Consider the following 115,343-nt stretch of genomic DNA (forward strand, 5'->3'; position numbering starts at 1 on the left):
CGACGGCAAGAAGTACACGCCGCAGGAGATCTCGGCCCGCATCCTCGCGAAGCTCAAGCGCGACGCGGAGCAGTACCTCGGCGAGCCCGTCACCGACGCGGTCGTCACCGTCCCCGCGTACTTCAACGATGCCGAGCGCCAGGCCACGAAGGACGCCGGCGAGATCGCCGGCCTCAACGTCCTCCGCATCATCAACGAGCCGACCGCCGCGGCACTCGCCTACGGCCTCGACAAGGGCAAGGAAGACGAGCTCATCCTGGTCTTCGACCTCGGTGGCGGAACCTTCGACGTCTCGCTGCTCGAAGTGGGCAAGGACGACGACTTCTCCACCATCCAGGTTCGCTCGACCGCCGGTGACAACCGCCTCGGTGGAGACGACTGGGACCAGCGCGTCGTCGACTACCTGATCACCAAGTTCAAGGAGACCACCGGCGTCGACGTCTCCAACGACAAGATCGCCAAGCAGCGCCTCAAGGAAGCCGCCGAGCAGGCCAAGAAGGAACTCTCCTCCTCGACCTCCACCTCGATCCAGCTCCCCTACCTCTCGCTCACCGAGAACGGCCCGGCCAACCTCGACGAGACCCTGACCCGCGCCAAGTTCGAAGAGCTCACCAAGGACCTCCTCGAGCGCACCCGCAAGCCCTTCACCGACGTCATCAAGGAGGCCGGTGTCTCGGTCGCCGATGTCTCGCACGTCGTCCTCGTGGGTGGTTCCACCCGCATGCCCGCCGTTGTCGAGCTCGTCAAGTCGCTGACCGGCGGCAAGGAGCCGAACAAGGGCGTCAACCCTGACGAGGTCGTCGCCGTCGGCGCCGCACTCCAGGCCGGTGTGCTGAAGGGCGAGCGCAAGGACGTCCTGCTCATCGACGTCACCCCCCTGAGCCTCGGTATCGAGACCAAGGGCGGCATCATGACCAAGCTCATCGAGCGCAACACGGCCATCCCGACCAAGCGCAGCGAGACCTTCACCACGGCCGACGACAACCAGCCCTCCGTGGCGATCCAGGTCTTCCAGGGCGAGCGCGACTTCACCCGCGACAACAAGAACCTCGGAACGTTCGAGCTTCAGGGCATCGCACCTGCTCCCCGCGGCATCCCGCAGGTCGAGGTGACCTTCGACATCGACGCCAACGGCATCGTGCAGGTCCACGCGAAGGACAAGGGAACCGGCAAGGAGCAGTCGATCACCATCACCGGTGGCTCGTCGCTCTCGAAGGACGACATCGAGCGCATGGTTCGCGAGGGTGAAGAGCACGCCGCAGAGGACAAGGCCCGCCGCGAGGCAGCCGAGATCCGCAACACTGCCGAGCAGCTCGCCTACTCGACCGACAAGCTGCTCGTCGACAACGCCGACAAGCTGCCCGACGACGTGAAGACCTCGGTCCAGGCCGACGTCGACGCGCTCAAGACGGCGCTCGCCGGAGACGACGAGGCAGCGGTCAAGACCGCCTTCGACACTCTCGCCGAGAGCCAGACGAAGATCGGCGAGGCCCTCTACGCGCAGAGCGAGACCGCGAACGCGGCTCCCGGTGCGGCAGACGACGCTCAGGACGAGCCGACGTCGACCACCAACAACGACGAGGACATCGTCGATGCTGAGGTCGTCGAAGACGAGCCCGAGACCAAGAAGTAGTAGCGAATGTCTCCCGACAAAAAGAACCCTTCGACAGGCTCAGGGCGAGATCGGGACGACAACCAGGAGCCGGAGGCCACCACGGCCTCCGGCACCCCGGAGTCGTCCGAAGAGACCACGACCGACGCGCCGGCTGAAGAAGTCGTCGTCGAGGCGGACGAGGTCGTCGACGTCCCCGTCGAGACCGAGTCGCTGAGCGAAGAAGACGCCGCTCTGCTCGACCTCGCGGCCGTCGACCTCGTCTCCGAGATGCGCAGCGACATGCTGCGCGCCCAGGCCGAGCTCGTCAACTTCCGCACCCGCGTGGAGCGCGACCGCGTCGCCAACCGCGAATCGGTCATCGCCGAGGTCATCCGATCGCTGCTCCCGGCGATCGACGACCTCACGCGTGCCGAGAAGCACGGCGACCTCGAGGGCAGCCCCCTCGAGCTGGTCGCGGCGAAGATCCGTTCCGCTTTCGAGCGCTACGGTCTGCGTTCGGTCGGCGAGAAGGGCGAGGTCTTCGACCCGCACTTCCACGAGGCCGTCGTCCAGCTGCCGACGCCCGGTGCCACCGAGCAGACCGTCGCCGACGTCATCGACCCCGGTTATGCCCTGGGCGAGCGCCTCATCCGCGCCGCCAAGGTCGCGGTCTCCGTTCCCGAGTAGGCAGACCACGTGGCAAGCCAGGACTGGTTCGATAAGGACTTCTACAAGATCTTGGGAGTGTCGAAAGACATCTCCCAGGCCGATCTGAAGAAGACCTATCGCAAATTGGCCCGCCAGTATCACCCGGACTCCAACCCGGGCGATGCCAAGGCGGAGGCGAAGTTCAAGGAGATCAGCGAAGCGAACTCCGTGCTCTCCGACCCGGAGACACGCAAGGAGTACGACCAGATCCGCGCCATGGGTTCCGGAGCACGCTTCACCGCGCCCGGCCGCCCCGGGCAGCAGGGCGGCGGCTTCGAGGACGTCTTCGGCGGGATGTTCGGCCAGTCCAACGCCCGGCGCGGAAGCGCGCAGGGCGGTGCCAGCTTCGAGGATCTGCTCGGCGGGATGTTCGGCGGCGGCGACACCGGTTTCGGTTCGTCCACCGGCGGCTTCCGCGGGGCGGGCGGTCCGACGCGGGGTCGCGACTTCAGCGCGACCACCACGCTCGACTTCCTCACGGCTATCCGTGGCGAGACGATCAAGCTGCAGCCGGCGGGCGGTGCCTCGATCAACGTCAAGGTGCCGGCCGGCGTCAGCGACGGCCAGAAGATCCGTCTCAAGGGCAAGGGCGAACCGAGTCCGGATGGCGGTGCCCCCGGCGACCTCGTCCTGACGGTCACCGTGCGCACCCACCCGGTGTTCGAACGCGACGGCCTCAACCTCCGGGTCGAGGTCCCGATCACGTTCGTCGAGGCGACCCTCGGCGCCACGATCGAGGTCCCCACGCTCGGCGGAGAGCCCGTGCGGCTCAAAGTCGCACCGGGTACCCCGAGCGGACGCGCCCTGCGCGTGAAGGGCCGTGGCGTGACGACGGCCAAGGGCGTGGGCGACCTGCTCGCGACCGTCCAGGTCGCCGTGCCGAGCCATCTCAGCGGGGAAGCGCGCGACCGCCTCGAGGCGTTCGCCGCCGCGATGCCCGACGAGAACCCCCGCGCCGAACTGCTCGCGAAGGCACGCGGCTGATGGTCGACGAGAACTCCCCGGTCTTCGCGATCGCCGTCGCGGCGGAACTCGCCGCGATGCATCCCCAGACCCTGCGCCAGTACGACCGTCTCGGGCTCGTCAGCCCGAGACGGACGGCCGGCAAGTCGCGGCGCTATTCCATGCGCGACGTGGTGCAGTTACGGGAGATCGCCGCACTCTCGGCGGAAGGCCTCAACCTCGAAGGCATCCGCCGCATCCTCGAGCTAGAAAACCAGGTGGTTGCCCTGTCCAGTCGTGTGCACGAACTCGAGCACGCGCTCGCCGAAGAGCTGCTGAACCGCTCCGGGCGACGCGTCTTCGCGGCGGGAGCCGCCGGCGACGTCGTGTCGCTGCGCCCCGGCACTCGCGCGCACCGCGCCAACGAACTGGTGGTGTGGCGCCCGTGAGCGACTTCGATTTCGAGGTCCTCCGTCGCTACCCCGACGTCGAGGCGCCCAACCTCTTCGCGTACGACCCGAGCGACCGGCTGATTCTCGCCGAAGCCGCGGAGGCGCTGGCCGCCGCAGCTCCCGGCCAGGTCACGGTGATCGGCGACTCCTACGGAGCGCTCACGATCGGCGCCGCCCACGCCCACGGGCTGACCGGCATCCGGGTGCACCAGGACGCGCTCTCCGGCGAACTCGCGCTCGGCTTCAACGCCCGCGAGGAGAACCTCGGCGACGCCTACGAGAACCACGCGCTCGACGAGTCGCTGCTGAGCGGTGCCACCGTCGTGCTGCTCCAGCTCCCCCGCTCGCTCGAAGAGCTCGACGACATCGCGAACGCGATCGCGCGCTTCGCCGACCCGTCGGTCGTCGTCTACTCGGCCGGCCGCATCAAGCACATGACCCTCGGCATGAACGAGGTGCTCGCCCGCTACTTCGGCCGGGTCGACGTGACCCGCGCGCAGCAGAAGTCGCGCGGCCTGATCGCTCGCGAGCCCCGCGAGACGGAGGCCCCCGCGCGCCGCAAGCAGTTCCACTCGGACCTCGGACTCTGGGTCGTCGCCACCGGGTCGGTCTTCGCCGGCACCAAGGTCGACATCGGCACGCGGGCACTGCTCGCCGTGCTCGACCAGGTCGACCCGAACGCCACGACCGCGATCGACCTGGGCGCGGGTACCGGCATCCTCGCGGCGACGCTCGCGAAGACCCGGCCCGGGCTGCGCGTCATCGCCACCGACCAGTCGGCGTCTGCCGTGGCATCCGCCACTGCAACGATGGAAGCCAACGACCTGCAGTCGCAGGTGACCGTCGTCCGAGACGACGGGCTGTCCAGCCAGCCCGACGAGAGCGCCGACGTGATCGTGGTCAACCCGCCGTTCCACATCGGCGGCGCGGTGCACGCGGGCGCGGCGATCAACCTGCTGTCCGACGTCTACCGCGTACTCAAGCCCGGCGGCCAACTCTGGGCCGTCTACAACACCCACCTTGCCTACCGCGCGGAGATGGGCCGCATGGTCGGGCCGACGACACCCATTAGCCGTAACGACAAATTCACGGTCACCCTAGCCGAGAAACCCCTCACCGAGACCTGATTGAAAGCGCAGGAATCATGGCCAACCTCCAAGGTGCACCCGGCACCGACGACGATCAGAAGACGGCGCTCGAACGATACGGCGTCGACCTCACGGCGATCGCCCGCAGTGGAAAGCTCGACCCCGTAATCGGGCGTGACGCGGAGATCCGCCGCGTCAGCCAGGTGCTCACCCGTCGCACCAAGAACAACCCCGTGCTCATCGGCGAGCCCGGCGTCGGCAAGACCGCCGTCGTCGAGGGTCTCGCGCAGCGCATCGTCGCCGGCGACGTCGCCGACTCGCTCAAGGGCAAGCGGCTGGTGTCGCTCGACCTCGCCGCCCTCGTGGCCGGCGCCAAGTACCGCGGCGAGTTCGAGGAGCGCCTCAAGGCGGTGCTCACCGAGATCAACCAGGCCGACGGCGAGATCATCACCTTCATCGACGAACTGCACACGCTCATGGGTGCGGGCGGCGGCGAAGGCTCCGTAGCCGCGTCGAACATGCTCAAGCCCATGCTGGCGCGCGGCGAGCTGCGCCTCATCGGCGCCACGACGCTCGACGAGTACCGCCAGTACATCGAGAAGGACGCCGCTCTCGAGCGACGCTTCCAGCAGGTGTTCGTCGGCGAGCCGAGCGTGGAAGACACCATCGCGATCCTCCGCGGACTGCGCGGCCGGTACGAGGCACACCACCAGATCACGATCGAAGACGGTGCGCTCGTCGCCGCGGCCGCCCTGTCGAACCGCTACATCTCGGGCCGCAAGCTGCCCGACAAGGCGATCGACCTGATCGACGAGGCCGCGTCGCGTCTGCGCATGGAGATCGACTCCTCCCCCGTCGAGATCGACGAGCTGCGTCGCAGCGTCGACCGGCTCAAGCTCGAAGAACTCGCGCTCAAGCGTGAGAAGGATGACGCGTCCAAGGCCCGTCTTGAAAAGCTGCGAGCCGATCTCCGCGACCGGGAGGGCACCCTCAAGGGGCTCCAGGCCCGCTGGGAGAAGGAGCGCGCCTCGATCAACCGCGTCGGCGAGCTGAAGAAGCGCCTCGACAACCTCGAGACCGAGTCGGAACGCGCCCAGCGCGAGGGCAACCTCGAGCGCGCGTCCCGGCTGCTCTACGGCGAGATCCCCGAGGTGAAGCGCGCGCTCGACGAGGCCGAGAAGGCCGAAGCCGGCGGACCCCGCATGGTGAGCGAGCAGGTCACCGCGGAGGACATCGCCGAGGTCATCGCCGCGTGGACCGGTGTTCCCGTCGGCAAGCTGCTGCAGGGCGAGACCGAGCGGCTGCTGAGCCTCGAGGGTGAGCTGGGCAAGCGCCTGATCGGCCAGAAGGACGCCGTGCGCGCGGTCAGCGAGGCCGTGCGGCGCACCCGTGCCGGCGTCTCCGACCCCGACCGTCCGACCGGCACGTTTATGTTCCTCGGCCCCACGGGCGTCGGCAAGACCGAACTCGCGAAGGCCCTCGCCGAGTACCTGTTCGACGACGAGAAGGCCCTCGTGCGCATCGACATGAGCGAGTACGGCGAGAAGTTCTCGGTCTCGCGGCTGGTCGGTGCCCCTCCCGGGTACATCGGCTACGAACAGGGCGGACAGCTGACCGAGGCCGTGCGCCGCCGCCCGTACTCGGTGATCCTGCTCGACGAGGTCGAGAAAGCGCACCCCGAGGTCTTCGACCTGCTGCTGCAGGTGCTCGACGACGGACGGCTGACCGACGGCCAGGGCCGCACGGTCGACTTCCGCAACGTGATCCTCATTCTCACCAGCAACCTGGGCAGCCAGTACCTCGTCGACCAGACGCTCGACTGGGACACCAAGTACCAGGCCGTGCAGGAACTGGTGCGCAAGTCGTTCAAGCCGGAGTTCCTCAACCGGCTCGACGACATCGTGGTGTTCTCGCCGCTGTCGGAGAACGAGCTGGCGCAGATCGTCGAGCTGTACGTCGACCGGCTGAGCCGCCGCCTCGGCGACCGCCGCCTCGAGCTCGCGGTCACGCCGAACGCGCGGCTCTGGCTCGCCGAGCGCGGGTACGACCCGATCTACGGCGCGCGGCCGCTGCGTCGCCTCATGCAGCACGAGATCGACGACAAGCTCGCGCGGTCGCTGCTGTCGGGCGACATCCGCGACGGCGACACGGTACTGGTCGACCTCGCCTCCGACGACGACGGCCTCAGCGTCACCAAGGTGCAGGTCTAACTGTCGCGCGGCGGCGGTCCGGCCCCGTCTACACGACGGACTAGGTCGGGTCGTCGCCGAACGTGCGCCGGACGAGCACCTGCACGTCGCGGTCGAGACCGTCGATCTGCTGCTTGACCGCGTCGAACCGGACGTCGACCGCGTCGAACCGCGCATCGACGGCGGTGAATCGCACGTCGGTCGAATCTGGCCCCGAATTGCGTCTGCATCGAGTCCTCGAGCTTGCTGCCGACCGACCCCGCTGTGGGGCGGAGTGGAGAAGAAAAGCGGCATCCGGCCCTGTGGTGGACAGGACCGTGGATAAGTCAGCGGTTAGACGGCGAGCTCGCGAGTGATCGCGGCGACGAAGGCGTCGATGTCGGCCTCGGTGGTGTCGAACGACGCCATCCAGCGCACCTCGTTCGCCGCGGCATCCCAATCGTAGAAACGGAAGGACTCGCGCAGGCGGTCGGCGACTCCCGCGGGCAGCTTCGCGAAGACCGCGTTGGCCTCGGTCGGCTGGCTGAACGAGAGTCCGCTGATGGCGCCGCTCGCGATGGCCGCCTCGAGCGAAGAACGCAGCCGCGCGGCCATGGCATTGGCGTGGCCGGCCGTGCGCAAGTAGAGGTCGTCGTCGAGCAGCGCGATGAGCTGCGCCGAGACGAAGCGCATCTTCGACGCGAGCTGCATCGAGAGCTTGCGCAGGTAGACGATCCCGTCGGACACCTCGGGGTTCAGCACCACGACGGCCTCGCCGTAGAGCAGTCCGTTCTTGGTACCGCCGAAGCTCAGGATGTCGATGCCGGCGTCGGTGGTGAAATCGCGCAACGGAACCCCGAGGGCGGCCGCGGCGTTGGAGATGCGCGCACCGTCGAGGTGCACGCTCATGCCGAGCGAGTGCGCGTGGTCGGTGATGGCACGGATCTCGTCGACCGTGTACAGGGTGCCGAGCTCAGTGGTGTTGGTGATGCTCACGGCGAGCGGCTGGGCGCGGTGTTCGTCGCCCCATCCCCAGGCCTCGAGGTCGATGAGCTCAGGGGTGAGCTTGCCGTCGGGCGCCTCGACCGTGAGTAGCTTGAGGCCGCTGACCCGCTCGGGCGCTCCGCCCTCGTCCGTGTTGATGTGCGCGGTCTTCGCCGAGACGACGGCGCCCCAGCGCGGCAGCAGCGAGGTGAGCGCGGTGACGTTGGCGCCGGTGCCGTTGAACACCGGGAACGCCTCGGCCTGGTCGCCGAAGTGCGACTTCATGACCTCCTGGAGGCGGGCGGTATAGACGTCGCCGCCGTACGCGACCTGGTGTCCGCCGTTGGCGTCGGCGATCGCGGCCAGCACCTCGGGGAGGACCCCCGCGTAGTTGTCGGAAGCGAAGCCGCGGGAATCGAGATCGTGGAGTTGGGTCACGTGTCTATTGTCTCAGGACGAAACCGGTGGTCGAGTAGCGGCGGGCGGCCCACTCAACCACCGGTGAGAGCCTTACGCCGCCGACTTCAGCGCGTCCTTGAGCTTGACCGGCGCGCCCATGCGCAGCAGCCCGTTCTCGTAGATGCGTGATCCGATCGCGATGATCGCCAGCGTCGACACGACGAGGATGACGAGGGACACCAGCGGCTCCCACCACTCGGCAAGTCCGAGGAAGACCCGCAGCGGCATCCCGATCGGCGCCGAGAACGGCACGTACGACATGATGCCGAGCACGAGCGGGTTGTCGTAGAAGAAGATGACGAGGAAGTACGGCACCATGATCAGCATCGTGATGGGCGTGATCGCGCCGCCCATGTCCTCCTGACGCGAGACGAGCGCGCCGGCGGCCGCGAACATGGCGGCGAGCATCACGAAGCCGATGACGAAGAAGACCAGGAACCAGACGATCGAGGGTCCGACCTCGGCGAGCAGGATGTCCTGTCCCGTCGCCAACAGCCCGACGCCGGCGAACAGCGCGATCAACACGATCTGGCCGAAGGCGAGCAGGCTGTTGCCGACGACCTTGCCGGCGAGCAGCACCCGTACCGGCACCGTCGCCATCAGGATCTCGACGATGCGGGTCTGCTTCTCCTCCACCACGCTCTGCGCGATCAGCTGTCCGAAGGTCAGCGCCGACGAGAAGAAGATGATGCCGAACGCGAGGGCGACGAGGTAGACGATGCCGGGGTTCTGGTCGCTCGGGTCGAGCAGCAGCACCTGCGGGGCCTCGCTGAGAGCCGCGACGACGCCCGAGGGCGCCTCGTCGAGACCGATCACGGTGAGCCCCAGCTGTCCCTCCGAAGGCACGACCGCGGCGTCGACCGAACCGTCGCGCACCAGCGCCTCGGCCTCGTCGACCGAATCGGCCTCGGTGACCTCGAACGCGTCGGTCGCCTCGACCGTCGTGACCGCGGAGCCGACGGCCGCCACGGACGGCAGCGACTGGTTCGCGCCGAGGATTCCCCCGGCGACGATCGAGCCGAGAACGAGGAGCAGCAGGATGCCGGTGGAGATCAGGAACGCCTTGCTGCGAAGGCGCATGCGGATCTCGCGCTCGGCGACGAGCCAGATGGCGGGCAGTGTGGCGGGCCTGGAGTAGTGCGTGCCGGTGGTGCTCACTGGATGACCTCCTTGAAGATCTGGGAAAGCGAGGGGAGTTGCGGCGCGAACCGCTCGACGGTGCTGGTGGCGATGGCGCGCTGCAGCACCCGCTGCGCGGTCTCGTCGGTGTCGACGTCGAACAGCGAGTAGCCGCCGTCGAAGTCGAGAACGGTGACGCCCGCTTCGTCCCGGAGCCAGCCGGCGTCGCCGCCGAGCTGGATCTCGTAGCGCGGCAGCGTGTGCGCGGCACGGATGCCCTCGCGGGAACCGCTCGCCCGGATCTCGCCGTCGGCGATGACGACGAGGTCGTCGCAGAGGCGTTCGACGATGTCGAGCTGGTGCGAGGAGAAGATGACCGGGGCGCCGGTGGCGGCGAAGTCCTTGAGCACGTTGAGCACGACCTCGACCGCGATCGGGTCGAGGCCCGAGAACGGTTCGTCGAGCACGAGAACCTCGGGGTCGTGCACGAGTGCCGCGGCGATCTGCGCGCGCTGCTGGTTGCCGAGCGAGAGGCTCTCGACGGTGTCGTCGACGCGCTCGCCGAGGCCGAGGCGCTCGAGCAGGCTCTCCGTGTTCTGCTTCGCCTGCGTCTGGCTCATGCCGTGCAGGCGGCCGAGGTACACGATCTGCTCGGCGATCTTCATCTTGGGGTACAGGCCACGCTCCTCCGGCATGTAGCCGAAGCGGGTGCGCTGCTCGGCGGTGAGCGGCGCACCGTCGAGGGTGACCGTGCCGGAGTCCGCGGCGAGGACGCCGAGGATGACGCGCATCGTCGTGGTCTTTCCGGCGCCGTTGCCGCCGACGAAGCCGGTCATGCGGCCTCCGGCGACCGTGAACGACACGTCGCGCAGAACGCGCCGGTCGCCGAACGACCGATTGATCGAGTGGAGCTCGAGCATCTAAAACCTCCCATGTTCGGTGACCACGCTACGGAGGAGCGGTGCGCCGCGGCATCCGTCGGGTGACGGGTTTAATTCCTCAGCCGCTGGGGGGAGTCGTGCCGCCGCGCACCGCGAAGCCGTGCTCGTAGGCGTAGACGACCGCCTGGATGCGGTCGCGCACTCCTAGCTTGGTCAGTACGTTCGAGACGTGGGTCTTGACCGTCGCCTCGCCCACGTAGAGGGCGATCGCGATCTCGGCGTTCGACTTGCCCTGGGCGATGAGGGCGAGGACCTCGGTCTCGCGGTCGGTCAGGTCGGGCAGCACCGCGCGGTCGGGGAGCGTCGCGACCGGCGAGGTCGTGGCGCCGAACCGCTCGATCACACGCCGGGTGACGCTCGGCGAGAGCAGTGCGTCGCCCCGGGCGAGCACCTGCACTGCCTCGACCAGGTTCTCGGGACTCGCGGTCTTGAGCAGGAACCCGCTCGCACCCGCGCTCAGCGCCTCGAACAGGTAGTCGTCGCGGTCGAACGTGGTGAGGATCAGCACGCGGCTGGTGTTCGCGGGGTCGGCGACGATCGCACGGGTGGCGGCGAGGCCGTCCGTGCCGGGCATCTGCACGTCCATGCAGATCACGTCGGGTTCGAGTTCGAGGGCGAGCCGGATGCCGTCGGTGCCGTTGGACGCTTCGCCGACGACCTCGATTCCCGGCTCGCTGTTCAGGATGATGCGGAAGCCGGCGCGCACCAGCTCCTGGTCGTCGACGAGCAGGACGGTGGTCATGAGGCTGCCTCGGTGGACTCGGTGATTCGGGGGGCGATGCGGGCGCGCACGAGATAGCCGCCGCGGGCACGCGGACCGACCTCGAGCTCGCCGCCGACCGCGGCGAGACGCTCGCGCATGCCGACGTGGCCGAGTCCGGTGCCGCTCGAGGTCAGTCCGCGGCCCACGCCGGTGTCGGCGACCTCGAGCTCGACGCCGTCGGCGAGGTAGCGCAGGCGCACGTCGACGGTCGCCCGTCCTCCCCCGTGCTTGCGCACGTTGGTGAGTGCTTCCTGCGCCACCCGGTAGACGGTGAACCCGACGAGGGTCGGCACGGGGCGGGCGTCGCCGACCACGTGCAGGGTGGCGGGGATGCCGGCGGCGCTGGTCTCCTCGACGAGGTCGGGCAGCTGGTCGACCCCCCGTGTCGAGGAACTGCTGCTCGCGGCATCCGTGTCGTTGTCTCTCAGGGTGGTGAGCAGGCGGTGCAGTTCGTCGACGGCCTGCCGCGCGCTCGCCTCGATCGTCGAGAGCGACTCGGACGCCTGCGCGGGGTCGGTCGCGAGCACACGACGGGCCGCCCCGGCCTGCACGCCCATGACCGACACGTGGTGGGCCACGACGTCGTGCAGCTCGCGGGCGATGCGCACCCGGTCGAGGGCGACGGCCTGGTGCGCGCTGATCTCGCGCTCCTGGGCGAGCTCCTCCGTGCGGTCTTCGAGCTCGGCACGGGAGCGGGCGCCGCGGTAGGCGGAGTCGCCGAAGTAGTAGGCGCCGCCGAAGTAGAGCAGGTTGGTGAGCACGTTGATGACCGCGTAGGAGGCGAACGCGCTGAAGACGCCGGAGCGGGAGAAGCCGGGCAGGGTGTCGGGGTCGTTCACGGTGAGCAGCAGCTGCACGCCGATCCAGACGAACATGCCGACGATGATCAGCACCCGGGTGATCGTCGCGGCGCGGCGGTGCCGGCTCCACGCGCCGACGGAATAGATCGCGATGAAGAGCGTGATGCTGCCGAACAGCGCCTCGGGCACCCGGAAAGTGGGGGCGAGGAAGAAGGCGACGGAGACGACGACCGCCACGATCTCGGGGTAACGGCGGCGCCAGGCCAGCGGGACGGTGAGCGCGAGGATCATGAGCGCGCTGAGCCAGATCGGCGCGGGGTGCAGCTGCGGGTCGACGTCGAGGTCGGTGAAGTAGCCCGAACGCGCGTGCAGCAGCGCGCTCACGATGGTGCCGACCGCGAGTGCCGCGACGCCGATGGCGTCACGACGGTACCCCTCGCGGCCCGGTCGGGGGCGCAGCCAGTCGTCAGTCACGGGTCAACGCTACCGAGGCGGGTGGGGCGGGGCATCCGTCTCGCGGGGGAACGGCGAACCGCCAGCGGATTGAGCCCGTCGAAACCCGGGGTTTCGACAGGCTCAACCCGCCTGAGCCCTAAGCCGTGATCCCCGCCGTCGACTCGATCACGGCGGTCATCTTCTTGGAGAGCGCCTCGTAGAACATCGAGAGCGGGAACTCGTCGTCCATCACCGCGTCGGTGTACCCGCGGGGCGGGCCGTCGAGCGGCAGGTCGCGCACCGCCCAGCGCGAGGCCGGGTGCGGGGTCAGCGTCGACGCGACGAGATCGTACGCGGCGAGCCAGTGAGCCACCTTCGGACGGTCGATCGACTTCCAGTACAGGTCGTTGATCGCGTCGGAGAGTGCGATGACGACCTCGGGGACCTCGTCCCAGTCGATCGTGAGCGCGGTGTCGGTCCAGTGCAGCACGTGGTGCTGGTGCATCCACGCGAACAGCAGCTGGCCGCCGAGTCCGTCGTAGTTGCGCACCCGGCTGCCGGTGATCGCGAACCGGAAGATGCGGTCGAAGATCACCGCGTACTGCACGAGCTTCGCGCGGTCGCGGGCCACCGGGTCGGCGTCGTCGTCGCGCGACACCGTGACGGCCTCGCGGAACGCCGTCAGATCGCAGCGCAGCTCCTCGAGCGAGTACAGGAAGTACGGCATGCGCTGTTTGATCATGAACGGGTCGAAGGGCAGGTCGCCGCGCATGTGCGTGCGGTCGTGGATCAGATCCCACATCACGAACGTCTGCTCGGTGAGTTGCTGGTCGTCGAGCAGTCTCGCCGCGTCATCCGGCAGCTCGAGCTTGGTGATCTCGGATGCTGCCCGCACGACCCGGCGGAATCGGGCCGCCTCGCGGTCGGCGAAGATCGCACCCCAGGTGAAGGTGGGCACCTCGCGCATCGCGACGCTCTCGGGGAACAGCACGGCCGAGTTGGTGTCGTAGCCCGGCGTGAAGTCGACGAAGCGTACGGGCACGAACAGCTTGTTCGAGTACTCCCCCGCCTCGAGCTCGCCGACGAACTCCGGCCAGATGACCTCGATGAGCACGGCCTCGACGAGGCGGCTGGTCGAGCCGTTCTGCGTGTACATCGGGAACACGACGAGGTGGCGTAGGCCGTCGACGCGGTCGAGCTGCGGCTGGAACGCCTGCAGCGAGTCGAGGAAGTCGGGCACGCCGAATCCCTCGGACGCCCACCGCTCGAAGTCGACCGAGGCCGCGCCGAGGTAGGCCGCGTCGTGCGGCAGTTCGGTGCGGAAACTCAGGATCTCGCGCACGATCGTCGCGACGTACCCGCGTGCCGCGTCGTGGTCGCCCGCGTCTGGCACGCTGCCGTCCTGAATCTGGAGAAGTTGAAGAGCGGATGCCGCGTGCTTGAGGTTCAGCCAGGAGGCGTCCTCCACAACCTCGGGTTCTCCGACGATGGCGGTGCTGGACATCGTGGTGTTGGACATGGGTGAACCTCCGATCCGCGTGAGCGTGTGACGAGCGGCGCACGGATAGAGCGCCTGATTCGAGCCTAACGACGGAGCATTCGCGGTTGATTGTGTCTCACGCGGGAAAATTGCACCAGCGACCCCAATATCCGCACGAAACCGTCATCCCGCGTGTGTCGCGCACGCCGCCTACACTTCACACATGTCTACGGCGCGCGAACTCGAGGCGGCGCTCGCCGCGGTGGCCAGCCGCGACGAGGCCCAGAAACTGCAGAGGTTCTTCAAGACCGGCAAAGGGCAGTACGGCGCGGGCGACCGCTTCATCGGGGTCCGGGTGCCGACGATCCGGCTCGTGGCGAAGGACTTCGCCGACCTCTCGCCGGCCGACCTCAACGACCTGCTCGACAGCGCGATCCACGAGCACCGGTTTGCCGCTCTCGTCGTGATGGTCGGGCAGTTCCAACGGGCGAGCAAGGCGGGCGACGAGCCCGAGCGCGAACGTCTCGTCGAGTTCTACCTCTCGGCCATGCGGCGCGGCCGCATCAACAACTGGGACCTGGTCGACACCTCGGCCGAGTTCATCCTCGGCGAGTACCTCTACGACAGGCCGCGCGACCAGTTGGCGCGTCTCGCGAAGAGCGGCGTGGTCTGGCAGCGGCGCATCGCGATGATCTCGACCTTCGCCTTCATCAAGCACGGCGACGCGTCGACGACGCTCGAAGTGGCCGAGGTGCTGCTCGATGACCAGCACGATCTGATTCAGAAGGCCGTCGGCTGGATGCTGCGCGAGGTCGGCAAGCGGGTCGACAGAGACCTGCTGACCGGCTTTTTAACCGCGAATGCGAAGCGGATGTCGCGGGTGAGCCTGAGTTACGCGACGGAGCACTTCGAGCTGGCGGATCGCGTGTACTACCGGTCGCTGAACTAGGGCGGAGTGAGCCTGTCGAAATCCCATGGTGCGGACGGGGTTTCGACGAGGTCAACCCGCTCAGAGGTGGTGCCGCGCCAGCCAGTCGAGCACCAGCGCCGTGAACTCGGCGGGCTTCTCCACGCTGGGCAGGTGCGCGGTGTCCGCGATCACCACGCCCTCCGCGCCGACGATGGCCGACGCCAGATACTCCTGCTGCTGCAGCGCTACCGAGATGTCCTTGTCGCCGACGATCACGAGCGCGGGAACGGCGATCTCGCCGAGCCGTCCGTACGCGGGCGGTTCGAGCCCGACCGGGATCGGCGCCTCGAGCACGTGCCCGGTGTTGGCCAGGTTGAGGTCGTAGGCGGTCTGCAGGAACTCCGGGTCGACGTCGGTCAGCTCGCGGGTCGGTCCGACGCCCCACAGCTCGGCCTCGAGCCGGAAGGCGCCGTCGAGGTCGCCCTCCTCGTACGCGTCGTCGACGGCGGTGAACAGCTGCTCTTCGCGGTCGGTGAGCGCGGTGCCCGGATAGCCGCTCGGGCCCGAACCGATCGTGACCAGCCCGCTGACGCGCTCCGGTGCGTCGAGGGCGAAATCGATCGCGATGCCCCCGCCCCGCGAACAACCGATCAGAGTGGCCGACTCGACACCGAGGTGGTCCAGTAGGGACGCGGCATCCGACCGGTTCGAATATTCGACGTTCTGGGTCGTCGTCTCGCCGAAACCGCGGGTGTCGAACCGGATGACGAAGTGGTCGGCGGCGAGGGCCTCGACCTGCGGGTCCCACATGCGCAGGGTGGCGATTCCCGCGTGGATGAGCAGCACTGCCGGCTTGCCGATGTGGCCGTCGGTCTCGTAGTAGAGGGTCGCGCCCGCGACGTCGAGGTGGGTCATGCCCCAACGCTAGGCGATACTGGACAGGTGTCGGGGGTCTTGATCGGTTTTGCCATCATCGGCGTGATAATCCTCATCGGGTTCATCGTCGGTCGCATCGGCATCCTCGGCGAGCACGCTCCGCAGGTGCTCAGCCGCATCGTCTTCTTCGTGCTCTCCCCCGCGCTGCTCTTCACGGTGCTCGCCGACGCCGACGTGCACTCGCTCTTCTCGTCGATGTTCCTCATCTCGGCGATCACCGCGCTCATCGCCTGCCTGCTGTTCGCCGGAATCGCGCTGCTGATCTTCCGCCGCAAGGCGCCGGAGGCCGTGATCGGCTCGATGGCGGCCGGCTACGTCAACGCCAACAACATCGGAATCCCCGTCGCTGTCTACGTGCTCGGCGACACCGCGTACTCGGCGCCGGTGCTGCTCTTCCAGCTGCTCGTGCTCGCGCCGATCTCGCTCGGCATTCTCGACGTGACCACCAGCGGCAAGGTGTCGGTGAAGCGCATCCTGCTGCAGCCGGTGCGCAATCCGATCATCATCGCGTCGGTGCTCGGCGTGATCGTCTCCATCACGGGACTCGAACTGCCGGCCGCGGTCATGGAGCCCTTCCGCATCGTCGGTGCCGCGGCCGTGCCGCTCGTGCTCATCGCCTTCGGCATGTCCCTGGTCGGGCGGCGCCTGCTCGAGCCCGGATCCGGCCGCCGCGACATCCTGCTTGCCAGCTTCGTCAAGCTCGCGGTGATGCCGGTCGTGGCCTGGCTGTTCGGACGTTTCGTCTTCGGCCTCGGCCAGGAGCAGCTGTTCGCCGTCGTCGTTCTCGCCGGGCTGCCCACCGCGCAGAACGTTTTCGTCTACGCCCAGCGCTACAACCGCGGCGTCGCCGTCGCCCGCGACACCGTGCTGATCACGACGATCGGTTCGGTGCCGATCCTCGTGATCGTGGCCGCGCTGCTCGCTTAGGCGGATCGTAGTCAGCCGACCGTGTCCGGATCCGATCCGGTACGCTCGCCCGTCTCCAACGCGGCGATGGCGGCGAGGTCCGCGGCATCCAACTCGAAATCGAAGATCAGCGAGTTCTCGCGGATGCGGTCGAGCGAGTTCGACTTGGGAATCACCGCGACGCCCGACTGGACGTGCCAGCGCAGCACGACCTGGGCGGGGGTCTTGCCGTGCTTTTCGCCGATGGCCGCGAGCGTGGGGTCGTCGAGCACCCGGCCGCGGGCGAGCGGGGACCAGGCCTCGGTGAGGATGCCGTGGGCCGCGTTGTACGCGCGCAGCTCGTGCTGCTGCAGCCACGGCTGCAACTCGATCTGGTTGATCACCGGAGTCTCGGTCGCGTTCGCAAGGAGTTTGTCGAGGTGTGGCGCGTTGAAGTTGCTGACGCCGATCGAGCGCGCCCGACCCTCGCCCTTCAGCGTCTCGAGGGCGCGCCAGGTCTCGACGTAGCGGTCTTGGGCGGGTGCCGGCCAGTGGATCAGGTAGAGGTCGACATAGTCGAGCCCGAGGAGCTCGAGGCTGGTGTCGAACGCCCGGAGGGTCTCGTCGTATCCCTGGTCGTCGTTCCAGACCTTCGTTGTGACAAATATCTCCTCGCGTTGTACCCCGGATGCCCGGATGCCGGCACCGACGCCGGCCTCGTTGAAGTAGAGCTTGGCGGTGTCGACGTGCCGGTATCCGGCCTCGATCGCGCCCTCGACCAGGTGGGCGGCAAGCGAATCGTCCACCTTGTAGACGCCGAGTCCGAACTGCGGGATGGCGCGGCCGTCGGCGAGTTGCAGGCTGGGGGAGAACGGAGAAGTCGTCATGTGACAAGTATTTCGCGCATCGCCCAGAGGTGTCGCTTTTCCTCCGGCTGGGGGACAATCCCCGGCGCTTTGGGGGCCATAGTCGCCACTTGTGGCGTAAATAGGCGGTAAATGATTTTGGCTGTACCCCTAATCTTGCCATTATGAGCCGTTTTCTTAGCTAGTCTGAACCCGTGACTCCGAATGGCCGTACCCCGAGTGTGCAGGTGATGTGTGGAAATTAGCGCGCCCGAAGAGCTGGCCGTCTGGAAGGCAGCTGCTGCCGCCCGCCACTACTCGTACCAGTCCCACATCCTCGGCCCGGGATTGTCCGGCCAGATGTTCAAGACCGGCGAGCGCGTAGTCGCCACGTCTCTCGTCAACGCCCTGCAGGCTCCGTCGCCGTTCCTCGCGGGCAGCGTCAACGGCCGCTACCTCGACAGTGACTTCTCCCCGCACACGATCTCCGCGTCGTTCGTGGCCATCCCGCTCGCGCGTCCCGTGCCGAACGTGGTGTTGCTGACCAGCGGGCTGGACGTGCTGCGCCACACCGGCATCGAGACCGAGGGCCACGTGCCGCTCGCCGTCGACGGCGACTTCTCCCAGCCGTTCGAGATCCTCTCCGCTCCCGGCTTCGAGCTCGACGCCCGCCAGATCCTCACCCCCGAACTCATCGCCCTCGCCCTCGACGTCACCGGCGGATGCGACATCGAACTCGTCGACGAGTGGATGTTCGTCTACAGCGCCGCCGGAAAGAACAGCACCGAAGAGGCTCTCGAAGGCATCGAGAAGATCACCCGCCACGTGCAGGCGCGCGTCGCGGGTCAGAGCGAATTCGTCCAGACCGACTCGAACGATGTCGTCGTCGCCGAGCCCGCCGCCCCCACGGTCCCCCGCGTCACCGAGCGTGAAGAGCGCGAGGCCCGCGCCGGCGCCGTGGCCACCGGCCGCCGCGCCCTCGACAGCCAGATGCACTACACGCAGCGCCTCGTGCTGTTCTCGCTCGGATCGTTCATCACCGGCGGTCTCGCCTGGTGGTTCGTGAGCGACCTGCTGCCGAGCCTGTAGGGCTTAACCGAAACTCAGTCGCAGGCTCCTTCGGCGCTGGGGTCGCGCACACGCTGGCGCGTTTGCCATAGCTCCACCGCGCATGCTCAACCCTCTTAGAAGATCATCGGCCGATCGTCGTCGTCCTCGTCGAGCTGCACGTCGACATCGACGACCACCGGCACGTGGTCGCTCGGCGCCTCGCCCTTGCGCTCGTTGCGGTGGATCGACGCCCCGGTGACCAGGTCGGAGAACGGCTGGTTGCCGAGCACGAAGTCGATGCGGATTCCCTCGTTGCGTGGGAACCGCAGCTGCTTGTAGTCCCAGTAGGTGTAGCCCTCCGGCACGAACGGCCGCACGGTGTCGATCAGCCCGATGTCGGCGAAGGCCGCGAACGACGCGCGTTCCTCGGGCGAGACGTGGGTGGACTGCCCGACGACGATGCTCGGGTCGCCGTTGTCCTCGTCGGTCGGGATGATGTTGAAGTCGCCCATCAGCGCGATCGGCGAACCGGGGTTCGCGGCGATCCACTCCTGGGTGGCGCCGCGCAGCTTCTCCAGCCAGTCGAGCTTGTAGACGAGGTGCGGGTCCTCGAGCGAGCGTCCGTTGGGCACGTACAGGCTCCAGAGCCGCACGCCGTCGACCGTGACGCCGATCGCGCGGGCCTCGAGCGGCTGGTCGGGGCCCTCGGCGCCCTTGAGGAAGCCGGGCTGCCCCGCGAAACCGATCTCGACCTCGGTCATCGGCAGGCGCGACGCGAAGGCCACGCCGTTCCACTGGTTCAGGCCGGTGAGCTGCACGTCGTACCCGGCCGCGGTGAACGCCTCGTAGGGGAACTGCTCGGGCTTGCACTTGATTTCCTGCATGCCGAGCACGTCGATGTCTTCCCGCACCAACCAGTCGACGACTCGGTCGACACGGGCTCTGATCGAGTTCACATTCCAGGTGGCTACGCGCATACTCCCACGCTACCGTTCGCCCAGCCCCGGCAGCCTCGTTAGTCTTGACCCTGTGACTGACGCGCGTACCCAACTGATCGAGTTCATCAAGGCCGATGCCGTATTCCACGGAGACTTCACCCTCACCAGCGGCAAAAAGGCGACGTACTACGTCGACATGCGCCGAGTGAGCCTCGACCACCGCGTCGCTCCGCTTATCGGCCAGGTCATGGTCGACCTGATTTCCGAGATTCCGGATGTCGCAGCCGTGGGCGGTCTCACCATGGGTGCTGACCCCATCGCCTCCGCCGTGATGCACCAGGGCGTCGCGCTCGGAAAGACCTACGACTCCTTCGTCGTGCGCAAGGAGCCGAAGGACCACGGCCGTGGCCGCCAGGTCGAGGGACCCGACCTCGAGGGCAAGCGCGTCATCGTGCTCGAAGACACCTCCACCACCGGCGGTTCGCCGCTCAAGGCCATCGAGGCGCTGCTCAAGGTCGGCGCGATCATCGCCGGCGTCGCCGTCGTGGTCGACCGCAACACCGGCGCCAAAGAGATCATCGAAGCCGCCGGCTACCCCTACTACTCCGCCATCGGTCTGAGCGACCTCGGGCTCGAATGAGCGACGAGAAGCCGCCGTCGGGCTTCAACTGGGGACTGACTCCCGGAGGGGGCGAGCCGGAGAAGCCGGCCGAACCGACGACGGCTCCCGAGCCGACAGAGTCGACCGACCCGGTCGACATCGGCTTTATGTCGGCCGTGCCGCAGAACCAGCTCGGCGCCGAGCCGCCCGCGGGCGAGCCGGAGAAAGCTCCCGAGAAGCCCGCTGACGCGCCCGCCGAGCAGCCGGGCGAGGCACCCGCTGCGCCGCCCACCGAGAAGCCCGACCCCTCGCAGTCCTGGTCGATCGACGACGACGGCGAAGCGACGGCCGCGTTCGACTTCCGTGCGCCGGCTCCGCCGCCCATCGACCCCATCCAGCCGCCGGTCTGGCACGAGGGCCGCAAGCTCGCGTGGGAGACTCCGACCCCGCCCGCGTTCGACCTCTCGCTCGAGGGCGCGACCGGGCCGCTGAGCACGGGCGAGGTGGGCCTCGGAGCACCCGTCGGCGAGTCGCCCACGACGAACCCGATCGACGCACTCTTCGGCGAAGAGAAGTTCCATGAGTACGTGGACGCCCCGGCCCAGGCCCTCGTCCCGTTCGTCGCGCGCGACGTCGTACCGGTCGCGCCGCCCAAGCGTTCCACGCCCAAGCCGCCGAAGCCGCCGCGTGGCCCGATGCCTCCCGGCCAGCGCGCGCTGGTGTGGATCGCCGGTTCGCTCGTCGCCGCGCTCGCCCTCGCCGGGCTGTTCTTCGTCGGCACGCGCCTCGGCGACGCGGAGCCGACCGCCGTCGCCACCCCCGCCGCGACACCGACCCCCACGCCGACCCCCGAGGAGACCGTCGCCCCGGTCGCGGTCATCGGGCCGGTGGCGCCCGGCGTCGTCGAGTGGGACGCACTGCTCGGCACCGAGTGCCTCGACCCCTTCGTATCCGCGTGGGAAGACGAGTTCACCGTCGTGGACTGCGCTGCCCCCCACGCGGCGCAGATGGTCTACCGCGGCCGCTTCGACGACTCCGCCACCGACCCGTTCCCCGGCCTCGACGTGCTCCAGGCCCGCATGAACCTGCTCTGCGCCAGCCCGGACAACATCGACTACGCCGCGGCCAGCCAGTTCTCCGACATCCAGATCGCCGCCAGCTACGCCGGCACCGACGAGGAGTGGGCGACGGGCGACCGCGCCTACTACTGCTTCGTCAGCCGGTCGTCGGGGGAGCCGCTCACGGCGAGCGTGGCGATGCCGCCGCGTGCGCCCGCGGTGATCCCCGTCGTCGCGTCGCCCGAGCCGTAGCAGTCAGCGGCCCCCGCACCGGTACGCTGGGCCCGTGTTCTCCATCCTGACCCAGACGCTGCGGCTCGTCGCCGCGCGCTGGCCGGTTCTGCTCGCCTGGTACCTCGCGGGATGGTTGGTCCGTTACCTCGTGATCGAGGTGGCGTCGACCGCGGGTGCGTACAGCGCCCTCGCCGGGCTCATGATCCTGCCGCTCGCGACCCTCGCCCGGTTGGCGAGCTTCATCGGCATGTTCCTCGCCCTGCGCGACGTGATGCCGTCGTTCGCCGACATGAAGCGGCGCGGGGTGGACGACATCGACCGCACGACGGAGGGGCGCACGGGGCCCGGCCGGGTCTACGACATCTTCCTGGTCAGCATCCTGCCGTTCTTCGCCTTCTACGCCGCGTGGAAGTTCCTCGGCGACGACCTCGGCGAGTACGCGCAGAAGGCGCTCCCGAAGATCGACTACTTCACGCGGGACGACACCACCGGCGCCATCCTCGACCTGCGGCTCGAGCCGCTGACCATCGCGGTGATCGTGCTCGCCTTCGCCGGCCGCTACCTGATCAAGCGCAATCAGGAGAAATTGCCGAAATGGACCGCCATCCTCGCCGTCTATTTCGAAGCCGTCTGGGTCTATCTGACGTTCTTCTTCATCTCGAACTACTCCAACGACTTCAACGACTGGCTGTCGAACCGCGCCGTGATGCACTGGCTGGCCGACTTCCGCGGCTGGATCTCGTCGCTGTTCGCACCCGTCGGCTGGGTGTGGGATGGCGTGGAATGGGCGATCGGCGAGGCCGGCGGACTTCTGCTGCTGCCCGTCGCCTGGCTGGCGATCGCCGGTGTGGTCTACGGCAGGGCACTCGCCGCGCAGAAGATCGCGTACCGCCCGCGCAACCGCTACTACGAGAGCGCCCGCTCGCGAGTGTCGGCTCTGCCGAAGGGCGTCGTTCGCCGCGCGGCCGACGTGGGCAACGACTTTCTCGAGCGCTGGCGGCCACTCGCCAACGCGTTCGTGCTGATGTGGCGCGCGGGGGTCGTGCCGCTCGGCCTCTACGTGCTGGCCTACACCGTGCTCGAGGCGGGTACGACGTGGGCGTTTATGGGCGTGATTCAGGTGGTCGGCCCGCACAACCTGGATACCTGGTGGATGAACCTCGACAGCATCTACTCGTTCGGTATCGACGCGATCATCGAGCCGCTGCGCATCTGCCTGATCGCCGCCGGGTACGACTACTGCCTTCGCAAGCTCGAGGAACGTCGCGAGGTCGCGGCCGCGACCGGCACAGAGCCGGAACCGTCGCCCGCCGCTACAGCGTGAAGCGCAGGTAGTCGGGCAGCTCGTCCACGACGCTGACCGACATGCCGAGACGCGTGCCGTCGGTGCCGGCGCCGGACGGGACGATGAAGATCGTCTGCGCGAGATACGGCTCGGTGACCTCGCTGTTGCAGCCCCACTCGACGTCGTCGGGGAACGAGTAGTCGATCGGGTCGAGCAGCGCGTCGCCGATCGAGAGCAGCTCGGTGTCACCGTCGAGCTCCTGCAGGTGCACCGTGCACCCGAAGGACTTGCCGTCGTTGTCGAACTCTTCTGGCTCCACGTTCAGCGTCGCGACGACCAGATCGGTGTCGGCGGGGAGGCCGATCTCCTTGCCCTCCGCCGACGAGAAGGAGATGCGCTCGACGCTTTCGAGCGACCAGGCGGTTCCGCCGTAGTGGGCCGTGTCGGCGCCGACGACCTCGATGGGGGCGCTGGGGCGCGAGTCGAAGAAGCCCACCCACTGCTGCCAGAAGGTGATGCCCAGCGTGGCGGGCAGGAGCACGGCGACGGCGACGAGCCCGATCCAGTTCTTACGCAGCCACGGTGTCACCGTCCACCCCATGTCTGTGCGTCGGTCTCGATGGACTCGTCGATCGGTATGGCGGTGAGGTCGACCGGCACCACGAGCATCGAGTCGGCGCGCGGGTCGTCGTTGAGTGCGAGGTGTATCTCGGCCGCGCCGGCCTCTGCCGATTCGACGAGGTCGGCCGGCAGCTCGAACATCAGAGGCCCGGTGGTGGCAATCCCGATGTCGAGAACCGCTTCGGCGATCGAGCCGCGGGCAGGTCGGACAGACGCGCTGTAGGTCGTGTCGCCGACTTGGATGACGGCGGTGCCGAGCGAGGCACCGGTGTCGTCGACCACGGCCTCCACGCTCGCGTCGACCACGACCCAGACGCCGGGAGTCGTGCCCGCCCAGCCATTGCTCGCGGTCACCGACTCGGCGATGCGCACGTCGGTGACGGTGGCCCGGATGTTGCGTCCGGTCAGCTCGTCGCCGATCTCGCCGCGGACGACGATCGGGCCCTGCTGCTGTTCTTCGTCGGGGGTCGTGTGCGTGACGATGCCCGCGACGACGAGGATGCCGACGAGGGCGACCCCGTTCACGACGTGGCGCCAGTTGAGTGTCGTCATCCCTCGTCACCGTCCTCGGTCTCGGCGCCCGCGCCCACATCCTCGATCACGAGGTCGACGTGGGCGGCGACGAAGGGATCGTCGAAGACGTCGCCGTAGACGATGAAGCCCTTGCGCTGCAGCCGGTCGAGGATGTCGACGGTGATGTCGTCGCCCGCGGCCAGGGCGTCGGGGGCGACTTCCCAGACGTAGGCGAGCTCCACGGGCACGCCGGGCTGCACGGCCCGGAAGGTCGTGCCGTCGTCGATCACGAGAAGGTCGGAGGGGGCCGCCGACGCATCGATGCCGTCCACTCCCACGGGCACCACGCTGTCGGCGTCGTTCGGTTGCCCGGCGATACGCACGGGGCTGTCCCAGACGTTGTCGACGGTGGCCGAGATCACCAGCAGACGGTTGCCCTCGATCTCGGGCGTGACTCCCTGCTCGGGGAAGGCGTCGATGAGGATGGCGCGGTCAATGCTGATCTTCAGCTGCGTGCCGGTGTACGCGTCGCCGGGGTCGAGCTCTGGCACGGGTGTGGCGGGGGCGTCATCCAGACCGCCCAACAGGGCCGACAGGGCCAACAGCACGCCCAGTACCGACGTGACCAGCCAGCGCGTCGGCAGCTTGTCGAACGCCGCCCGGGCACGCTGCTGCCAGGTGAGCGTTTCGGCGGGCGGGGTGGGTGTCACTCGGGGCGACTAGATTTCGTCCGACTCGACGGGCTCGGGATTGATCAGGTCGGCGACGCTGTTGAGGATCTCGTCGGGCCGGAACGGGTAGCGGTCGATCTCCGCCTGGTCGCTAATGCCGGTGAGCACGAGGATCGTGTGCAGGCCCGCCTCGATGCCGGCGACGATGTCGGTGTCCATGCGGTCGCCGATCATGCCGGTGTTCTCCGAGTGCGCGCCGATCTTGTTCATCGCCGAGCGGAACATCATGGGGTTGGGCTTGCCGACGACGTACGGCTCCTTGCCGGTCGCCTTCGAGATGAGCGCTGCGACGGCGCCCGTGGCCGGGAGCGGGCCGTCGGCACTCGGCCCCGTGGCGTCGGGGTTGGTGACGATGAACTTGGAACCGGCCCCGATGAGGCGGATCGCTTTAGTGATCGCCTCGAACGAGTAGTTGCGCGTCTCTCCGATGACGACGTAGTCGGGGGCGGACTCGGTCATGATGAAGCCCGCCTCGTGGAGCGCGGTGGTGAGGCCGGCCTCGCCGATCACGAAGGCGCTGCCGCCGGGCAGCTGCGAGGCGAGGAAGTCGGCGGTCGCGAGCGCTGAGGTCCAGATGCGGTCCTCGGGCACGTCGAGCCCCGACGCTTTGAGCCGGGCGCTGAGGTCGCGCGGCGTGAAGATCGAGTTGTTGGTAAGCACGAGGTAGGGCTTGCCCTCGTCGCGCCACTGCTGCAGCAGCTCGGCTGCCCCGGGAACCGGATGGTTCTCGTGGACCAGCACCCCGTCCATGTCGGTGAGCCAGCACTCGATTTCGCCGCGGTTATTCATGCGGCAATAGTACCGAGGTGGCGGCCGTGCCCAGCCTCTTCTCGATGATTGCCAGTGCATCGGGATTCTGCTCCATCAGCACGAACCGTCGGCCGAGCTTGTGGGCGACGGCCCCCGTGGTGCCGCTGCCGGCGAAGAAGTCGAGTACCCAGTCGCCGGGGGCGCTCGACGCGTGGATGACGCGGCGCAGGATGCCCTCGGGCTTCTGGGTCGCGTAGCCGGTCTTTTCCTTGCCGGTCGGCGACACGATCGTGTGCCACCAGACATCGGTGGGCAGTTTGCCGAGGGCCACCTTCTCGGGCGTGACCAGCCCGGGCGCCATGTACGGCTCGCGGTCGACCTCCGCGTTATCGAAGAAGTAGTTCTTCGGGTTCTTCACGTAGACGAGGATCGTGTCGTGCTTGGCCGGCCACTTGTTCTTGGCGCGGGCGCCGTAGTCGTAGGCCCAGATGATCTCGTTGAGGAAGCTCTCGCGGCCGAACAACGCGTCGAGAACGACCTTCGCGTAGTGCACCTCGCGCCAGTCGAGGTGCAGGTAGAGCGTGCCGCGGTCGTCGAGCAGACGCCACGCCTCCTCGAGACGGGGTTCGAGGAACTCCCAGTAGTCGGCGAACGCGTCGTCGTAGCTGTAGAGCAGACCCTTGATCGTCTCGTAACTGCGGCCTTGGAAACCCTTGCGCGCGCCGCCCTCGGCCCGCATCGTGCTCATCGTCTGCCGCGCCTGCACCCGGCCGGTGTTGAACGGCGGGTCGATGTAGATCAGGCGGAACGCGCCATCCGGCAGCTGGGCGAGAGCGGGGAGGTTGTCGCCGTGCACCAGGAGGTTGGGACCGTCGGGGCTCCACGCGGTCTCGGTCATCCTCGAAGATTAACAGGTTGGCGAGCGGCTAGCCTCGTGAGGTGACTGACGAGACCCCCAACCCCTCCGTCGAGCTGACCACCAACGGTGTCGGCCCGTGGCGGGGCGAGCTGCCCGAGGGCGACCACTGGGACCCGGAGCTGCTGGCCCGCGGCGACTCGCGCAACGTCATCGACCGCTACCGCTACTGGAGCATGGCCGCGATCGTGGCCGACCTCGACGAGCACCGCCACGGCTTCCACGTCGCGATCGAGAACTGGCAGCACGACATGAACATCGGGTCGATCGTGCGCAGCGCCAACGCGTTCGCCGCCGACACCGTGCACATCATCGGGCGACGCCGCTGGAACAAGCGCGGCGCCATGGTCACCGACCGCTATCAGCACGTGATGAACCATCCGGATGTCGCGTCCTTCGTCACCTGGGCCCGCTCCGTCGAGCTGCCCATAGTCGCGATCGACAACATGGAGGGCGCCGTGCTGATCGAGACGTTCGACTTTCCGGAGAAGTGCGTGCTGCTGTTCGGGCAAGAAGGACCGGGGCTGACCGCGGAGGCTCTCGCCGCGTCCGACGTGCAGGTCGAGATCAGCCAGTTCGGCTCCACCCGCAGCCTCAACGCGTCGGCGGCCGCGGCGGTCGCGATGCACGCGTGGGTGCGGCAGCACGTCAGCTTCTGACCCGGGCCCTTCGACAGGCTCAGGGACCGGTCACTGAGCCTGTCGAAGGGAGAGCCGCTACGCCCCGATCGGCGACGGCCGCAGGTCGCGCAGCACGCGGAAGCGACCCTGCTTGAGCGCGCCGAGAACCGAGACGAGCAGCGACACGACCAGCCAGGCGAGCAGCGGCCAGATCGTCGCGAGCGTCGCGTCGAGCGAGCCGCCGTACATCAATTGGCGGATGCCGTCGACGGCGTGGCTCATCGGCAGGGCCTGGTGGATGAACGCGAGCGGCGCGGGCAGGGTCTGCCACGGGAACGTGCCGCCCGCCGTCACGAGTTGCACGACCATCAGGATCAGGCCGATGAACTGGCCGACGCTGCCGAGCCAGACGTTGAGCGCGAGCACGATCGCCGCGAACGTGATCGAGACGAACACCATGAACCCGACCATGGCTACCGGGTTCGCGACCTCGAGGCCGAGTCCGTAGCGGACGAGCGCGAACAGTCCGACCATCTGCAGGGCGCCCAGCAGCGCGGGGGTCAGCCAGCCGGCGAGCGTCGTGCGGATCGGGCGTCGCACCGCGGTGAGCGCGCGCTTCGACAGCGGACGCACGAGCAGGAAGAGCGCGTAGATGCCGATCCAGGCCGCGAGGCTGATGAAGAACGGTGCGAGCCCGCCGCCGTAGTTCTGGGCCGCGGTGAGAGCGTCCTTCTCCACGGTGACCGGGCTGGCGATCGCGGCGGCCGCCTTCGCACGCTCGGCCGCGGTCGAGCCGGGGATCTGGTCGACGGCGTCGCCGAGCGAGGTGCTCAGTTCGCTCGACCCGGAGGCGAGGGTGGCGATGCCGGTCGACAGGTCGGTGGCGCCGGTGGAGAGCGTGGCCGTGCCGGCAGCGAGGTCGGATGCGCCCGAGGCCGCGCTCGAGGCGCCGCTGGCGAGAGTGCCGGCGCCCGTTGCCGCGGAGTGCACCGCGGCGGCGAGGGTCGGCGCCTGCGAGTTCAGCGTCGCGGCTCCCGCGGCGACCTGGCCGGCGCCGGCCGAGAGCTGCGCGAGCCCCGGCGCGAGGTCGGAGACGCCGCCGCTGACCCCGGCGGTCAGCTGCGCGAGCTGGCCGAGCTTGGTCTGGATGCTCTGGCTCTCCTCGGGTGTCACGAGGCCGTCGGCGAACGCGGCGGCGGATTCGGCGGCGACCGCCGCGGAAAGCTGGGCGGCCTGCGTCGACGGGGTGACGAGTGCTGCACCGCCCGCCGAGGCGGAGGTCAGGCCGTCGGCGACGGAGGTCGCGCCGGTACTGAGGGACGCGGTGCCGGTCGGCAGGGCCGTGGCCTGCGCGTCGAGCTGCCCGAGTCCCGAGCTGAGGCGCGCCGCTCCGGTGGACAGGCTGTCGATGCCCGTGCTCAGGCTCGCGGCGCCGGTCGCGGCACTCGCGGCTCCGCTCGCGAGCTCGGTGGCACCGGCCGAGGCGCTGGCCGCGCCATCCGCCAGCTGCACTGCACCGTCGTCGGCTTTCACCAGACCGGTGCGCACCTCGTCGAGGGCGCCGAGCAGGGTGCCGGCGGCCTCTTCGCCCAGCTGGGCGGCGATGTTCACGCGAACCGCCTCCGCGGCCCGCTCGGCGAGCGTGGTGGAGAGGTAGCTGTTCGTGTCGCTGGTGGTGAGGTCGAGCGTCGCCTTCGTCGCGTTGTCGCCGCTCGCCGAGACGAGGTCCGTGGAGAAGTCGGCGGGGAAGGTGAGGCCGAAGTCGTAGGTTCCGTCGGTGATGCCGGCCTTCGCCTCGGCGGCGCTGACCTCGACCCAGCCGAAGTCGCCGCCGTCGAGCAGGGTCTCGGCGGCGTCCTGGCCGTAGTTGACCGCGTTGCCGTCGGTGTCGGTCGCGCCGGTGTCGGCGACGACGAGCGCGGCGGGCACCTCGTCGAGACGGTTGTACGGGTCCTGGTTGCCCCAGAGGTAGAGGCCGCCGTAGACGAGGGGGACCGTCATCAGGGCGACGAGTGCGGCGATGCCGATCCGGCTCGAGGTGAGCCGGGCGAACTCGGTGCGGATGAGGGTGATGATCATGCGTTGTCCTCGGTCACTGAGTTCGTCGAACGTGTCGAAATAGCGTGTGTGGGTACGGCCGGTGCCGCCGTGTCGATCGACAGCAGTTCCGGCACCGGTACGCCGTCCTTGGCCCCCAAGCCGAGCAGGATGCCGCGGGTGGCAGCATCCGTCACGATGGCGATGGTGGTGCCGCGCTCCGCGACCTGTAGCAGACTCTCGTACCAGCCGGCCGGATCGCCGCCGTGTCTCTCGGGCGAGGTGATGACGAGCGCGTCGACGCCGGGGCGCAGCAGGGCGAGCTCGCTGAACATGCGCACGCGGCGGATCGGCGGCAGGGCGCGCATCGGCACGGTGGCGTAGTCGGCGAGGTCGTGCTCGGCGAGGAACTCGCGCACGGCCCGGCGCGACGAGGGCAGGCCGGCGAAGGAGAACTCCTCGGCGACGACGCCCGCGAGGCCCAGGCCCGCGGTGGGTTCGGCGACGACGGGGGTGTCGACGAGGGCGGTGCGTTTGCGCAGTTCGTCGAGGTCGTCGCGACCGTCGACGGTGACCCGGCCGCTGTCGGGCCGCAGTCGCCCGCCCAGGAGCAGTGACACGAGCATGGGTCGCTCGGCCGTTTCGACGGCGATGACGGTGGGCGCGCCATCCGTCACTTCGAAGCTCGTCTCGGGCACAGAGGCGCCCACGCCCTGGCCGATGGCGGCCGATTCGAGTGCGATGCGCATTAGTGCGCCGCCTTCCGGTGTTCTGAGTGGTGCAGTTCGGGGTGGGAGTCGATGAAGTCGCCGGCCTCGCGCCAGCCGAAGCCGATCGTGCCGAGGGTCATCGACATCACGAGGCGGTGGCCTTCGTGATCGGGGAGGGGGTGCGTCGTCGACTCCTCGAGGACCGAGAACATCGCCTCCTCCATCAGACGGGCGAGGCGGTCGGCGGCGATGTCGACGCGGATGCTGCCGGCGTCGCGGCCCGTGTTGATCGCCTCGAGCACGCCGTGGCGCAGCGGGCGCAGCGCCTCGTCGGTGTGCTGCTTGAGCGAGCCGCGCACCGTGAACACGGCCATCACGCGGATGTTCTCGACCTCGCGCCAGAGCCGCGCGGCGATGAGCGCGAGCCGCACCACCGGGTCGTCGTGGATGACCGACTCCAGGGCGTGCGCCACGCGGGCGGCGCCGAGCGACACGAGTTCGCGCAGCAGGTCGTCGCGGCTGGCGAAGTGGCCGTAGACGGAGCGACGGCTGAGCCCGGCCTCGGCCGCGATGGCCTCGAGCGAGGCGTCGGGGTCGCGGTTGAGCACGACCCGCGCGGCGTCGACGAGCGCGGCGCGGTTCTGGGTCGCGTCGCGGCGGGGCGAGCGCACGGGGGGAATGGTCACGAGGGACAACAATACTATCTTGCACACACCTGTGCAAGATCGCGCGCTGACTATGCTCGCACCATGAGTCAGCCGTTGTCGAGCAGCCCGCGCGGGCCGGTCGTCGAACCGTTCACCGGGCGGGTGCAGACGCTGCCGGTCGTGCCGGGGCGGCCGCACGACGGGCCCGTGGTCGCGGGTACCGGGCGGCGCGCGGCCGCCTTCTTCGTCGACGCGGTGCTCGGCTACCTCGTGCTGCTCGGCGGCATGTTCCTCGGCTCGGCGATCCAGGGCGGCCCGGCGACCGGCAACGTCATCCCCGGCATCGGCTTCGGCGTGTTCGCCGTGTACCTGCTCGTGGTTCTCGTCTGCGTCGCCTACTGGGGCACCTCGCTCGGCAACTCCCTGCTCGGGCTGCGGGTGCTGCGCGTCGATTCGCTCGACCCCGCGGGGTTCTACAGCTCGTTCGCGCGCGGACTCGTGCTTCTGCCGTTCGTCTTCTGGCCGTGGGGGCTGGCGCTGCTCTTCTCTGTACGCAGCGACCCGACCGGCCGGGGGAGGGGGTGGCACGACCGCGTGGGGAACACCGCGGTGCTCGACATCAGGGCGGGGATCGATCCACTTCACGAGGCCGGGCCGTTCGCGGCATCCGTTCGTCTCTCTGCCACTCTGCGGCTCCCGGCGTACGCCGATCCCTCCGCCCGCTAGAATTGGGTGTAATCCCGTTCAAACGAGAGGGCTAACCATGCCAGCGATCGTCATCATCGGTGCCCAGTGGGGCGACGAGGGTAAAGGCAAAGCCACCGACCTCCTCGGCAGTCGTATCGACTACGTCGTGAAGTTCAACGGCGGAAACAACGCCGGGCACACCGTCGTCATCGACGGCGAGAAGTACGCGCTGCACCTTCTCCCCTCCGGAATCCTGAGCCCCGGCGTCATCCCGGTCATCGCCAACGGCGTCGTCATCGACATCGAGGTGCTGTTCGAGGAGCTCGACGCCCTCATCGCCCGCGGTGTCGACGTGTCGAAGCTGCGCGTCAGCTCGAACGCCCACGTCATCACCCAGTACCACCGCACGCTCGACAAGGTCACCGAGCGGTTCCTGGGCAAGCGGCAGATCGGCACCACCGGCCGCGGCATCGGCCCGGCCTACGCCGACAAGATCAACCGCGTCGGAATCCGCATCCAGGACCTCTTCGACGAGAACATCCTGCGCCAGAAGGTGGAGGGTGCGCTGCACCAGAAGAACCACCTGCTGGTGAAGATCTACAACCGCCGCGCCATCGAGGTGGAGGAGATCGTCAGCAACCTGCTCTCCTACGCCGAGCGCCTGCGCCCCATGGTCACCGACACCGCGCTCGAGCTGCACCAGGCACTCGACGCCGAGAAGATCGTGCTGTTCGAGGGCGGCCAGGCCACGATGCTGGATGTCGACCATGGCACCTACCCGTTCGTGACCTCCTCGAGCTCGACCTCCGGCGGAGCGTCGACCGGTTCCGGCATCGGCCCGAACCGCATCGACCGCGTGATCGGCATCGTCAAGGCATACACGACCCGCGTCGGCGCCGGACCGTTCCCGACCGAGCTGCACGACGAGTCGGGCGAATGGCTGCGCCAGAAGGGCTTCGAGTTCGGCACCACAACGGGCCGCCCGCGCCGTACCGGTTGGTACGACGCCCCGATCGCGCGCTACTCGGCGCGCATCAACGGCGTCACCGACTTCGTGATGACCAAGCTCGACGTGCTCACCGGCCTCGAGAAGATCCCGGTCTGCGTCGCGTACGACGTCGACGGAGTTCGCGTCGAAGAGGTTCCCGCCTCGCAGAGCGACTTCCACCACGCGGTGCCGATCTACGAGGAGTTCGACGGCTGGACCGAAGACATCACCGGCGTGCGCAACTTCGAGGACCTGCCGCAGAAGGCGCAGGACTACGTGCTCGCCATCGAGGCGATCAGCGGCTCGCGCATCTCGGCGATCGGCGTCGGCCCCGGCCGCGAGGCCATCGTCGTGCGGCACGACCTGATCAACTAGGTCGTCCGGTCCCGGTCGCTGAGCTGGCCGACGGGCCTTCTTCTATCACGCCGACCTGAGCGCCGCTTGGTTCGAACACACAGCTACGAGGAGTCGACTGCAGTAATGGAAATCGCATACACCGCCATCGCCCACGCAACCGGAGGCGGCCGCGACGGCCACGTCCGTTCGGAAGACGACCTGCTCGACCTCGACACTCGTCCCCCCAAGGAAATGGGCGGCAACGGCGAGGGAACCAACCCCGAGCAGCTGTTCGCAGCCGGCTACGCCGCGTGCTTCCTCAGCGCGATCCACGCTGTCGGCCGCAAGCTCGGCATCGACACGAAAGAGGCCGGCGTCTCGGCGAGCGTCGGCATCGGCCCGAACGGCGAGGGCGGATTCGGCCTCGAGGTCGAACTGCACATCTACACCCCGTCGGTCGAGGGCGAGCGTCGTCAAGAGCTCGTGGATGCCGCACACCAGGTCTGCCCGTACTCGAACGCGACGCGCGGCAACATCGAAGTGACGCTCACGCTCGTCGACTAGCGCTCCCGGTCGCTGAGCCTGTCGAAGCGTCCCTTCGACAGGCTCAGGGACCGTATGGTGATGTCATGACCGCGTCACGCCCCGCCTTCGCGCCGCTCGTCGGCACCTTCATCCGGCTCGATCCGATGCTGAAGTCCGACATCCCGGCCCTCTTCTCGGCCATCGGCCACCCCGAGATCTTCGCGGGCGGCTACGGCGGCGGCCCGGCGGGGTACCGCGACACCCTCGACGGTTTCACCGAGTTCGCCGAGTCGTACTACTCGTGGGATTCCGGCAACGTGTACGCCGTGCGCCTGATCGGCGGCGAGCACGACGGCCTGCTCGTCGGTACGACCACGCTGGGCGACATCGACGTGCCGAACGAGGCCGGCCACATCGGCTGGACCGCCTACGACCCGCGGGTCTGGGGTACCGCTGTGAACCCCGAGGCGAAGCTGCTGCTGCTCGGCTCCGCCTTCGACGCGGGACTCGGCCGCGTGAAGATCCAGGCCGACGCGCTCAACGAGCGGTCGCGCGCCGCGATCCTCAAGCTGGGCGCCCAGTTCGAGGGGATCTTCCGCCGGGACCGCCCCCGCGCGGACGGCACCTGGCGCGATTCCGCCGTGTTCTCGATCATCGTCGACGAGTGGCCGATCGTCCGGAACGGTCTCGAATCGAGATTGGCAGCTTTCGGTGCAGAGCCGGTCGCTTTGCGTACGCGGCAGGCCGACGGGACACGCTAACGTCCTAGGGTGCCATCGCCGACCGCCCCGCCCCGCAACCTGTCCATCGTCCTCCAGTTCACGGCGATGGGGCTCGTCTGGGGCGCCAGCTTCCTGTTCATGAAGCTCGCCCTCGACGGGGTGTCTTTCACCCAGGTGGCGTGGGCACGTCTCGTGCTCGGCGGTCTGTCCCTCGGCATCATCGTGCTCGTGACGCGCAGCGCCATGCCGCGCGACAGGGTCGTCTACGCGCACTTCCTCGTTGTGGCACTGACCAATTGCGTCATCCCGCACCTCGCCTTCGCCTGGGCGGAACAGTACGTGTCGTCGGGCCTCGCCAGCATCTACAACGCCGTCACGCCCATCACCACCGCGATCATGGTGACGCTCGCCTTCCACGTCGAGAAGCTCAACCGCGGGCAGGTGCTCGGCATCGGCATCGGTATCGCCGGCGTGATCGTCATCATCGCCCCGTGGCAGCACGCGGCGTTCACCGGGGATCTCGCCGGCCAGCTCGCCTGCCTCCTCGCCGCCACCTGCTACGGATTCAGCTTCGGGTACGTGCGCAAGTTCCTCAGCCACCGGCCGATCCCGGGAGCGAGTTTCGCGTTCCTGAACATCGGTGTCGCGGGCGCCCTGATGCTGGTGCTCACCCCGGTCATCGCCTGGCAGCCGGTCGACCTCACGCCGGCCGTCGTGAGCAGCCTGCTCGCGCTCGGCATCGTCGGTACAGGAATCGCCTACATCTGGAACATCAACGTGCTGCGGGCGTGGGGACCGACCAACGCGTCGACCGTCACGTACATCACCCCGGTGGTCGGTGTCGTGCTCGGCGTCGTCGTGCTCGGCGAGACGTTCTCGGTCAACCAACCGATCGGGGCCGCGTTGGTCTTGCTCGGAATCCTCTTCACGCAGCAGCGGATCCGTCTCGCCCGGAGGCCGCTGGTGACGCAGTAGTCGCCCTCCCAGTAGTCTCGAAGGATGGCACACGACGACACCGGTATCGCAGAACTGACGGCGCTTCGGCAGAGCATCGACAACATCGACGCGGCGCTCGTGCACCTGCTTGCCGAGCGCTTCAAGTTCACCCAGCAGGTGGGCGAACTGAAGGCGCGCACCGGTCTCGCCGCCTCCGACCCCGCCCGCGAGAAGGTGCAGATCGCCCGACTCCGCGCCCTCGCCGAGGAGTCGCACCTCGACCCCGACCTGGCCGAGAAGTTCCTCAACTTCATCGTCGCCGAGGTGATCCACCACCACATCGCGATCGCGTCGACCGGCTCGGTCGACGCGGCGAACTAGCGCGCCGCTCGCGCGCCGCGCCCTCGCGCCTCCGCGCTGACGTTTGTCGCGCACGCGCCCGTTCGTGCCCGAACGTGCGGCACAAACCTCAGCGCGCCCGCCACAAACCTCCGCGCGCTCGACGACGCTGAGCGCCGCACAACACCACCACGCGGCCGCCGCAACGGCAATGGCCCCGCCCGAGAGACGGGCGGGGCCATTGTCTGGCGGGGACGCGGCTAGTGGCCGAGCACCGGGCCGAACGCGTCGGCCATCGTGCCGCGGTGGGCGGCGGCCAGTTCGTCGATCGAGGCGGTGAACTCGCCCTGCACCTCGAGCTCGCCCGAGTTGTCGGTGACGCCGATGCGCAGCACGGGGTAGCCGCGACCCTCGCAGAGACCCTGGAAGCGCACGTCGTCCTCGCGGGGCACCGAGACGATGACACGGCCGGTGGACTCGCTGAACAGCGCCGTAGCGGCATCCACACCGTCTCGCTGCATGATCTCGGTGAGCCAGACGCGGGCGCCGACGCCGAAGCGCAGCACCGCCTCGGCGAGGGCCTGCGCCAGGCCGCCGTCGGCGAGGTCGTGGGCCGACGCGATGAGGCTCTGCTCGCCGCCCGCCGCGATCAGGGCGGCGAGGGCCATCTCGGCCGCGAGGTCGACGGCGGGCGGGCGTCCGCCGAGGTGATTGTGGACGGTGCCGGCCCACGCCGAGCCGTCGAGCTCGAGCGCCGTGGTGCCGAGCAGGTAGATGTTGTTGCCCTCGTCCTGCCAACCGCTCGGGATGCGCTTGGCGACGTCGTCCATCACGCCGAGCACGGCGATGACGGGGGTCGGGTGGATCGGCACGTCGCCGGTCTGGTTGTAGAACGAGACATTGCCGCCGGTGACGGGGATCTCCATCTCGAGGCAGGCGTCGCTGAGCGCCTCGACGGTCTGGCTGAACTGCCACATGACTTCGGGGTTCTCGGGGCTGCCGAAGTTGAGGCAGTCGGAGACGGCGACCGGAGTGGCGCCGGTGACGGCGACGTTGCGGAACGCCTCGGCGAGGGCCAGGCGCGCACCCTGCGCGGGGTCGAGCTGGCAGTAGCGGCCGTTGGCGTCGGTGGCCACGGCGAAGCCGAGTCCGCTCTCCTCGTCGATGCGCACCATGCCGCCGTCGTCCGGGAAGCTCAGGGCGGTGTTGCCCATCACGTAGCGGTCGTACTGGTTGGTGATCCAGCTCTTGTCGCTGAGGTTCGGCGAGGCGAGCAGAGCGAGCGTCTGCTCCTTGAGTTCGGCGCCATCAGTGGGGCGGGCCAACGTCGCGGCGGTGTCGGCCTGCAGTGCGTCGATCCACGTCGGGTACGCGACCGGACGGTCGTACACGGGGCCGTCGACGGCCACGGTGCGGGGGAGGACGTTGACGATCTCCTCGCCGTTCCAGTTGATGATCAGGCGGCCGGTGTCGGTGACCTCGCCGAGCACGGAAGTCTCGACGTCCCACTTGGCGACGACCGCGAGGAAGCCCTCGAGCTTCTCCGGCGTGACGATCGCCATCATGCGCTCCTGGCTCTCCGACATGAGGATCTCCTCGGCCGTCATCGTCGGGTCGCGCAGCAGCACCTTCTCGAGTTCGATGAACATGCCGCCGTCGCCGTTGGACGCGAGCTCGGACGTGGCGCAGCTGATGCCCGCGGCACCGAGATCCTGAATGCCCTCGACCAGCTTCTGCTGGAACAGCTCGAGGCAGCACTCGATGAGCACCTTCTCGGCGAACGGGTCGCCCACCTGCACCGCGGGACGCTTGGTCGGGCCGCCTTCGGCGAACGTGTCAGAGGCCAGAATGGATGCCCCGCCGATGCCGTCAGCGCCGGTCCGGGCCCCGAAGAGAACGACCTTGTTGCCCACGCCGCGGGCGTTGGCGAGGTGCAGGTCTTCGTGGCGCAGCACGCCGACCGCGAGCGCGTTGACGAGCGGGTTGGCCTGGTAGACCGAGTCGAAGTAGGTCTCGCCGCCGATGTTCGGCAGGCCGAGGCAGTTGCCGTAGTGGCTGATGCCCGAGACGACGCCGTGCACGACGCGCGCGGTGTCGGGGTGGTCGATGGCGCCGAAGCGCAGCGCGTCCATCACGGCGACCGGGCGGGCGCCCATCGAGATGATGTCGCGCACGATTCCGCCGACGCCGGTCGCGGCGCCCTGGAACGGCTCGATGAAGCTGGGGTGGTTGTGGCTCTCGATCTTGAACGTGACGGCCCAGCCCTCGCCGACATCCACCACACCGGCGTTCTCGCCCATGCCCACCATGAGGTTCTTCTTCATGCTGGGGGAGACCTTCTGGCCGAACTGGCGCAGGTAGTTCTTGCTCGACTTGTACGAGCAGTGCTCGCTCCACATCACCGAGTACATCGCGAGCTCGCCGCTCGTGGGGCGTCGGCCGAGGATCTCGCGGATGGCGAGGTACTCGTCCTCCTTCAGCCCGAGGGCGCCGTACGGCTGCTCCTTCTCCGGGGTGGCCTCGGCGTTCGAGACGGTGTCCGCGACAGCGCGCGAGGAGGAAGTGGAAACGTCAGTCACGGGGCGATTCTCCTGGAAGATACGGATGCTGCGAGAGCGGATGCCGGAAGCCCCCAGTCTATCGGCGGCGGGGAGCGGCCGCCCGCTCGGCGGGTGCGCCCGCGCGCGCTAAGCCTCCGCCCAGCGACCTCCCAGTAGCCTTGGCAGCACTGAACGCACAACGGCGAGCGTGATTCTGGCACGACGACCGAAAGAAGCTTTCATGTTCGAATGGCATTCCTGGCTGGGGCTGGCGGTGGCCCTGCTCATCGCACTCGTCTCCGCGCTTATCGTGGCGGCCATCACGAAGGCGATCGTCGTCGGCGCCACCAAACGCCGCGAGTGGCCGCGGGCGCTGACCGTCAAGGCGCGCCATCCATACCGTCTTCTGCTCGTCATCATCTCGATCTGGGTCGCCATCAACGTGACCATGCCGTCGTCGGACTGGCTCGACTTCTTCAACCACGTGTTCCTCGTGCTCGCGATCGCCGACGGCGCCTGGTTCGTCGGTGCCATCGTCGGGTTCGCGCTCGGCCAGGCGATGGGCCGCTACCGCACCGACGTGCCCGACAACCGGGTCGCGCGCCGCGTGCAGACCCAGCTCGCCATCGTGCGCCGGCTCGCCTACGCGGTCATCGTGATCGTCGCGGTCGGGTCGATCCTGCTGACGTTCCCGGGCGTGCAGGCCGTCGGCACCAGCGTGCTCGCGAGCGCGGGTCTCGTCTCGATCGTCGCCGGCCTCGCCGCCCAGTCGACGCTCGCCAACGTCTTCGCCGGCGTGCAGCTCGCCTTCAGCGACGCAATCCGCGTCGACGACGTCGTGATCGCCGAGAAGGAGTGGGGCCGCATCGAGGAGATCACCCTCACCTACGTCGTCGTGCACATCTGGGACGACCGCCGCATGGTGCTGCCGTCGACCTATTTCACGAGCACCCCGTTCGAGAACTGGACGCGGTCGAGCAGCGAACTGCTCGGCTCGATCGAGATCGACCTCGACTGGCGGGTCAGCCCGGCGGCGATGCGCGCCGAGCTCGACAAGATCCTCACCCGCACCACGATCTGGGACGGCCGCGCGTCGGTGCTCCAGGTCACGGACGCCACGGGCGGCTTCGTCCGCGTGCGCATCCTAGTCACCGCGATCGACGCCCCGACACTGTTCGACCTGCGCTGCTTCATCCGCGAGGAGATGGTCGAGTGGCTGCAGACGCAGGACCCCGCCGCGATCCCGCGCACGCGCGTTCAGATGGTCGAGGCCGAGCCGCGCAAGAAGGTCAAGGCGACCGAGAAGACGTCGACCGAGCAGATCGGACTGTTCACCGGCAGCCCCGAGGCCGAGGAGCGGGCGACGCACATGACGATGTCGCTGCCGACGTTCACCGCCGACGAGATCGCCGCCGACCGCGACAAGCGCTAGGGGCGGCCGCGCTCGGCAGGGCCTACGCCTCCGCCGGCCCCACCACGAGCAACAGCGCGAACACCGCGACCACGACGGCGACGGCGGATGCCGCGAAGAGCACGGTGTTCGCGAGCGCCCAGCGCAGCAGCCGGTTCACCAGCCGGGAATCGTGCGGGTGGCCGGTTGCCTCGCGCCGCCAGCCGCCGTCGAGCGACCCGCGCTTCTCGAGCCAGCGCTCGGCCGGGATCGTCGCGTACGGCACGACGGCGCTCGCCAGAGCCACGACCGTGGTGCCGAGGCCCCAGCGCTGGTTGACCGCGACCACGACCGCCGCGGCCACGAACGCGAGGAAGAAGAAGCCGTGCAGCCCGCCGCCGATGCTCACGCCGACGTCGGTGACACGGACGACGTACTTGAGCAGCATGCCGACGATGAGCAGGGTCCAGGTGACGGTCTCCGCGAGGGCGAGCGCGCGGAACAGGGTGCGAGGGGTCACACGAATCTCTCCGAGCTGATCGCGTAGTGCAGTTCGTCGACGAGTTCGCCCTTGAACGGCCGGTCGGGGACGAGCGCCGTGCGCGTCATCCCGAGCTTGTCGAGCAGGGCAGCGGATGCCGCATTCCGCGCGTCCAGCGTCGCCGTGATGGTGCGCAGGCCGAACTCGCCGAACCCGAGCGCGAGCATCGCGTGCGCCGCTTCGTAGCCCAGCCCCCGGCGCTGGTAGCCGCCGTGCAGGGCGAAACCGAGCTCGCCCTCCTCGGCGTCTTCGTCGGAGTACTTGAGCAGCACCTCGCCGACGACCTTCCCGGTCTCGCGCAGCTCGATCGCCAGCACGAGCCATTGACCCTCGGAATCGACCCGCTTCTGCGCGTCTTTCGCGAGCAGGGCGAACCGCGTCTCGTCCAGGGTGCGGACCGGCCACGGGATGTAGCGCACGACCTCGGGGTCGGAGTGGAACTCGAACAGGTCGGACAGGTCGGCCGGGGTGTGGGCGCGCAGGTCGAGCCGCTCGGTGCGGACCGGAAACGCCGGCGTCCAGGGCAGGGGCATCGGGCTAGACCGAGGCGAGCGCTCGGATCGCGCTCGTGAACAGCCGCAGACCGTCGATGCCCGAGCGCATAGCCGCGGCGGTGTCGGGGCCGAAGCCCTCTTCGACGGCGTGCTCGGGGTGCGGCATGAGCCCCACGACGTTGCCGCGCGCGTTGGTGATGCCGGCGATGTTGTTGATCGACCCGTTGGGGTTGACGCCCTCGTAGCGGAAGACGACCTGCCCCTCGCCCTCCAAGCGCGCGATGGTGTCGGCGTCGGCGATGAACCCGCCCTCGCCGTTCTTCAGCGGGATGGTGATCTCGGCGCCGGTCTCGAACGCGTTGGTCCAGGCGGTGTCGGTGTTCTCGACCGTCATGACCTGGTCGCGGCAGATGAAGTTGCCGTGGTCGTTGCGGATCAGGCCGCCCGCGAGCAGGTGGGCCTCGGTGAGCATCTGGAAGCCGTTGCAGATGCCGAGCACGGGCATGCCGGCGTTGGCTGCCTCGATGACCTCGGCCATGATCGGCGAGTGCGCGGCGATCGCGCCGCAGCGCAGGTAGTCGCCGTAGCTGAAGCCGCCGGGAAGTACGAGGGCGTCGACACCGTGCAGGTCGTGGTCGCCGTGCCAGAGCGCGACGGGCTCCGCGCCGGCGATGCGCACGGCGCGCTGGGCGTCGCGGTCGTCGAGCGAGCCCGGGAAGGTGATGACGCCGATGCGCATCAGTTCGCCGCGTTCTCGAGAACCGTGATCGAGACGACGTCTTCGATCACCGAGTTGGAGAGCATCTCGTCGGCGAGAACCTGTACCTCGGCGAGCACGGCGTCGTCGACGGCGTCGACGGTGAGTTCGAAGCGCTTGCCGACCCGCACGCTGGAGAAACGGTCGTTGCCGAGGCGCTGGAGTGCGCCCGCGACGGCCTTGCCCTGGGGATCAAGCAGGACGGCCTTCGGCATGACCTCGACGACGATAGTGGGCACCAGTAACTCCAAGGATTTCGCGCGTGGGTTGACGCTGACAATCCTAGTCGAGGGCGATGACGTGGGTCGCGGTGCCCGCGCTCGCCGCGACGATCTCCGCGTTGCGTTCGTCCGGCCCGAGCGCCCACTCGGTCGCGGCGGCGGCCGTTTTTCCGAAGCGCTCGTGACGGGCGATCAGACGAGAGAGCCGGATGTCGCGGTCCACACCCACGACGACGGTGAGGTCGAGCAACGGGGCGACGTGCTGCCACCCGCCGTCATCCAGCAGCAGGTAGTTCCCCTCCACCACCACGATCGGAAATTCAGGAAGAATCGCGACGGCGTCGGGCACCGCCTCCTCGATCTCGCGGTCGAAGCCAGGCGCGAGCACCGTTCTTCCTGAATTTCCGAAACTGGCGCGCACGGCGGCCAGGGTCGCGACGAAGCCGGCGACGTCGAAGGTGTCGGGCGCGCCCATGCGGTCGCGGCGTCCGAGCTCGACCAGCCGCGCCTGCGGCAGGTGAAACCCGTCCATGGGCAGCAGCACCGCGCGCGGGGCGAGCAGCGCCACGAGCTCGGCGGCGATCGTCGACTTGCCGCTGCCCGGCGCGCCCGCGATGCCCACGACGATGCGGCCGCCGCCGGCCCGCGCGCCGGCGACCACGCTGTCACCGACCACGCTGTCACCGAGCACGCTGTCACCGACCCGGCCGTCGCCCGCCCGCGCGCCCACGAGCGCCGCCAGTTCGGCGACCGAGCGCAGCGTGGTCACAGCAGTCCCCGCGCGACGGCGTCGTCCACGGCGAACCGCGACCAGTCGCGGTAGCCGATCGCGCTCGGGTGGAACAGGTCGTCGGCGAAGAACCCCTCGGTGTACGGCGGGGGAGGCGGGGCCATGTGCACACCGGGCATCGTCGCGACCGCGGCGCGCGCCACGGCCTCGAGGCTGCGCGAGTGCAGGTACAGGTTGAAGCGCAGCGGGTTGGGCAGCAGCACGAACCGCGAGAACGCCGGCAGCGACGACATCAGGATCAGCGCGGACGGGCTGGCGGCGCGCAGCCGGGAGAGCAGGGTCCGGATGTCGCGGCGGAACGCCCCGCGGGACCGGATCGTCAGCGCGTCGTTGGCGCCGACGCTGAGGAACACGATGTCGTACTCCGAGGCGGTGGCCTCGTCGACGAACTCCGCGATGACCTCGCCCGAGGTGGCGCCGTTGCGCCCGATGGCCGTCCACCCGACGCCGCGCCCGGTGTGCGCGGCGATGTCGCGCGCCAGGTTGCCCGGCAGCGCGTCGGCCTGACTGGCCACGCCGACGCCCGCCGCCGTGGAATCGCCCAGGACGAGTAGCCGGATCGGATCCGGACCGGGCTCCGTTCCGGACCAGGGTGCCGCGGCATCCGCCAGTCTCGGTGTGTACCGCTTCAGTCGCCAGGCCTGCACGGCCACCACCGGGGCGACGGGCACGAGGGCGACGCGACTGAGCCGCAGGGGCACGCGGGGGCGCAGGGACACGGGCACGGCTCATAGTCTGCTCGATAAGCTCGACCCATGGATACCGCAGGCCTCACCGAATTTCTTGACGAGCACGACTTCTCCGGCGTCGTGCTGATTCGGCGGGGAAAGTCGACCGTTTTCGAGGCGGCGACCGGCCTCGCGAGCCAGCGCTCGCAGGAGCCGAACACGATGGACACCCGTTTCGACACCGCGTCGATCACCAAGCTGTTCACGTCGGTCGCCGTGCTGCAGCAGGTCGCGGCGGGCAACCTCGACCTCGAGGCGTCCATCCACCACTACGTCGACCTCGCGGGAACGCGCATCCCGATCGAGGTCAACCTGCTCAACCTGCTGACCCACACGAGCGGCATTGCGGATGACGCGGACGAAGAAGCCGGCGAAGGCTACGACGAGCTCTGGGCCAACCAGCCGGTGCAGTCGTTCACCGAGACCGCCGATTTCCTCCCCCTGTTCGTCAACAAGGAGCCGCTCGCCGACCCGGGCGACGAGGTCGCGTACATCAACGTCGGCTACATCCTCGCGGGCCTCGCGCTGGAGAAGGCGACCGGGGTGCCCTACCGCCAGTACGTGTTCGACGAGGTGTTCGCCAAGGCGGGTATGACCGACTCCGGGTTCTACGACCGGCGTGAGGCGGCGCCGCGCGTGGCCGAGGGCTGGGACTTCAAGGACGGCGAATGGGTGAGCAACGTGCTCAGCTACCCGCCGATCGGTTCCCCCGACAACGGCGCGCACGCCACCGCCGGCGACCTGGTGAAGTTCTTCGCCGCCGTGCGCGACGGGCGTCTGCTGAACAAGGAGTTCACCGAGGAGTTCCTGCTCCCCCAGGTCGAGCTCGACGAGGACGCGGCGTACGGCTTCGGCCTCGAGTTCGACCTCGAGGAGGACGGCTCGGTGCGGTCGTACTTCCAGGACGGCATCAACGCGGGCGCGAGCGGCATCGTGCGCCACTACGTGAGGGAGAACCTCGACGTCGTCGTGCTCTCCAACTCCGAGGATGGCGCGTGGGACGTCATCACCGAGATCGACGAGCGCATCGGCTAGTCCCATTGGCGGGTTGAGCTTGTCGAAACCACTGCACGATGGGTTTCGACAAGCTCAACCCGCGTCGGCCGGCCACTACACGTCGATCGAGAACCCGCCGTCGCTCTTCAGCAGCTGGCCGGTGACCCAACGCCCTTTCTCGGATACCAGGAACGCCACGAGATTCGCGGTGTCGGCGGGTGTGCCCAGTCGCCCGCTCGGCTGCATGCCCGTGAGTCCCACGCGCAGGTCGTCGTCCATCCACCCGGTGTCGATGGGGCCCGGGTTCAGCACGTTCGCCGAGATCCCGCGCGGCCCGAGCTCTTTCGCCGCGGCCATCACGATCCGGTCGAGCGCTCCCTTGCTCGCGCCGTACGGGAGGTTGCCCGAGGTGTGGTCGCTGGTCAGCGCCACGATAGCCCCGCCGTGCTCGGCTTGCCGCGCGAACTCGACGATGAGCTGCCAGCTCGCCCGGGTGTTGACCGCGAAGTGACGATCGAACTGTTCCAGCGAGGTATCGAGCAGCCCGGAGTCGACGCTCCATGCGTGGCTCAGCACGAGGGCCTCGAGGGTGCCGAGCGCGGCGCCGGCTTCTGAGATGACGGATGCCGCGGCATCCACACTCTCGAGGTCTGCGGGCAGCACGACCACACGGGCGCCGCGCGCCTCGAGGTCCGCGACGACCTCGTCGAGCCCGGCCGCGGCCCCCGCGCCGAAGATCTGCTCGTCGGCGGGGGTCCACCGGCTGAGCGCAAGGTCCCAGCCGTCGTCGGCGAGCCCGCGCGCGATGCCGGCACCGATGCCGACCGCGCGCCCGACCCCGGTGATGAGTGCTGCGGGTCTGGTCATGCCCCGAGACTAGCGACCGAGGGCGGGTGAGCATCGAGCACACGATGCCAGCGGGTGGCGCGCCGATATTTCGCCGGCGCGCTCGAAATTTCAGGCGCGCCAGCGAAAATACACCGCGCCCTACGCCGAGACGACCTTGATATGGTTCGACCACGGGTCGTCGAAGCTGACGGTCTGGCCGTCGTTGCGGATCTCGTGGCCGTAGTGGGCGAGCCGCTCGGAAAGCGACCCCACGTCGTCGGGGGTCGGCACGGTGATGGCGACCTCGGCGAGACCCAGGGCGAGCTGCCGGGGCCCGGCGCCCTTCGAGTTCCACGTGTTCATCGCCATGTGGTGGTGGTAGCCGCCGGCGCTGACGAACAGCGCGCTGTCGCCGTACATCGTCGTCGCCTCGAAGCCGAGCTGGTTCACGTAGAACTCGCGCGCGGTCTCGACGTCGCCGACTTGGAGGTGCACGTGGCCGACCTGCGCCCCGCCGATCATCGGCTGCAGCACCGACTCTTCGGTGAGGTTCTGCTGCAGGAATGCGTTCGGGTCGAGGTAGAGCGTCGACATCTCGATCGAGCCGTGCGCCCAGCTCCAGTCGCTGCGGTCGCGGTCCCAGTAGAGCTCGACACCGTTGTTCTCGGGGTCGTTGAAGTAGAAGGCCTTGCTCACGAGGTGGTCGGAGCTGCCGGTGAAGGTGTTCGGGTATTTCTGGGCGACCGAATAGACGGATGCCGCGAGTGCTTCTTCCGTCTCGAAGAGGATGGCGGTGTGGAACAGCCCCGCGTCACGGGGGCTCGCGTTCCGCAGCTCCGGCGCGTGCACGAGGATCATCACGGCGGTCGTTCCGCGCCCGAGGACGGCGAAGTCGCCGTCGGCGCTCAGCACCTGCAGCGCGATGGCGTCGCGGTAGTACTTGGTCATCGCGTCGAGGTCGGCGACGCGCAGGGTGACCGCGCCCATCGAGGTGTCTGCCGCGAGCAGGTTCTGGTTGCTGGTCATGGGGACCGCCTTTCCGTCACCAGCATATAACTTAGTTGCTGCTACAACTATTCCGATGCGGGGTGGAAGCGGTCGGGCGGCACTCGGCTCGAGACCGGCCTCGCGGTCGGTCTCGAGCCGGATCCCCCCGGATACTGTGCCCCTCAGAAAGGGACGACGGCCCGCTGTTCTGGGCACCGGGCCGTCGTCATAGGGTGATTCGGAGCACCCCGCGGATCGGATTGGAGAATTTTCAGAAAGTTTTTTACGAGGCCGGGGGAGTGAGCACGGTGTCGATCAGATACAGGGTCGCGGTGGCGGTGTGGATGCCGCCGCAGACGACGGACGCTTCGTTCACCATGAGGTCGTCGCCACTTCCGGTGATCGTGACCGGGCTGCCCTCGACGGTCGTGTGTTCGCCCGGTAGGTCGTCCGGCTCGATCTGGCCGGAGATGGCGTGGTAGCTGAGGACGCCCCCGAACATCGCGGCGTTGGCGGGGTCGGCGTACAAGGCGAGGGTCTCGGGAGCGAGGTCGGCGAACGCGCTGTCGACCGGCGCGAAGATCGTGTACTCGGTGCCGTCGAGCGCATCGACGAGGTTCACGCCCGGGTTGATCTCGCCGGAGACTGCCTCGACCAACGTGGTGAGCAACGGGTTGTTGCTGGCGGCGTCGTAGACCGATTCCTGCGCCATTTCGGCGATCGAGCCGGCGCCGTCGGGGTTCGTCTCGATGTAGTCGGCGCACCCGGCGCCGACCAGGCCGGAGGTGGCGTCGGCGGTGGGCGTCGCCGACGAAGCGTCGGGTTCGGGCGCCGACGTCGAGCAGCCGGCGAGGGCGACGACCGACAGGGCGGCGGCCAGGGTGAGCGAAATGCGCGGCTGAGTTCTCACGGGATTCTCCAGTTGGTGCCCGGTGCCCGTCTGCGACCGGTCAATAGTGAAAATCCTACCGATTCGCGTTCAGGGCAACTCCCGGGCGGCGAGCGGCTACTCGCAGCCCTCGCACACCACGTCGCCGGCCGGATCGGACGGAACGAGCGTCTTGCCGAAACAGAGCGAGTCGTCGGAGTCGACGTAGTACCCGAACCGGTCGATCGGCGTGAAGCCCTCACGCGTGTAGAACCGCACGGCCGCCAACTGGGCCGGCCCGGTCTCGAGCACCAGCCGCGACCACCCGTTCTCGAGCCCGAAGCTCTCCAGCCGGTGGAGGATCGCCGTCGAGACACCCGAGCCACGCGCCGACGCATCCACGAACATCCGTTTGATCTCGCCGTGGTCGTCGTCGAGGCGGCGCAGGCCGCCGCAGCCGACCGGGGTGCCGTCGTCCGTATAGGCGACGAAGAACGCCGTGATGTCCGCGGCCGTCGGTGCGGGTCCGGGTTCCGAGTCGTCGGTGCCGTACAGCTGGGCGATCTCGCGGCGCTGTGCCGCTCGCAGCGCTTCAGCGTCGGGGTTGCTCCAGTCGACGGCGGTGACGATCATTCGCCGGTGAGCCTCTCGATCAGCTCGCGGTAGCGGGCGGCCGTCTGCTCGACGATGTCCTGCGGCAGCACGGGCGGCTCGCCGGTCTGGTCCCAGTTGGCCTTGAGCCAGTTGCGCACGATCTGCTTGTCGAAGCTGGCCGTGCGTTCGCCGGTGCCGTACAACGCGGCATCCCAGAATCGGCTGGAGTCGCTCGTGAGCACCTCGTCGCCGAGGGTGAGCTCTCCGGTCGCGGGGTCGGCGCCGAACTCGAACTTGGTGTCGGCGAGGATGATGCCGCGTGCTTCGGCGATGGCCGAGGCGCGGGTGAAGATGTCGAGGCTGGCGTCGCGAAGGGCGGCGGCGACCTCCGCTCCGACGAGTTCCACGGTTCGCTCGAAGGTGATGTTCTCGTCGTGCTCGCCCATGGGGGCCTTCCACGCCGGGGTGTAGATCGGCTCGGGCAGGCGGTCGCCGTCGCTGAGGCCGGCGGGCAGGGCCACGCCGCAGACGCTCTGGCTCCGCTGGTATTCGAGCCAGCCGCTGCCGCTCAGGTAGCCGCGCACGACACACTCGACCGGGTACATGTCGAGGGTCTTCGCGAGCATCGAGCGCTTCGCGACAGACGGGGGCAGGTCGGCGGATGACGCAGCCAGATGGTTCGGCACGTCGAGCTGCGCGAACCACCACGTGCTCAGCGTGGTGAGCAGCTCGCCCTTGCCGGGGATGCCGGGTTCGAGCACGTGGTCGAAGGCGCTGACGCGGTCGCTCGCGACCATCAGCACCTCGCCGGGATGCTCCTCCGAGGTGTACAGGTCGCGCACCTTGCCCGAGTAGGCGTGTGTCCAACCGGGCAGAACTGTGGCTTCCGTCATGACACCCACGATACCGACAGGCGTGCGCTACTCCGCGACGCGCTGTGCGATGTCGGTGCGGTAGTGGCCGCCCTCGAGCTGGATGTGGCCGAGCGCCTCGTACGCGCGGGCGCGGGCGACCGTGAAGTTGCTGCCCGTGGCGACGACGCTGAGCACGCGACCGCCGGTGGCGATGAACTTGCCGTCGAGCACCGCGGTCGCGGCGTGGGTGATGTGCACTCCGGCGACGGCGGATGCCGCGTCGAGGCCGAGGATCTCGCGCCCGGTCACCGGGGAGTCGGGGTAGCCCTCGCTCGCGAGAACGACGGTCACTGCGACATCCGACGAGAATTTCGGATACGGCAGGCGGCCCAGCGTGCCGGTCGCGGCCGCGTAGAGCAGCCCGCTCAGCGGCGTGACGAGGCGGGGGAGCACGACCTGGGTCTCGGGGTCGCCGAAGCGGGCGTTGAACTCGATGACGCGGGTGCCCTGCTTGGTGAGGATCAGGCCGCAGTAGAGGAGTCCGACGAACGGGGTGTTCTCGGCGGCGAGTTGGCGGATCGTGGGGAGGGCGACCGACGAGATGACGTCGTCGACGAACTCCTCGGTGAGCCACGGCAGTGGTGAGTAGGCGCCCATGCCGCCGGTGTTCGGTCCCTCGTCGTGGTCGTAGGCGCGCTTGTAGTCCTGCGCGGGCTCGAGGGGCACGACGCTCTCGCCGTCGCTGAGCAGGAAGAGCGAGACCTCCTGGCCGGCGAGGAATTCCTCGACCAGCACGTCGCCGTGCTGCAGCCAGTACTCGGCGTGGGCGATCGCGGCGTTGCGGTCGGGGGTGACGAGCACGCCCTTGCCGGCGGCGAGGCCGTCGGCCTTGATGACGTAGGGGGCGCCGTACTCGTCGATCGCGGCGACGGCCTGCTCCGACGAGGTGGTGCGGGCGGCGCGGCCGGTGGGCACGCCGGCCTCGTCCATGATGCGCTTGGCGAAGGTCTTGCTGCCCTCGAGTGCCGCGGCGGCCTTGCTCGGGCCGAAGACCGGGATACCGGCGGCGGTCAGCTTGTCGGCGACACCCGCGACGAGCGGGGCCTCCGGGCCGATGACGACGAGTTCGATGCCGTTGTCGCGGGCGTAGTCGCGCACGATCGAGCCGTTGGTGGGGTCGAGGGCGACCACCTCGACGTCGGCCGCGATTCCCGCGTTGCCGGGAGCCGCGGTGATTTCGTGACCCGCGTTCTCGCTCAACAGGGACGTGATGATGGCATGCTCACGCGCGCCGGAGCCGAGAACTAGGATTCGCACCCGATCAGCGTACCCGCACGGCCCGGGTAGCGTGGAGTGCATGGCAAGAGCACGGATCGATTCGGGCATCGGCGGCACGGCCGTCAGAGCGGCGCTCGCCGGGGGCGATGTTTCACGTGACACATCGGCCACCGCGGTGCGGTTCCTGCTGCAGGTGCTGGCCGAGAACGCCGAGGGAAACACGGTCGAGGTGCGGGTGCCGCCGTTCGGCGCGGTGCAGTGCATCGAGGGGCCGCGGCACACCCGGGGCACTCCGCCCAACGTCGTCGAGACGGATGCCGCGACCTGGCTCGCCCTCGCGACCGGCACCCTGCGCTGGGCCGACGCCGTCGCCGAGGGGCGCGTGCACGCTTCCGGGCAGCGCGCGGACCTCAGTGATTACCTCCCAGTGTGGACTGAGACAATAGGGGCATGAGTTCAACCCCCGACGAGCAGGACGCAGCCAACGAAACCGAGGTGCGCATCCGCCGCGCACCCAAGTACGGCCCGTTCATCATCGTCGGCGGCGGAATCGGCGCCATCGTCACCTTCGTCCTCACGGCGCTCTTCCCGGTCGACCCCAACGTCGGCTTCGGCGCGCTGTTCGGCTACTTCGCGCTCTACGGCGTGACGGGCGGAGCGCTCATCGGCGCCATCTTCGCGCTCGTGTTCGACCGCGTGCTGCTGCGCCGTTCGCGCCCGGCCACCGTGGTGACCGAGATCACCGACCCCGACCTGGTCGAGGCCGAGCGACTCCGTGACGAAAAATGGGCTGCAGAGGATGCCGCGGCCGACGCCGCGGCGAACCCGTCCCCCGCGCCCGAGCCGGCCGACGCGCCCGCGAAGCCGCACGAGGACCCGACGACATAACCTGCGGTCGCAGGCTCCCTCGGTGCTGGGGTCACGCGAACGCTGGCGCGTGTGCCATAGCTCCACCGCGCCGACGTCCCCAAGAGCACCTAGCTCAGCTGGTTCGCCTCGACCCAGGCCAGGTACTCGGGGCTGACGGTGCCGGTGACGTAGTCGCCGGTGAAGCAGCTCATCTCGAGCGCCGTGACGTCCGATCCCTCGAGGATCGCCGCCTGCATGTCGGCGACCTCCTGGTAGATCAGGTAGTCGGCGCCGAGCTCGGTCGCGATCTCGGGGATGCGACGGCCGTGGGCCACGAGCTCCTGACGCGACGGCATGTTGATGCCGTACACGTGCGGGAAGCGCACGGGCGGGGCCGCCGAGGTGAAGGTCACCTTGTTGGCGCCGGCGTCGCGGGCCATCTGCACGATCTCTTTCGAGGTGGTGCCGCGCACGATCGAGTCGTCGACGATCAGGATGTTCTTGCCGCGGAACTCGCTGCCCATGGCGTTGAGCTTCTGCTTGACGCTCTTCTTGCGCTCTTCCTGCCCGGGCATGATGAACGTGCGGCCCACGTAGCGGTTCTTGTAGAAGCCCTCGCGGTACTCGATGCCCAGCTTCTGCGCGACCTGCATCGCCGCGGGACGGGACGAGTCGGGGATCGGCATGACGACGTCGATGTCGCCCATGGGCGTGTACTGCGCGATCGTGTCGGCGAGCCGGTCGCCGAGGCGCAGGCGCGCGTCGTAGACCGAGATGCCGTTCATGATCGAGTCGGGGCGCGCGAGGTAGACGTACTCGAACGAGCACGGCACGAGACGCGGGTTCGCGGCGCACTGCTTCGACACCATCTCGCCGCCGCGCGTGATGAACACCGCTTCGCCGGGGGCGATGTCGCGGACGACCTCGTAGCCCGCACTCTCCAGAACGAGAGATTCGGATGCCACGATCCATTCGTCGCCCACCAGCCCGGCCGAGCGCTTGCCGAGGATCAGCGGGCGGATACCGAACGGGTCGCGGAAGGCGAGCAGTCCGTGCCCGGCGATCAGCGCGATGGCGCCGTAGGAACCCTCGACGCGTTCGTGCACGCGGGCGACCGCGTTGAAGACCTGCTCCGGGTCGAGGTCGGCGCCGGTGACCTGCGCCTGCAGCTCGTGGGCCAGCACGTTGACGAGCAGCTCGGTGTCGCTCGTGGTGTTGAGGTGGCGGCGGTCGACGTCGAACAGTTCGCGGGTGAGTTCGCGGGTGTTGGTCAGATTGCCGTTGTGGATCAGGGTGATGCCGTAGGGCGCGTTCACGTAGAACGGCTGGGCTTCCTGCTCGTTGTTGGCGTTGCCCTTGGTGGCGTAGCGCACGTGGCCGAGGCCCATGTTGCCGAGGAGCCCGCGCATGTCGCGAGTGCGGTACGCCTCGCGCACCTGGCCCTTCGCCTTGTGCGAGTAGAAGGTGCTGCCGTCGGCCGTAGCGATACCCGTCGAATCCTGACCGCGGTGCTGCAGGAGAAGCAGCGCGTCGTAGACGAGTTGGTTAGCCGGCTGGGAAGAAACGATGCCAACAATGCCGCACATGCGGAATTAGCTCCAGACCGTAGAGTTGGGGGGATATGTCTAGTCTTTCACGTCGTGGATGGGAACCTCACGCATGAGTAACAAGTACGCCGAGGCAGGCGTCGACACCGCAGCCGGTGATCTGGCCGTCGAGCTCATGAAGTCCGCGGTCTCCGCGACGCACGGACCCTCTGTGGTCGGGGGTTTTGGTGGATTCGCCGGACTCTTCGACGTTTCCTTCCTCAAGGATTACGACCGACCGCTGCTCGCGACATCCACTGACGGAGTCGGAACAAAAGTCGCGATCGCCCAGGCGCTCGACAAGCACGACACCATCGGACAGGACCTCGTGGGCATGGTCGTCGACGACATCGTCGTCGTCGGAGCCCGCCCGCTGTTCATGACGGACTACATCGCGTGCGGCCGGGTCGTGCCCGCGCGCATCGCCGACATCGTCAAGGGCATCGCCCTCGCGTGCTCTGAGACGGGTACCGCGCTCGTCGGCGGCGAGACCGCCGAGCACCCCGGGCTGCTCGGCCCGGACGACTACGACGTGGCGGGCGCCGCGGTCGGTGTTGTCGAGTCGTCGAAGGCCCTCGGTCCCGAGCGCGTGGTCGACGGCGACGTGGTCGTCGCCATCGCGTCATCCGGCCTTCACAGCAACGGCTTCTCTCTGGTTCGCCACATCCTCGGCAGCGCGGGCGTCGGCTACACCGACACGTCGGCCGACCTGGGCGGCTGGGGCGAGGCGCTGCTCGTGCCGACCCGCCTGTACACGACGCCGCTGCTCGGCGTGATCGACGAGCTCCCAGACGCCATCCACTCGCTCAGCCACGTCACGGGCGGCGGCATCGCGGCGAATCTCGCGCGCGTGCTGCCGATCGGCTCGTGGGTCGAGCTGGAGCGCGCGACCTGGTCGCCCGACCCCGTCTTCCGCGTGCTGGCCGACCTCGGTTCGATGACGCTCGAGGAGACCGAGGGCACCTGGAACCTGGGCATCGGCATGTTCGCCGTCGTCGCCGCCGAGTCCGCCGCCGCCGTGATCGCGTCGATCGAGTCCGCGGGTATCCCGGCCTGGGAAGCGGGCCGCGTGTCCGTGGGCGAGCGCTCGCTGGCCGGCTTCGAGCAGGGTGCGAAGGGCGTCAACGGCGGCGCCGTGCGCCTGTCGGGCACCTACGCCGCATAAGCGGATCGAGCCCGTCGAAAACCACCCCCTTAAAGCGAATTGAGCCTGTCGAAATCGAGTGATTTCGACAGGCTCAATCCCTGAGGGCCTTAGGCGCTGCGCGTGTATCCGTCGTCTTCATCGGGCACATAGCTGCCCGGAACGTACTCGTCGTCTTCGTCGTCGTCATCCTCGTCGTCGACGGGAGCGCCGGTGCCGGCAACGTACTCCGGCCACGCGGCGAGGTCTTCGTCGAGTCGCGGATCTCCGGGCTCGCCGGATCCGCCGAGCTCCTTTTGGAGAGCTCCGTAGTTGGTGTCAGGACTGAAGTACTTCAGGTCACGAGCGACCTTGGTGTGCTTCGCCTTTTGACGGCCTCGCCCCATGCGTAGACCCCCTCATGAATCAGTCCGAAGGGAACCTCGAAGGTTCCGGGAAATTGCGAACAGCGATCTAACGAAAAGTAGTTGGCAGTTTAGCACGCAGGGTCAGCGGGTAACGTTGTCGGGTGACCTCTGACAGCACCGACACTTCCGTTGTCGTAATCGGTGGTGGCCAGGCGGGACTTTCCGTCTCCTACTACCTCAAGCGACTCGGTCTTGACCCCGGAAACGAATTCGTAGTCCTCGACCGTGGTCCGGGTTCGGGTGGTGCCTGGCAATTCCGCTGGGATGCCCTTCGAATCGGTTCCGCGCACCGCATCAACGACCTGCCGGGGCTCGACGCCCTCGGTCTCAGCTTCGAAACTGCCGATCGCACGAGTCCTGCCAAGGATGTCGTCGCCGACTACTACGCGCGATACGAAGAGTTCTACGGATTCCAGGTCGTTCGACCCGCTGCCGTGACGAGTGTCGTCAACGCCGGCGACCGCATGTTGGTCACCTTCTCCGACGGCGAGGGCGAGCAGACGGTCACGACCGACGTCGTGATCAATGCCACCGGCACCTGGGGGTCCCCGTTCATACCGTGGTACCCGGGCCGCGACAGCTTCGCCGGACGCCATGTGCACACCGCCGAATACGTCGACGCGGCCGATTACGCGGGCAAGAAGGTCGTCGTCGTCGGTGGCGGTACCTCGGCCATCGGCTTCCTGCTCGAGCTCGAGCCGGTCGCGGCCGAGACCACGTGGGTCAGCCGTCGGCCGATCGAGTTCCTCGAAGACGGCGAACTCAACCTCGAGGCGCGCGTCTCCGCGGTCGCGATGCAGGACGAGGCCGCCCGCGCCGGGCGTGCGCTTCCCAGCATCGTCAGCGGAACCGGCGTGCCGCGCACCCGCCGCATCCAGGCCGGGATCGACCGCGGCGTGCTCACCGCGCGCCCCATGTTCTCGGCGATCGAACCGAACGGCGTGCGCTGGTCGAACGGCGCGTTCCAAGAGGCCGACGTCATCATCTGGTCCACCGGCTTCCGTCCGGAACTGCGCCACCTCGCCCCGCTCAAGCTGCGCGAGCGCGAGGGCGGAATCGCCGTCGCGAACGGCACGTCGTGGAAGGAGCCGCGCATCTTCTTCGCGGGCTACGGACCGCAGGCGTCGACGATCGGCGCCAACCGCGCCGGACGCACCGTCGCACGCCAGGCCATCGCCACGCTCAGCCGGTTGAAGCGGCAGGCGCGCGAGGCCGAAGACCGGCTCATCGCGCTCGAGGCCAAAGCCAACGACGTCGCTCCGTTCTCCTTCGACTTCCTCTCGGCACCGGAGCCCGTCGACGAGTCGGCCGTCAGTCGCGGTCACGCGGCCGAGCCCACTGCGGTCGCTGAGCCCGCGGTCGCTGAGCCTGTCGAAGCGACTCCGGTCGAAGCGCCTGCCGAGGATTCACCCACCGAAACCCCCTTCACCGGTTACGGCGCCCCTGCCGGGGCGCCGGTCGCTGCCCCGGTCCCTGAGCCTGTCGAAGGGCTGGCTGCGCCGGCCGCGCCTCCCGCCGCCGAAGAATCGGACATCGACCTCAGCTGGATGCTCCCGAGCTCCGACCCGATCGAGCCGCTCGACTTCCTCCCGCTCGCGGAGCCCGCCGCGTTCTCCGCGCCGCGCCCGGCCGACGCCCCGCCCATCGTGGTGGAATTCGAGCCCGACCCGGCCACGGTCGCCGGGCCTCCGGTCGCTGAGCTCGTCGAAGCGCCGGTCTCTGTCGAGGAGCCCCCGATCGCTGAGCCTGTCGAAGCGCCCACCCCCTCCGAACCGGCGGCCCTCGACGAGTTCGCCGCCGCGGCAGCAACACTCGCCGACACTGCTGCCTCCGCCGACACCCCGGTCGCCGAGCCCGCCGAAGCGCCGGCCGAAGCGCCCGCTCCGGTATCGCTCGACGCCTTCGCTGCTGCGGCCGCGTCTCTGGCCGATGCTCCACCGGAGCCGGAGCCGGAGCCGGAGCCGGAGCCCGAGCAGCAGTCCGAACCGGTCCCTGAGCCTGTCGAAGGGCCCACCGTGCCCGAGGCTGAACCAGCGCCCGCCCCGGACCCGGCACCGACCCCCGGACTCCCCGCCGACCCCGAACCGGCCCACGAGCCCGAGCCCGTGCTCACCCTCGAGTCGCTCTTCGGTCCGTCCGCGGTCGAGGACGTGCCGCAACCCGACCTCGTCGAGCAGGACATCGCACCCGAAGAACCGTCGGCCGCGGCATCCGATGTCGATTTCGGCTGGCTCGAGAACCCGCAGCCGGTGTCGGCGCGGTCGCAGGTGGACGAGAGCTACTCGTTCCAGCTGGCCGACGAGCCCGAGGTGCCCGACGACGTGGAGAAGGTCGACGACCTGTTCCGTCCGCCGCCCCGTACCGAGAAGCGCCCCGAGCCGAGCTTCGACGACCTGCTCAAGCCCCCGGCAGACGACTAGCGCGCCACCAGATACGCCAGCGTGGCGACCCCGATTCCGCACACGACGTTGGCGGCGACGCTCAGGGCTGCCACCCGGGTGCGCCCGGCCTGCACGAGCTCGACCGTCTCGACGCTGAACGTGCTGAAAGTGGTGAGCCCGCCGCAGAGCCCGGTCAGCAGCACGAGCCGCAGGTCGTCCGAGACCGCGGCCCGTTCGGAGAGCCCGAGCACCGCGCCCCCGATGAGCGATCCGACGACGTTGACGGTGAACACCGCCCACGGCAGGCGCCGCCCGGCGAATGCCAAGGAGACGAGGTAGCGCACGACGGCGGCGGCGGCGCCGGTCAGCACGACGGCGAGGGCCAGCAGCGGGGTCACCGTGTCACCGCGGAGCCGCGCCGGCCGAGCCGCAGGCCCGCCCACGCCCCGGCGAGCCCGAGAACGAGTGTCGCCACGAGGTACGCCAGCGCCGTCATCCACTCGTCTGACGCCCCGAGCGAGACCAGCGTCACGGCGAACGCCGAGAACGTGGTGAACGACCCGAGCAGCCCGGGGCCGAGGCCCGCCCGCACCCAGTCACGGGCGGTCGGCCAGACGCGGGATACGAGCAGCCCGAGCGCGAACGCCCCGACCACGTTGATCACGAGGGTGGAGAGCGGCTGCGTGACGAGCGTGTCGATGCCGAGGCGCAGGCCCGTGCCGAGGATGCCGCCCGCGAGGACGGCGAGTAGCGACCGCCAGCCCATTACTTGTGGGAGGGCAGCTTGGCCGGCGGCAGCGCCTTGCGCTGGATCACGCGCACCGGCTCGCCGCGACGGGTCTGTCCGGGCAACGGGCGCTGCGGGCGGTTGTAGAGCGCGCGCGTCGAGTCCAGCAACCATGGCACGAGCGCCACGGTGACGCCCGGGCACAGCAGCAGCTTGTGGCGGATGCGCCGCGCTTTGTGGTTGTGGAGGAGGCTCTCCCACCAGTGCCCGACGATGTACTGCGGCGTGTAGACCGTGACGATCTCCGAGCCGTGCTCTTCGCGGTGCATCTTGATGTACTTGATCAGCGGCATGCTGATGTCGCGGTACGGCGACGCGATGATGCGCAGCGGCACCCCGATCTCCTGTTCGGCCCACTGCTGCTCGAGCCGCAGCGACTCGTCCTCGTCGATCGACACGTGCACGGCCTCGAGCGATTCGTGGCGGGCGGCGATCGCGTAGTCGAGCGCCTTCAGCGTCGGCTTCTGCATCTTGCCGACCAGGACGATGGCGTGGTCGCCGCTCGAGCCGAACTCGGTGGTGTTGTCGACGGCGATGTCGCGCTCGACCTTGCCGTAGTAGCGGTTGATCCGCAGCATCACGAGGTATAGCACCGGCATGATGGCGAAGACGAGCCAGGCGCCGTGGGTGAACTTGGTGATGGTCACGATCACCAGGACGGTGGCGGTGAGGATGGCGCCCGTGGCGTTGATCAGACGGGATCTGTAGACCTGGGCGGGGTTGGCACAGCCCTCGCGCAGCATCCTCGTCCAGTGCACGACCATGCCGGTCTGGCCGAGAGTGAAGCTGACGAAGACGCCGATGATGTAGAGCTGGATCAGCTGCGTGAGGTTGGCCTGGTACGCGATCAGGATGACGGCGGCCACGAACCCGAGAGCGAGCACGCCGTTCGAGTAGACCAGCCGGTCGCCGCGGGTGGAGAGCGACTTGGGCGCGTACTTGTCGCGGGCGAGCACCGAGCCGAGCAGCGGGAACCCGTTGAACGCCGTGTTGGCGGCGAGCAGCAGCACGAGCGCGGTCGTGGCCTGGATCACGAAGAACATGACGGTGTTGCCGCCGAAGACCGCCGCGGCGATCTGCGCCATGACGCTCAACTGCGGGTCGGTCGCGCACGCTGCCCAGCCCTGCAGGTCGCAGGCGCTCTCGGCGTAGTGCACCTGGCTGGTGAGGGCGAGGGTGACGACGCCGATGAACAGGACGATGGCGATGCCGCCCATCAGCACGAGGGTGCGCTGCGCGTTCTTCACCTTGGGGCGGCGGAAGGCGGGCACGCCGTTGGCGATCGCCTCGACGCCCGTGAGCGCGCTACAGCCGCTGGCGAACGCGCGCAGCAGAAGCAGCACGAAGGCGATCTGCGTGGGGCTCTGGTGATCGACCGTGTACTGCGACGACTCGGCGATGGCCGGGTCACCGAGCGCCAGGCGCACGAGACCCGTGACGATCATGACGCCGACGCTGCCGATGAACAGATAGGTGGGCAGGGCGAACGCCTTGCTCGACTCGGCGACGCCGCGCAGGTTGATCGCCGCGAGCACGATGATGAAGCCCACCGCCATCTCGACCCGCAACGGGTTGAGCTCGGGGAAAGCGGAGATGATGTTGTCCACGCCGCTGGCGACCGAGACGGCCACGGTGAGGATGTAGTCGACGAGCAGCGCGGAGGCCACGACGAGGCCGGCCTTCTCGCCGAGGTTCTTGTGCGCCACCTCGTAGTCGCCGCCGCCCGACGGGTAGGCCTTGATCAGCTGGCGGTACGACGCCACGACCACCACGAGCAGGATCACCACGGCGGCCGCGACCCAGGGTGCGAACGACAGGAACGCGAGTCCGCCGAGCGTCAGGATCAGCAGCAGCTCCTGCGGCGCGTACGCCACAGACGAGAGGGGGTCGCTCGCAAAAATCGGGAGCGCCAAATGTTTGGGAAGTAGTTGCCCCTCGAGCTTCTCAGAGGGCAGAGGTTCGCCGATAAGCCAACGCTTCGGCGACCGTCCATCGGTAGTCACGAGGGGCGAGCCTACTCTTTTTATTCCCGATCGGAGCAAATTTGTTTGGACTTAGACTTCGGTAATGGTAGAGGCGGGATCCAAGCGACGTTTCCGCTGGTGGTGGATCGTTCTCGCGGCCCTCGTCGTGTTGCTCATCCCGGTCGCGGTAGTCGTCATCCCGATCGTCACACACCAGGACCAGGGTCTCTCCGGCCAGGTGGCCCCGACCGACGACTGGCCCACCTCTGTGACCGCGACGGGAGATGACGGTCGCACCCGCTCGTTCGACGTGCTGTCGCCCGAACCCGGCGGCACGATCGACACGTCGGCGCTCGCCGAAGGCGACCGCATCGTGGTCAGCGGCACCGGGTACGACGGCTCGCGAGGCATCTACGTCGCGATCTGCAAGATCCCGGATGCCGCGGGCGACAAGCCCGGGCCGTGCATCGGCGGCGTGCCCGAGCAGGCCGCGGGCGAGGAGTCGACCGTCGGCGCCGTCGAGTACGCCCCCAGCAATTGGATCAACGACGACTGGGCCTGGAAACTGTTCGGCGCCCGCAGCTATGACGACATCGAGAGCGGCACCTTCACCGCGTACATCGAGGTCGGGCCTCCGGTGTCGGAGAGCCTCGACTGCACGGTCGACGAGTGCGGCATCTTCACCCGCAACGACCACACGGCGCTGACCGACCGCGCGCAAGACCTCTACGTGCCGGTCGCGTTCGCCCCGGTGGTTGAGTAGGCCGTCCACGGCCGTATCGAAACCCTCTTCGAGACCTACGCCGCCAGCTCGGTCTCGGCCGCGCGCAGCCGCTCTTCGATGACGTCGACCGGCTCACCGAGGAGACCCGCGACCTGCTCGGTCGTGAAACCCGAGTAGTGGACGAGGTGGATCGACTGGCGGAGTTCGGGCGCCAGTGCCTCGAGAGCTTCCGCGGAGTGGTCGAGCTGGACGGTGGTGTTACGCATGGTGAAACAGACTTTTCGATGAGACTTCGAGGAGAGCGACGCAACGGTGCGCGCCAGATTTCCTGCACAGTAATTGGACGACCGCGTTCGCGGTCGAGGTGTTCTTGTTGTGGTTCCGGCCTTGGATAAGGGCAGCGGAACAACGCTCGGAGAGCGTTGCGAGAGCGGTGATAACGCATCTCGCGATGACGGGCCGTGATAAAGGCTTCCGTGCTTTCTCAAACACTAGTACACACGTACGAGTGAATGCGAGCGCTCCTTGCGAACTGCCAGCCTGGAGAGGGCGAGGGTGGCGCGCGGATCGCCTCCGCGCGCCGCACCGTCACCGCCCGAGGGTCTCCTCGACCCGGGCCCGCACCTCGGCGAGTCCCGCGGTCAGCGCGGCGACGGTCTCGTCGCTGAGCTGGCCGCCGGTGACCTGCTTGCGCAGCTTCGCCCGCATCTCGAGCCGGAACTCGTTGATCGCCACCTCGGCGTTCGCCAGCTGGTTGCGGTTCTCGACCTGCACCGGCTTGGCGTCGGCTCGGATCGTGCGGCCCGCGACCTTCGCCTCGGTGCGTGCCTCGCGCGCCGCGGAGGCGAGGTCGGCGCGCAGCGTCTTCATCGCCGAGTTGACCGACGACCTCACGTCGTCGGCCAGTCGCCTCACCGAGTCCGTGACGCCGTCTTCGATGCCGTCGAGCTCGCCAGCGCGTGCGAGGAGTTCTGCCCTGCCGGCATCCGTAATCGCATAGACGGTCTTGCGGCCGTCGGCGGCCTTCGACACCAGGCCGTCTTCTTCGAGCTTTGCGAGCCGCGGGTAGATCGTGCCGGCGCTCGGCACGTAGGTTCCGCCGAACCGCTCTTCGAGAGCCTGAATCACCTCGTACCCGTGCATGGGCGCATCGGCCAGCAGGCTCAGCAGGTAGAGGCGCAGGTGGCCGTGCGCGAAGACGGGGGGCGTCACGATGCCACCGAGTGCAGCACGCTGACGTTGCCCGAGACCGTGTTGGCCCGGAAGTCGAGCCAGTGCTTGTCGAGTTCGCCGAACTTGCCCGTGTACATGCCGTGCACGCCCTTCACCTCGTTGTCGTCGAGCTGGAGCTTGCCGCCCACCGTGTTGATGCGGTACTGCGCGGCGACCCCGGCGGCGAGACGCGTGGTCACGGCGCCGCTCACGGTGCTGATGCGCACCTCGTCGGGCACGCCGGTGATGTCGGTGAACACCTCGCCGCTGACCGAGTCGGCGGTGAGCGCGCTGATGTCGCCCGAAGCGGTGATGTCGCCGCTGACGGTGCGGGCGGCGATGCGCCCGGTGTGTCCGCTGACCGAGATTTCACCGCTGACGCCGTTCAGCTGCAGCTTGCCGCTGAGTCCGTCGATCACCAGGTCGCCGCTGACGGTGGAGATCGTCGCGTCGGTGTTCAGGCCGGTGATGAGCGCGCTCGCGCTGACGACGCCGAAGGTCAGGGCGATGTCGCGCGGCACCATGATGCTCACGTCGGCCTTCGCCGTGCCGCGGAAGCTCGCGAACACCTCGAGGAAGTTGTCCCAGTTGAGCTGGGGGTGGTCGATCTCGAGCGTGTCGCCGTCGATGCTCACCTTGAGTTCTTTGCCGCTCACCGAGTGGACCTCGACGCGCGCGCCCGGCTCGTCGTGTCCGACGATGTCGACCTTGCCGCCGATGAGGCTCACCTTGAGTCTGCGTACCGCTGCCACATCGATGACCTTCTCACCATCGATGAGCCATTTTTCCTGTGCCATGGGGCTCTCCTTGTGTTTTCTCACTCGCGTTATATCGCGTTGTTGAAAGTCACGTTATATCGCGAGTTGCCGGCGAGCAAGGGGGTAGTGCGAATTCCCAGTTGACCTTGACGCAGCGTCAACCTCTAGCGTGAATCGCGAGGAAAGGAGGCGCCCGATGGACTGGTCCATCCACGACATCGCCCGGATGGCGGGCACCACGAGCCGCACGCTGCGGCACTACGGCGATGTCGGGCTGCTCCAGCCCACCCGTGTCGGCGCCAACGGCTACCGCTACTACGACGCGGGCGCGCTCGTGCGGTTGCAGCGCATCCTGCTGCTGCGGCAGCTCGGGCTCGGGCTGCCGGCCATCGCCGACGTGCTCGCCGGACACCGCGACGACGCCGCAGCGCTCGCCGTGCACCTCGACGGGCTGCGGGCCGAGCGACGGCGGCTCGACGACCAGATCGCGAGCGTGAGGTACACGATCGCGACGATAGAGAAAGGAGAACACCCCATGGCCGACAGCATGTTGAACGGTTTCGACCACACCGCGTACCGCGAGGAGGTCGAGTCCCGCTGGGGAGCCGACGCCTATACGGCGGGCGACGACTGGTGGAGCGCGAAGACGGCCGACGAGAAAGCCGCCTTCCAGAGAGAGCAGGCGGCTCTCGCCGCAGACTGGGCGGATGCCGCGGCCGGCGCCCCGGATCCCTCGGGCGACGCGGCTCAGGCCCTGGCGCGCAGACAGTACGAGTGGCTGGCGGGTATCCCGGGCACCCCCGGCTACCCGGACGGTCCGACCCCGGAATACTTCGCCGGGCTCGGCGAGCTCTACGCGGCCGACGAGCGGTACGCCGCGAACTACGGCGGGCGCGCCGGCGCCGAATTCGTGCGCGACGCCATGGCGGTCTTCGCCTCTCGGCAGCTCGGCGCCTAGTCATCCCTTTGGCTGATTCTGGGGAAAACCGGCGATTCTGCTCAGGATCCGTGGTTACCCTGCCATGTGACCAATCGCCCGAGCTCCTACGACGACTTCCCACTGCCGGTGGATCCGTCGCTCGCCGGCGGGTCCGCCGCGGGTGGTCTGCCGCCCCAACCGCCCGAGCCCCCGGCACCGACACGGCCCCGTAAAAAGCGCCGCCGCGTCATCCGCTGGGTCGTTCTCGGAGTCGTCGTCGCGCTGATCGCCTCCGGCGGCTACGTGTTCTACAACTACCAGCGGTTCGTCGGCGGGGTGACCCGCGTCGACGCGATCGAGGAATCGACCACCGAGGACTTCGACGGCACGGCCCAGAACATCCTGCTGGTCGGCGACGACCACCGGCCCGACGGCGCCACCGACGCCGACCTGGCGAAGCTCGGCACCGAGGCCGACGGCGGCGGGGTCAACACCGACTCGCTCATGGTGCTGCACCTGCCCGCCGACGGAAGCTCGGCCACGATCGTCTCGATTCCGCGCGACTCGTACGTCGACGTCCCGGGCTACGGCAAGAACAAGATCAACTCGGCCTTCTCGCTGGGTGGCGGCAACGACGACCCGGTCGGCGGTGCGCGCCTGCTGATCCAGACGGTGCAGAACCTCACCGGCCTCACGATCGACCACTACGTGCGCGTCTCGCTGCTCGGTTTCTACAACATCGCCGACGCGCTCGGGCCGATCGACGTCTGTCTGATCAACCCGGTCAACGACCCGTACTCGACGCTCAACCTGCCGGCCGGCGTCTCGACGCTCAACGCGCAGCAGGCACTCGCCTTCGTGCGGCAGCGCCACGGACTCACCAACGGCGACCTCGACCGTACGGTGCGACAGCAGTACTTCCTCACGGTGGAGGCGCGCAAGATGCTGTCGGCCGGGACGCTGCTCAACCCGTTCAAGCTCGGCAACGTGCTCGACGCGGTGAGCTCGTCGATCGAGACGGATTCCTCACTCAACTTCATCGACCTCGCGACGCAGATGCGCGGGCTCAGCGCCGACAACATCACCTCGGCCACCATCCCGATCCTCGGTACGCCGACCATCCGGGTCAACGGCAGCGACCTCTCTATCGTCGAGGTCGACACCGCGTCGATGCCCGCGTTCATCGACGGGCTGGTCGGAGGCCCGACCGCGTACGAGAGCGCCGTCGCCTCCGCACCCGGCGAGGTCACCGTCACGGTGCTCAACGGCGGGGCCGCTGACGGAGCAGCTGCCGCCGCGACCGAGACCCTCGTGAGCCTCGGCTTCGTCGGCGGGACTCCCGGGTCGACGACCCCGACCGCGACGACGACCGTGCAGTACCCGGCCGGGCAGGAAGCCCAGGCCAAGGCCGTTGCGGGCGTGCTCGCCGGTGCCGCGGTGGTCGAGTCGGCCGACGTCGCCGGTGTGACGGTGGTGCTGGGCGGCGACGGCATCGCACCCGCGGCCGTGGTCGAGGCTCCCGTGGCCGAGGTCCCGGTAGAGGAAGAGGCCGGCACGACCTACGCCGCGGGAGCCTGCATCAACTGATCGCGACCGGTGGCCCCGTAGGCCGCCCGCGGCCGTATCGAAACCCGGCGGGTTGAGCCCGTCGAAACCCAGGATGTCGACGGCTCCGACCCACCTCAGCGCTCGAGCGTCGGCACCGCCCGGTACCCGTCGCGCGCCGTCACGACCACGGTCGCGATGACCGACCACGCGACGAGCGAGGCGTAGGCCACGATGACGCCGGTCATGAGAGCGCAGGTTTCGGGGTGTCGGGCGCTTCGACAAGCTCAGCGACCGGGGTTTCGACGGGCTCAACCCGCGTGGCGGCAGGGGTCGGCACGCGCAGCCAGGGCAGTGTCACCCCCACCATCGGTCCGATGAACAGGGCGAAGGCGAGCGTGCCGAGTCCCACGTTGCCGCCGAGCAGCCACCCGACGGTCAGTACGGTCACCTCGATGGCGGTGCGCACCTTCCAGATCTTGAAGCCCCAGCGGTTGTGGATGCCGGTCATCAGGCCGTCGCGCGGTCCTGGCCCGAACCGGGCGCCGATGTAGAGGCCGCTCGCTATGGCCAGCAGGGCGAGCCCGCCGGCGAAGAGCAGCACCTGCTCGAAGACGTTGGCCGCCACGGGCAGCACGGCAAGCCCGAACTCGGCCGCCGGGCCGAGCAGCAGCACGTTCGCGACGGTGCCGATGCCCGGCTTCTGCCGGATCGGGATCCAGAGCAGCAGCACGAGCGCCCCGATGATGTTGACCAACAGGCCGAACGGCAGCCCGGTCTGCTTGGCGACGCCCTGCGACAGCACCTCCCACGGCGGCACCCCGACGGCGCCGCGGATCATCATCGAGAGGGCGAAGCCGTAGAAGAAGAGACCGACGAGAAGTTGGAGGATGCGGCGGGCCAATAAGGCGGACGTGTTCATAAAGGCAATCCAATTACTCAATTGGACTTACGGCAAGATGCCAATTGACGTAAAGTGGCCCCGTGAATATTGTTTCCGCCCGCGCGTTGGACCTCATGCTCGACAGCTGGAGGGCCTCCGGCTCGACCCCCGCCTACGAGGCGCTGGCCGATCGCATCCGCCTGCTGATCCTCGACGGTCGCATCGCGCTCGGCGTGCGGCTGCCCGCCGAGCGCGATCTCGCCGCCCAGCTCGGCGTCAGCCGCACCACGGTCGCCGCCGCGTACGCGGAGCTGCGCGACCGCGACTACCTCACGAGCGTGCGCGGCTCCGGCAGTATTGCGCGGCAGCCGCACGGGGTGGCGGCACCGAACGAAGCGCCGAGCTCCGGCATCCTCGATTTCAGCAAGGCCAGCCTGCCCGCCCTGCAGCAGCTCGCCGACGCGGCGGCGACCGCCGTCGAACAGCTGCCCGCCTACCTCGGCGGTACGGGCTTCGACCCGGTCGGCTTGCCCGTGCTGCGGCAGGCGCTCGCCGACCGGTACACCTCGCGCGGTCTGCCGACCAGCCCCGATCAGATCATGGTCACCATCGGCGCCCAGCACGCGATCGCCCTGCTGGCGCGCACCCTGCTCGGCCGAGGAGACCGTGCGCTCGTCGAGGCGCCGAGCTACCCGCACGCCATCGACGCGCTCAAGGCCGCGGGCGCGCGACTCGTGCCGGTGTCGGTCACCACCCACGACGGCTGGGACGAGGAGGCGCTCGAGCAGGCTTTCCAGCGCACGAGCCCGTCGCTCGGCTACCTCATGCCCGACTTCCACAACCCGACCGGTCGCAGCATGTCGGCCGCGCTGCGCGAGAAGACCCTGGCGCTCGCAGCCCGGCAGGGCACCACGCTGATCGCCGACGAGACGATCGGCGAACTCGGCATGGACGACGTCGAGCCGGTGTTGCCGTTCGCCGCCTACGGCGCGGTCGACACCCAGGCGATCCTCGTCGGTTCGGTCGGCAAGACGGTGTGGGGCGGCGTGCGCGTCGGCTGGATCCGTGCCGAACGCTCCGTAATCCAGCGCCTGATCCGCGAGCGTGCGAGCGGCGACCTCGGAACGCCCGCGCTGGAACAGCTCATCGTGACGAACCTTCTGGGCGACTACGACTCGGTGCTCGAAACGCGGCGCCGACAGCTGCGCGCGGGCCGCCACACCCTCGCCCGCCTGCTCGCCGAGAAGATCCCCGAGTGGGAGATGCCGCACGTCGCGGGCGGGCTCACTGCGTGGGTGAACCTCGGCGCGCCGGTCAGCTCGCAGCTCACCCTCGCCGCGCGCAACGAGGGACTGCAGATCGCCGCCGGTCCGCGCTTCGGCATCGACGGCGCGTTCGAGCGTTTCCTGCGGATCCCGTTCTCCTACTCGGAAAGCGACACCGAGCGCGCGGTCGACGCGCTCGCCGTGGCCTGGCGCAACGTCGGCCGGCACTCGATCGCCGACACGGGCTGGCTCGCCGAGGTCGTCTGACCGGTGCCGGCGTCGCCGACGGGCCGGTCAGCTTCATCCCGCGGGAGTATGGGCGATCCGGCATGACCGCGAGATAATCGACAAGCACACCGGCGTGCACTGATTCACCCTTTGCTTGCGGCCGAGTCACAGCAGCACCGCCGCCCAGCGCACCCACCAGGAGTTATCCGTGCACCTTTTGTCCGTGTTCAGCCTGCGCAACCGAGCGCTCATCGCGCTCGTCACCATCGTCGTCGGCATTTTCGGCGGGGTCGCGCTGACCTCTCTCAAGCAGGAGCTCATCCCGTCGCTCTCGCTGCCGCAGATCTTCATCGTCACCACCTACCCCGGTGCGACGCCCGAGGTCGTCAATGAAGACGTCTCCACGCCGATCGAGACCGCGATCCAGGCCGTGCCCGGGCTCGACACCACCACGGCGACCTCGAACGCGAACTTCTCCACGATCACGGCGGCGTTCGTCTACGGCACCGACATCACGACCGCGGAACAGAAAGTGCAGCTGGCGATCAACCGCCTCTCCTCTCAGCTGCCCGACAGCGCGGACACCCAGGTGCTGAGCTTCAGCCTCAGCGACCTGCCGGTCATCCAGATCGCCGTCACCAGCGACCTCGACCCGCGCGACCTCTCGGCCGCCCTCGAGAACTCCGCGATCGCCGACATCCGCCAGCTCGACGGGGTCAGCGACGCGAGCCTGCTCGGCGCGACCACCCAGCGCGTCACCATCACGCCCGACGCCACGGCGCTGCTCACCGCCGGTCTCAGCACTCAGGCGATCCGCGACGCGCTCGACGCCAACGGCGTGCTGCTGCCCGCCGGCGAGATCACCGAGAACGGCGAGACCCTCACCGTGCAGGCCGGCTCGCGCATCCAGTCGACCGACGACATCTCGAGCCTGCCGCTGCTCGGCGGCAGCGCGGACTACACCACCATCGGCGACGTCGCCACGGTCACCCTCGCCGACGACCCGGTCACCGGCATCTCCCGCGTCGACGGCGAGCCCTCGCTCACCATCGCCGTCACCAAGTCACCCGCCGGCAACACCGTCGAGGTCTCGCACCTCGTGCAGGACCTGATCCCCGAGATCGAGGAGTCGCTCGGCTCCAACACCAAGCTCACGGTCGTCTTCGACCAGGCGCCGTACATCGAGGAGTCGATCAACAGCCTCGCGGTCGAGGGCCTGCTCGGACTCGTCTTCGCCGTCATCGTGATCCTCGTCTTCCTCCTCTCCGTGCGCTCGACGCTCGTCACGGCGATCTCGATCCCCGTCTCCGTGCTCATCACCTTCGTCGGCATGCAGGCCTCCGGCTACACGCTCAACATCATCACCCTGGGTGCCCTCACGATAGCCATCGGCCGTGTCGTCGACGACTCGATCGTCGTGATCGAGAACATCAAACGACACCTCGGCTTTGGGGAGGACAAGGGGAGCGCCATCCTCGCCGGCGTCAAGGAAGTGGCCGGCGCCGTCACGGCGTCCACCGTCACCACGGTCGCCGTCTTCCTTCCGCTCGCCCTCGTCGGCGACGTGACGGGCGAGCTGTTCCGTCCGTTCGCCCTGACCGTGACGATCGCTCTGGCCGCGAGCCTCTTCGTCTCGCTGACGATCGTGCCGGTGCTCGCCTACTGGTTCCTCACAGTGAAGCCGCAGGCCAAGCACTCCGGCGCCGTCCCCGCCGACGTCGAGCACCGCGACGAGCTCGAGAAGCCCACCCGTCTGCAGCGCGCCTACCTGCCGGTCATCCACTGGACGCTCAAGCGCCCGCTGATCACCCTGCTCTCCGCGCTACTCGTGCTCGTCCTCACCGGACTCGCCGCGCCGCTGCTCAAGACCAACTTCATCGGCGACAGCGGGCAGAACACGCTGACCGTGAGCCAGACGCTTCCGCTCGGCACCAGCCTCGAGGTGCGCGACGAGGCGGCCATGAAGGTCGAGGACGTGCTCGCCGAGATCCCCGGCGTCGAGACCGTCCAGCTGTCGCTCGGTTCGAGCGGAAGCTCGCTCGCCGCCGCGTTCTCCGGGGGTGGGGCGACGACGTTCTCGCTCACCACAGACGCCGACGCCGACCAGGAGGAACTGCAGGCGACCGTGCGCGACGCCGTCGCCGACATCGACGACGCGGGCGAGATCACTCTCGCCGCCGCGGCGTCGGGCTTCGCGTCATCCGACATCGAAGTCAACATCAGCGCCAACAACTCGGCCGACCTCGCTGCCGCGTCCGACGCAGTGCTGGCCGAGGTCCAAGACCTCGACGTGGTCGCCGAGGCGTCGAGCAACCTGTCGGTCTCGCAGCCGTTCATCTCGATCACGGTCGACCGCGAGAAGGCGGCCCGCGCCGGCCTCAGCGAGATCGCGGTCGGCGGCATCGTCACCGAGGCGATGAACCCGAGCGCCGTCGGCAGCGTCGTCATCGACGAGAAGACGCTGTCGATCTACATCGACAACGCGAGCGCGCCCACCACGCTGGCCGAGATCCAGGCGTTCGTGATCCCGACGATCACCGGCCCGCAGCCGCTGTCGACGATCGCCACGGTCGAGCAGTCCGACGGCCCGGCCAGCATCACGACCATCAAGGGCATCCGCAGCGCCACGGTGAGCATCACCCCGAGCGGCGACGACGTGGGAACCGCCTCGTCGACGGTCGCCACCGCGGTCGACGGCGCCGACCTGCCCGCCGGCGCGACCGCCGAACTCGGCGGCGTCACCTCGCAGCAGAGCGACGCGTTCGGCCAGCTCGGCCTCGCGCTGCTCGTCGCCATCCTCATCGTCTACGTCGTGATGGTCGCGACCTTCAAGAGCCTGCGCCAGCCGCTGCTGCTGCTCGTCTCGGTGCCGTTCGCCGCGACCGGCGCGATCCTGCTGCAGGTGGCGACGGGTATCCCCCTCGGCGTCCCGTCGCTCATCGGTGTGCTGATGCTCATCGGTATCGTCGTGACCAACGCGATCGTGCTGGTCGACCTGATCAACCAGTACCGCGAACGCGGCATGAAGGTGGGCGAGGCGATCGTGCACGGCGCGAGCCGCCGACTGCGCCCGATCCTCATGACGGCGCTCGCCACGATCTTCGCGCTGCTGCCGCTCGGCATCGGCCTCACCGGCCACGGCGGCTTCATCTCCCAGCCGCTCGCGATCATCGTGATCGGCGGCCTCGTGTCGTCGACCGTGCTGACTCTCGTGGTGCTGCCGACGCTGTACTACGTGGTCGAGGGCGCCAAGGAGCGCCGGGCGGACAAGCGAGCGGCGAAAGAGGCCGCCGCCGAGACCGAGGAGTCCACCGCCTAGGCTCGACCCATGGCAATCCCCGACTTCGTCCTGGCCCTGCGCGAGAAGATCGGGCACGCACCGCTCTGGCTGTCGGGGGCGACCGCCGTCGTACTGCGCGGAAACGACGTGCTGCTCGTGCGCCGCTCCGATACCGGCGCGTGGACCCCGGTCACCGGCATCATCGACCCCGGCGAGCAGCCCGCGGCCGCCGCGGTGCGCGAGACGCTCGAGGAGGCCGATGTCGTCGTCACCGCCGACTCCCTCGCCTGGATCCAGGTGATCGACACCATCACCTACGCGAACGGCGACCAGGCGCAGTACATCGACTTCGTGTTCGGCTGCAGCTATGTCTCGGGCGACCCCTTCCCTGCCGATGGCGAGAACACCGACGCCGGCTGGTTCCCGCTCGACGACCTGCCCGAGATCGGCGAGAACATGCTCGCGCGCATCCGCAGCGTCGTGGAGTTCACCGGCACGACCAGATTCGAGATCTAGATCGTCTTCTCCATGCACACGCTCGACGGGTCGTCGGCGTAGCGGCCGAACCGGTCGATGTGCACGTAGCCGTGCTTGAGGTACAGCCCGATGGCGTCCGGCTGCTCGAGGCCGGTCTCCAGACGAATACGAGAGACGGATGCCGCGGCCGCCAGCCCCTCGAGCCTGGCCAGCAGCGCGCCCGCGACGCCGCGCCCCCGATGTGACTCGGCCACGAACAAACGCTTGATCTCGGCGGTGCCGTCGCCGTTGTCGACGAGGGCGACGATGCCGGCCAGCCCCTCGTCGCGCGCGACGAGGAAGCTCACGCCGGGCTGCTCGAGCGAGTCGACGTCGAGCGAGTAGTAGCTCTCGGCGGGGTAGAGGCTGAGCGCGTACTCGTCGGCGCGGCGCATGAGCGCGAGCACGTCGGGCTGGCGCGGGGGCTCGATGGCGATGGTGGTCACCACCCCACGGTAGCGCGGCTTCACGGAGCGTTTTCTGCGGCTGCGGCATCCCGCCCCACGACCCGCCGGCAGAAAGTGATGGCGTTTTCTCTGGGCATGGACTAACGTAGACAGGTCGGCTCAAGACAGCACGCATGGCGTGTATGGGTTTGTAAGTCTTAGAGGCCGGTTTCCCCAGCGCATCCGCTGCGGAAAAATCACACGAATGTATGTGACGGCCTCGGTCAAAGACTGCCCGGGTTCAGAAGTGCAACGCTCGCGATATCCACGATCGCGCAAAGCATCTGCACGTGTACTTTCACGTAACTGATACAACCCAGGAAAGAACTATGTCTCCTTACTCCAAGCCCGACTACAACCGGGCCGACCGCGACAACAAGAAGCCGTACAGCCCCCGTGGCGGCGACGCGCGTAACTCGCGCCCCGACCAGGGCGGCGCACCCAAGAAGCGCTGGACCGGCGACGACCGTGCAGCACGCACCGGCGACCGTCCCGCATCGGGCGACCGTCGTCCCGACTGGAACCCCCGCGAGAAGCCGGCCTACGGCGACCGCCCCAACCGCAACAACGGCGCCCCGCGCTCCGAGCGTCCCGCCTACGGCGACCGTCCGGCCCGCTCCGCGTACGGCGACCGCAACGAGCGTCCCTCGTACAACGACCGTCCGGCCCGCTCGAACAGCGACCGCCCCTCGTACAACAACGACCGCCCGAGCTACGGCGATCGTCCCGCGCGTCCGTCCTACGGCGACCGCACCGACCGTCCGGCGCGCACCGAGCGTCCCGCCTACGGCAACGACCGCCCGTCGTACAACGGCGAGCGTCCCGCGACGAACGACCGCCAGCCGCGCACCCCGTACAACGAGCGCCAGGGCCGCACCGAGCGTCCGTCGTACAACAACGACCGTCCCTCGTACGGCGACCGTCCGGCTCGCACCGACCGCTCGTCGTACAACTCCGAGCGTCCCGCCCGCACCGAGCGTCCCTCGTACAACTCGGACCGCCCCGCGCGTCCGTCCTACGGTGAGCGCACCGAGCGTCCCTCGTACGGCAGCGACCGCCCGGCCCGCACCGAGCGCCCCTCGTACAACTCCGACCGTCCGGCCCGCACGGAGCGTCCGTCCTACGGCGACCGCGGTGCCCGCCCGTCGTACGACCGCGCCGAGCGCCCGGCCCGCGACAGCAGCTACTACCCGTCGAAGGATGGCGCGGCCAACAAGTCGCACTCCGGCGGCGGCATGCAGGAAGACGTCGTCCTCGAGCGTCTCGAAGCGGCGGTCATCACCGCCAAGGACGTCGAAGGCGTGACCTTCGGCGACCTCGGTCTCGGCGCCAACATCGTGCGCCAGCTCGAGTCGATGGGTGCAGCGGCTCCGTTCGCCATCCAGGCGGCGACCATCCCCGACGTTCTCGCCGGCAAGGACGTCCTCGGCCGTGGCAAGACCGGATCGGGCAAGACCATCGCCTTCGGCGCACCGCTCGTCGAGCGCCTCATGGAGAACAACGGCGGCAAGGACCGCCAGGCCGGCCGCAAGCCCCGCGCCCTGATCCTCGCCCCCACCCGCGAGCTCGCCATGCAGATCGACCGCACGGTGCAGCCCATCGCCCGCAGCGTCGGCCTGTTCACCACGACCATCGTCGGTGGCGTGCCGCAGTACAAGCAGGTCTCCGCTCTGCAGCGCGGCGTCGACATCATCATCGCGACCCCCGGTCGCGTCGAAGACCTCGTTGAGCAGGGTCGTCTCGACCTCTCCAACGTCATCGTCTCCGTCCTCGACGAGGCCGACCACATGTGCGACCTCGGATTCCTCGAGCCCGTGCAGCGCATCCTCAAGGAGACCAAGGAGGGCGGCCAGAAGCTGCTCTTCTCGGCAACCCTCGACAAGGGTGTCGCCACCCTCGTGAAGCAGTTCCTGAAGAACCCGTCGGTCCACGAGGTCGCCGGTGAAGACCAGGCCTCCTCCACGATCGACCACAAGGTGCTCCTCATCGAGCAGCGCGACAAGCGCGAACTCATCCGTGAGCTCGCCGCCGGCGAGGGCAAGACCCTGGTCTTCACCCGCACCCGCGCGTTCGCCGAAGAGATGAGCGACTACCTGGAGGACGCCGGCATCCCCGCGACGAGCCTCCACGGAGACCTCAACCAGAGCCGCCGGACGCGTAACCTGCAGCTGCTCACCAGTGGCCGCGTGAACGTGCTCGTCGCTACCGATGTCGCGGCTCGCGGCATCCACGTCGACGACATCAGCCTCGTGATCCAGGCCGACGCACCCGAGGAGTACAAGACGTACCTCCACCGTGCCGGCCGTACGGGCCGCGCGGGCAAGGTCGGAACCGTCGTCACCCTCATCCCCCGTGCGCGTCGTCGCAAGATGGACGAGCTGCTCGAGCGGGCCGAGATCAAGGCCACCGTCATCCAGGCCGCCCCCGGCGACCAGACGATCGCGGACCTCGCCGCTCTGTAAGACCTCGGCGCCCCGAGCTTGTCGACGGGCCACCACACGACGGCGCTCATCCCTCACCGGGTGGGCGCCGTCGTCGTTTGCGCCCCGCAACCCCCTCGCGCCCGTCGGTGGCCGCCGGTACAACGGGGAGATGACAACCATCGACGAAGCGACCACCTGGGTCGAGGCCTACCGCGACGCGTGGCTGAGCAACGATGCCGACGAGGTCGGCGCGCTGTTCACCGACGACGCCGTCTACGAGTTCCGTCCGAACGACCCGGAGCCGTGGCGGGGCCGCGAGGCGATCGTCGCCGGCTGGTTGGAAGAACCGGACAGCCCCGAGACCTGGAAGTTCGACTTCGAGATCCGCGGCATTCTCGGCGACGGCACGGCCGTGGTGCAGGGCGTCACGGAGTACCTCGACGAGCGGCCCACGTACGAGAATCTCTGGATCATCCGGCTCGACCACGGGCAGGCCACGCACTTCACCGAGTGGTTCATGGTGCGGAAGGGCACCGAGTCATGACGACCGAGACCGACGTCACGGCGTGGATGGAGGGCTACCTCGCCGCGTGGACCACGAACGACCCGGACGACATCGGCGCGCTCTTCACCGACAACGCCGTCTACTACACGCGGCCCTACGGCGGGGCGGTGTTCCAAGGAAAGGACGCGATCGTCGCCGGCTGGCTCGAGCACCTCGACGAATCCGGCACCTGGACCTTCGACTGGCACCTGCTCGGCATCGCGGGCGACCGCGTGTTCGTGCGCGGTGTCACCGAGTACGCCGACTTCCCCGACTACGACAACCTCTGGGTCATCACGCTGACCGACGACGGCCGCGCCAGCGAGTTCACCGAATGGGCTGTCGCGCGGGAGTAGAGAGGAGGGGCCGCCGAATCGGCGACCCCTCCCGCGCCTACTTGCGGACGGTGAACTTCGTCGTCACGACTTTGCCGGTCTGAGCGCCCGTCACGGTCACGGTGTAGTCGCCCGGAGCCTTCGGTGCGGTGGTGGAGATCCGCGCCTCGCCGCCGATCACGTCGACCGTGCCCAGGTCGGTGCTGCCGATAACCGCGCGCACCTGCCTGTCGCCGCCGAACCGGCTCGCCGACACCGTCACTGTCGCGCCGGGCTTGACCCTGCGGTCGGTCTCGACGCGTGCGCCGTCGCTGAGCGCGACAGTGTTGCGGTCGAGCCGCAGCGAGTTGGCCACCGTGAAGAACGTGTCCGTCTGGTCGGTGAGCCCGACGACGTTCGACGCCCCGGGGCCGAAGCCGGCGATGCGCAGCTGCGATCCCGTGTGCTGCTGCGAGGCGCCCGCTCCCGCCGTGCCGTACGAGACCTTCATCGTCGTGCCGTCCGCCGTGGTCAGCGCGGTGCTGAGCGAGGTGGGAGGGGTGCTGTCCACGATCTGGCTCGAGTGCGCGTGGTCGGCGGTGACGATCACGAGGGTGTTGCCGTCCTTCTGGGCGAACGCGAGTGCGGCCTGGACCGCCTCGTCGAAGTCGACCGTCTCGCCGATCTGGCCGCAGGCGTCGGCCGAGTGGTCGCGCTTGTCGATGCTCGCGCCCTCGACCTGCAGGAAGAAGCCCTTCTTGTTCTGCAGCAGCGAGATCGCCTTCGAGGTGAGTGCGCTCAGCGAGAGGTCGGTGGTCAGCCGCTCGGGGTTGGGCTGGCAGGTGACCGGGGCGAGGTCGGCCCCGCCGACGGTCGCGGTCGTCGCCGCGTAGCGGGTCGGGAAGTTGCCCGGCGTGAAGAGGCCGAGCACCGGCGACTGCTGCGAAGCCGCTGTCACGGCCGCGAGGCCGGGCGCGTCATCCACCAGCTGATAGCCGCGTTCTTCGGCCTGCTCGAAGAGGGTCTTGCCCTCCCACTGCCCGGCTTTCGCCACCTGCTCGAACGATGCCGATCCGCCACCCAGGGTGACGTCGGGGCGTGCGCCCAGCAGTTGCTCGCTGATCGAGCCGAGGCCGCCGGCCGCGAGCGCGTCCGTGCCGCACGCCTCGCTGTCGGGTCCGTAGCATCCGCGCGCGCCGACGTGGGCGACCAATACGGCGGGGGTCGCGTCCTGCACCTCTGCCGTGCTCACGTTGCCCGTCTTCAAGCCGTTCGCCTTGGCGATCTCGAGCAGGGTGGGCTGGGGTGCGCCGTCGATGTCGACCGAAATGGCGCCGTCGTAGGTCTTCGTGCCGGTGGCCCAGGCGCTGCCCGTCGCCGCGGAATCGGGAACGTAGTCAGGCTTGCCCTTGTTCGCGCCGTCGCGGTAGAGCGAATAGGTCGTGTACTGGCCGGTCAGCGGCAGGGCGTCGATTCCCGGTAGCCGGCCGGCGGCGCCGTACTGGTAGTTGCGCGCGACAGTGATCTCCGAATCGCCCATCCCGTCCCCGATGAGCAGGATCACGTTCTTGGCGTTGCTGTTCTTGATGGTCGACCGCAGCGATTCGGCGCTGTCGGTGCCGCCGTGCCGCGAGGCCCCTCCGTTGCCACGGGGGTCGGGTTCGGATGGCGCGGCCGACGCGAGGCCGGGTGCAAGAAGTGTTGCGCCGGCGACCAGTGCGGCGATGGCCACCACTGTGCGTCGCCGTGAGGAGATGTCAGGCATGTCTGCTCCAAGTGCGATCGAGAATGCCCCTCGGATTCGGAGGCGATACCCAGACGACCGCTCCGGGGTGAAGATCCCGTGAATGTGGGGTGACGCCCCGGTCAACGGTGTGCCCCGAACGGGTTACACGGGTCGATGGCCGGGTATCACGGCGGCTAATCACTTCCCTAAGCTTGGCTTATTGCTTACGTTTCCCGGCGAAGAGAAAGAGGCCCCATGCCCATCCACAACGACATCACCGAGGTCTTCGGCAACACCCCGCTCGTTCGCCTCAACTCGGTCACCGAGGGCCTCGGAGCGACGGTGCTCGCGAAGCTCGAGTTCTACAATCCCAGCGCGAGCGTCAAGGACCGCCTCGGCGTCGCCATCGTGGACGCCGCAGAGAAGAGCGGCGCGCTCCAGCCCGGCGGAACCATCGTCGAGGGCACGAGCGGCAACACCGGCATCGCGCTCGCGATGGTCGGTGCGGCCCGCGGCTACAAGGTGATCCTGACCATGCCCGAAACCATGAGCAAGGAGCGGCGTCTGCTGCTCCGCGCGTACGGCGCGGAGCTCGTGCTCACCCCGGGCGCATCCGGAATGAAGGGTGCCGTCGACGCGGCGGCCGAGATCGTCGCCAACACCCCCGGTGCTGTGCTCGCCAAGCAGTTCGAGAACGAGGCGAACCCCGCGATCCACCGCGCCACCACCGGCCCCGAGATCTGGGCAGACACCGAGGGCGCGGTCGACATCTTCGTCTCCGGCATCGGCACCGGCGGCACCATCACGGGCACCGGCCAGTTCCTCAAGGAGCAGAAGCCCGGCGTTCAGATCGTCGCGGTCGAGCCGGCCGAGAGCCCCATCCTCAACGGCGGCGCCCCCGGTCCGCACAAGATCCAGGGCATCGGTGCCAACTTCGTCCCCGCCATCCTCGACCGCGAGGTCTACGACGAGGTCATCGACGTCAACATCACGCAGAGCGTCGAGATGGCCCGCCGTCTCGCCGCCGAAGAGGGAATCCTCGCCGGCATCTCCAGCGGCGCCACGGTCACGGCGGCGCTCGAGCTGGCGGCCCGCCCCGAGAACGCGGGCAAGACGATCGTCGTGATCGTCGCCAGCTTCGGTGAGCGCTACCTCTCGACCGTGCTGTACGAAGACCTGGTCGACTGACGTGCCGTTCTCCCGAACGCGGGAGGACATCGCCACCGCGCGTCACCGCGATCCGGCCGCCCGCAGCGGACTGGAGGTGTGGCTCACGTACTCCGGTGTCCACGCCGTCTGGGGCTACCGCCTCGCCCACCGGCTGTGGGTGTGGCGGTGGTATCTGGCGGCGCGTTCCGTCTCGCAGTTCGTGCGCTTCCTCACCGGGGTGGAGATCCACCCCGGCGCCGTCATCGGCCGGCGCTTCTTCATCGACCACGGCATGGGGGTGGTGATCGGCGAGACCGCGGAGATCGGCGACGACGTGATGCTGTACCACGGGGTGACCCTCGGAGGCACGGTCGGCGTGCGTGAGAAGCGGCATCCCACCCTCGGCGACGGCGTCGTCGTGGGAACCGGCGCGAGCATCCTGGGACCGGTCACGATCGGCGCGCACTCGGTCGTCGGCGCCCAGGCCGTCGTGCTGGTGGATGCGCCGGAGGGATCGTTGCTCACCGGCATTCCCGCGACGGTGCGGTCGCGCACGCCGCACACGCCCGACTTCTACATCTAGCCACCGGCGGTCCCTGAGCCTGTCGAAGGGCGCCCTTCGACAGGCGCAGAGACCGGCTCTGTCAGAATTGCGTGATGCACCTACGCCCCTTCGAACCCCGCGACGAGGACTCCGTCATCGCACTCTGGACCGAGTGCGGCATCACCCGCCCGTGGAACGACCCGGCCAGAGACATCGCGCGCAAGCTCACGGTGCAGCCCGAGCTGTTCCTGGTCGGCGAGGCGGACGGCGAGCTGGTCGCGGCCGGCATGTTCGGATTCGACGGTACCCGCGGCTGGATCCACTACCTAGCCGTCGCGCCGAGCCGCCAGGGCGAGTCGCTCGGCCGCGCGGTCGTGACCGAGGGCGAGCGTCTGCTCACCGCCATGGGCTGCCCGAAGATCAACCTGCAGGTGCGGTCGGGCAACGAGCGCGTCATCGGGTTCTACCGCGCGCTCGGCTACCTGCCCGACAACACGGTGTCTCTCGGCAAGCGTCTGATCGAGGATGCCGCGCCCGAATGAACCGCGAATAACCACTGGATAACGACCCGGGCAGGGGTTTCGTCTTATCCGAGTTTTCAGGATGCGTCGGGTAAGTTGGGCCGGTGCCTACGAAACCTCTCGAAAAACAGCCTCAGCACGAGGGTAAGGCGCGCTATCGTGCCAAGTCCCCGTGGGGCACGAAGCAGAAGGTGCTGTTGGGTGCCGGCATCGTCGTCGCCCTCGTCATTCTCGGCGGCATCTGGGTCGGCGCGCTCGCCCTCTCGACGAAGAGTTCCCTCGAGCACGCGCAGGCCACCATCGGAGAGATCCAGGAGAAGGCCGCCGCCCAGGACTTCGAAGGCGCTCTCGCCCTGGTCGACGACGTCAAGTCCGATACGGCGACCGCTGCCAGCAACACCAACCAGCCGGTCTGGCGCCTGTTCGAGTTAACCCCCGTCCTCGGCACCAACCTCACCGCCGTGCGTCAGATCTCGACGGTCATCGACGACCTCGTGGTCAAGGGCATAGACCCGATCGTCGAGGTCGCGGGCGACGGTGTCGACTCGTTCAAGCCGGTCGACGGCCGCATCGACGTGCAGAAGATCCGCGATCTGGCGGCCGCCGTCGCGCTGGCCGACGACCAGGTCACCGCCTCCGTCACCGCCGTCGAGGCCATCAACACCGACGGCACCATCGGCCAGGTCTCCGAAGCCACGACCATGATCCAGGGGCTGCTGACGGATGCCGCCGAGCCGGTCCACCAGGCCCGCGGGGTCATCGACGCCCTGCCGGCGATCCTCGGCGGCGACGCACCGCGCAACTACATCCTGCTCTTCCCGAACAACGCCGAGTCGGTCTCGCTCGGCGGCAACACCGCCGCGTGGGTCCTGCTCAACGTCACCGACGGGGCGATCGCGATCACCGGGCAGCCCAGCTCGCAGGACTTCCCCCGCGACGAGGGCGTCCCGATCGCCCTGCCCGCCGAACCGCTCCAGTTCTACGGTGCCGACCTGTTCTCGTACGCCACCAACGTCGAGCTGCGCCCCGACTTCCCCACCGCGGGAGCCCTCGCCCAGGGCTTCTGGCAGCGCGAGAGCGGCCAGGTCGTCGACGGAGTGCTGTCGTTCGACCCGATCGCGCTGAGCTACCTGCTCCAGGCGACCGGTCCGCTGACCCTCCCCACGGGCGAGGTGCTGCAGGCCGACAACGCCGTGAAGATGCTGCTCAGCGACGTCTACGCGAACTACACGGTGCCCGCCCAGCAGGACGCGTTCTTCGCGGGGGCCGCCGCCGCGGTCTTCAGCGCCGTCACCACGTCGACGCCCGACATCCCCCTCCTGGTGAACGCCCTGTCGCGCTCGGTCGAGGAGCATCGCCTGATGGCGTGGAGCGCGCTGCCCGCGGAACAGGAACTGCTCGCGGGCACGACTATCGCGGGAACCCTCGCCACGGACAACGCCGACAAGACCGAGATCGGGGTGTTCTTCGTCGAGAACTCCGCCTCGAAGATGTCGTACTACCTGAACACGGCCGTGGCCTTGACGAACAACTCGTGCCTCACCCCCGAGACTCCGAACTTCAACGCGAGCATCTCGCTCAACTCGTCGATCTCGGCCGCCGAGTATTCGGCACTGCCGGCCTACGTCAAGTCGCAGGTCTACCTGCGCCCGGTGAAGACCCGCACGCTCGTCTACGTCTACGGGCCCGTCGGTGGCGCGTACATCGACACGACCTGGAACCAGAGCGGCATGCTCTCCGAGGTCGTCTCAGTCGGCACGGACCTCGGCCGTCCGGTCGTCGCGATCGCGGTCGACCTGCGTCCGGGCGAGACCAGCAACGTCTCGGTCACCTTCGCCGGTGCGCCCGGCGAGTACGGCCCGGCCGAAGCACGCGTCACGCCGATGATCAACGCGACCACGGTCGGCACCGCGAACCCCGGCTGCGAGTAACCGGCCCGCCGCGACAACGAGAAAGCCGCACCCGCCCGTCAGGGCAGGTGCGGCTTCGTCGTTGTGTGGCCGGTGCGCTACTCGGCGGCGGCGGCCGCGGCCTGGGTCAGGATGAAGTCGTCCGCCGTGACCTTGCTGCCGGACTCGAGGGTGAACTCGAGAACCGCCGACGTGGCATCCGGCCCGGTCGTGAACGTGACCCAGTTGGACGCCCAGTTCGTCGAGGTGAAGCTGCTCGCGACCCGGTCGCCGCCGAACTCCGACGCGCTGATCGTCGCGATGCCCGCTCCCTTGCCCAGGCGGGCGTGGGTGCCGAACGTGTACGTCGTATCGGGCAGCAGGCCCTCGACCGTCGTGCTCACGGCCGATCCCGGCTTGGCGAGCTGCACGGCCTTGGCGCCGCTGCGGATGTCGCCCGCCAGCACGTTGGCGACGCCGGTCGACGACCAGCCGTCAAGCGTGCCCTCCTCGAATCCGCCGTTCGGGATGCCGAGACGGTACGCCTCGAACTCGGCGAGCTGGAACCCGAAGGTGGGCGGCACGACGGTCGACTCGGGCGACAGCAGCGTGGCGGTCATCCGCAGGTAGCGGTATTCGGCCGCGGGGAACGAGAACGTCTGCGCGCCCGACACCGGGAGGCCGCCGTTGTAGCCGGTCTCGGTGACCGCGGTGGTCCACTCCTCGCCGTCGACCGAACCCTCGATGGTGAAGTCGGTCGGGAAGCCCGTGCCGTCGAACTCCTGCGAGTCGCGGGGCCAGAGCACCACGGTGTCGACGGACTTGGTGGCGCCGAGGTCGACGTTCACCGACTCGGGCTCGGTGGCGACTGTGTGGCTGGCAGAACTCCACCCGCGGGCCGGCACCGTGCGCTCGATCGCGTGACGCTCGCCGTCGGTCAGGCGGGTGACCGCCCAGCCGTTGTCGGGCTCTTCGATCGAAGTGCTCGCGGTGACGGTCGCACCCGACGCGGCGGCGGCCAGGTTGATGGCTGCCGGCTCGGCCGAGCGGGCCTGTTCGCCGGCCTCGGCCTCCGAGGGCGCGAGGGTCAGGGTCACGACGCCGTTGGCGGGCACGAGCACGTCCTTCGCAAAGTCGGCGGACGACGCGAGCACGGTGTCGCTGGTGACCGGCGCGTTCTCGCTCGCGCTCGGGTACGACGGTGCGACCACGGTCGAGGTGTCCGCGAATCCGTTGCCCTTGGTCGAGCTGATGGTCTTCTCGACCACACGGAAGTTCGATTCGGATGCCGCGTAGGGCAGGTTCGCCAGCGAGACCGACATCGTGGTGTTGTTGGGTGTGTTGTTCCAGAGCAGCACGGTGGCCGTCTGGTTCTCCGCACTCTTGGTCACGATGCCCGACAGGTTGTCGGTGTCCATGCCGATACCCGTGTTGTTTCCCTGGGCCGTGCCGTTACCCGAGATCGTCGGCGCCACGAGAGTGTTCTCGAGCTCGGAGAACATCTGGAAGACGTTGCCGAGCGACTTACGGTGGCCGTCGACGGTCACGAGACCGAGGTCGCCGTTGTAGGCCTTGGTGTGGTCGAACCCTTCGACGGGGCTGAAGTAGAAGAACTTGTCTCCGCCGGACTTGGCGGCCAGGGCCATTCTCTTCGCGATGTAGCTGGAGCCGTTGACGCTGGAGTTCGTGTCGGAACCGGTGCCGGCACCCGAATCCATCGACGAGTCGAGGTTCCACTCGGTGACCAGGACGGGAAGGCCGGGGCGGCCCGCCTTCGCGAGCAGCGCCCGCGACGTGGTGATCGGCTCCCAGTTGCCGCGGCGGTAGCTGTGCACCGAGAAGAAGTCGGCGGGGACGCCGGGGTTGGCGCCGAGGAAGTCGATGAACTTCGTCGACCATGTGCCGCTGCCGAGGTCGGACGCGGCGGCGCCGCCCACCTTCGCGGTGGGGTCGGCGCGCTTCACCGCTTCGGCGCTCGCGGTGTAGAAGGTCGCGTACGTGGTGAACGGGCCGGGCCACGAGACGTCGACCTCGTTCCAGACCTCGTAGCTCAGACCGGGGTGACCGAGGTCGCGGTAGTGCGCGACGAGCGCCTCGACGGCGCCGGCCCAGATGGTGAGCGAGCTGCCGCTGTACAGCGGCGCCGGCGTGGCGTTCGACCGGTAGGCGAGCACGAAGAACGGGTCGATGCCCGCGGCCATCAGCGGGCTGACGACCTGGTCGAGCCGGGAGAAGTCGTAGACCGGAACACCGTCGGCACCGATCGAGATGATGTTGTAGAAGTTGTCGTTGAAGATGTGGTCGAGACGGATCTCGTTGATACCCATGCTCGACAGCTGCGAGGCCTGCGCCGCGAACCAGTTGAGGTTGGACATCGGCTCGTAGCCGCCCTGCGACGCCTTGAGCAGCGATTCCGGGTCGAACACGGTGCCCTCGGCAGCGAAGTCGGCCGAGAGGGACGCGGTGCCGGTGCTGGCGGTCGCGGCCTCCGCGGGGTCGACGGTGACCGGCGACGGCGCGAAACTCGGCTGTGCCGGCACGTCGGGCGTCGGGGTCGGAGTCGGCGACAGCTCGATCGGAGCGCACGCGGACAGCGCGAGAATGGCCGACAGCGCTGCAGCTGTGGCTAATCTCGGCATACGGCGCCGGAAGCGTGCTTTCGAAATGTGGACGGAAGGTGCTTGGGGGCCGTGGGTCATATGTATCTTTCCGTTATCCCTGTCGTGCGAAGTCGAGGAGCCCGCTGACGCCGGTGGCGAATGACACCTGCGGGTCGTACCCGATCTCCGCGCGAGCGGGTTCGATGTCGGCGGAGGCGGCGCGAACGTCGCCGAGGCGGAACTTCGTGGTGATCACCGGCGCGGGGCTGCCGGCGACCTCGGCGAGTTCGGTCGCGTAGTCGAGAAGTGTTCCCTGCGATCCCGACCCGATGTCGAGGAGGCGGAAGCCGGACTCGGGCAGCTTTTCGATCGAGGCGTGGAAGGCGCTGACCACGTCGTCGACGTGCACGAAGTCGCGGATGATCCCGCCGCCCTCGTAGACGTCGATCGGCTTGCCGGCGATCGCCTGGGTCGCGAAGAAGGTGAGGACGCCGGTGTAGCTGTTCTCGAGGGCCTGGCCGGCGCCGTAGACGTTCTGCAGACGCAGGACCGTGAGTGGCACGTCCATCGCCGTGCACCAGGAGCTGAGGATGTGCTCTTGGGCGAGCTTGGTGGCCGCGTAGACGTTGGTGGGGCGGGGCTCGACGGTCGCGGCGTTGTGCGCGACGGCGGTTCCCTGCTCGCCGTCGGGGCCGAAGGGCTCCCACTCTTCGCGAAGCAGCTGGGCCTCGCCGCGGGCCTGGGCGTAGTACGACTCGCCGCTGTTCGACAGCCACTGGCCTTCGCCGTAGACGGCACGAGATGACGCGAGCAGGATCGATTCGGGGCGGTGGCCGCTGTTCGACAGGGCGTCGAGCAGCTGGGCTGTGCCCGACACATTGACCGACGCGTGACGGTTCGACTGGGTCAGCGACTGTCCGGTTCCGGTCTCGGCGGCGAGGTGGACGACGATCTCGGGACGGTGCTCCTCGACGACGGCAGCCCACATCGCGCTGTCCGTGACATCTCCGACGATGCGTACGGCCTCGGCGGGCGAGTTGGCGGGCCACTCTCCGGAGGCGTGGACCTGCGGGTGCAGGTTGTCGACGAGCACGAGGGAGTAGTCGGCGCTGAGGCGGTTTGCCAGCTTGGTGCCGATGAATCCGGCACCGCCCGAGATAAGAACAGTCTTAGTCATGGTGAATTCTTTCATTTGTTTCCGGGCGACTCCCTGTCGCCCTTTGCGTGTTGAGAATTACTTCGCCACATTCGGCACCGCTCCAGTTCAACTCTCACGGTCTCCGCGCGGGAAATGCAAGGCAACTCAGCGTGTTCGCAGTGGATGGCCCGTGCGGGTACGGTGTTCGGTCGCGCTGAGTTCCCCGACGACAGCCACTACGGAGACCCCTGTCTCCGCGCCTGCACCTTTGAACAATCCTCTAGTCATGTATACGATCTCATGCGGCACCACACGGGTTTCGCGTTCCAGTCGTACGTGGCTCAGGGGTGCATCCCCGACTGCTACGCGTTCAGTTTACGCATTGACAGGTAGAATCGAATTCCCGAGTACCGGGCTAGTCCGTACTCATCGGGTTGACAGCGCTCCGCACACGGCGATCAAGCGTGGTGAACGCCAGTTCGACAGAAGAAGGTGGGGGTGGGGGATGCTGTCTGAGATGCACAGAACAAGCGACTTGCTCCCAGAGGTTTCATGAGGCTCCTGTTTATCACGCCCTCGTTTTTCGGGTACGAGAAAGTCATCGTCGACGCCTTCCGCAGTCGTGGCGTGGACGTCGACCTCGCCGACGAGCGGCCGAGCAACTCCGCCGTCGCCCGCGCCGTGCTCCGCATCGCCCCGACACTCGTGCAGAGTTCGCTCAAGCGTCACTACGACGACCTGCTCGCGCGCTTCGGCGACGTCCAGTACGACGGGTTGCTGGCAATCAAGGGTGAGAACCTGCCCGAGTGGTTCCTCCGCGAGTTCCGTGCGCGCAACCCCGGCGCCGTGACGATGTTCTACTCCTTCGACGCGATTTCGAACAGTTCGCACTGTGTCTCGCTCTTCCCCCTGTTCGACCGGCTGTACTCCTTCGACCGCGGCGACGTCGCCCGGTACCCCGTGCTCGAGTACAAGCCCCTCTTCTACAGCGCCGACTTCGCACACGCCGACCCCACGCGTCCCAGCCGCTACCTCGCCTCGTTCGTGGGCACGCTGCATAGCGACAGATATGAGTTCGTCCGGGCGATCACCCGCGACCTCGACATCCAGAGCACTCTCTCGTATTTCTATTCGCAGGCGAAGTGGTATTTCCTCGTCCAGAAGCTCACCGACCGGCGTAACGCCCGGGTGAGCATGTCGGAGGTCTCCTTCGACAAGATGGACCGCACCCAGGTCGCCGAGATCTTCGCCTCGTCGCGGGCCGTCATCGACTTCCAGCGGCCGGGCCAGTCCGGTCTGACCATGCGCACGTTCGAGGCGCTCGCCAGCGGTGCCGCCCTCATCACGACCAACGCGTCGGTGAAGGACGAGCCGTTCTACTCGCCCGACCGCGTGCTCGTCGTCGACCGCGATCCCGCCGCCATCGATTCCGCCGCGGTCGCCGCGTGGATCGAAGCACTGCCGCCCTCCGCCGCTCCGCCGGCAGGGTTCGACACGTACAGCGTTTCGGAATGGGTCGAACCGTTCGTCAGCGCCCTGAACGACAAGGCCGCCCGATGAAGATCGTGATCGACGTCTCCGGCGCCCCGGAGCGCTCCGGCGGCATGAAGGTCCACGCGACCGAGCTGGTGCGCGCGTGGTCCGAGAGCTACCCGACCGACGAGCTCATCGTCGTCGGGCCCGCCTGGGTCGAGACCGGTTTCGCGGCCGAGAAGAATGTCACGCCCCGGGCGATCACCCGTGACGGAGTGCCGTCGCGGTTCTTCACCCAGCTGTTCGCCGCACGGCAGATCTTCCGGTCGACGAAGGCCGACGCCCTGCTGTCGCTCAGCTCGATCGTCAGCCCGTTCGTCTCGTCGAGCTCCACCGCCTGCTTCGTGCACGACTGGCGCCACATCACCGAGCCCGGCGAGATGGGGCTCGCGCAGCGTGCCTACCGTCGACTCTGGATCTGGTCGATCCGGTCCGCCGGCACCACCTTCGCCGTCTCCGAGAAGACGCGCGAAGAGACACTGCGCTTCTCGAAGCCGCAGCGGCTGATCCTCGCCGAGAACGGCGGCGACCACCCGCGTCGCTGGCCGCAGATCGCCCGCACCGAGCGCGAGCGTCCGAGGCTCGTCACGTTCGGCCACTTCATCAACAAGCGCCCCGAACTCGTCATCGAGAGCCTCGCCGAGCTGCGTACATCCGGCCGGCCGATGGATCTCGTCGTGGTCGGCGCTAAGGGCGACTACGCCGACGAGCTCCGTGCGCTCGCCGAACGGCTGGGCGTCAGCGACCTGCTGACCCTCCCCGGATTCGTGCCCGACGCCGAACTGCACGGCCTCATGCAGAACGCCGACGTCGTCATCCTCGCCTCGACCGACGAGGGCTACGGGTTCCCCGTCGTCGAGGCCAGCTACTTCGGCGTCCCCGTCGTGGTCGCCGCGGACAGCGGTATCGAAGACATCCACGGCAGCCGGGTCGTCGTCGGACCGGCCACCGCTGCAGGTCTCGCCGGAGCCGTGACCGCGGCTCTCGGTCAGAAGCCCGTGGAGGGCGACGCGCCGCCGATCGTGGCCTGGGCCGAGACGGCAGCCGTCGTCCGTCGCGCACTCCTCACAGCCGAACACGGAAACTAGAGACTATGAGCACACGGACGAATCGCCCGGGACAACCGTTCGCAGGTGTACTGGCGTTTTTCCGTGAACTGGGGCTTCTGCCCAACCTGATCCTCGGCGCGGCCGTCGTCGTGCTCATCGGCCTGCAGATTCCCGCCGTCGTCGACGGTACGGGCGAGGCCGGCGAGATCGCCCGCAACATCCTCTCCTGCCTGGCGCTCGTCGGCATGGGCGTCGGTTCCTACGTCGCCTGGCCCAGCCGGTGGAACATCCCCGCGCATCTCCAGGTCGCGTTCGCGATTCCGGCCTACGTGCTGCCCCTGCTCGGTCTCGACGTGTTCGGCACGTGGGACAACGACCTGGTGATCCTGTACACGCGGCTGGTCGGCTACGGCTTCGTGGCGATGACCGCGGGAACGCTGATCGGGCGCGTCCTCGTCGACCGCTTCTTCGGCGAGAAGCGCGAGGCCGCGGTGCGCGGTCTCGTCGTGCGCGCGGCGGTCGACGCCCCCCGCCGGGTGCTCGTCGTCTCGGTCGCCTCCGTCATCGTGCTGATCGTCTGCTTCGCCGTGATGGGCTTCGTGCCGGCGCTCACCGCCGACCCCGGTGCCGCCAAGTTCTTCAAGGGCATCTACCACGAGCCGTACGAGCAGGTCTCGATCCCCTACCGGTTCGTCACGACGCTGATCCCGGTGCTTCTGCCCATCGTCGGCGTGTACGCCTGGACCCGCCGCCGCAAGGTGTGGTGGATCGTCATCCTCGCCGCGACCATCGGCGTCATGCTGCTCTGCCTGCTGCGCGAACCGGCCGTCAGCGGGGCGCTCATCGCCCTCGGCGTCGTGCTCGCGTACTACAAGCGCTTCTTCATCGCGTACCTTGCCGCTCTGATCGCGGTGTACGTCGCGGGCAGTGCCCTGTACGTCATCCTCGCCCTTCTCGGCTTCTCGCAGTACGAGAGTGTGATCAAGTCGGGGCAGAACCTGATGAGCTCGATCGCATCGGGCGCCCCCGACATCCCCGACCAGCTGAAGCTGCTCGCCGCCTGGCTGCCGAACTACGAGCTCACGCTCGGTCGCACCTTCGTCGGCGGGCTGATCCCGGGCAACTTCGAGTGGAACCCGTCGGTCTGGACGTTGACCACCCTCAACCCGACCACCGACATCGAAGAAATCCGCTCGGGCGGCCTGCGCCTTCCCGCGCCGGTGTGGGGCTACGTGAGCTTCGACTGGGTCGGCGCCATCGTCGTCGCCCTGCTCTCCGGCGTGATCATCGGAATCCTCGCCCGCGGCGGCGCACGCCTGCTGCCGGGCCTCAGCCTCGAAACCGCCGCGATGCTGATGGTCGTCTATCTCGCGGCCGTCGAGGTGTTCCCCGCCTTCTACCGCCTCAGCTACCTCTCGGTGCTGGGACTCATCCTGGTCCTCGTCCTGTTCTTCGTCCGCGTCCCCGCCCGATGGCAACGCCGACGAAGCGGGGAACCCGCTCTCAGTAACGGGGACGTGGACTAGTGCGCTATGCCCGGCTCCTGGCACCCACGGCGGGAACGGGCCTCCTGCGCATCGCGCAGCTGGCCTCGCTGTTGGCGATCACCCGACTCACGGAGGGCGACCTCCAGAGCTTCCTGGTCACCGGATTCGGTGTTCTCGCGTCGTTCTCGGTCATCAGCGATTCGGGCGCCGCGAATTACCTGCTCAGCCTGAACCGCGAGCGGCAGAACCGTGCCACCTATGCGATGGTGCTCGGCCTGCAGGCCTGCATCGCCGCCGTCGTGCTCGTCGCGGTGTTCGTCTTCCTGATCCTGATCTCCCCCGACGGGTTGAACACGGGCCACTTCGCGATCCTGATAGCCCTCGCGCTGTCGCAGACCCTCGACGGCGTCGGCCGGGCGGCCAAGGCACCGCTGCTGGTGAACCGACGCGACGACCTCTTCGCCGCCCCCGACATCGCGACCGGGGTCGCCAAGCTGGCCGTCGTCGGCATCGCGCTGCTGGCGTCGAACCTCGACGTGCTGATGTTCATGCCGCTCGTCTCCGCGGCGGCCCTCGCGGTGGTCGTCGTTCTGGTCCGGCGGGGTCTCGGTACCGAGGCGAAGCCCGAGCCGAAGCTCTTCCGCAAGGTGCTCGAGATCGGCCTCACCGGTTCGCTCAGCGCGCTCTACTCGCAGTCGCCGATGTTCCTCGCCGCCGCTCTGCTGCCGCTCAACGTGGCCGCCGAACTCGCCGTCATCTTCCGAGTCGTGCAGGCGCTCGAACTCGTACCGGCGACGCTGTCGGTGCAGATGATCCCGCGCATCAAGGCCGACAAGTCTCCGCTCCGCCTCTGGCTGATGTTCCTCTCGGCGGGACTCGCCATCGCGCTCGTCGTGATCTTCTGCTGGCCGATCGTGTCGACCCTGCTCGACATCGCCTTGCGCCCCGAGTTCTACATCCCCGTGACCATCGCCTTCGCGTTCAAGTGCGGCAACTACGCGATCGTCGCCTACCTCCTCGGCTCGGGCCGCGTGCGCGCCCGCCTCATCGTCACCGTCGCCACCGGAGTCATCGCGCTCCTCCTCGTCACCGGCTGCGCTCTCGCGTGGGGCGGGTTCGGGCTCGCGATCGCCACCGCCGCCATCGAGCTCGTCTTCTTGGGCGTCGCCATCCTCGTTCTCGGCCGAACACGCCGCACCCCAGAAAGGCTGGTCTCGTGAAGATTCTGGTTGTCAGTTCCGACCGCACGGGCGACGATCACGTCGCGATCAACCTCGGCGACGCGCTCCTCACCGACGCCCTCGTCCAGGCGCTCCGTGCCCGCGGGCACTCGCCGCTCGTCGCCGACTTCGGCCACGAGCGTCACGGCGACGGCGAACCCCGCCTGAAGCTCGACGGCGTGGCAAGCCTGGTCCGCGCCGTCCGTGCCGCGGACGCGGTCATCATCGGCGGCGGTACCTTGCTTCAGGATGACGGACCGAAGCACGGTCTCGGAGGCCTGCCGCGTCTCTGCGCCACGGTGGTCGGCGTCGCGAAGGCGACCGGCACACCCGTCGGCTTCTACGCGGTCGGCTGCGACCCGGTCGAGCGTTTCCTGCCGAAGATGCTCCTGCGCTTCGCCGTGCACAACGTGCCCGTCTTCGTGCGCGAGACGACGAGCGCCGAGCGGGTCAACGGCCAGCTCCGCGGCACGGCCCACGTCGGCGCCGATGCGAGCCTCCTGCTCTCGCACCGCACCGCGCCCGCGACCGAGGGCGGCCCGCTGGTGCTCACGCTCAACCGCAAGCACGCGGCTGCCGTCACCGCCGAGCACGTCTCGGCGCTGCGCGCGAAGTACGGCTCGGTCGTGTTCCTCAACATGTCGCAGAGCGGAGACGGCCTGACCGACTCCGCAGCCGTCGAACCCGCGGCTCTCGCCCTGTTCGACCGGGTGACGTCGACCCTGTCCTGGCCGGAGGCCGAGAGCATCATCGCCGGCGCATCGGCCGTCGTCGGCTCGCGAATGCACGCCCTGTACGCGTCCATGCTGCTCGGCCGCCCGATGGTCGCGGTGTCGGATCTGCCCAAGGTCGTGACTTTCGCTACTGAATTCGAGGTGCCGCGCGTCGGCAGTATCGCGGAAGTCAGTAGTGTTGAGCCGCGGCTGGCCAACGACGGCGTACTGTCGGCCGCGACATCCCGGGCAGTCAAATCGCTCGACGATCTGCTCGCGGCGTTGTAGAGCCACCGTCGCACGCAGAATCACCCCGTCCATCGTTCTGAGGCCTGCCGCACCGCAAGCCGAGCTGTCATCCACTAAAAGAGGCGTCATTGGTCTTCTCGAGCCCGACATTCTTGTTTGTGTTCCTGCCGGTGACACTGCTCGTCTACCACCTGCTCCCGGTCCACGGCAGAACGCGTAACTGGTGGCTGCTGCTCGCCAGCGTGCTCTTCTACTGGTGGGGCGTCGGCGGCGAGATCGTCGCGATCTCGTTCGTCGCGGTCTTCAGCTTCGTGGCCACGTGGGTCAGCTGGTACATCACCAAGAAGCGCGTGCAGTCGGGGCACCCCGGCGCCGCGCGTGTGCCGTTGGCATTGACGGTAGCGATCATCCTGATCCCGCTCCTCGTCTTCAAGTACATCCCGCAGGCCGCAGAGTCGGGCGTCCCGGGGTTCACCCGGCTCGCCGACAGTTTCGGTGCCGCCGATTGGATCCTGCCGCTGGGCATCTCGTTCTTCACCTTCCACGCGGTGTCGTTCGCGGTCGACTCCGCCCGCACCGGGTTCCCGCTCACCCGGTCGTTCCCGTCCTACCTGATGTACCTCTTCGTCTTCCCGCACCAGATCGCCGGCCCCATCGTGCGATACGCGGAGATCAAGGAAGAGATCGAGAACCCGCGCGTCATCACCCCGTCCCGGCTGGGATACGGGGCGAGCCGGTTCACCTGGGGTCTCGCCAAGAAGGTGCTCATCGCCGACAACGCGGGCCTCGTCGCCAACGCGATGTTCGACAGCGCGGCGTACTCGGGCCAGCTATCGGCACCCGGGGCGTGGATCGGCGCGATCGCCTACGCGATCCAGATCTACTTCGACTTCAGCGGCTACTCCGACATGGCGATCGGTCTCGCCGCGATGCTCGGTTTCCACTTCCCCGAGAACTTCCGTTCGCCGTACGCGTCGCACAGCATCAGCGACTTCTGGCGGCGGTGGCACATCACGCTCACGCGCTGGTTCCGCGACTACGTCTACATCCCGCTCGGCGGAAACCGTCGGGGAGCGGTGGTCGAATACGGCGCCCTGCTCGTCGTGTTCGCGCTGACATCGCTCTGGCACGGCGCCCTCGTCGGGTTCCTGATCTGGGGTGGCCTGCAAGCCGCCGCGATGCTGATCGAGCGGGCCACGGGGCTGCGCGACTCGAAGCGCTTCCTCCTCGTGCGGCGCATCCTGACCGCGTTCTTCATCCTGTTCGCCTGGGTGCCGTTCCGCACCACCGACTTCGAGCACTCGGTCGAGATCTGGCGCGCGATGCTGTTCCGCTACCCCGCCGACTTCGTCGCCCCGCAGATCCTGACCTCGCTGACGTCGCTCTCGATCGCGGCGCTGATTCTCGGGGCCTTGGCGTTCTTCGCCTCCTCGAAGCGCACCGGCTTCGAGCGTGTCTTCGCCCCGACCGAGGGCAACCTCGCCGTGAGCAAGGTCCGTGGCTGGGCGGTCGCCCCCGTCCTGTTCGTCGTGACGATCGCGGGGGTGCTGCTGTCCGACTTCAGCCCGTTCCTCTACTTCCAATTCTGAGCCTGAGAGATTCTTCACATGGACGCGAATAAGAAAGACCGACGCACGGTTCTCGCAGCCGTCGCCTGCGGGTCTGCTCTGCTGCTGTCGATCTGGTTGATCCCCGGCAACGTCGCCGAACGCCAGAACCGCGAGCAGCGCGCCTTCCCCGACCTGACCACGTCGAACTGGGCCGATCCCGCCACCTGGGCAACGGTCGACTCCGCACTGCGGGACGACCTCGGCGCCCAGGTCTACGTGGCCGAGGCGACGGCATCCGTCAGCGCCCTCCTCCTGCACCGCAGCCCGAACAGCAGCACCTACGTCAGCGGCGGCGGCCAGCCGTTCTTCGCGTCGGACTTCATCTTCCCGTGCCGCACGAACGCGACGCGGCTGGGAATTCTCGAAGACAGCCTGACGACCGACGCCGCTGTGGCGGAGGCCCAAGGTGTCTATGCCCTTTACGTGGTCGCGCCCGACAAGTCGACCATCAGGCGAGACGAGCTCGGGGGTACGGCTCACTCGCTTCTGCGTTGCACCGACCCCGTCCGCGAGACCGTCCAGGGCTGGGCGGCACAGGGCGAACTGCCTCTCGTGACCCTCTGGGACGAGGTCGAAGAATTCGACGCCGAGAGAGCGGATGACGGTGGCGTCTACTACTACGGAGACAGCCACTGGAACGCCTACGGCGCGAGCGTCTTCACCACGAAGTTGCTCGAGCGACTGGTCGCCGACGACGAAGCGCCCAGCGGTGTGCTCGAGTCTCTCGAGAACTACGAGATCGAGCCGGGCGAAGAGAAGGTCACCGACCTCTTCAAGACAATCGGCCTCGCCATCCCCGCCGACCGCGACGAGATCGTCTTCGACCGCCCGGGTGTCACGACCGAACGCTCGACGATCACCAACTCCGAGGGCACCGAGATGACCCACTACGAGAACGAGACGACGGATGCCCCGCTCGTCGAAGGCCGGACCCTCATCCTGGGCGACTCGTTCCTCCAGGCCCACTCGATTCCTCAGTTGTCCACATTCTTCGAGCAGGTTACTTTTGGATCTTTGCTCGACTATGTGGACTACAGCCAGTACGACCGCATAATCATGGAACGCGTTCAACGCAATACGGCCGAACCCGGCTGGCCCACGCTCACCGAACCCGCCCAGTAGCAATCAGATGTGCGGCCACGAACCAGCCGTCTCGTGACCGTGATCTCGCCCGTCGCCGCTCCGCGGTTGCCGCACCCATAGATCGGATCGACCACCAATGAGCAGTGAGCAATCAGTCCCGCCGGTGGCGACCACGAAGGACGGCAACAGCACGAAGTCCGTCGCGGGCGGAGGTTTCCGCCCCGAGATCCAGGCACTGCGCGCCGCCGCGGTCTTCATCGTCGTCGTCTACCATCTGTGGCCCGCACAGCTGCCCGGCGGCTATGTCGGCGTCGACGTCTTCTTCGTCATCTCCGGCTTCCTCATTACCTCTCATCTGCTCGGCGAGGTGCACCGCACGGGCACCGTCTCGCTGAGCCGGTTCTGGGCGCGCCGAATCCGACGGCTTCTACCCGCGTCCCTTCTCGTACTCGCCGCGACCCTTGTCGCGGCGCTGATCTGGCTGCCCAACACCGTGCTGCAGCAAAACCTGGAGCAGATCGGCGCGAGCGCCATCTACCTCGTCAACTGGTTGTTGGCCCGGGACGCGGTCGACTACCTCGGCGCGGAGAACGCGTCGTCGATGGTTCAGCACTTCTGGTCGCTGTCGGTGGAAGAGCAGTTCTACATCGGCTGGCCCGTATTGCTCGTGGTCGTCTTGGCGATCGTCCGGATCGGACGTTCCCGCGTCGCCGCTGGACGCCTCTGGCCGAGCGTGCGCCTCGCCGTGACGGTCGCGCTGGTCGGTGTGTTCCTGGTGTCGCTGGCCTACTCGATCTGGCAGACGAACCGTTCGCAGCCGCTCGCCTACTTCAGCACTTTCGCCCGCGCGTGGGAGTTCGCCGCGGGAGCGTTGCTCGCCGCCGGCATCGTGCTCTGGCCGAAGCTCGGCTCGCCTGCCGGCTCGACCAAAGCGCCGGTCGTCGGCGAGATCGCCACGTGGCTGGGAATCGCAATGATCGGCGGATCCGCCTTCGTCTTCCAGGACTCGTCGCCGTTCCCCGGCTCGATCGCTCTGATCCCCGTCGTCGGGTCGGTCCTCTTCATCGTCGGTGCGGGTATGACGGGACCGAAATCCCTGACTCGCCGGCTCTTCAGCCTGACACCGATCCAACGAGTCGGTGACTGGTCGTACGCGATCTACCTCTGGCACTGGCCCTTCATCGTGCTCTTCCCCTTCGTGTTCCATGCGGAACTCGGCGTCGTCGGCAAGGTCGCTATCGCCGTCGTGAGCGTGCTCCTCGGCTATCTGACCAAGATTCTCGTCGAAGACCCGGTGCGGTCGGGGCGCTGGTGGGCCCGCCGCCGCTGGCCCTCGTTTGCGCTCGCCGTCGTGGGTGCGCTGCTGTTGATCACTGTCTCCACCGGCGGGTCCGTGCTCGTCGACCGCGAGAAGGACCAGGCCCGTGTCTGGGCGCAGGAGCAGCTCGACAGCGACGCCCCGTGCTTCGGCGCGCGGGCGATGGCAGAGGGCGCCGACTGTGCCGGCAAGTTCGACCTGTCCGACCGCACTGACATCGGCTTCGCGGCAACTGACCTCGACCCCGACTGGTGTGTCGCGGAGCCCGGCGTCGAGTGGGCAAGCTGCGAATACGGCGACACGACCGATCCGACGGCGACGATCGCGCTCGTGGGCGACTCGCACGCTGCGTCCCTCGTGCCCGCGTTCGACGAGTACTTCGCCGAGCAGGGCTGGAGAGTCGTCACCTATCTGCGAGTCGGGTGCCCTGCCGCTACGGTCAACACGATCATCGTCCCCGGACGCGAGCAGTGGGCTCAGGACGAGTGCACCACGTGGTCGGGTCGCGTACTCGACGAAGTTGAAGAACGCGACGATATCGACGTTGTTGCCTTCTCTAACTTCTCGGTCGCATATCTGAGCGCGGCCGTGCCCTCGGACCAGCAGCTGACCGCCCAAGAGATCGCCTCGACCTGGACGGCTGTCGAGGAATCCGGCAAGCAGGTCGTGTTCGTGCGCGACGTGCCCGGCACGGGACAGTCCAACGTGCCGAACTGTCTCGCGAAAAGTGTCGCCGTGGAATCGCCGTGTTCCACCGAGCGGTCGGCGAGTGTCCCCGACAACGCCTTCATCACCGCGACGACCCTGGATGACAGGGTCCCGCTCATCGACATGACGGACTACTTCTGCGACGAGGACACCTGCTATTCGGTGATCGGGGACGTGGTGACCTACGCCGACTCAAACCACGTCAGCGGTACCTACGTGAAAACGCTGGCGCCGTTCCTCGGCGACCGGATCATGGCGGCCCTGGCGCGGTAGCTGCGCGGGCCGGCCGGGGGAGCCGATTAGTCTGTACTTCCACGGCGATGAAGGGCGAGGCCTCGTGCCACGCCCTTGATAGGAGAACATTCCATGGCGCAACCCGGCACTGCTCCCCCTCGGAGCCGTTTGAGACTGTGGCTCGGGCTGATCGGATTGGCATCGACGCTCCTCGTCGTCCTGTTGGCGACACTCTGGCCCACCCCGCTCGATCAGGGCTACGAGGGCGCCGTCAACCGCTTTATGTCCGTGCTCTACCGCAGCGGCGTTCCGCTCTGGTTCGGCTACAACAAGCTCGAGTTCACCGCGAACATCATCATGTTCGTGCCCATCGGGTTCCTCGTCTCGCTGCTGCTGCCCCAGCGCATCTGGTGGCTCGCCATCATCATCTGCCCGGCGTTCTCCGTCGGTATCGAGCTGACACAGGCGACGTTCCTGTCGGCGCGGTTCGCCACGCCCCTCGACGTGGCATCGAACTCGATCGGTGCGCTGATCGGGATCGCGGTCGCCATGATCCTGCGCAGCCTCGTCTATCAGCGCGACCAGCTGATTATTTCTCGCGCCCTCTGGGAGCGCGGAATCCGTCCGTAACTGGCCGCGCACAGCGCCGTGATTCCGCGCCCGCGAGGGCGCAGCCGCATCATATGGCGACGGGCGGACCGGCGCACGGTGGGTCTGTCGGCTGCTAGGCAGGCCTGATTTGGCGTATTGTGACACTCGCCTATCAAATGAGCGACCATCTGTCGCTCTTCGTGCGGAACTCGTCGCAATGTCAGGACGAAGGGAACAGAGGACTATGACTGCCGAGCGGACGCGAACAGCTAACCGTGTGCGGAGGATTGCGTGGCAGCGCAATTACGCATTCCGCATCGCAGTCTCTGACATCTTCGTGGTCGCGGCATCGGTCGGAGTCACCCAGCTCATCTGGTTCGGCTTCGAGTCGCGTCAGCTGGCCTGGAACATCTCCCTCACCCTGGGCTACACCGCCGTATCCCTCATCGTCGCGGCGACCTGGCTGTTCGTCCTCGCCGCCTACTCGACCCGCAACCGCAAGATCATCGGCAGCGGCACGCTCGAGTACAAGCGCGTCGCCGACGCCACGCTCCGCATGTTCGGCGTGCTCGCCGTCGTCGCCTACCTCGGCGAGATCGAACTCGCCCGCGGCTACTTCCTCACCGCCCTCCCGTTCGGGCTCGGACTGCTGCTGCTCTCCCGGTGGTCGTGGCGCCAGTGGCTCCGCAAGCAGCAGGAAGAGGGCGCGTTCCTCTCCCGCGCCATCCTCGTCGGCGAGCGTCTCAAGTCCGTGCACGTGGCGCACACGATCCGTCGCGCGCCCGGCACCGGCATGGAGATCGTCGGCGCCTTCACCCGCAGCGGCACCACGTCGCTGAACCTGTACGACGACATCCCGGTCCTCGGCGACTTCAACGACCTGCTGCAGGGCATCGACGACTACCAGATCGACTCCGTGATCCTCACCGGAGCCGACGACATCGGCCCGATCGACATGCGCAAGCTCGGCTGGGACCTCGGCGAACGCGAGGTCGAACTGATCGTCGCCCCCGCGCTGACCGACGTTGCGGGCCCCCGCATCCACTCGCGGCCCGTCGCGGGCCTCCCGCTCATCCACGTCGAGTACCCGACGCTCGAGGGTCCGAAGCGCTTCGCGAAGCGCGCGTCGGACATCGCCGGCTCGGCCCTGCTCATCGTGCTGCTGTCGATCCCGCTGCTCGTCGTCGCCATCATCATCAAGGCCACGAGCCCCGGCAATCTCATCTACCGCCAGGAGCGCATCGGCCGCGGCGGCCGCCCCTTCGGCATGCTCAAGTTCCGGTCGATGGTCAAGGATGCCGACGACCAGCTCGAGAGCCTGCTCGACGCGCAGGGCACCTCCGACACCCCGCTCTTCAAGGTCATCAACGACCCGCGCATCACGCCCATCGGCAAGTTCATCCGCAAGTACTCGATCGACGAGTTCCCGCAACTGTTCAACGTGCTCTTCGGCCAGATGAGCCTCGTCGGCCCCCGTCCGCAGCGCGCCGCAGAGGTCGCCCTCTACGACGACATCGCCCACCGCCGGCTCATCATGAAGCCCGGTATGAGCGGTCTCTGGCAGGTCAGCGGCCGGTCCGACCTCAGCTGGGAAGACGCGATCCGCCTCGACCTCTACTACGTGGAGAACTGGTCGATGACCGCGGACCTGCTCATCCTCTTCCGCACGGTCCGCGCGGTCGTCGCGCCCACCGGCGCCCACTAGGAGCGATTGATCCAGCGCCTCCTCGCCCGGGAGCAGTTCCGTTTTCTGCTCGTCGGCGGGGTGAACACCGTCGTCGGCTACGCGCTCTTCGTCGTCTTCGAGCTGCTCTTCGGGCAGTACCTGCTCAGCCTCTACCTGTCGTACGCCGTCGCGGTGCCGCTCGCGTTCTTTCTGCACCGCCGGTTCACCTTCCGCGTGAGCGGCACCGTAGTCGCCGATTTCACCCGGTTCGTGGGCGTCTACCTGGTCTCCCTCGCCGTGAACACGGTCGTCCTCCCGGCCCTCGTCGAGCTGCTGCACCTGCCCCCACTCGTCGCCCAGGCCGTCTCCGTCGTCGTCACGACGGTGATCTCCTACGTCGGCCACAAGTGGTTCTCGTTCCGCCGGGCCCGACCGACCGCGTAGCCCCTCCCACCGGTGAACCGCGTGTTACCGGCCGGTGACTTCTGTTGGCGAAACCTCGACATCGGTCGGTAGCTATGAATAGGCTACGAACTACCCCCGTTCGGGGTACAGCCCGTTCCGCCGGCCAAGGAGAAAATCCCGCATGTTGACGACGACGCCATCAGCCCCGTTCCGAACCCGCTCGAGGCGCGTCGTCGCTACAGCGACAGCGGTCGCACTCGCGCTCGGCTTCTCCGCCCTCACGGCGGCCCCCGCGCTCGCGGCCGAGCCGACGCACCAGATCGCCGACGTGCAGGGCGACGGCGCCGCGACCCCGCTCGCGGGCACGGTCGTCACCGTCGAGGGAGTCGTCACCGGCGACTACCGGGCCTCGACGGCGAGCGGTTACCGCGGGTTCTACCTCCAGGCGGCCGATTCGGGCGGCGAGACGGATGCCACTCCCGGGCGTTCCGACGGCATCTTCGTGTTCGCCGCCAACGCCGACCCCGCCGTCGCGATCGGAGACCTGGTGCGGGTGACGGGCCCCGCGAGCGAGTTCAACGGCCAGACACAGATCACCGCGTCATCCGCCGCCTCGTACGAGCTCGTCACGGCCGGCGCGGGTGTGCCGCAGCCGACAGTGCTCCCCAATTCCGTGGTCGGAGCGGCCCGCGAGGCCTACGAGGGCATGCTCGTCACCCCGGAATCGGCCAAACTCAGCTCCAGCCACCAGCTCTACAACTTCGGCACGCTCTGGCTGAACGTCGGCGAACTCGCGGTCAAGGCGACCGAGACCACCGACGCGGGCGATGCGGCGGCCGCCATCGCCGCCGCTAACCGGGCTAACCGGTTACTGGTCGACGACGGCTACAGCATCCAGGTCTCCAACGCCGCACACCCCGGGGGCCAGCCCTTCTTCGAGACAGACACGGTCGTGCGCAACGGCGACGCCTTCGTCTCGCCCGACGCCGGCATGATCCTCGGCTGGGGTTTCGACGACTGGCGCCTGCAGCCGCAGCGCCCGCTCAGCGACACCTCGCCCGCGGAGTACGCCGCCCTCGAGCCGATCTGGCAGACCCTCAACCCCCGAACGGATGCCGCGGCCGACGTCGGCGGCGATGTCTCGGCCGCGTCCTTCAACGTGTTCAACTACTTCACCACCTTCGGCGGAGACGCCCGCGGTGCCGACGACGAAGCGCATTTCCTGGTGCAGCAGTCGAAGATCGTCGCCGCGATCAACGCGCTCGACGCCGACGTCGTCGGCCTGATGGAGATCGAGAACTCCGTGAAGCTCGGCGAGGCTCCCGACGAGGCGCTCGGCAACCTTGTCGCCGCCCTCAACGCGGCCAGCGCCCCCGGCACCTGGGCGTTCGTGCCCACGCCGGCACCGCTGCTCGACGCGGCCACGACCGACTTCATCACCAACGCGATCATCTACAAGCCGGCCGCGGCCACCCCGGTGGGCGACAGCTTCGCCCAGGTGGACGAGACGGTGTGGGACATCGCCCGCGAACCGGTCGCGCAGATCTTCGAGACCGTCGCCAACGGCAAGGTGATCACGGTCGTGGCGAACCACTTCAAGTCGAAGAGCGCCCCGACCGGCAACACGGCCCCCGAGCCCGCGGACCTGCAGGGCTTCTTCAACGCCGAGCGCGTCGAGCAGGCGACCAGCCTCGTCGGTTTCGTCGGCGGCATCACGGCCGACCCGGCCAAGGGCGAGAACGTGCTGCTCGTGGGCGATTTCAACGCCTACGGCCAAGAGGACCCGGCCCAGGTGCTGACCGCCGCGGGTCTCGTCGACCTCGTGCCGACCAAGGACCCCAGCGAGTACACCTACACCTTCGACGGTGAGCTCGGGTCGCTCGACCACGCCTTCGCGACGCCCGAGCTCGCGGCATCCGTCACCGGAGTGGATGTCTGGAACATCAACTCACCGGAGTGGAGCGACCGCGGCTACGAGTTCGGCGCGGCCGAAGCGGGCACGCCGTTCCGCTCGAGCGACCACGACCCGATCAAGGTCGGCATCGACTCGGCGCCGGCGCCGGTGAACATCGACATCCTGTCGATCAACGACTTCCACGGCCGGCTCGAAGCCGCTCCGCCCATCGCGGGCGCCGCAGTGATCGGCGGGATGGTCGACGCGTACCGTGCCGCGAACCCGAACACGGTGTTCGTCGCGGCCGGCGACCTCATCGGCGCGTCGACGTTCACCTCGTTCATCCAGAACGACGAGCCGACGATCGACGCGCTCAACGAGATCGGCCTCGATGCGAGCGCCTTCGGCAACCACGAGTTCGACCAGGGCCGTGACGACGTCGACGACCGCATCCTGCCGCGCGCCGACTGGGACTACCTCTCGGCCAACCTCTACGACCGCGCGACCGGCGAGCCGGCGTTCCAGCAGTTCGCGCTCGAGGAGTTCGGCGACGTCACGGTCGGCTTCGTCGGCGCGATGACCGAGGAGTTGCCGAGCCTGGTCAGCCCCGACGGCATCGCGAGCCTGGAGGTGCGCGAGGTCGTGCCCGAGGTCAACCGGGTGGCCGACCTGCTGAGCGACGGTGACGAGGCCAACGGCGAAGCCGACGTGATCGTGCTGCTCGTGCACGAGGGCGCGGCGACCACCGACATCGCGAGCGCCACCGACGACTCTGCGTTCGGGCGTATCGTCACCGGCTCCAACGCGAACATCGACGCGATCGTCTCCGGGCACACGCACCTCGCCTACGACCACGAAATCCCGATCCCCGGCACCTCGACGCTGCGGCCCGTACTCTCGTCGGGCCAGTACGGCGAGAAGTACAGCGACATGAAGGTGAGCGTCGACCCGGTCACCGGCGACCTGCTCAGCATCTCCGCCGAGATCCTGTCGCTCGCCGGGGCATTCCCGCCCGACCCCGAGGTCGCGGCGATCGTCGCCGACGCCGTGGCCGTGGCGGTCGAACTGGGATCGGTGCCGGTCGGCGAGATCGAGGCCGACTTCAACCGTGCGCTGCAGTCCACCGGTTCGGAGAACCGCGGCGGCGAGTCGACGCTCGGCAACTTCGTCGCCGACGTGCAGCTCTGGGCGACGCAGGACTCCGGCTCGCAGCTCGCGCTGATGAATCCCGGCGGGCTGCGCAGCGACCTGAAGTACGCGCTCAACCCGGCGACCCCCGGCGACGCCGAGGGTGTCGTCACCTACCAGGAGGCGGCGGGCGTGCAGCCCTTCGCCAACACCCTGGTGGCCCTCGACCTGACGGGCGCGCAGCTCAAGTCGGTGCTCGAGGAGCAGTGGCAGCCGGCCGGGTCGAGCAGGCCGTTCCTCAAGCTCGGGCTCTCCGACACGGTCGAGTACACCTACGACCCGGCGGCCGCCGCCGGCGACCACATCGACGCGATCTACGTCGACGGCGAACCGGTGGATGCCGCGGCGACCTACCGGGTCACCGTCAACTCGTTCCTGGCGTCGGGCGGCGACAACTTCGTCACCCTCGCGCAGGGCACGAACCGGGCCGACACCGGCAAGATCGACCTGCAGAGCATGGTCGACTACTTCGAGGCGAACCCGGTCGCGACCCCCGACTACGCGCAGCGCGCCGTCGGCGCCCAGTTGACGGCGCCCGCCGACGCCGCCGGGTACGCGCCCGGCGAGAGCCTGACGCTGACGCTGTCGTCGCTGTTGTTCAGCGCGGGGGAGCCGAACGCCGGCACCGCCGTGGTCAGTGCCGACGGTGTGGAGCTCGGCAGCGCACCGATCGATCCCGCGATCGTCGACACGACCGACGAGGTCGGGCGCGCGAGCGTCGCGGTGACGATCCCGGCGGACGCCCCGACCGGGACCCTGGTGCTCACCGTGACGGTGCCGGAGACGGGAACGCAGATCGACGTGCCCGTCGCGGTCGTCGCGCCGGAGGAGCCGGCCGAGAAGCTGCCGACGAGCACGAGCGGGTCGGCGAACAAGCTGATCGTGTTCGGCAACTCGCCGGTGACGTACTCGGTCACCGTGCGGGCCGACGGGGTGGTTCCGACCGGCAACGTGGTCGTCTACGACGGGCTGCGCCCGCTCACGACGATCACCCTCGACGAGGCGGATGGCGGACGTGACACGGTCACGCTGCCGCGACTCGGCCGCGGACTGCACCTGCTGACCGCACGCTACGAGGGCAACGACGAACTGCTCGGTTCGTTCGGCTGGCCGTCCCTGGTCATCGTCTTCTGACGATCGGTCCCTGAGCCTGTCGAAGGTGGTCCCTGAGCCTGTCGAAGGGCGAGCTCAGGGACCGTCACGTTAACGAGAAACGCGGCCGTACCGGTCATGCACACCATGGTGCTGACTCGACACGGCCGCGGGAGGCGCTCTGAGTTGGGAGCGGCGGTATTAGCTTTTCGGGTACCGCTCCGAAGGTGAGCTTATCGCTGAAAGCGCAAACACTACGCGCGATAACGTGCACCCAATTCGGGGGTGGAGTTCTCCACAGCGCGCCAGCGCCGGTCGGTGGCACTGGGTAAACTCGCCGGGTGAGTTGGAACGCCGAAATCCCCTGGGACCCCGAGGAAGAACCCCCCTTCGATCCCTTCGCGGAGCCTCCGTTCGACGACGAGGCGCCGTTCCCCGACCGTGAGGGTTTCGGTGCAGCGGGGTCGGGCCAATCGACAAGCTCCGCGACCGTGGCCGCGCCTCGGCGCGCGGTTCGCACGGGGCCCGCACCCACCGCCCTCGAGGCGCTCGAGAAGGTCTTCGGGTACGACTCGTTCCGCAACCAGCAGGCCGAGATCATCGACACCGTCATCGCCGGCGGCGACGCCCTCGTGCTGATGCCCACCGGCGGCGGCAAGTCGCTCTGCTACCAGATCCCCTCGCTCGTGCGCGACGGCACCGGCGTCGTCATCTCGCCGCTCATCGCGCTGATGCAGGACCAGGTCGACGCCCTCACCGCTGTGGGTGTGCGCGCGGGCTTCCTCAACTCGACGCAGGATCCCGCGCAGCGCCGCGAGGTCGAACAGGCGTACCTCGCCGGCGAGCTCGACATGCTCTACCTCGCGCCCGAGCGCCTGCGCGTCTCGGCCACCGCCGACCTGCTCGACCGCGGAACGATCGCGCTATTCGCCATCGACGAAGCGCACTGTGTGTCGCAGTGGGGCCACGACTTCCGCCCCGACTACCTGCAGCTGTCGATGCTGCACGAGCGCTGGCCCACCGTGCCGCGCATCGCACTCACCGCGACGGCCACCGAGGTCACGCACAAAGAGATCGCGTCCAAGCTGCAGCTCGGCGAGGCGAAGCACTTCGTTTCCAGCTTCGACCGCCCGAACATCCAGTACCGCATCGAGTCGAAGAACCAGCCGATGCAGCAGCTGCTCTCGCTGATCCGCACCGAGCACGCCGGCGATGCGGGCATCGTCTACTGCCTGTCGCGCGCCTCGGTCGAGAAGACCGCCGACTTCCTCGTCGAGAACGGCATCACCGCCCTGCCGTATCACGCGGGTCTCGACTCCCGTATCCGCGCCGCCAACCAGTCGCGGTTCCTGCGCGAAGACGGTGTCGTGATGGTCGCCACGATCGCGTTCGGAATGGGAATCGACAAGCCCGACGTGCGCTTCGTGGCGCACCTCGACCTGCCGAAGAGCGTCGAGGGCTACTACCAGGAGACCGGCCGCGCCGGCCGCGACGGACTCCCGTCGACCGCCTGGCTCGCCTACGGACTGCAAGACGTGGTGCAGCAGCGCCGCATGATCCAGCAGTCCGAGGGTGACGACGCGTTCCGCCGCCGCCTCGGAGCCAACCTCGACGCGATGCTGGCACTGTGCGAGACCATCGAATGCCGACGGATGCAGCTGCTGGCGTACTTCGGAGAGAACTCGGCCCCGTGCGGCAACTGCGACACCTGCCTGTCGCCGCCCGAGGGCGTCGACGGCACCATTCCCGCCCAGAAGCTGCTGTCGACGGTCGTGCGTCTGCTGCGCGAGCGCAACCAGCGTTTCGGTGCCGGCCACATCATCGACATCCTCGTCGGCAAGACGACGCCGCGAATCGCCCAGCAGGGCCACGACCAATTGAAGACATTCGGCATCGGCGCCGACCTCACCGACCAGGAGTGGCGCGGAGTGGTGCGGCAGCTCCTTGCTCAGGGGCTGCTGCAGGTGACCGGCGAGTACGGCACGTTCGCGGTGACCGAGCTGAGCGCGTCCGTGCTCGACGGCTCACGTCCCGTCAAGCTGCGCAAGGAGCCCGAGCGCACCTCCCGCGCCGCCAAGAAGTCGAAGGTCGCGTCCGACCTGCCCGCGGCATCCGTCGATCTGTTCGAGGCGCTGCGCGCCTGGCGGTCGGCCGAGGCGAAGGAGCAGGAGGTTCCGGCGTACATCATCTTCGGAGATGCGACGCTGCGCGGAATCGCGATCTCCCGCCCCGACTCGCTCGTCGAACTGGGCGGCATCAGCGGGGTCGGCGAGAACAAGCTCGCGAAGTACGGCGAGGCGCTGCTCGAGGTCGTCGCCGCGAACTAGGCGAAAACCGAAAAGCGGATCGAGCCTGTCGAAATCCCTCCCCGTGGAAGGGGTTTCGACAGGCTCAACCCGCTGTGTGGTGTTACTCCGCAGCCGCAGGAGCCGCGGCGTCCGCCTCGCGCTGCGCGGCGATCTGCTTGTGCACGTCTTCCATGTCGAGGCCGCGCACGGCGTCGATCACCTGGTTGAGCGCGGGAGCCGGCAGTGCGCCGGGCTGCGAGAAGACGAGCACGCCGTCGCGGAACGCCATGAGCGTGGGGATCGAGGTGATGCCCGCGGCGCCGGCGAGCGCCTGCTGGTCCTCGGTGTCGATCTTGCCGAAGGTGATGTCGGGGTTGGCGTTGCTCGCCTCTTCGAAGATCGGGCCGAACTGCTTGCAGGGGCCGCACCACTCGGCCCAGAAGTCGACGAGCACGATTCCGGGCTCGAGGACTGTGGTTTCGAAATCGTCGGAGGTCAGGTTTACGGTAGCCATCGCATAAGCCTAGGAGGCAATTCTGGGAAGCGCACTGACTCGCGCGCCGCACCCCGCTTTCGGGGGGTGAACCGGGAATCTTATTCGCCTCTTTCTGTAACCCATTTGGGGGTCTTTGCAGCGGCAAGTCGCGTGCCACTATGTCGTCGTTACCCGGAGGCAGCATGTTGCATTTACCTAGCACCCGTGGCGGCGCGCTCACCCGAATTTGTGCGTCGTTTGTTCTGATCGCCGCGCTCGTCGGCGCCGTCCTCGTCCCCGCCGCGCCCGCGGCCGCCGCCGGCGAGTGCGGGCCGAGCGGCAACGTCATCAGTTGTGAGAACACCAAGCTGGGCACGAGCCCCGACGTGTGGGACATCGATGGTGCCGGCGACGATACCATCCAGGGATTCTCGACCGACATCAGCGTCAACGTGGGGTCGACCATCGACTTCAAGATCGACACCGACGCGCCGAACTACACGATCGACATCTACCGCACCGGTTGGTACCAGGGCCTCGGCGCGCGCAAGGTCACGAGCGTCACGCCCCTGCACACCCCGCAGGCCGCCCAGCCCGCGTGCATCACCGACAGCCGCTACGAGCTGACCGACTGCGGCACCTGGTCCGTCTCCGCGTCGTGGGCCGTGCCGTCCACCGCCGTGTCCGGCGTGTACGTGGCCCTGCTCACCCGCAGCGACACCGGCGGTAAGAGCCACATCACCTTCGTCGTGCGCAACCAGTCGAGCCACTCGGCCGTGTTGTTCCAGACCTCTGACCCCACCTGGCAGGCCTACAACCCGTATGGCGGCGCCGACTTCTACGAGGGCGCGGAAAACGGACGTGCCTACAAGATCAGCTACAACCGCCCGATCGCCACCCGCGAACACAACAAGGGGCGGGACTTCTACTTCAGCGCCGAGTACCCGCTCGTGCGGTTCCTCGAGAAAAACGGCTACGACGTCAGCTACTTCAGCGGTGTCGACACCGACCGCTACGGCTCCCTGCTCACCAACCACGAGCTGTTCCTCTCCGTCGGCCACGACGAGTACTGGTCGACCGGGCAGCGCGCCAACGTGGAGGCGGCGCGCGACGCTGGCCTCGACCTCCAGTTCCTGTCGGGCAACGAGGCCTACTGGCACACCCGGTACGAGCCCTCGGCCGACCTCACGAACACCCCGTACCGCACCCTCGTCTCGTACAAGGAGACGTGGGCCAGCACCAAGATCGACCCGAGCAGCACCTGGACCGGAACATGGCGCGACCCCCGCTTCGCCTCCCCGGCGAACGGCGGCGGCCTGCCCGAAAACGCCCTCACCGGCACCGCGTACATGGCGAACGACGACGACCTGGCGGTCACCGTCACGGCCGCGCAGGGCAAGATGCGCATGTGGCGCAACACGGGTCTCGCCGGGATGACCGGGGCCACCCAGGCCCTCGCTCCCCACACCATCGGCTACGAGTCCGACGAAGACCTCGACAACGGCTTCCGTCCGTCGGGGTTGGTCAGGATGTCGGCGACGACGGGTAGCACCCCCGAGTATCTGCAGGACTTCGGCCGCGTCGTGAAAGCGGGCACGACGACCCACAACCTGACGCTCTACCGGGCCGAGAGCGGCGCTCTCGTGTTCGGCGCCGGCACGATCCAGTGGACCTGGGGGCTCGACCAGACCCACGACGGCGACGGCGCACCGGCCGATATCCGGATGCAGCAGGCACAGGTGAACCTGTTGGCCGACATGGGCGCGCAGCCCACCACCCTCGTGACGCCGCTCGTCGCGGCATCCGCCTCGACCGACGAGACCGCGCCCACCGTGGTCGTGACGTCCCCGGCCGCCGGCGCCACCGTCCCCAACGGCACGGTCGTCAACCTCACCGGTACGGCGTCCGACGTCGGCGGGCTCGTCGCCGGGGTCAACGTCTCCACCGACGGCGGCGAGACCTGGCACCCCGCCACCGGCACGACGAGCTGGAGCTACTCCTACGTGCAGCACGGCAGGGGCATCACGCCGGTGCAGATCCGCGCGGTCGACGACAGCGGCAACTACTCGGAAACTCCGAAGACCGTGTCGTTCTCGGTGACCGGGCCGTACAGCATCCTCGGGCTGGAGGTGCCGAAGGTCGCCGATTCGCTCGACGCGGGCGCGCTGCAGCTCGGCCTGCGGTTCACCCCGACCACGAGCGGCTACATCTCGGGCGTGCGGTTCTACAAGAGCGCGGCCAACGTCGGCACGCACACCGGCACGCTCTGGTCGGCGGCCGGGGTGCAGCTGGCCACGGTGACGTTCGCGAACGAGACGGCGACAGGCTGGCAGAGCGCCAACTTCACCAGCCCGTACCCCGTGACCGCCGGCACGCCCTACGTCATCTCGTACTACACGCCGAGCGGGCACTACGCGGTCAGTTCCCACCACTGGATCAGCCGTGGCTCGTCGGCGCCGCCGATGACCGTCGCTGGCGGCTACAACGCGGACCCGGCCGGCGTCTTCGCCTCGGGTGCGACCACGTTCCCGGACCGCACCTTCACCGACCGCCGGTACACCGACACCGGGTACACCGATTACGAGAACTACTACGCGAACTACTACGTCGACGCGATCTTCGACACGGTCGACACCTCCCCGCTCGTCGTCACCACCCAGCGTCCGATCGCGGGCTCCACGAGCCTCCCGGTCGCCGCCTCCGTCAGCGCGACCTTCTCCAAGCCCGCGGTCGCCGGCACGGTGACCGCGAGCGTGACCGCGGCCGGCGGTGCCGCGGTCGCCGGAACCACCAGTTATGACGCCCCGAACCGCACGGTGACCTTCCAGCCGTCGGCGGCCCTCGCCCCGGCGACCACCTACACGGTGACGATCGGCGGCACCGACGCACTCGGAAACGGCATCTCGTCCGGCGGCTCGTGGACCTTCACCACGGCGAAGCCGACACCCGCGGCGGGCGTGTGCCCGTGCAGTCTCTACGGTGACGGATCCATTCCGCAGACGATCCAGACCGGGGACACCGCTGCGGTGACCCTCGGTGTGCGGTTCACACCCGCGGCCAACGGCACCATCACCGCCATCAAGTTCTACAAGGCGGCGGGCAACACCGGCACCCACGTCGCAGCGCTCTGGGACAGCGCCAACCAGCGCATGATCGAGGCCACCTTCCAGGCCGAGTCCAGCGCAGGCTGGCAGACGGTCACGCTGCCGACCCCGGTGCAGGTGACGGCGGGCAGCACCTACACCGCGTCGTACCGCGCACCCGTCGGCGGCTATTCGGCGACATCGGTCGAGTACGCCAACGGCTTCGCTCGCGGCCCCCTGACGGTGCCGGCCAACGGCGGTGTCTACTCGTACGCCGACGTGGTTCCGACCGCGCAGACCTCGACGAGCTACTCGGTCGACGTCGAGTTCCAGCCCGCCGCCGAGACCATCACGCTGGTCGCCGCCGCCCCCGGCAACGGCACCACGCTCGTGCCGCGGTCCTCGGTGATCACCGCGCAGCTCTCCCGCGCGGTCGCCCCCGGGTACGCGCTCGCCGCGACCAGCGGCGGATCGGCGATCGCCGGGGCGACCACCCTCTCGTCCGACGGTACGACGATCACCCTGACCCCGGCGTCCCCGTTGCCCAACGGCGCCGTCGTGCAGGTGTCGCTCGCCGGGGTGGTCTCCACGCAGGGGGCGACGCTCGCCACCCAGAACTGGTCGTTCACGACGGTCAATGAGGCGACGACCACGCTCACCAACCACACGCTCTTCGACGACGAGGTGCCGCAGATCGTGTCGACCACCGACACCTCGCCGGTAGAACTCGGCGTCTCGTTCTCGCCCAGTGTCGCGGGCTCCGTCACCGCGATCCGCTTCTACAAGGGGGCCGGCAACGGCGGCGCCCACGTCGGCAGCCTGTGGAACGCGGACGGCACCGTGAAGTACGCGAGCGTCAACTTCGTGAACGAGACGGCGACGGGATGGCAGACGGCGCAACTCTCCTCACCCGTCGCGCTGACCCCGGGTCAGACCTATGTGGTGTCGTACTTCGCGCCCCAGGGCCGCTACCCGTACACGTCGGGCTACTTCGCGGTACCCAGTTCGAACGGGCCGCTCACCGCCGGCACGGCGCAGAACGGCCGGTTCTCCTACGCGGCCGGCGGCGGGTTCCCCACGCTGAGCTACAACGCCACGAACTACTTCGTCGACGTCGTCTACACGGTGGCCTCCACGGGAGGCGGCACGCCGCCGACCACCCCGACCGTCCCCACCGGCACCACCCTGTTCGGCACCGAGACGCCGAGCGGGCCGCCGACGACCGACACGGGCGGCATCGAGTTGGGCATGTCGTTCTCCACCTCTGTCGCGGGGTCGGTGACCGGCATCCGCTTCTATAAAGGACCCGGCAACGGCGGCGCCCACGTCGGCCACCTCTGGGCGGTGACCGGGGGACCCCCGCTCGCGACCGTCGCCTTCAGCGGCGAGACGTCGAGCGGCTGGCAGGCCGCGGCGCTCAGCACACCGGTGGCGCTCACCCCCGGGGAGACCTACGTCGTCTCCTACTTCGCTCCGCAGGGCCGGTACTCCGCGGCATCCGGCTACTTCACCGCCCCGAAGACGTCGGGCCCGCTCACCGCGGGGACCGCCCAGAACGGCCGCTTCCTGCCGACCGCGTCCGGCGGATTCCCCGAGGCCAGCTACGGCAGTTCCAACTACTACGTGGACGTCTTCTTCACCCCCGCTCCCTAGAGCACCCGTTCCCCCACACACCCACCCCGAGAGCATCTGGAGCCAACCGACCCGTCTTACCCGCACCACCAGCACCACTTCTGTCTCGTACCCGAATTCTGAGAAAGAGGAACCAATGTCATCACCCCTGAATGTCGCCGTGGTCGGCGCGGGCTACTGGGGCCCGAACCTCGCCCGCAACTTCGCCGCCAGCACCGACTGGAGGCTCGCGGCGATCTGCGACCTCGACGAAACCCGGGCGCAGCTGCTCGCGCGGCAGGTGGGGCACGTCGACGTGCACACCGACCTCACCGAGCTGCTCGCCCGTCCCGACATCGACGCGATCGCCGTGGCGACACCCGCCCGCACGCACCACGGCGTGGTGCTCGCGGCGTTGCTCGCCGGCAAGCACGTGCTCGTCGAGAAGCCACTCGCCGACAGCCGCGAACACGCGGTCGAGATGGTACGGGCCGCCGAATCGCGAGGTCTCACCCTCATGGCGGACCACACCTACTGCTACACGCCGGCCGTGCTGAAGATCCGCGAACTCATCGCCGAGGGCGCGCTCGGCGACCTGCTCTTCATCGACTCGGTGCGCATCAACCTCGGGCTCGTGCAGCCCGACGTCGACGTGTTCTGGGACCTCGCCCCGCACGATCTCTCGATCATCGACTTCATCCTGCCCGGCGGACTGCGTCCCACCGAGGTCTCAGCGCAGGGCGCCGACCCGCTCGGCGCGGGCAAGTCGTGCATCGGCTATCTCACCGTGCCGCTCGACAACGGCGCGATCGCGCACGTGCACGTCAACTGGCTCAGCCCGACGAAGATCCGCAGCATGGTGATCGGCGGCACCAAGCGCACCCTGGTCTGGGACGACCTCAACCCGCAGCAGCGCATCAGCGTCTACGACCGCGGCGTCGACCTCGCCCAGCAGAGCGTCGACGGAGGCGACCGTGCGGCCGCGACCGTCTCGTACCGGCTCGGCGACACCTGGTCCCCGGCGCTGCCCGAGCACGAGGCGCTCGGCGCGATGGCGGCGGAGTTCGCGGCCAGCATCCGCGAGGGCCGCTCCGCGCGCACCGACGGCCTCGCCGGCATCCGGGTCCTCTCGGTTCTCGAAGCAACCACCCGCAGTCTCGACGCCGGCGGCGCCCTCGTCGGGGTCGACGGCAGCGACGAGCGTCCGGCGCTCGCCGGGGCGGGGGCGGCACGGTGACCGCGCTCGCCGGAGCCCGCGTGCTCGTCACGGGCGGCGCGGGCACGATCGGGTCCACCGTCGTCGACCAGCTGCTCGACGCCGGCGTCGCCCACGTCGACGTGCTCGACAACCTGGTGCGCGGCCGCGTCGACAACCTGTCCGACGCGCTGGCCACCGGGCGGGCGACCCTCGTCGACGGCGACATCCGTGACCGCGACCTCGTGCACGACCTCACCCGCGGCAAGGACCTCGTCTTCCACCAGGCCGCGATTCGCATCACGCAGTGCGCCGAGGAACCGCGGCTCGCGCTCGAGGTGCTCGTCGACGGCACCTTCAACGTGTTCGAGGCGGCCGCCGAGTACCGGGTCGACAAGGTCGTCACCGCGTCGAGCGCCTCGGTCTACGGTCTCGCCGAGCAGTTCCCGACTGACGAACGTCACCACCACCACAACAACGACACCCTCTACGGGGCCGCGAAGTCGTTCAACGAGGGGCTCATCCGCAGCTTCCGCGCGATGAACGGCCTCGACTACGTCGTGCTGCGGTACTTCAACGTGTACGGCCCGCGCATGGACGTGCACGGTCTGTACACCGAGGTGCTCGTGCGTTGGATGGAGCGTATCGCCGACGGCAAGCCACCGCTCATCTTCGGCAGCGGCGCCCAGACGATGGATTTCGTCTTCACCGACGACATCGCCCGCGCCAACCTGCTCGCCGCGGCGAGCGACTCGCGCGACGGGGTCTTCAACATCGCGAGCGGACAGGAGACCAGCCTGCTCGGTCTGGCGCAGGCGCTGCTGCGGGCGATGGACTCCGACCTCGAGGTCGAGTTCGGCCCGGAACGCGCGGTCAACGGTGTCGAACGGCGCCTCGCCGCGACCGACAGCGCCGAACGCGAACTCGGCTTCCGTGCCGGGACCTCGCTCGACGACGGCCTGCGGCAGCTCGTCGAATGGTGGCGGCCTCTGCGCGAGCAGATCGGCGCGAGAGGGGCGGCGGCATGAACCGCATCAACGTGATGAAGCCGTGGCTCGGCACCGAGGAGGCAGAAGCGCTCGCGAGCGTGATCGAGTCCGGCTGGGTCGCCCAGGGTCCGAGGGTCGCCGAGTTCGAGACCCGATTTGCGGATGCCGCGGGCGCACTCTTCGCCGTGGCGACGTCCAACTGCACGACGGCGCTCCATCTCGCCCTGGTCGTGGCCGGCATCGGGCCGGGCGACGATGTCGTCGTGCCCTCCTTCTCGTTCATCGCCACCGCGAACGCGCCGACCTACGTGGGCGCGCGCCCCGTCTTCGCCGACGTGGACCCGGTGACCGGCAACGTCACCGCCGACACCCTGCTCGACGCGCTGACCCCGGCCACCCGCGCCGTGATCGTCGTCGACCAGGGCGGCGTGCCCGTGGATCTCGACCCGATCCGCGCGGCGCTCGACCCGCTGGGCATCGTCGTGATCGAGGACGCGGCCTGCGGGGCGGGCTCGACCTACCGCGGCCACCCGGTCGGCGCGGGCGCGGAGCTGACCGCGTGGTCGTTCCACCCGCGCAAGCTGCTCACCACGGGCGAGGGCGGCATGCTCACCACCGCGAACTCGGAGTGGGCCGAACGCGCCCGCCGCCTGCGCGAGCACGCGATGAGCGTCTCGGCCAACGCGCGGCACGCCTCGGTGCTCTCGCCGCCGGAGGAATATCTCGAGGTGGGGTTCAACTACCGCATGACCGACCTGCAGGCCGCCGTCGGCATCGTGCAGCTCGGCCGCCTCGCCGAGATCGTGGCGCGGCGGCGCGAGATCGTCGCCGACTACGCGCGCGACCTCGACGGCGTGCACGGGCTGCGGCTGGTCGCCGATCCGCCGTGGGGCACCGCCAACTTCCAGTCGTTCTGGATCGAGGTCCTGCCCGACTTCCCGCTCGACCGCGACGCACTGCTCGCCCGGCTGGCCGACGACGGCATCTCGGCCCGGCGCGGCATCATGGCGGCGCACCGCCAGCCCGCCTACGCCGGCCGCGACACCGGCGACGCCGACCTCTCGGCGACCGAGCGGCTCACCGACACCACGCTGATCCTCCCGGTCTTCCACCAGTTCACCGCCGACGAACGTGGTCGCGTGGTCGCCTCGGTGCGCTCGGCCGCACGGAGGGCAGTCGCGTGAGGGAACTGATCGTGCTCGGAGCCAGCGGCCTCGCCCGCGAGGCGCTCGCCGTGGTGCGCGAGGCCGGCACCCACCACGTGCTCGGTATCCTCGACGACGCCGCCGGCCGCGTCCCGCCGACCTACGACGGCGTTCGCGTGCTCGGCCGCATCGCCGACCTGCAGCGCTACCCGCAGGCCGAGGTGCTGGTCTGCGTCGGCTCGGGCATCGCCCGGGAGAGGATCGTCGGCTGGCTGGCCGAAACGGGCGTCCGCGGCATCCGTTTCGCCACCGTCGTCGACCCGAGTGTGCGCAACCCGGCCCGCTGCCGCATCGGACTCGGCAGCATCGTCCTCGCCGGCGTCAGCCTCACCGCCGACGTGACCGTCGGCGACCACGTGGTGGTGATGCCGAACGTGACCCTCACCCACGACGATTCGCTCGAGGATTACGCGACGCTCGCCGCCGGGGTGGCCCTGGGCGGCGGCGTCACGATCGGCCGGGGCGCCTACCTCGGCATGAACTGCTCGGTCATGCCCGACACCCGTGTCGGGACTCGCGCCGTCGTCGGCATGGGCGCGGTGGTGCTCGACGACGTGCCCGACAACGAGACGTGGGCGGGCGTACCGGCGCGGGCGATCAGCGCCCGCGCGGTGGAGGCGGCATCGTGACCCGGTCGGTGCCGATGCTCGACCTGGCCCACCAACACCGGGCGGTCGAGACGCTGGTGGCCGAGGGGTTCGCGCGGGTGATGGCCGCGTCGAGCTACATCCTCGGGCCCGAGGTGGATGCTTTCGAGAGGGAGTTCGCCGCCTTCTGCGGCGTGCCCCACGTCGTCGGGGTCGGCAACGGCACCGACGCCATCGAGCTCGCGCTGCGTGCAGCGGGGGTGGGGCGGGGTGACAGCGTGGTCATTCCCGCCAACACTTTTGTGGCGACGGCCGAAGCGGTGGTGCGGGCCGGTGCGTCGGTGGTGCTCGCCGACTGCGGCGACGACTACCTGCTCGACGTCGACGACCTGAGGATGCGGCTGAACCCGCGCGTGCGTGCCGTCGTGGCCGTCCACCTGTACGGGCAGACCGCCGATGTCGACGGAATCCGTGCCGTGGCCGGCCCCGGCGTCGTCGTGGTGGAAGACGCCGCGCAGTCGCAGGGTGCGAAGTACCGCGGTCGCCGGTCGGGGTCGCTCGGCGACGTCGCGGGCACCAGCTTCTACCCCGGCAAGAACCTCGGGGCGTACGGCGACGCCGGCGCCGTGTCGACGGGGTCCGCGGAGATCGCCGAGCGCGTGCGCGCCCTGCGCAACCACGGCGGGCTGCACAAGTACGAGCACCTCGAGGTCGGCACCAACTCGCGCCTCGACAGCCTGCAGGCGGTCGTGCTCTCGGCCAAGCTGTCGTTGCTCGACGGGTGGAACGCCGAGAGGCGCCGGCTCGCCCACCGCTACACGGCGCGGCTCGAGGAGCTGCCCGGCGTGGCCACACCGATCGTGCGGCCGGGCAACGAGCCGGTCTGGCACCAGTACGTCGTGCGGGTGCCGGAGCGCGACCGGGTACTCGCGGCGCTCACCGAGGCGGGCATCGGCGCGGGCATCCACTACCCGACGCCCGTGCACCTGCTGCCGGCGTTCGCGCCGCTCGACAACCCGCGCGGCTCGTTCCCCGTGGCGGAGGCGGCCGCGGACCACATCCTCTCGCTGCCGATCTACCCCGGTCTCGCCGACAGCGACCAGGACTACGTGATCGAGACGCTCGCCACCGCGCTGCGGCCGAGCGGGGTGCTGCGGTGAGGGTGTCGCTGCCGGTGGGCGTGGCGGGCGCGCCGACCGTCTCCGCCGTCATCCCGTGCTTCAACTACGGTCACTATCTGCCGCAGGCCGTCGCCAGCGTGCTCGACCAGCCGGGTGTCGCGGCGCGGGTGATCGTCGTCGACGACTGCTCCACCGACGACTCCCTCGCGGTGGCCCGGGCGCTCGCGGCGGCCGACCCGCGCGTCACCGTGCTCGCGCACCCGCAGAACCGCGGGCACATCCAGACCTACAACGACGGCCTCGACCTCGTCGACACCGAGTTCGTCACCCTGCTCTCCGCCGACGACCTCGTCGCGCCGGGGGCACTCGGCCGCGCGGTCTCGCTGATGGCCGCGCACCCGCGGGTCGGCATGGTCTACGGCCAGCCGGTGGAGTTCGTCGGCGAGCCTCCGGCGGGCGACCGCGACGGGGGGGCGCCGTACACCTGGACCCGCTGGCGCGGCACCGAGTGGATCCGCATCGCGACGCGTCGCGGACGCTGCTTCATCCTCTCGCCCGAGGTCGTGATGCGCACCGAGGCGATGCGGCAGATCGGCGGCTACAACCCGCTGCTGCCCAAGTCGGGCGACCTCGAATACTGGCTGCGCACCGCGACCCACTGGGACGTGGGGCGGGTCAACGGCCGGGTGCAGGCGTTCTACCGGCAGCACGAGGCGAACATGCACGCCACGATCCTGCCCTCGATGGCCGCCGACTACCGGCACCGGCTGCTCGCCTTCCGCTACCTCGAGGGCACCCCGGCGGCGGCGCTGGTGGGGCGGGCGCGCCGGGCCCTCGCGCGCGAGGCGCTCGGGGTGGCGCTGCGCGAGCTCGACGCCGACGGCCGCGCCGAGGTGGCCCGCGAGTTGCGCGCCGCCGCCGTCGAGATTTCGCCGGCCGCGGCATCCACCCGTCGAGCCCGTGTGCTCGACTCGCGCCTGCGCCGGGGCAGCACCCCGGGGCACCGCCTGCGCGCCGCCGCCCGTGACCTCGCCGACCGGGCCCGCTGGCGGTTCTGGGTGCTGACGGGTGTCTCGTGAGCGGCCTGATCGACGGACTGCGGACCCGCGGCGTGCGCGACACGGCGCAGCGCGTGGTCGCCCGGCTCCACCGACGGCTCGACGTCGCCGAGCTCGACTTTCCCCTGCTGCCCGGCGACGTCGCGGACTCGTTGCGGCTCGGCCCGCCGCCCGCCCGGATGCCGGTCGCCGGACCCGTGCGCGTCGGCTGGATCTGCACCCCGCCGAGTCCCGGGTCGGGCGGCCACACCACGCTGTTCCGCATGGTCGCCGAGCTCGAGCGGCAGGGTCACGAGTGCGTGCTCTTCCTCTACGACCGGCACGGCGGCGATCTCGCCCGGCACGAGCGGGTCGTGCGCGAGAACTGGCCAAAGCTGCGGGCGAGGGTCGTGGATGCCGCGGCCGACGCCCACTCCTTTAATACGGTGGACGCTCTCGTCGCGACGGGGTGGCAGACGGCCCACGTGCTCGCGCGGCGGGCGGGGTCCTCGACCGCGCGGCGGTTGTACTTCGTGCAGGACTTCGAGCCCTTCTTCTACCCGCGCGGTTCGCTCTACGCCCTCGCCGAGGACAGCTACCGGTTCGGGTTCCGCACGATCTCGCTCGGCCGCATGGTCTACGAACACCTGCGCATCGACATCGGCATCGACACCGACCTGGTCGGCTTCGGCTGCGACACCGACGTCTACCGGCTGACCAACCGCGGGCCGCGCAGCGGGGTGGTGTTCTACGAGAAGCCGGGCAACGACCGCCGCGGCTACACGCTCGCCCGGCTCGCGCTCGAGGAGTTCCACGCCCAGCACCCGACCGTGCCGATCCACCTCTACGGCGACGGGGGTCCGGCGTGGCCGTTCCCCGTCGTGCGGCACGGCCGGCTCTCGCCGGTCGCGCTCAGCGAGCTCTACAACCAGGTGATCACCGGCATCGCGATGTCGTTCACGAACATCTCGCTCGTCGCCGAGGAGATGCTCGCCGCCGGCGTCATCCCCGTGGTCAACGACACCCCGTCGGCGCGCGCCGACCTCTCGCACCCCGACGTCGCCTGGGCCGCACCCACCCCGGGGGGCATCGCCGACGCGCTCGGACGTGCCGTGACCGCCGCCGACGTGCCCGACCGCGCGCATACCGCGTCGCTGCTCGTGCGGCAGGGCTGGCGTGACACCGCGTCGCGCGTGGCCGACATCGTGCTCGACGAGGTGCGCGCCACCCCGACGGCCGCGACGGAGGTGGCGTCGTGACCGTGCGCGCGCTCTGCGTGATGAAGAACGAGGCCGACGTGATCGAGGAGACACTGCGTGACGCGCTGCGCTGGTGCGACCAGATCTACGTG

The 115,343-nt window shown here is 68.7% G+C and carries 105 protein-coding genes (2 of these 105 cut by a window edge); 60 read left to right on the top strand and 45 right to left on the bottom strand.

What is annotated here, in order from left to right; translation table 11 throughout:
- The 6 genes in view from dnaK to HD599_RS16905 are tightly spaced (at most 17 nt apart) and all read left to right on the top strand, a layout consistent with a single transcriptional unit that may run on beyond the window.
- Positions 1-1,633: the 3' portion of a molecular chaperone DnaK gene (gene dnaK, locus HD599_RS16880; RefSeq protein ID WP_184239779.1), read on the top strand. Its footprint begins 242 nt before the window's first position; only the last 1,633 of its 1,875 coding nucleotides appear in the window; its start codon lies off the left edge, out of view; its stop codon occupies positions 1,631-1,633.
- Between the two features lie 6 nt (positions 1,634-1,639).
- Positions 1,640-2,281 (top strand): nucleotide exchange factor GrpE, encoded by a 642-nt coding sequence (locus HD599_RS16885; protein WP_246376218.1) that lies wholly within the window; start codon positions 1,640-1,642, stop codon positions 2,279-2,281.
- A 9-nt stretch (positions 2,282-2,290) separates the two neighbouring features.
- A complete protein-coding gene (locus HD599_RS16890) occupies positions 2,291-3,286 on the top strand; it encodes a DnaJ C-terminal domain-containing protein (RefSeq protein WP_184239787.1) in 996 nt (331 codons plus the stop codon).
- The gene (locus HD599_RS16895) at positions 3,286-3,693 is read left to right on the top strand and encodes a heat shock protein transcriptional repressor HspR (protein WP_184239789.1); all 408 of its coding nucleotides are present in this window, start codon (positions 3,286-3,288) and stop codon (positions 3,691-3,693) included. Before HD599_RS16890 ends, HD599_RS16895 begins: the two co-directional genes overlap by 1 nt.
- Positions 3,690-4,823 carry a methyltransferase gene (locus HD599_RS16900; protein WP_184239791.1) on the top strand — a complete coding sequence of 378 codons (1,134 nt, stop codon included), beginning with the start codon at positions 3,690-3,692 and terminating at the stop codon, positions 4,821-4,823. Before HD599_RS16895 ends, HD599_RS16900 begins: the two co-directional genes overlap by 4 nt.
- Positions 4,824-4,840: 17 nt before the next feature.
- Positions 4,841-6,994, top strand: coding sequence for an ATP-dependent Clp protease ATP-binding subunit (locus HD599_RS16905; protein WP_184239793.1), 2,154 nt, complete (start codon positions 4,841-4,843; stop codon positions 6,992-6,994).
- Between the two features lie 40 nt (positions 6,995-7,034).
- On the opposite strand, the gene HD599_RS18245 is transcribed toward HD599_RS16905, so the two are convergent.
- The 7 genes from HD599_RS18245 to HD599_RS16935 all read right to left on the bottom strand — a co-directional run bounded on the left by HD599_RS18245 (position 7,035) and on the right by HD599_RS16935 (position 13,972).
- Positions 7,035-7,169: a hypothetical protein gene (locus tag HD599_RS18245; RefSeq protein WP_281381849.1), complete on the bottom strand. Its 135-nt coding sequence runs from the start codon at positions 7,167-7,169 to the stop codon at positions 7,035-7,037.
- A 137-nt stretch (positions 7,170-7,306) separates the two neighbouring features.
- Positions 7,307-8,374 carry a beta-eliminating lyase-related protein gene (locus HD599_RS16910; RefSeq protein WP_184239795.1) on the bottom strand — a complete coding sequence of 356 codons (1,068 nt, stop codon included), beginning with the start codon at positions 8,372-8,374 and terminating at the stop codon, positions 7,307-7,309.
- 72 nt (positions 8,375-8,446) lie between these two features.
- The gene (locus HD599_RS16915; RefSeq protein WP_184239797.1) at positions 8,447-9,553 is read right to left on the bottom strand and encodes an ABC transporter permease; all 1,107 of its coding nucleotides are present in this window, start codon (positions 9,551-9,553) and stop codon (positions 8,447-8,449) included.
- Positions 9,550-10,434, bottom strand: a complete 885-nt coding sequence (locus HD599_RS16920) for an ABC transporter ATP-binding protein (RefSeq protein WP_184239799.1) — start codon at positions 10,432-10,434, stop codon at positions 9,550-9,552. The genes HD599_RS16915 and HD599_RS16920 overlap by 4 nt, the downstream gene beginning before the upstream one ends.
- 79 nt (positions 10,435-10,513) lie before the next feature.
- Complete coding sequence (locus tag HD599_RS16925) at positions 10,514-11,197, bottom strand: response regulator (protein ID WP_184239801.1); 684 nt, start codon at positions 11,195-11,197, stop codon at positions 10,514-10,516.
- Positions 11,194-12,492 (bottom strand): histidine kinase, encoded by a 1,299-nt coding sequence (locus HD599_RS16930; protein ID WP_184239803.1) that lies wholly within the window; start codon positions 12,490-12,492, stop codon positions 11,194-11,196. Before HD599_RS16930 ends, HD599_RS16925 begins: the two co-directional genes overlap by 4 nt.
- A gap of 118 nt (positions 12,493-12,610) precedes the next feature.
- The gene (locus HD599_RS16935; protein WP_246376219.1) at positions 12,611-13,972 is read right to left on the bottom strand and encodes a DUF6421 family protein; all 1,362 of its coding nucleotides are present in this window, start codon (positions 13,970-13,972) and stop codon (positions 12,611-12,613) included.
- A gap of 184 nt (positions 13,973-14,156) precedes the next feature.
- Between HD599_RS16935 and HD599_RS16940 the strand changes: the two genes are divergently transcribed.
- Positions 14,157-14,882, top strand: a complete 726-nt coding sequence (locus HD599_RS16940; protein ID WP_184239805.1) for a DNA alkylation repair protein — start codon at positions 14,157-14,159, stop codon at positions 14,880-14,882.
- A 60-nt stretch (positions 14,883-14,942) separates the two neighbouring features.
- Here HD599_RS16940 and HD599_RS16945 read toward each other — a convergent pair whose 3' ends face one another.
- Positions 14,943-15,758, bottom strand: coding sequence for an alpha/beta fold hydrolase (locus tag HD599_RS16945; RefSeq protein ID WP_184239807.1), 816 nt, complete (start codon positions 15,756-15,758; stop codon positions 14,943-14,945).
- Between the two features lie 27 nt (positions 15,759-15,785).
- Here HD599_RS16945 and HD599_RS16950 point away from each other — a divergent pair, with 27 nt between their 5' ends.
- Complete coding sequence (locus HD599_RS16950) at positions 15,786-16,706, top strand: AEC family transporter (protein ID WP_184239809.1); 921 nt, start codon at positions 15,786-15,788, stop codon at positions 16,704-16,706.
- An 11-nt stretch (positions 16,707-16,717) separates the two neighbouring features.
- Here HD599_RS16950 and HD599_RS16955 read toward each other — a convergent pair whose 3' ends face one another.
- Positions 16,718-17,551, bottom strand: coding sequence for an aldo/keto reductase (locus HD599_RS16955; protein ID WP_184239811.1), 834 nt, complete (start codon positions 17,549-17,551; stop codon positions 16,718-16,720).
- A 213-nt stretch (positions 17,552-17,764) separates the two neighbouring features.
- On the opposite strand from HD599_RS16955, the gene HD599_RS16960 reads away from it, so the two are divergent.
- Positions 17,765-18,598, top strand: a complete 834-nt coding sequence (locus HD599_RS16960) for a hypothetical protein (protein ID WP_184239813.1) — start codon at positions 17,765-17,767, stop codon at positions 18,596-18,598.
- 95 nt (positions 18,599-18,693) lie between these two features.
- Here HD599_RS16960 and HD599_RS16965 read toward each other — a convergent pair whose 3' ends face one another.
- Positions 18,694-19,536, bottom strand: a complete 843-nt coding sequence (locus HD599_RS16965) for an exodeoxyribonuclease III (RefSeq protein WP_184239815.1) — start codon at positions 19,534-19,536, stop codon at positions 18,694-18,696.
- A gap of 52 nt (positions 19,537-19,588) precedes the next feature.
- Here HD599_RS16965 and pyrE point away from each other — a divergent pair, with 52 nt between their 5' ends.
- From pyrE to HD599_RS16980, 3 genes are read left to right on the top strand one after another with little or no spacing between them, the layout of a single operon-like run.
- Positions 19,589-20,137 carry an orotate phosphoribosyltransferase gene (gene pyrE, locus HD599_RS16970; RefSeq protein WP_184239817.1) on the top strand — a complete coding sequence of 183 codons (549 nt, stop codon included), beginning with the start codon at positions 19,589-19,591 and terminating at the stop codon, positions 20,135-20,137.
- Positions 20,134-21,408 carry a hypothetical protein gene (locus HD599_RS16975; RefSeq protein WP_184239819.1) on the top strand — a complete coding sequence of 425 codons (1,275 nt, stop codon included), beginning with the start codon at positions 20,134-20,136 and terminating at the stop codon, positions 21,406-21,408. The genes pyrE and HD599_RS16975 overlap by 4 nt, the downstream gene beginning before the upstream one ends.
- A 34-nt stretch (positions 21,409-21,442) precedes the next feature.
- A complete protein-coding gene (locus HD599_RS16980; RefSeq protein ID WP_184239821.1) occupies positions 21,443-22,714 on the top strand; it encodes a hypothetical protein in 1,272 nt (423 codons plus the stop codon).
- Here the strand turns inward: HD599_RS16980 and HD599_RS16985 are convergent.
- From HD599_RS16985 to HD599_RS17005, 5 genes are read right to left on the bottom strand one after another with little or no spacing between them, the layout of a single operon-like run.
- Positions 22,704-23,264, bottom strand: a complete 561-nt coding sequence (locus HD599_RS16985; protein WP_184239823.1) for a hypothetical protein — start codon at positions 23,262-23,264, stop codon at positions 22,704-22,706. The genes HD599_RS16980 and HD599_RS16985 overlap by 11 nt on opposite strands.
- The gene (locus tag HD599_RS16990) at positions 23,261-23,848 is read right to left on the bottom strand and encodes a hypothetical protein (RefSeq protein WP_184239825.1); all 588 of its coding nucleotides are present in this window, start codon (positions 23,846-23,848) and stop codon (positions 23,261-23,263) included. Before HD599_RS16990 ends, HD599_RS16985 begins: the two co-directional genes overlap by 4 nt.
- Complete coding sequence (locus HD599_RS16995; protein WP_184239827.1) at positions 23,845-24,519, bottom strand: hypothetical protein; 675 nt, start codon at positions 24,517-24,519, stop codon at positions 23,845-23,847. Before HD599_RS16995 ends, HD599_RS16990 begins: the two co-directional genes overlap by 4 nt.
- A 9-nt stretch (positions 24,520-24,528) precedes the next feature.
- Positions 24,529-25,329 carry an HAD-IIA family hydrolase gene (locus HD599_RS17000; protein ID WP_184239829.1) on the bottom strand — a complete coding sequence of 267 codons (801 nt, stop codon included), beginning with the start codon at positions 25,327-25,329 and terminating at the stop codon, positions 24,529-24,531.
- Positions 25,322-26,188, bottom strand: a complete 867-nt coding sequence (locus tag HD599_RS17005) for a DNA-methyltransferase (RefSeq protein WP_184239831.1) — start codon at positions 26,186-26,188, stop codon at positions 25,322-25,324. Before HD599_RS17005 ends, HD599_RS17000 begins: the two co-directional genes overlap by 8 nt.
- Before the next feature lie 41 nt (positions 26,189-26,229).
- On the opposite strand from HD599_RS17005, the gene HD599_RS17010 reads away from it, so the two are divergent.
- Positions 26,230-26,865: a TrmH family RNA methyltransferase gene (locus tag HD599_RS17010; RefSeq protein ID WP_184239833.1), complete on the top strand. Its 636-nt coding sequence runs from the start codon at positions 26,230-26,232 to the stop codon at positions 26,863-26,865.
- 57 nt (positions 26,866-26,922) lie between these two features.
- Here HD599_RS17010 and HD599_RS17015 read toward each other — a convergent pair whose 3' ends face one another.
- The 3 genes from HD599_RS17015 to HD599_RS18130 are packed head-to-tail and all read right to left on the bottom strand — an operon-like array spanning position 26,923 to position 30,259.
- A complete protein-coding gene (locus HD599_RS17015; RefSeq protein WP_184239835.1) occupies positions 26,923-28,905 on the bottom strand; it encodes a YhgE/Pip family protein in 1,983 nt (660 codons plus the stop codon).
- Positions 28,902-29,612, bottom strand: coding sequence for a hypothetical protein (locus HD599_RS18125; protein WP_184239837.1), 711 nt, complete (start codon positions 29,610-29,612; stop codon positions 28,902-28,904). The genes HD599_RS17015 and HD599_RS18125 overlap by 4 nt, the downstream gene beginning before the upstream one ends.
- Complete coding sequence (locus tag HD599_RS18130) at positions 29,612-30,259, bottom strand: TetR/AcrR family transcriptional regulator (protein WP_343062134.1); 648 nt, start codon at positions 30,257-30,259, stop codon at positions 29,612-29,614. Before HD599_RS18130 ends, HD599_RS18125 begins: the two co-directional genes overlap by 1 nt.
- Before the next feature lie 63 nt (positions 30,260-30,322).
- On the opposite strand from HD599_RS18130, the gene HD599_RS17030 reads away from it, so the two are divergent.
- From HD599_RS17030 to HD599_RS17055, 6 genes are all read left to right on the top strand, one after another.
- Complete coding sequence (locus tag HD599_RS17030) at positions 30,323-30,946, top strand: RDD family protein (protein ID WP_184239839.1); 624 nt, start codon at positions 30,323-30,325, stop codon at positions 30,944-30,946.
- A gap of 37 nt (positions 30,947-30,983) precedes the next feature.
- Complete coding sequence (locus tag HD599_RS17035) at positions 30,984-32,270, top strand: adenylosuccinate synthase (protein ID WP_184239841.1); 1,287 nt, start codon at positions 30,984-30,986, stop codon at positions 32,268-32,270.
- Between the two features lie 105 nt (positions 32,271-32,375).
- Positions 32,376-32,795 carry an organic hydroperoxide resistance protein gene (locus HD599_RS17040; RefSeq protein WP_184239843.1) on the top strand — a complete coding sequence of 140 codons (420 nt, stop codon included), beginning with the start codon at positions 32,376-32,378 and terminating at the stop codon, positions 32,793-32,795.
- Positions 32,796-32,860: 65 nt separating this feature from the next.
- Positions 32,861-33,517, top strand: a complete 657-nt coding sequence (locus HD599_RS17045; RefSeq protein WP_184239845.1) for a GNAT family N-acetyltransferase — start codon at positions 32,861-32,863, stop codon at positions 33,515-33,517.
- A gap of 9 nt (positions 33,518-33,526) precedes the next feature.
- A complete protein-coding gene (locus HD599_RS17050; protein WP_343062135.1) occupies positions 33,527-34,453 on the top strand; it encodes a DMT family transporter in 927 nt (308 codons plus the stop codon).
- A 24-nt stretch (positions 34,454-34,477) separates the two neighbouring features.
- On the top strand, positions 34,478-34,795 hold the full coding sequence (locus HD599_RS17055) for a chorismate mutase (protein WP_184239847.1): 318 nt from the start codon (positions 34,478-34,480) through the stop codon (positions 34,793-34,795).
- Between the two features lie 218 nt (positions 34,796-35,013).
- Here the strand turns inward: HD599_RS17055 and purL are convergent, their stop codons facing one another.
- Complete coding sequence (purL, locus tag HD599_RS17060; protein WP_184239849.1) at positions 35,014-37,332, bottom strand: phosphoribosylformylglycinamidine synthase subunit PurL; 2,319 nt, start codon at positions 37,330-37,332, stop codon at positions 35,014-35,016.
- A gap of 202 nt (positions 37,333-37,534) precedes the next feature.
- Between purL and HD599_RS17065 the strand changes: the two genes are divergently transcribed.
- The gene (locus HD599_RS17065) at positions 37,535-38,725 is read left to right on the top strand and encodes a mechanosensitive ion channel family protein (protein WP_184239851.1); all 1,191 of its coding nucleotides are present in this window, start codon (positions 37,535-37,537) and stop codon (positions 38,723-38,725) included.
- A 22-nt stretch (positions 38,726-38,747) separates the two neighbouring features.
- Here HD599_RS17065 and HD599_RS17070 read toward each other — a convergent pair whose 3' ends face one another.
- From HD599_RS17070 to HD599_RS17095, 6 genes are read right to left on the bottom strand one after another with little or no spacing between them, the layout of a single operon-like run.
- A complete protein-coding gene (locus tag HD599_RS17070) occupies positions 38,748-39,203 on the bottom strand; it encodes a DUF3817 domain-containing protein (RefSeq protein ID WP_343062136.1) in 456 nt (151 codons plus the stop codon).
- The gene (locus HD599_RS17075) at positions 39,200-39,757 is read right to left on the bottom strand and encodes a GNAT family N-acetyltransferase (protein ID WP_184239853.1); all 558 of its coding nucleotides are present in this window, start codon (positions 39,755-39,757) and stop codon (positions 39,200-39,202) included. Before HD599_RS17075 ends, HD599_RS17070 begins: the two co-directional genes overlap by 4 nt.
- 4 nt (positions 39,758-39,761) lie before the next feature.
- The gene (purQ, locus tag HD599_RS17080) at positions 39,762-40,457 is read right to left on the bottom strand and encodes a phosphoribosylformylglycinamidine synthase subunit PurQ (RefSeq protein ID WP_184239855.1); all 696 of its coding nucleotides are present in this window, start codon (positions 40,455-40,457) and stop codon (positions 39,762-39,764) included.
- Positions 40,457-40,714, bottom strand: a complete 258-nt coding sequence (gene purS / locus HD599_RS17085) for a phosphoribosylformylglycinamidine synthase subunit PurS (protein WP_184239857.1) — start codon at positions 40,712-40,714, stop codon at positions 40,457-40,459. The genes purQ and purS overlap by 1 nt, the downstream gene beginning before the upstream one ends.
- 43 nt (positions 40,715-40,757) lie before the next feature.
- Positions 40,758-41,465 (bottom strand): nucleoside/nucleotide kinase family protein, encoded by a 708-nt coding sequence (locus tag HD599_RS17090; RefSeq protein WP_343062137.1) that lies wholly within the window; start codon positions 41,463-41,465, stop codon positions 40,758-40,760.
- A complete protein-coding gene (locus tag HD599_RS17095; protein ID WP_184239859.1) occupies positions 41,462-42,211 on the bottom strand; it encodes a GDSL-type esterase/lipase family protein in 750 nt (249 codons plus the stop codon). Before HD599_RS17095 ends, HD599_RS17090 begins: the two co-directional genes overlap by 4 nt.
- A 30-nt stretch (positions 42,212-42,241) precedes the next feature.
- Here HD599_RS17095 and HD599_RS17100 point away from each other — a divergent pair, with 30 nt between their 5' ends.
- Entirely contained in the window at positions 42,242-43,249 is a 1,008-nt protein-coding gene (locus tag HD599_RS17100) for a serine hydrolase domain-containing protein (protein ID WP_184239861.1), read from the top strand.
- A gap of 75 nt (positions 43,250-43,324) precedes the next feature.
- On the opposite strand, the gene HD599_RS17105 is transcribed toward HD599_RS17100, so the two are convergent.
- The 6 genes from HD599_RS17105 to purD form a co-directional block, all read right to left on the bottom strand.
- Entirely contained in the window at positions 43,325-44,077 is a 753-nt protein-coding gene (locus tag HD599_RS17105) for an SDR family oxidoreductase (RefSeq protein ID WP_184239863.1), read from the bottom strand.
- A gap of 120 nt (positions 44,078-44,197) precedes the next feature.
- A complete protein-coding gene (locus HD599_RS17110) occupies positions 44,198-45,064 on the bottom strand; it encodes a VOC family protein (protein WP_246376221.1) in 867 nt (288 codons plus the stop codon).
- Positions 45,065-45,308: 244 nt separating this feature from the next.
- Positions 45,309-45,935, bottom strand: coding sequence for a fasciclin domain-containing protein (locus HD599_RS17115; protein WP_343062139.1), 627 nt, complete (start codon positions 45,933-45,935; stop codon positions 45,309-45,311).
- Between the two features lie 96 nt (positions 45,936-46,031).
- A complete protein-coding gene (locus HD599_RS17120; protein ID WP_184239866.1) occupies positions 46,032-46,526 on the bottom strand; it encodes a GNAT family N-acetyltransferase in 495 nt (164 codons plus the stop codon).
- The gene (locus HD599_RS17125) at positions 46,523-47,380 is read right to left on the bottom strand and encodes a phosphoribosylaminoimidazolesuccinocarboxamide synthase (RefSeq protein WP_184239868.1); all 858 of its coding nucleotides are present in this window, start codon (positions 47,378-47,380) and stop codon (positions 46,523-46,525) included. Before HD599_RS17125 ends, HD599_RS17120 begins: the two co-directional genes overlap by 4 nt.
- 27 nt (positions 47,381-47,407) lie before the next feature.
- Positions 47,408-48,658, bottom strand: a complete 1,251-nt coding sequence (gene purD / locus HD599_RS17130; protein WP_184239870.1) for a phosphoribosylamine--glycine ligase — start codon at positions 48,656-48,658, stop codon at positions 47,408-47,410.
- A gap of 40 nt (positions 48,659-48,698) precedes the next feature.
- Here purD and HD599_RS17135 point away from each other — a divergent pair, with 40 nt between their 5' ends.
- Together HD599_RS17135 and HD599_RS17140 are read left to right on the top strand one after the other, a co-directional pair.
- On the top strand, positions 48,699-49,073 hold the full coding sequence (locus tag HD599_RS17135) for a sterol carrier family protein (RefSeq protein WP_184239872.1): 375 nt from the start codon (positions 48,699-48,701) through the stop codon (positions 49,071-49,073).
- Entirely contained in the window at positions 49,070-49,507 is a 438-nt protein-coding gene (locus HD599_RS17140; protein WP_184239875.1) for a hypothetical protein, read from the top strand. The genes HD599_RS17135 and HD599_RS17140 overlap by 4 nt, the downstream gene beginning before the upstream one ends.
- Before the next feature lie 89 nt (positions 49,508-49,596).
- Here the strand turns inward: HD599_RS17140 and purF are convergent, their stop codons facing one another.
- On the bottom strand, positions 49,597-51,054 hold the full coding sequence (purF, locus tag HD599_RS17145; RefSeq protein ID WP_184239877.1) for an amidophosphoribosyltransferase: 1,458 nt from the start codon (positions 51,052-51,054) through the stop codon (positions 49,597-49,599).
- Between the two features lie 73 nt (positions 51,055-51,127).
- On the opposite strand from purF, the gene purM reads away from it, so the two are divergent.
- On the top strand, positions 51,128-52,219 hold the full coding sequence (purM, locus tag HD599_RS17150) for a phosphoribosylformylglycinamidine cyclo-ligase (RefSeq protein ID WP_184239879.1): 1,092 nt from the start codon (positions 51,128-51,130) through the stop codon (positions 52,217-52,219).
- A gap of 89 nt (positions 52,220-52,308) precedes the next feature.
- Here the strand turns inward: purM and HD599_RS17155 are convergent, their stop codons facing one another.
- Complete coding sequence (locus HD599_RS17155) at positions 52,309-52,584, bottom strand: DUF3073 domain-containing protein (RefSeq protein ID WP_184239881.1); 276 nt, start codon at positions 52,582-52,584, stop codon at positions 52,309-52,311.
- Between the two features lie 122 nt (positions 52,585-52,706).
- On the opposite strand from HD599_RS17155, the gene HD599_RS18135 reads away from it, so the two are divergent.
- Positions 52,707-55,025 carry an NAD(P)-binding domain-containing protein gene (locus tag HD599_RS18135; RefSeq protein ID WP_184239883.1) on the top strand — a complete coding sequence of 773 codons (2,319 nt, stop codon included), beginning with the start codon at positions 52,707-52,709 and terminating at the stop codon, positions 55,023-55,025.
- On the opposite strand, the gene crcB is transcribed toward HD599_RS18135, so the two are convergent.
- From crcB to HD599_RS17175, 3 genes are read right to left on the bottom strand one after another with little or no spacing between them, the layout of a single operon-like run.
- Complete coding sequence (gene crcB / locus HD599_RS17165; RefSeq protein WP_184239885.1) at positions 55,022-55,384, bottom strand: fluoride efflux transporter CrcB; 363 nt, start codon at positions 55,382-55,384, stop codon at positions 55,022-55,024. The genes HD599_RS18135 and crcB overlap by 4 nt on opposite strands.
- Positions 55,381-55,752, bottom strand: a complete 372-nt coding sequence (locus tag HD599_RS17170; protein ID WP_184239888.1) for a fluoride efflux transporter FluC — start codon at positions 55,750-55,752, stop codon at positions 55,381-55,383. The genes crcB and HD599_RS17170 overlap by 4 nt, the downstream gene beginning before the upstream one ends.
- A complete protein-coding gene (locus tag HD599_RS17175) occupies positions 55,752-57,776 on the bottom strand; it encodes an amino acid permease (protein ID WP_184239890.1) in 2,025 nt (674 codons plus the stop codon). The genes HD599_RS17170 and HD599_RS17175 overlap by 1 nt, the downstream gene beginning before the upstream one ends.
- Before the next feature lie 64 nt (positions 57,777-57,840).
- Here HD599_RS17175 and HD599_RS17180 point away from each other — a divergent pair, with 64 nt between their 5' ends.
- Entirely contained in the window at positions 57,841-58,500 is a 660-nt protein-coding gene (locus tag HD599_RS17180) for a hypothetical protein (RefSeq protein ID WP_184239892.1), read from the top strand.
- Between the two features lie 35 nt (positions 58,501-58,535).
- On the opposite strand, the gene HD599_RS17185 is transcribed toward HD599_RS17180, so the two are convergent.
- The 3 genes from HD599_RS17185 to HD599_RS17195 all read right to left on the bottom strand — a co-directional run bounded on the left by HD599_RS17185 (position 58,536) and on the right by HD599_RS17195 (position 60,470).
- Positions 58,536-58,727: a hypothetical protein gene (locus tag HD599_RS17185; protein ID WP_184239894.1), complete on the bottom strand. Its 192-nt coding sequence runs from the start codon at positions 58,725-58,727 to the stop codon at positions 58,536-58,538.
- Between the two features lie 322 nt (positions 58,728-59,049).
- Positions 59,050-59,673, bottom strand: a complete 624-nt coding sequence (locus HD599_RS17190; protein WP_343062141.1) for a PadR family transcriptional regulator — start codon at positions 59,671-59,673, stop codon at positions 59,050-59,052.
- The gene (locus tag HD599_RS17195) at positions 59,670-60,470 is read right to left on the bottom strand and encodes a DUF4097 family beta strand repeat-containing protein (protein WP_184239896.1); all 801 of its coding nucleotides are present in this window, start codon (positions 60,468-60,470) and stop codon (positions 59,670-59,672) included. The genes HD599_RS17190 and HD599_RS17195 overlap by 4 nt, the downstream gene beginning before the upstream one ends.
- A 157-nt stretch (positions 60,471-60,627) precedes the next feature.
- Between HD599_RS17195 and HD599_RS17200 the strand changes: the two genes are divergently transcribed.
- On the top strand, positions 60,628-61,389 hold the full coding sequence (locus HD599_RS17200; RefSeq protein ID WP_184239898.1) for a MerR family transcriptional regulator: 762 nt from the start codon (positions 60,628-60,630) through the stop codon (positions 61,387-61,389).
- A gap of 66 nt (positions 61,390-61,455) precedes the next feature.
- On the top strand, positions 61,456-62,937 hold the full coding sequence (locus HD599_RS17205; RefSeq protein ID WP_343062142.1) for an LCP family protein: 1,482 nt from the start codon (positions 61,456-61,458) through the stop codon (positions 62,935-62,937).
- 202 nt (positions 62,938-63,139) lie between these two features.
- Here HD599_RS17205 and yczE read toward each other — a convergent pair whose 3' ends face one another.
- Complete coding sequence (yczE, locus tag HD599_RS17210; RefSeq protein ID WP_184239900.1) at positions 63,140-63,817, bottom strand: membrane protein YczE; 678 nt, start codon at positions 63,815-63,817, stop codon at positions 63,140-63,142.
- 62 nt (positions 63,818-63,879) lie between these two features.
- Here yczE and yczR point away from each other — a divergent pair, with 62 nt between their 5' ends.
- The 3 genes from yczR to HD599_RS17225 all read left to right on the top strand — a co-directional run bounded on the left by yczR (position 63,880) and on the right by HD599_RS17225 (position 69,067).
- Positions 63,880-65,310, top strand: coding sequence for a MocR-like transcription factor YczR (gene yczR / locus HD599_RS17215; protein WP_184239902.1), 1,431 nt, complete (start codon positions 63,880-63,882; stop codon positions 65,308-65,310).
- 169 nt (positions 65,311-65,479) lie between these two features.
- Positions 65,480-68,590 carry an efflux RND transporter permease subunit gene (locus HD599_RS17220; RefSeq protein WP_184239903.1) on the top strand — a complete coding sequence of 1,037 codons (3,111 nt, stop codon included), beginning with the start codon at positions 65,480-65,482 and terminating at the stop codon, positions 68,588-68,590.
- Positions 68,591-68,599: 9 nt separating this feature from the next.
- Entirely contained in the window at positions 68,600-69,067 is a 468-nt protein-coding gene (locus HD599_RS17225; RefSeq protein WP_184239905.1) for an NUDIX hydrolase, read from the top strand.
- On the opposite strand, the gene HD599_RS17230 is transcribed toward HD599_RS17225, so the two are convergent.
- Complete coding sequence (locus HD599_RS17230; RefSeq protein ID WP_343062144.1) at positions 69,064-69,513, bottom strand: GNAT family N-acetyltransferase; 450 nt, start codon at positions 69,511-69,513, stop codon at positions 69,064-69,066. The two genes, HD599_RS17225 and HD599_RS17230, sit on opposite strands and share 4 nt — an antisense overlap.
- A gap of 329 nt (positions 69,514-69,842) precedes the next feature.
- Between HD599_RS17230 and HD599_RS17235 the strand changes: the two genes are divergently transcribed.
- The 3 genes from HD599_RS17235 to HD599_RS17245 all read left to right on the top strand — a co-directional run bounded on the left by HD599_RS17235 (position 69,843) and on the right by HD599_RS17245 (position 72,836).
- Positions 69,843-71,975 carry a DEAD/DEAH box helicase gene (locus tag HD599_RS17235; RefSeq protein ID WP_184239908.1) on the top strand — a complete coding sequence of 711 codons (2,133 nt, stop codon included), beginning with the start codon at positions 69,843-69,845 and terminating at the stop codon, positions 71,973-71,975.
- Between the two features lie 130 nt (positions 71,976-72,105).
- Positions 72,106-72,480: a nuclear transport factor 2 family protein gene (locus HD599_RS17240; RefSeq protein ID WP_184239910.1), complete on the top strand. Its 375-nt coding sequence runs from the start codon at positions 72,106-72,108 to the stop codon at positions 72,478-72,480.
- A complete protein-coding gene (locus HD599_RS17245; RefSeq protein WP_184239912.1) occupies positions 72,477-72,836 on the top strand; it encodes a nuclear transport factor 2 family protein in 360 nt (119 codons plus the stop codon). The genes HD599_RS17240 and HD599_RS17245 overlap by 4 nt, the downstream gene beginning before the upstream one ends.
- A 37-nt stretch (positions 72,837-72,873) precedes the next feature.
- On the opposite strand, the gene phoA is transcribed toward HD599_RS17245, so the two are convergent.
- Positions 72,874-74,559 (bottom strand): alkaline phosphatase, encoded by a 1,686-nt coding sequence (gene phoA / locus HD599_RS17250; RefSeq protein ID WP_184239914.1) that lies wholly within the window; start codon positions 74,557-74,559, stop codon positions 72,874-72,876.
- 216 nt (positions 74,560-74,775) lie between these two features.
- Between phoA and cysK the strand changes: the two genes are divergently transcribed.
- From cysK to HD599_RS17270, 4 genes are all read left to right on the top strand, one after another.
- A complete protein-coding gene (cysK, locus tag HD599_RS17255) occupies positions 74,776-75,708 on the top strand; it encodes a cysteine synthase A (protein ID WP_184239916.1) in 933 nt (310 codons plus the stop codon).
- Between the two features lies 1 nt (position 75,709).
- Positions 75,710-76,252: a serine O-acetyltransferase EpsC gene (epsC, locus tag HD599_RS17260; RefSeq protein WP_184239918.1), complete on the top strand. Its 543-nt coding sequence runs from the start codon at positions 75,710-75,712 to the stop codon at positions 76,250-76,252.
- Positions 76,253-76,326: 74 nt separating this feature from the next.
- The gene (locus tag HD599_RS17265; protein ID WP_184239920.1) at positions 76,327-76,755 is read left to right on the top strand and encodes a GNAT family acetyltransferase; all 429 of its coding nucleotides are present in this window, start codon (positions 76,327-76,329) and stop codon (positions 76,753-76,755) included.
- Positions 76,756-76,838: 83 nt separating this feature from the next.
- Positions 76,839-78,665 (top strand): DUF4012 domain-containing protein, encoded by a 1,827-nt coding sequence (locus HD599_RS17270; protein ID WP_184239922.1) that lies wholly within the window; start codon positions 76,839-76,841, stop codon positions 78,663-78,665.
- 77 nt (positions 78,666-78,742) lie between these two features.
- Here the strand turns inward: HD599_RS17270 and HD599_RS17275 are convergent, their stop codons facing one another.
- Positions 78,743-81,262 (bottom strand): GH39 family glycosyl hydrolase, encoded by a 2,520-nt coding sequence (locus HD599_RS17275; protein WP_184239924.1) that lies wholly within the window; start codon positions 81,260-81,262, stop codon positions 78,743-78,745.
- A gap of 73 nt (positions 81,263-81,335) precedes the next feature.
- The gene (locus HD599_RS17280; protein WP_184239926.1) at positions 81,336-82,400 is read right to left on the bottom strand and encodes an NAD-dependent epimerase/dehydratase family protein; all 1,065 of its coding nucleotides are present in this window, start codon (positions 82,398-82,400) and stop codon (positions 81,336-81,338) included.
- A gap of 513 nt (positions 82,401-82,913) precedes the next feature.
- On the opposite strand from HD599_RS17280, the gene HD599_RS17285 reads away from it, so the two are divergent.
- The 13 genes from HD599_RS17285 (at position 82,914) to recQ (ending at position 102,728) form a co-directional block, all read left to right on the top strand.
- On the top strand, positions 82,914-83,921 hold the full coding sequence (locus HD599_RS17285; RefSeq protein WP_184239928.1) for a WaaS/CpsH family glycosyltransferase: 1,008 nt from the start codon (positions 82,914-82,916) through the stop codon (positions 83,919-83,921).
- Entirely contained in the window at positions 83,918-84,982 is a 1,065-nt protein-coding gene (locus HD599_RS17290) for a glycosyltransferase (RefSeq protein WP_184239930.1), read from the top strand. The genes HD599_RS17285 and HD599_RS17290 overlap by 4 nt, the downstream gene beginning before the upstream one ends.
- Before the next feature lie 5 nt (positions 84,983-84,987).
- Entirely contained in the window at positions 84,988-86,469 is a 1,482-nt protein-coding gene (locus HD599_RS17295; protein ID WP_184239932.1) for a hypothetical protein, read from the top strand.
- On the top strand, positions 86,469-87,650 hold the full coding sequence (locus HD599_RS17300; RefSeq protein WP_184239934.1) for a lipopolysaccharide biosynthesis protein: 1,182 nt from the start codon (positions 86,469-86,471) through the stop codon (positions 87,648-87,650). The genes HD599_RS17295 and HD599_RS17300 overlap by 1 nt, the downstream gene beginning before the upstream one ends.
- Positions 87,647-88,651, top strand: a complete 1,005-nt coding sequence (locus tag HD599_RS17305) for a polysaccharide pyruvyl transferase family protein (protein WP_184239936.1) — start codon at positions 87,647-87,649, stop codon at positions 88,649-88,651. The genes HD599_RS17300 and HD599_RS17305 overlap by 4 nt, the downstream gene beginning before the upstream one ends.
- Before the next feature lie 131 nt (positions 88,652-88,782).
- A complete protein-coding gene (locus HD599_RS17310; RefSeq protein WP_184239938.1) occupies positions 88,783-90,201 on the top strand; it encodes an MBOAT family O-acyltransferase in 1,419 nt (472 codons plus the stop codon).
- Positions 90,202-90,219: 18 nt separating this feature from the next.
- Positions 90,220-91,344, top strand: a complete 1,125-nt coding sequence (locus tag HD599_RS17315; RefSeq protein WP_184239940.1) for an alginate O-acetyltransferase AlgX-related protein — start codon at positions 90,220-90,222, stop codon at positions 91,342-91,344.
- Between the two features lie 124 nt (positions 91,345-91,468).
- Positions 91,469-93,604 carry an SGNH hydrolase domain-containing protein gene (locus HD599_RS17320; protein WP_184239941.1) on the top strand — a complete coding sequence of 712 codons (2,136 nt, stop codon included), beginning with the start codon at positions 91,469-91,471 and terminating at the stop codon, positions 93,602-93,604.
- Between the two features lie 156 nt (positions 93,605-93,760).
- Positions 93,761-94,195: a VanZ family protein gene (locus HD599_RS17325; protein ID WP_184239943.1), complete on the top strand. Its 435-nt coding sequence runs from the start codon at positions 93,761-93,763 to the stop codon at positions 94,193-94,195.
- Positions 94,196-94,493: 298 nt separating this feature from the next.
- Positions 94,494-95,861, top strand: a complete 1,368-nt coding sequence (locus HD599_RS17330) for a sugar transferase (protein ID WP_343062145.1) — start codon at positions 94,494-94,496, stop codon at positions 95,859-95,861.
- Between the two features lie 6 nt (positions 95,862-95,867).
- On the top strand, positions 95,868-96,266 hold the full coding sequence (locus HD599_RS17335; RefSeq protein ID WP_184239947.1) for a GtrA family protein: 399 nt from the start codon (positions 95,868-95,870) through the stop codon (positions 96,264-96,266).
- A 142-nt stretch (positions 96,267-96,408) separates the two neighbouring features.
- The gene (locus HD599_RS17340; protein ID WP_184239949.1) at positions 96,409-100,443 is read left to right on the top strand and encodes an ExeM/NucH family extracellular endonuclease; all 4,035 of its coding nucleotides are present in this window, start codon (positions 96,409-96,411) and stop codon (positions 100,441-100,443) included.
- 299 nt (positions 100,444-100,742) lie between these two features.
- On the top strand, positions 100,743-102,728 hold the full coding sequence (recQ, locus tag HD599_RS17345) for a DNA helicase RecQ (protein WP_425489171.1): 1,986 nt from the start codon (positions 100,743-100,745) through the stop codon (positions 102,726-102,728).
- Between the two features lie 82 nt (positions 102,729-102,810).
- On the opposite strand, the gene trxA is transcribed toward recQ, so the two are convergent.
- Entirely contained in the window at positions 102,811-103,203 is a 393-nt protein-coding gene (gene trxA, locus HD599_RS17350) for a thioredoxin (RefSeq protein ID WP_184239951.1), read from the bottom strand.
- Between the two features lie 164 nt (positions 103,204-103,367).
- On the opposite strand from trxA, the gene HD599_RS17355 reads away from it, so the two are divergent.
- The 9 genes from HD599_RS17355 to HD599_RS17395 all read left to right on the top strand — a co-directional run.
- Positions 103,368-107,900 carry a DUF4082 domain-containing protein gene (locus HD599_RS17355; RefSeq protein ID WP_184239953.1) on the top strand — a complete coding sequence of 1,511 codons (4,533 nt, stop codon included), beginning with the start codon at positions 103,368-103,370 and terminating at the stop codon, positions 107,898-107,900.
- A gap of 115 nt (positions 107,901-108,015) precedes the next feature.
- A complete protein-coding gene (locus tag HD599_RS17360; RefSeq protein ID WP_184239956.1) occupies positions 108,016-109,095 on the top strand; it encodes a Gfo/Idh/MocA family protein in 1,080 nt (359 codons plus the stop codon).
- Positions 109,092-110,081: an NAD-dependent epimerase/dehydratase family protein gene (locus tag HD599_RS17365; RefSeq protein ID WP_184239958.1), complete on the top strand. Its 990-nt coding sequence runs from the start codon at positions 109,092-109,094 to the stop codon at positions 110,079-110,081. The genes HD599_RS17360 and HD599_RS17365 overlap by 4 nt, the downstream gene beginning before the upstream one ends.
- Positions 110,078-111,226: a DegT/DnrJ/EryC1/StrS family aminotransferase gene (locus HD599_RS17370; RefSeq protein ID WP_184239960.1), complete on the top strand. Its 1,149-nt coding sequence runs from the start codon at positions 110,078-110,080 to the stop codon at positions 111,224-111,226. Before HD599_RS17365 ends, HD599_RS17370 begins: the two co-directional genes overlap by 4 nt.
- Positions 111,223-111,876 (top strand): NeuD/PglB/VioB family sugar acetyltransferase, encoded by a 654-nt coding sequence (locus HD599_RS17375; RefSeq protein WP_184239962.1) that lies wholly within the window; start codon positions 111,223-111,225, stop codon positions 111,874-111,876. Before HD599_RS17370 ends, HD599_RS17375 begins: the two co-directional genes overlap by 4 nt.
- Positions 111,873-112,994 (top strand): DegT/DnrJ/EryC1/StrS family aminotransferase, encoded by a 1,122-nt coding sequence (locus HD599_RS17380; RefSeq protein ID WP_343062146.1) that lies wholly within the window; start codon positions 111,873-111,875, stop codon positions 112,992-112,994. Before HD599_RS17375 ends, HD599_RS17380 begins: the two co-directional genes overlap by 4 nt.
- On the top strand, positions 112,991-114,034 hold the full coding sequence (locus HD599_RS17385) for a glycosyltransferase (RefSeq protein WP_184239964.1): 1,044 nt from the start codon (positions 112,991-112,993) through the stop codon (positions 114,032-114,034). The genes HD599_RS17380 and HD599_RS17385 overlap by 4 nt, the downstream gene beginning before the upstream one ends.
- Entirely contained in the window at positions 114,031-115,251 is a 1,221-nt protein-coding gene (locus HD599_RS17390; protein WP_343062147.1) for a rhamnosyltransferase WsaF family glycosyltransferase, read from the top strand. The genes HD599_RS17385 and HD599_RS17390 overlap by 4 nt, the downstream gene beginning before the upstream one ends.
- On the top strand, positions 115,248-115,343 hold the 5' portion of the coding sequence (locus HD599_RS17395; RefSeq protein WP_184239966.1) for a glycosyltransferase family 2 protein. Its footprint extends 816 nt past the window's final position; the window shows 96 of its 912 coding nt (coding positions 1-96); its start codon is at positions 115,248-115,250; the stop codon falls past the right edge of the window. Before HD599_RS17390 ends, HD599_RS17395 begins: the two co-directional genes overlap by 4 nt.

Source organism: Conyzicola lurida, from assembly GCF_014204935.1.
GTDB classification, from domain to species: Bacteria; Actinomycetota; Actinomycetes; order Actinomycetales; family Microbacteriaceae; genus Conyzicola; species Conyzicola lurida.

What these genes read in the sequence shown, in the direction of transcription:
- HD599_RS16885 (WP_246376218.1), top strand. Translation starts at nt 1,640, where the DNA reads ATGTCTCCCGACAAAAAGAACCCTTCGACAGGCTCAGGGCGAGATCGG.
- HD599_RS16895 (WP_184239789.1), top strand. Translation starts at nt 3,286, where the DNA reads ATGGTCGACGAGAACTCCCCGGTCTTCGCGATCGCCGTCGCGGCGGAA.
- HD599_RS16905 (WP_184239793.1), top strand. Translation starts at nt 4,841, where the DNA reads ATGGCCAACCTCCAAGGTGCACCCGGCACCGACGACGATCAGAAGACG.
- HD599_RS16920 (WP_184239799.1), bottom strand. Translation starts at nt 10,434, where the DNA reads ATGCTCGAGCTCCACTCGATCAATCGGTCGTTCGGCGACCGGCGCGTT.
- HD599_RS16925 (WP_184239801.1), bottom strand. Translation starts at nt 11,197, where the DNA reads ATGACCACCGTCCTGCTCGTCGACGACCAGGAGCTGGTGCGCGCCGGC.
- HD599_RS16935 (WP_246376219.1), bottom strand. Translation starts at nt 13,972, where the DNA reads ATGTCCAACACCACGATGTCCAGCACCGCCATCGTCGGAGAACCCGAG.
- HD599_RS16940 (WP_184239805.1), top strand. Translation starts at nt 14,157, where the DNA reads ATGTCTACGGCGCGCGAACTCGAGGCGGCGCTCGCCGCGGTGGCCAGC.
- HD599_RS16945 (WP_184239807.1), bottom strand. Translation starts at nt 15,758, where the DNA reads ATGACCCACCTCGACGTCGCGGGCGCGACCCTCTACTACGAGACCGAC.
- HD599_RS16955 (WP_184239811.1), bottom strand. Translation starts at nt 17,551, where the DNA reads ATGACGACTTCTCCGTTCTCCCCCAGCCTGCAACTCGCCGACGGCCGC.
- HD599_RS16965 (WP_184239815.1), bottom strand. Translation starts at nt 19,536, where the DNA reads ATGCGCGTAGCCACCTGGAATGTGAACTCGATCAGAGCCCGTGTCGAC.
- HD599_RS16975 (WP_184239819.1), top strand. Translation starts at nt 20,134, where the DNA reads ATGAGCGACGAGAAGCCGCCGTCGGGCTTCAACTGGGGACTGACTCCC.
- HD599_RS16990 (WP_184239825.1), bottom strand. Translation starts at nt 23,848, where the DNA reads ATGACGACACTCAACTGGCGCCACGTCGTGAACGGGGTCGCCCTCGTC.
- HD599_RS17000 (WP_184239829.1), bottom strand. Translation starts at nt 25,329, where the DNA reads ATGAATAACCGCGGCGAAATCGAGTGCTGGCTCACCGACATGGACGGG.
- HD599_RS17005 (WP_184239831.1), bottom strand. Translation starts at nt 26,188, where the DNA reads ATGACCGAGACCGCGTGGAGCCCCGACGGTCCCAACCTCCTGGTGCAC.
- HD599_RS17015 (WP_184239835.1), bottom strand. Translation starts at nt 28,905, where the DNA reads ATGATCATCACCCTCATCCGCACCGAGTTCGCCCGGCTCACCTCGAGC.
- HD599_RS18125 (WP_184239837.1), bottom strand. Translation starts at nt 29,612, where the DNA reads ATGCGCATCGCACTCGAATCGGCCGCCATCGGCCAGGGCGTGGGCGCC.
- HD599_RS17030 (WP_184239839.1), top strand. Translation starts at nt 30,323, where the DNA reads ATGAGTCAGCCGTTGTCGAGCAGCCCGCGCGGGCCGGTCGTCGAACCG.
- HD599_RS17035 (WP_184239841.1), top strand. Translation starts at nt 30,984, where the DNA reads ATGCCAGCGATCGTCATCATCGGTGCCCAGTGGGGCGACGAGGGTAAA.
- HD599_RS17040 (WP_184239843.1), top strand. Translation starts at nt 32,376, where the DNA reads ATGGAAATCGCATACACCGCCATCGCCCACGCAACCGGAGGCGGCCGC.
- HD599_RS17045 (WP_184239845.1), top strand. Translation starts at nt 32,861, where the DNA reads ATGACCGCGTCACGCCCCGCCTTCGCGCCGCTCGTCGGCACCTTCATC.
- HD599_RS17055 (WP_184239847.1), top strand. Translation starts at nt 34,478, where the DNA reads ATGGCACACGACGACACCGGTATCGCAGAACTGACGGCGCTTCGGCAG.
- HD599_RS17065 (WP_184239851.1), top strand. Translation starts at nt 37,535, where the DNA reads ATGTTCGAATGGCATTCCTGGCTGGGGCTGGCGGTGGCCCTGCTCATC.
- HD599_RS17075 (WP_184239853.1), bottom strand. Translation starts at nt 39,757, where the DNA reads ATGCCCCTGCCCTGGACGCCGGCGTTTCCGGTCCGCACCGAGCGGCTC.
- purQ (WP_184239855.1), bottom strand. Translation starts at nt 40,457, where the DNA reads ATGCGCATCGGCGTCATCACCTTCCCGGGCTCGCTCGACGACCGCGAC.
- HD599_RS17100 (WP_184239861.1), top strand. Translation starts at nt 42,242, where the DNA reads ATGGATACCGCAGGCCTCACCGAATTTCTTGACGAGCACGACTTCTCC.
- HD599_RS17105 (WP_184239863.1), bottom strand. Translation starts at nt 44,077, where the DNA reads ATGACCAGACCCGCAGCACTCATCACCGGGGTCGGGCGCGCGGTCGGC.
- HD599_RS17110 (WP_246376221.1), bottom strand. Translation starts at nt 45,064, where the DNA reads ATGACCAGCAACCAGAACCTGCTCGCGGCAGACACCTCGATGGGCGCG.
- HD599_RS17120 (WP_184239866.1), bottom strand. Translation starts at nt 46,526, where the DNA reads ATGATCGTCACCGCCGTCGACTGGAGCAACCCCGACGCTGAAGCGCTG.
- HD599_RS17125 (WP_184239868.1), bottom strand. Translation starts at nt 47,380, where the DNA reads ATGACGGAAGCCACAGTTCTGCCCGGTTGGACACACGCCTACTCGGGC.
- HD599_RS17135 (WP_184239872.1), top strand. Translation starts at nt 48,699, where the DNA reads ATGGCAAGAGCACGGATCGATTCGGGCATCGGCGGCACGGCCGTCAGA.
- HD599_RS17140 (WP_184239875.1), top strand. Translation starts at nt 49,070, where the DNA reads ATGAGTTCAACCCCCGACGAGCAGGACGCAGCCAACGAAACCGAGGTG.
- purF (WP_184239877.1), bottom strand. Translation starts at nt 51,054, where the DNA reads ATGTGCGGCATTGTTGGCATCGTTTCTTCCCAGCCGGCTAACCAACTC.
- purM (WP_184239879.1), top strand. Translation starts at nt 51,128, where the DNA reads ATGAGTAACAAGTACGCCGAGGCAGGCGTCGACACCGCAGCCGGTGAT.
- HD599_RS17155 (WP_184239881.1), bottom strand. Translation starts at nt 52,584, where the DNA reads ATGGGGCGAGGCCGTCAAAAGGCGAAGCACACCAAGGTCGCTCGTGAC.
- HD599_RS17170 (WP_184239888.1), bottom strand. Translation starts at nt 55,752, where the DNA reads ATGGGCTGGCGGTCGCTACTCGCCGTCCTCGCGGGCGGCATCCTCGGC.
- HD599_RS17180 (WP_184239892.1), top strand. Translation starts at nt 57,841, where the DNA reads ATGGTAGAGGCGGGATCCAAGCGACGTTTCCGCTGGTGGTGGATCGTT.
- HD599_RS17185 (WP_184239894.1), bottom strand. Translation starts at nt 58,727, where the DNA reads ATGCGTAACACCACCGTCCAGCTCGACCACTCCGCGGAAGCTCTCGAG.
- HD599_RS17195 (WP_184239896.1), bottom strand. Translation starts at nt 60,470, where the DNA reads ATGGCACAGGAAAAATGGCTCATCGATGGTGAGAAGGTCATCGATGTG.
- HD599_RS17200 (WP_184239898.1), top strand. Translation starts at nt 60,628, where the DNA reads ATGGACTGGTCCATCCACGACATCGCCCGGATGGCGGGCACCACGAGC.
- yczE (WP_184239900.1), bottom strand. Translation starts at nt 63,817, where the DNA reads ATGAACACGTCCGCCTTATTGGCCCGCCGCATCCTCCAACTTCTCGTC.
- HD599_RS17225 (WP_184239905.1), top strand. Translation starts at nt 68,600, where the DNA reads ATGGCAATCCCCGACTTCGTCCTGGCCCTGCGCGAGAAGATCGGGCAC.
- HD599_RS17235 (WP_184239908.1), top strand. Translation starts at nt 69,843, where the DNA reads ATGTCTCCTTACTCCAAGCCCGACTACAACCGGGCCGACCGCGACAAC.
- HD599_RS17240 (WP_184239910.1), top strand. Translation starts at nt 72,106, where the DNA reads ATGACAACCATCGACGAAGCGACCACCTGGGTCGAGGCCTACCGCGAC.
- HD599_RS17245 (WP_184239912.1), top strand. Translation starts at nt 72,477, where the DNA reads ATGACGACCGAGACCGACGTCACGGCGTGGATGGAGGGCTACCTCGCC.
- phoA (WP_184239914.1), bottom strand. Translation starts at nt 74,559, where the DNA reads ATGCCTGACATCTCCTCACGGCGACGCACAGTGGTGGCCATCGCCGCA.
- cysK (WP_184239916.1), top strand. Translation starts at nt 74,776, where the DNA reads ATGCCCATCCACAACGACATCACCGAGGTCTTCGGCAACACCCCGCTC.
- HD599_RS17265 (WP_184239920.1), top strand. Translation starts at nt 76,327, where the DNA reads ATGCACCTACGCCCCTTCGAACCCCGCGACGAGGACTCCGTCATCGCA.
- HD599_RS17275 (WP_184239924.1), bottom strand. Translation starts at nt 81,262, where the DNA reads ATGCCGAGATTAGCCACAGCTGCAGCGCTGTCGGCCATTCTCGCGCTG.
- HD599_RS17280 (WP_184239926.1), bottom strand. Translation starts at nt 82,400, where the DNA reads ATGACTAAGACTGTTCTTATCTCGGGCGGTGCCGGATTCATCGGCACC.
- HD599_RS17285 (WP_184239928.1), top strand. Translation starts at nt 82,914, where the DNA reads ATGAGGCTCCTGTTTATCACGCCCTCGTTTTTCGGGTACGAGAAAGTC.
- HD599_RS17290 (WP_184239930.1), top strand. Translation starts at nt 83,918, where the DNA reads ATGAAGATCGTGATCGACGTCTCCGGCGCCCCGGAGCGCTCCGGCGGC.
- HD599_RS17295 (WP_184239932.1), top strand. Translation starts at nt 84,988, where the DNA reads ATGAGCACACGGACGAATCGCCCGGGACAACCGTTCGCAGGTGTACTG.
- HD599_RS17315 (WP_184239940.1), top strand. Translation starts at nt 90,220, where the DNA reads ATGGACGCGAATAAGAAAGACCGACGCACGGTTCTCGCAGCCGTCGCC.
- HD599_RS17340 (WP_184239949.1), top strand. Translation starts at nt 96,409, where the DNA reads ATGTTGACGACGACGCCATCAGCCCCGTTCCGAACCCGCTCGAGGCGC.
- trxA (WP_184239951.1), bottom strand. Translation starts at nt 103,203, where the DNA reads ATGGCTACCGTAAACCTGACCTCCGACGATTTCGAAACCACAGTCCTC.
- HD599_RS17355 (WP_184239953.1), top strand. Translation starts at nt 103,368, where the DNA reads ATGTTGCATTTACCTAGCACCCGTGGCGGCGCGCTCACCCGAATTTGT.
- HD599_RS17360 (WP_184239956.1), top strand. Translation starts at nt 108,016, where the DNA reads ATGTCATCACCCCTGAATGTCGCCGTGGTCGGCGCGGGCTACTGGGGC.
- HD599_RS17370 (WP_184239960.1), top strand. Translation starts at nt 110,078, where the DNA reads ATGAACCGCATCAACGTGATGAAGCCGTGGCTCGGCACCGAGGAGGCA.